A 110,893-nucleotide genomic window follows, 5' to 3' on the forward strand; every position below is an offset into this window, starting at 1 on the left:
CCGCGAACGGCAAGTCGTACGCCGACGCCACCACGAAGTCCACTGTGGACCTTCCGGCGCGACGGGCGGCGTCCCGGGCCATCGCGATCTGGCCCGCGTCGCGGTCGACGCCGGTCACCCGGGACTCCGCGGCCAGGCCCAGGGTGATCGAGCCGGGGCCGCAGCCGAGGTCGACCACCCACATCCCCGGCCGGAACAGGGGCTGGGCGAACATCGCGCGCTCCGCCGCCGTACGCGCGGACATCATCGAAACCGCGTCTCGCCCGTAGCCCGGCGCATAACCCTCCAGCACCCCGCACACAGTACGGCCAGATGGTGGCAGGATCGAGGGGTGAGCACGCAGTCAGCCAACCAATATCCGCCCGCGGTGGTCCCGGACCGGCTGTTCGACGACGCCGAAGCCGAAGCCCGCTGGCGCGCCCGCTTCCACGCCCCGCGCATCTCCGTGCCCGAGTGGGCCCGCGACGCGCCCGAAGCCAACGTCTACGTCTCCAACGCCAGCGGTGTCTGGGAGGTGTACGCCTGGAACCGCGCGACGGACGAGCACCGGCGCGTCACCGACCGGCCCAACGGCACCCTGCACGCCACGCCGTCCCCGGACGGCGAGTGGATCTGGTGGTTCGACGACACCGACGGCGACGAGTTCGGCTCCTGGGTCCGCGAGCCGTTCGCCGCGACCGAGGGCAGCAAGCCGGAGAAGGCCGTCCCGGACGTCCACGACGGCTACCCGGCCGGGCTCGAGATCGGCACCGGGATCGTCGCGGTCGGCGTCTCGACCGACGACGGCAGCGAGCTGTTCGCCCGCGTCAAGGGCGAGACGCGCCGCTTCTACAGCCACCCGGACGACGCCGGCATCGCGGCCCTCTCCCGCGACGAAAGCCTGATCGCGATTTCGCACTCCGAGCACGGCGACTCGCGGCACCCCGCGCTGCGGGTGCTCGCCACCGACGGGTTCGAGACCGTCGCGGAGCTCTGGGACGGCGAGGGCAAGGGCCTGTCCGCGCTCGAATTCTCGCCGCTGCCCGGGGACCAGCGGCTGCTGGTCCTGCACGAACGGCGGGGCCGCGAGGAGCTGCTCGTCTGGGACGTCCGGGCCGGCACGGAGACCGAGATCGAGCTCGACCTGCCCGGTGAGGTCGTCGCCGGCTGGTACCCGGACGCGCGCGCCTTGCTGGTCGTCCGCTTCCACGAGGGCCGCAGTTCGCTGTACCGCTACGACCTCGACACGGCCGAGTTGTCCTCTGTGGACACTCCGGCCGGCCGGATCGGCGGGGCGGGCGTCCGCCCGGACGGCACGGTCGAGTACTCGTGGTCGAGCGCCGCCGAGCCGGCCGCGGTGCGGGCGCGGACCGCCGACGGAACCGATTCGATCCTGCTCGAGCCGCCGGGTGAGCGGGCGCCGGGGTCGGAGCCGGTGACCGACGCGTTCGTCGAAGGCGTCGGCGGGCGGATCCACGCGCTGGTCTCGCGGCCGTCCGGCGCGCCGGACGGTCCGCTGCCGACGGTGTTCTCCCTGCACGGCGGCCCGCACGCGGCGGACGAGGACCGCTTCTCCGCCTACCGCGCGACCTGGCTCGACGCCGGGTTCGCCGTGGTCGAGGTCAACTACCGCGGCTCGACCGGTTACGGCTCGGCCTGGCGCGACGCCATCGAGGGCCGTCCCGGCCTGACCGAGCTGGAAGACGTCGCCGCGGTCCACGACTGGGCCATCCAAAGTGGACTCAGCGATCCGGCGAAGTGCGTCGTGAACGGCGCTTCGTGGGGCGGCTACCTGTCCCTGCTGGCGCTCGGCACGCAGCCGTCGCGGTGGGCGGCGGGGGTCGCCGGGGTGCCGGTCGCGGACTACGTCGCGGCGTACGAGGACGAGATGGAGCAGTTGCGCTCGTTCGACCGCGCGCTCTTCGGCGGCTCGCCGGAGGACGTGCCCGCGGTGTACCGGGACTGCTCGCCGATCACGTACGTCGACGCCGTCGCCGCGCCGGTGCTCGTGCTGGCCGGTGACAACGACCCGCGCTGCCCGATCCGCCAGATCGAGAACTACCTCGACCGGCTCGGCGGCCGCGACCTGCACCACGAGTTCTACCGCTACGACGCCGGCCACGGCTCGCTGGTGATCGCCGAGACGATCAAGCAGACGGCGATCGAGGTCCACTTCGCGCTGCGGGCCCTCGGCCTGCGCTGACCCGCAAGTCCGTAAATGCCACCTTGAGGGACGTTGAGTCCCTCAAGGTGGCATTGGCTTTTCAGCGTTCGGAGTGCAGGACACCGCCGGTGGCCCAGTGGTCGGCACCGACCTCGACGAGCGTCACCTGGACGCCCTCCGGCTTGCCGCCGCAGGTGCGGATGAAGGCGTCGGTCAGCTCTCGGACCAGGGCGCTCTTCTGGGCGGGCGTGCGGCCGGGGAACATGGCAACGCTGATCATCGGCATGGCGGCTCCTGCGTTAGACGGGGACGCCGCGAAGCCTAGAGCCCCCGGTTCACCGACTGCAGCTTCGTGACGGCGGCGGCGTGGCCCTCGAAGTCCAGGTGCACGGCATCGCGGCCGAAGACGAACAGGAGCAGGTCCACCGGTTCGCCCACCACGGTGACGGGATCGGGCCCGGTCTTGACGGCGGCCTCGCGGCCGTCGCGGGTCTTGAGCGTCACGCCGACGGGCGCTTTGCGCAGGTTGAGCTTGGCGGCTTGCTTGGCCGACCGCCACGCGGCAGCGTCCCGGACGGTCTCGGCGGGCCGTGGCTGCCAACCGGGCTGCGCGCGCCGGACATCTTCGTGGTGCACGAGGAACTCGGCGGCGTTGGTGAGTTCGTCGAGCGGTCCGATGGCGGTGGGCCAGAACTTCGACGGCCCCCGCCGAACCTGCTCGACCAGGCTCGCCCACGGGCGGCCGGCGTAGCGGTCCTGGACTTTCCGGGTGTAGTCGGCGAGCGCGGGCACGAGAATGCCGGGCGCGGCGTCCAGCCGGTGCTCCCGCACAACGAGGTGCGCGGCGAGGTCTCGCGTCGCCCACCCTTCGCACAACGTCGGCGCGTCGGGCCCGAGGTCTTCGAGGAGCGCGGTCAGCGCCTGGCGTTCATCAGCAGCGACACCCATGTGGTCGACGCTACCCGCCGGTAGAGCCGGTGGCGACGGGATGTGAGCTAGTGGTGGAAGGCGGTCGCCTTCGCCGGGTCCTTCGGGCGGCCGCCCAGTTCCGCCAGCTCCGGCAGCACTCGGGCCAGGTCCGCCAGCAGCAGGTCCGCCAGGTCGTGCGTGAAGCCGTTGCGGACCACGATCCGCAGCACCGCCAGGTCCGTCCGGTTCTCCGGGAACGTGTACGCCGGGATGAGCCAGCCGCGCTCGCGCAACCGGCGGGACACGTCGAAGACGTCAAAGCCCGCGTCCGGGCGGGTCGTGAACGCGAACACCGGCAGCTGGTCGCCGCGGGTCAGCAAGGAGAACGGTCCCAGCGAGGCGATCCCGGACGACAGGTGCACGGCGACGTCGCGCGAGGCCTGCTGGACCGCGCGGAAGCCGTCCCGGCCGAGCCGCACGAACGTGTAGTACTGGGCGACGACCTCGGCGCCCGGGCGGGAGAAGTTCAACGCGAACGTCGGCATGTCACCGCCGAGGTAGTTCACGTTGAACACCAGCTCGGCCGGCAACGCGGCCTTGTCGCGCCAGAGCACCCAGCCGACGCCCGGGTACACGAGCCCGTACTTGTGGCCGGACGTGTTGATCGACGCCACGCGCGGCAGCCGGAAGTCCCACACCAGCTCCGGGTCGAGGAACGGCGCGATCATCGCGCCCGAAGCGCCGTCGACGTGCACCGGGATGGGCCAGCCGGTGCGCTCTTCCAGCGCGTCCAGCGCCGCGGCGATCTCCGCGACCGGCTCGTAGCTGCCGTCGAAGGTGGAGCCGAGGATCGCGACCACGCCGATCGTGTTCTCGTCGCACCGCGCCACGGCTTCGGCCGCGGTGAGGTGGAACCGGTCGCCGTCCATCGGCACCAGCCGCGGCTCGACCTCCCAGTACTCGCAGAACTTCTCCCAGCAGACCTGGACGTTCGCGCCCATCACCAGGTTCGGCTTCCCGCTGCGGCCCAGCCGGGCCCAGCGCCGTTTCAACGCCATCCCGGCGAGCATGCACGCTTCCGACGACCCGGTCGTCGAGCAGCCCATGATCTCCGCGGGATCGGGCGCGTGCCACAGGTCGGCGAGGATGTTCACGCAGCGGCGCTCGAGCTCGGCCGTCTGCGGGTACTCGTCCTTGTCGATCATGTTCTTGTCGACGCAATCGGCCATCAGCTCGCGTGCCTGCGGCTCCATCCACGTCGTGACGAAGGTGGCGAGGTTGAGCCGCGCGTTGCCGTCCAGCATCAGCTCGTCGCGCACGAGCTGCAGCGCGGTGTCCGGCGGCAGCGACTCGGCGCGCAGCTTGTCGCGCGGCATGACGAACCCGGCCGCCAGCGCCGGGTTCGCCCCGGCGTAGAGCGGGTTCGTCCCGCCGGCGCGGTCCGGGCGGTCGGCTTTCCCCTGATGCAAGACCATGCCACCGAACGTACTGGGCGCACGCGCGCGAAAGGGGCCGCTCCATCCGGAACGGCCCCTTTGGGAGGAAAAATCAGGCTTGCTGGGCCTGCCACATCCAGTGCGCCTCTTCCAGCGCCCGGGTGATCTCGATCAGCAGGTCCTGCGTGACGAGGTCGCTCTTGTCGGTCTCGTCGATGCGCTGGCGCAGCCGCTCGATGAGCGCCGAGAGGATGTCGACGATCGCGGCGACCGTGGCCTCGACCGACTGCCAGTTGTCGGGGTACTCGGGCACGCCCGAGCTCTCGACGACGGTCTTCGCCTTGCCGTTCGGCGAGATGCCGATGGCGTTGGCGCGCTCGGCGACCTCGTCGACGTACTGGCGGGCCGTGTTGACGAGCTCGTCGAGCTGCAGGTGCGCGCTGCGGAAGTTCGATCCGACGACGTTCCAGTGCGCCTGCTTGGCGATGAGGGACAGGTCGACCAGGTCGACCAGCGTCGCCTGCAGGGCGTTGCCGGTGATCTCCTTGTCGGCCTCGGAAAGCGGGCTCTTGATCGGAGACTTGCTCATCTGGCGTGATCCTTTCCTGGTACTGGTTCGGACCTGGTGCGGGAGGTCAGACGGTGGCGGAGAGCGCGACCTCGATGTTGCCGCGGGTCGCGTTGGAGTAGGGGCACACCTGGTGCGCCTGCTCGACCAGCTGGTCGGCCTGAGCCTGCTCGAGACCCGGCAGCGAAACGTTCAGCGCGACGCCGAGGCCGAAGCCGACCTCCTGCTTGAGCACGCTGACCTCCGCGGTCACCGTCGAGCCGTTCAGCGGGAGCTTCGCCTGGCGGGCGACCAGCTGCAGGGCGCTGTGGAAGCAGGCCGAGTAACCGGCGGCGAAGAGCTGCTCGGGGTTGGTCTTGTCCCCACCGGGGCCGCCCATCTCCTTCGGGATGGCCAGCGACTCGTCGATGACGCCGTCCGACGACGTCACTTCGCCGTTGCGGCCGTCGCCGCGTGCCGTTGCCACCGCCGTGTAGATCGCCTGACCCATGCTCAGCCTGCCTTCTGTCCCGGACGCTCCACAGCGAGCGTCTCACCGGACACAACATCCCGCACTCGCGGAACGGTGCCCCCACATGGCAGGCATCACGTGGTTGGCTTACCCGGCGGTCCTCGGGCGAAACGTCATGCGGCGCGCATCACCGCGAATTCGGCGACCTGCCGCCCGATCAGGCGAAGGGTGCGGACGCTTTTCTCGTCCGACGCACCGCCGGCTTCGTCGAACTTGGTCTCGGCCGAGTTGATCGAGCCGCCGAGCGGGGTGGCCCAACCGCGCAGGGCGTGCGTGATCGTGCGGAGCTGCTCGAGCGTGGTCACCGCGGCCTGCCAGCCGTACGCAACGGCGGCGAGGCCCACCGCGCGGCCGTCGAGGTACGGACGGCGGTCCTCGCGCAGGTCCTCGACGTAGTCCAGGGCGTTCTTGACCAGGCCGGACAGCGCGCCGTGGTAACCGGGCGAGACGACGATGAGCCCGTCGGCCTCCCGGATGGCCTCCACCAGCCGCGTGGCCCGCTCGTCGCGCTCCGGCACGCCGGCGTCGTAGAACGGCAGGACGAGTTCCGGGCCGGTGAGCAGCCGGGTCCGGACGCCCGCTTCGGCCGCGCCGTCGAGCGCGATCTGCAGCGCGCGTTCGGACTGGGAGCCCTCGCGCAGAGAGCCGCCGATCCCGAGCACGTTCACCGTCCTGGCTGGAGTCACGCCTTCCAGGCTAACCCCTCTACTTAACTGGAGGACCAGACTCTGGGACCGAGGTCCCGGTCACAGCTGGACCAGCTACCTACTGGCGAGTAACCTCCAGGGCAGTCCCCACGCTTATGGAGGAACCATGGCGATCCCGCTCCCGATCCGCGCTCAGGCGGCCGCGTCGCAGCTCACGTTCTGGCTGCCCACGCCGGTGCGGCGGGCGGTCGCGGGCCGGCCGGTCCGCATCGACGGCCAGGAACTCGCGCTCGACGCCCAGCTGCTGCTCCGGCTGCAGAAGATCGCCCGCGCCGAGCTGGTGCGCGGCTCGGTCGAGCAGTCCCGGGCCCTGATCGACCTGAGCAGGCACCTGGTCAGCGGCAAACCGATCGAGCCCGTTTCGGTCCGCGAGACCGCCGTGCCGACGCCGGACGGCGAGTTGCCGGCGACGCTCTACACGCCGGCCGGGCTGCCGGAGAAGTCGCCGCTCCTGGTGTTCTTCCACGGCGGCGGCTGGGTGATCGGCACCCGCTCGAGCCACGACAACGCCGTCCGCTTCCTGGCCAAGCACGCCGGGGTCCGGGTGCTGTCGATCGAGTACCGGCTGGCCCCGGAGTTCCCGTTCCCGGCGGCGACGGAAGACGCGCTGGCGGCGTTCGAATACGCGGTGGCGAAGGCGGGCGATCTCGGCGCCGACCCGGCGCGGATCGCCGTCGGCGGCGACAGCGCGGGCGGCAACCTCGCCGCCGTGACCGCCCAGCAGGCCGTGCGCCGGGGCGGGCCGGTACCGGCGTTCCAGCTGCTGATCTACCCGGCGACGGACTTCGCGCAGCGCTACCGCTCGCAGGACCTGTTCGCCGAGGACCTGTTCCTGACCGACGTGCACATGAAGTGGTTCGAAGGCCACTACGTGCCCGAGGGCACCGACCTGACCGACCCGCGGCTTTCGCCGCTGCGCGCGGAGGACCTGAGCGGCCTGCCGCCCGCCTTGATCGTCACGGCGGGGTTCGACCCGTTGCGCGACGAAGGCGAGGCGTACGCGGAGAAGCTCGCCGCCGCCGGGGTCGACGTCGCGCTCCGCCGCCACGACGACCTGATCCACGGGTTCATCAACTTCACCGGCGTCGGCACCCGCTTCCGCGAGGCGCTGGCGGAGACGGCGGGTGCCCTGCGGCAGGGACTGTCCAAACGGGACTGATCCGGCCGGTTCCGGCTACGGTCAGAGCGGTAGCCCCGCGTCCAGGTGGGCCACGGCCTCGTCGACGGCCACCAAGGTGTCGGCCTCGGGGTCCGCCGCGGCACCGAGGAACGCCGCCATGACCACGCCGGCCACCGCGCCCGCCCAGTTGCGGACCTCGAAGTCGTCCGCGGCCCGGCCGGTGCGCCGCGCGGCCAGCCCGGCCAGCAGGTCGATCCCTTCGGCGAACTTCTCCATGATCGCGCTGCGCAGCTCGGGCTCCCGGAACACGAGCATCTGCCGCTGGCGTTCCCGCTCCCATTCGTCGGCGGGGATCTGCTCGCGGATGGTGTCCATGGTCGCCCGCAGCGCGCCGATCGGGCTGAGCTCGGGCGGCTGCGCGAGCGCGGCCTCGATGAGCACGGGGTCTAACGCGTCGTAGAGCACCGTCGCTTCCTTCGTCGGGAAGTACCGGAAGAAGGTGCTGGGCGAGATCTCCGCCGCGGCCGCGATCTGGTCCACCGTCGTCGCGCTGTAGCCCTGCTCGTGGAACAGCCGCAACGCGTGCCGCTGGATCGCGGCCCGCGTCCGGGCCTTCTTGCGTTCCCGCAGTCCCGTGGGCTCAGCCGGCGACGATGTCATGCTCCGATTCTCGCGGCACCGCTCCCGCCGCTGCCCGGCCGGGCAGGAACACCAGCGCGAGCAGCGCCCCGGCGGCGCCGAGGCCCGCGCAAACCCACAGCGTCGCCGCCATGCCGTCGGTGAAGGCGGCTCGCGCGGACTCGGCGAGCGCGGGCAGGTGGAGCTGTCCCGCCACGGCGACCGCGCCGGAGGCGCTGCCGCGCACGGCGTCGGCTGCCAGCGCGGGCAAGCCGTCGACGTCGACGCCGTCGCGGTAGACGCCGTTGAGCACGGTGCCCAGCACCGCGACGCCGATGGTGCCGCCGACCTGGCGCAGCGCCTGGATCAGCGCCGAACCGGCCCCCGAGCGGCCCTCGGTGAGCGCGCCCATCGCCATCGACATGAGCGGCGGCAGCGTGGAGCCGGTGCCCAGGCCGATGACGACCTCCCAGCCCACCGTGGCGCCGTAGCCGCCCGACGGCGTCGTCGTCGAACCCCACGCCAGCCCGGCGGCGAGGAGCACGAACCCGGCCGCGACGACCACGCGCACCCCCAAGGCGGCGACCAGCCGCTCGGCGATCTTCGCCGCGACCAGCATCCCGCCGATCAGCGGCAGCAGCCGCAGTCCGGTCTGCAGCGCGTCGGCCCCCTGCACCGCCTGGAACAGCTGTGGCAGCACGAACAGCAGGCCCATCAGCGCGAAGGACGCCACCGTGGCCAGCACCGCGCCCCAGACGAACCGCGGCTCGCGGAACAACGCGAGGTCGGTGAGGGGTGCGGTCACCCGGGTCTGCGTCCGGCAGAACACCGCCAGCAGTGCGGCGCCGAGCGCGACCAGGCCGTACGTCACCGGGTCGGCCCAGCCGTGCTCACCGGCGTGGACGAAGCCGTAGGTGAGCGCGACCAGCCCGGCCGTCGAGAGCGCGATGCCGGTGAAGTCGATCCCGCCCCGCCCGGAGCCGCGCGTGAGCGGCAGGAGGAACAGCACCGCGACCACGCCGACCGCGGTCAACGGGACGTTGATGAGGAACACCGAACCCCACGCGAAGTGGTCGAGCAGCCAGCCGCCGAGCAGCGGCCCGAGCGGGATGCCGACGAACATCGCCAGCACCCACGTCGTCAGCGCCTTCGCCCGCTCCTCCGGCGGGAACAGGATGTTCAGCAGCGAGAGCGACAGCGGGATGAGGAACGCGGCACCGACGCCGAGCACGACCCGGGCGGCGATCAGCTCACCCGGCGAACCGGCGTAGGCGCACCACAGCGAGGCCAGCCCGAACAGCGTGAGCGCGCCGAGCAGCAGTTTCTTCGGACCGAACCGGTCACCGAGCAGGCCGGCCGGCAGCAGCAGCGCGGCCAGCGCCAGCGTGTAGGCGTTGCCGAACCACTGCAGCTGCGTGGTCGTGGCGCCGAGGTCGACGGCCAGCGTCGGCACGGCGACGTTGAGCACGGTCAGGTCGAGGCCGATGGTCAGCAGGCTCACCGCGAGCGCGCCGAGCGCCCACCACCTGCGCGGATGCGGCTGCGTCATAGTGGCCTCCATTTGATAGTGACTATCAAATGATAGTAGCTCTCAAAATATTCCGGCGCCAGGAGACTCGGCCGCGGAAATATGTTGCACGCGCGTACCACCTTGGGTTCTCATCGAGGTGTGCCTCTGCAGCCCTACCGCCGGGTGCTCTCCGTCCCCCGCGTCCCCTCGACGATGGCCCTGATGTTCCTGGCGCGACTTCCGATGACCATGAGCGGCGTGCTGCTGACGCTGTACATCGTCACCGGGCTCGGCCGCGGCTACGGCGCCGCCGGGCTGGCCGGCGGTGGCGTCACCCTCGGGATGGCGCTCGGCGCGCCGCTGCTGGGCCGCTGCTTCGACCGGTACGGGCTGCGCCCGATCGTCGCGGTCTGCGGGATCGGCACGACGGCGTTCTGGGTCGCCGCGCCGCACCTGCCGTTCGAGGCGCTCGCCGTGGTCGCGGTCCCGGCCGGGATGCTTTCGGTGCCGGCGGGCTCGCTGGCCCGGCAGGTCCTGGCCACGCTCGTGCCGCCCGAGGAGCGCCGCGCGGCCTACTCGCTCGACACCATCTCGATCGAAGCGACGTTCATGATCGGCCCGGCGGCCGGCATCGCGGCCATCACGGCGTTCTCACCGACGTGGACGCTCACCGCGCTCGGCGCGCTGTTCGGCGTCACGGCGTTCCTGATCTGGCTGGTCGACCCGCCGATCCGCGAGACGGTCACCGAAGCGGCCGAGCGCGGCGCCCGGCCGCCGCTGCGGAGCTGGCTCACCGGGCAGCTCGTGGCGACGCTGCTGATCGCGGGCGGCACGTTGTTCGTGCTCGTGGGCACCGAGCTGGCAACGCTGGCGGTCCTGCGCGCGAACGGCGAGCTCGGCATGACGGGGGTGGTCATCGCGGTGATGTGCGCGGCGTCGATCCTCGGCGGCATCGTGCACGGCGCGGTGAAGCGCTCGCTGCCGCAGGGCGTGCTGATGCTGCTGCTCGCGCTGCTGGTGGTACCGGTCGGCCTGGCGGACCGGCCGTGGTGGCTGCTGATGCTGGTCCTGATCCCGACCAACCTGCTGTGCGCGCCGACGCTGGCGGCGACGACCGAGACGGTCAGCCGGATCGCCCCGCCGCAGGTCCGCGGCGAGGCGATGGGCCTGCAGGACGCCTTCACCCGGCTCGGCCTGGCCGTGGGCGGGCCGGTGGTCGGCTTCGCGATCGACCATTCGAGCCCGGAGTGGGGCTTCGCCGCGGCCGGGCTCGGCGGCCTGGTGATCGCCGCGGCCGGCTTGCTCCACCGCCGGACCCCGGCACCCGCCCCGGAACCGGCGATGGCGGCGGCCACTCGCGAGTGATCAGGCGCCGCCCTGCGGCCCCACCGCCGGCAAGGTGGCCCGGGTCTTAGCCGCAGGCGGCGCGGAGGGCGTCGAGCTTCCGGACGTTGCGCTGCACCCACTGGGCCACGACGCCGGCGTCCTCGATGCGTTCCTTCTGCACCTCGACGTAGGAGTCGGCCATGCCGAGCAACGCGTTCTTGACGTCCTGGTCCTGGACGTTCCCCGCGAGCTCGCGCAGCCGTTTCTCCTTGTCCTCGGCGCGCGCCTTGAGCTTGGCCGGGTCGACCAGCGGGTTCAGGTCGGCGAGCCCGAGCGCCTCGGTGCACGCCGCGACCTTGTCCGCCGTCCTGTTCCCCTGGTCGACCGCGGTGCCGACCTCGGCGCACCCGCTCAGCAGCAGTGCAGCCCCGACCAGCAACGCGGCCGTCGTTCCACCCCTCGTCATGGCGTCAACGTACCGTCAGCCCTTGACGCAGACCACCTGCTTGAGGTGCGCCACCACCTCGACCAGGTCCGTCTGCGCGCGGATCACCGATTCGATGTCCTTGTACGCCGCCGGGATCTCGTCGACCACGCCGGAGTCCTTGCGGCACTCGACACCGGCCGTCTGCGCCGCGAGGTCGTCGGCGGTGAACAGCTTCTTCGCCTTGTTCCGCGACATCCGCCGGCCCGCGCCGTGCGAAGCCGACTGGAACGACGAGTCGTTGCCCAGCCCGCGGACGATGTACGAACCGGTCCCCATGCTGCCCGGGATGATCCCGAGGTCACCCGATCCGGCACGGATCGCGCCCTTGCGGGTGACGAGCAGCTCGACGCCGTCGTAGGTCTCCTCGGCGACGTAGTTGTGGTGGCAGGAGATGGCGTCGTCGAAGGTCGTGCCGGGGACGACGTCCTTGAGCGCCTGCTTCACCAGCGCGACCATCGTGGCGCGGTTGCGCGCCGCGTAGTCCTGCGCCCAGAACAGGTCGCGCCGGTAGGCCTGCATCTCCGGCGTGCCGGCGACGAACACCGCGAGGTCGGGGTCGGGCAGGTCGGCGTTGTGCGGCAGCTTGCGCGCGACGGCCATGTGCCGCTCCGCCAGTTCCTTGCCGATGTTGCGCGAACCCGAGTGCAGCATCAGCCAGACCCGGCCCTCGTCGGCGCCGCCCTGCTCGAGGCAGACCTCGATGAAGTGGTTGCCGCCCCCGAGGCTGCCGATCTGCCGCGCGGCCCGGTCGTGCAGCTCCTGGACGCCGGTGTGCAGCTCGCCGAACTGCTTCCAGAACGCGTCCCAGCCGCCGACGCCGTGCACCTTCGCCGGGTTCACGGGCGTCTTGTGCAGCCCGAAGCCGACGGGCACGGCGCTCTCGATGCGCCGGCGCAGCTTGCCGAGGTCGTCGGGCAGGTCCTTCGCGGTGAGCGACGTCCGGACGGCACTCATCCCGCACCCGATGTCGACGCCGACGGCGGCGGGCGAGACGGCGTCCCGCATGGCGATGACGCTGCCGACGGTGGCGCCCTTGCCGTAGTGGACGTCGGGCATCACGGCGACGCCGTGCACCCACGGCAGGTTCGCGACGTTGTGCAGCTGCCGCATGGCCTGGTCTTCGACGGAAGCGGGGTCCGCCCACATCCGGATCGGGACGCGGGCGCCGTCGACGGCGGTGTACATGGTTTCCTCCCCTGACTTGCTTGTGGGACACAGGTTCCCCCGAACGTCGCCAAAACGCCAACGCAGTTTCTTCGTGAGCAAAAAGAAATCCGGCGGCGGCCGGCGTTCGGGCAGAATGAGCCGACCGTCCGGGGAGGACGGTTCGGGGAGGAATCGATCCATCGTGAAAACTTCGTGGCGGGCGCTCGTCGCGGTCGCTCTGCTGGCCGGGTTCCCGGGCCTGGTGTTCCTGGTCGTCGGCGGCCTGGCCGTGACCGAGTACTACTTCTTCCAGCACTCCGGGCTGCTGGCGATCAAGCTGGGCATCGTCGCGGTGCCGGTGTCGTTCGCCCTGCTCAAGGCCTTGTTCTCGATCGAGCGGACCCGTGGCGGCGATCTGCCCGGGGTGCCGGTGACCCCGGACGGCCAGCCGGGGCTGTGGGCGCTCGTGCGCGAGCTCGCCGACGCCGTCGGCACCCGGCCACCGGACGCGATCACCCTGGTCAGCGACGTCAACGCGGGGGTCCGCGAGCGCACCGGGTGGCTCGGGCTGCGGGTGCGCCGGCGCGAGATGTTCATCGGGGCGCAACTGCTCGCGGGCCTGCGCCACGACCAGCTGCGTGCCCTGCTGGGGCACGAGCTGGCCCACTACACCAACCGCGACACCCGGCTCGCCGGGTTGACCTACCGCGGCCACCGGTCCGTCGAGAAAGCGCTGGCCGGGCTCGGTGGTGACGGCTGGTTCGAGGGCTTGGTCCGGAAGCTGTTCGTGCTGTACGCGAAGCTCTACTTCTCGGTCTCCGCGGCGGTTTGCCGCCGCCAGGAACTCGCTGCCGACGCCGCGTCGGCGCGGCTGGCCGGCACCGCGGCCGCCACCAGCGCGCTGCGCGAGGTCGAAGCCCTCGACGTCGCCTGGAAGTACTACGTGGACCACTACCTGCTGATCGGCTGGCACGCGGGCTACCTCCCCGATCGGCCGGCCGGGGGGTTCCGCTCGCTGCTCGCCGACGCCGAGCGCGCCGAGCAGATCGACGAGATCCGGCGGAACCTGCCCGAGGAGGAGGCCTCCCGCTACGACACGCACCCGCCGACGCCGGAGCGGATCGCGGCGCTGGAAGCCCTGCCGGAGGTGCCGGGCCGGGCGGACGGCGACCGCCCGGCGAGCGACGTCCTGCGGGACGCCGACGCCACGCTGGACGCGGCCCTGTTCGCCGACCTCGCCGACGAGGCGGCGGCCAAGCGGCGCACGGACTGGGACAGCCTGGTGGACCTCGGCTTCCGGCACGCCGCGACCAAGGTCGCGACGGCGTTCCTGGCCGGGCGCACGCTCGAGGACGCGCTCGCGCTCATCGACGCGGGGCACGCGAGCGAGTTCGCCGACCCGGAGTGCCGTCCCCCGGCGTCCGCCGGGCCGCGGGCTCGGCGCGAGTTCGTCGTCGCTTCCGTTCGCGAGAACCTGTCCACCATGGTCGCCGCCGCGCTGGCGGAAGCCGGGGTGGCGCACTGGAAACTGTCTTGGTCGGGTCCGGCCGAACTGGTCGTGGACGAGCCGCACGGCCGCGAGCTGACCGCGGCCCTCGACGCCGCCGCGGCGGCCGACCCCGACACTGCCCCGCTACGCCGCCTGCTGGCCACCGCCGGCGCGCTTCCCGTCCCGTCCTGAGGAGAACCCTTGCTTTCCCTGTTCAACTCCAAGCGCCGCAAAGCTGCCGTCGCGTTGGTCAAGGCCGCGCGGGCCAGCGGAATGAGCGTCGAGGACTACGCGAAGACGCTTTCCCCGGCTGAACTCGCGAAGTACGTGCCCCAAGACGAAAAGCCGAAGGTCGAGATGCCGGACGTCGCGTTGTGGGGGCTCCCGCCGGACAAAGACGTGACGGCGGCAAAGTTCATCGCCGACGCCCGTCTCGCCGAAGCCGTCGCGGCCTACCGCGCCGGCGACTGGCAGCCGGGTGCCGCGCTGCTGGCGGACCTCGGCACCGACTGGGACCGCCGGACCCACGCCGTGCAGCAGCTCGGCGACGCCGCCGCGGACGACGACGGCCCGCTGAACGCGTGGCGGGCGTCCGGCACCGCGGACGCGGCCGTCGTCCACGCACAGGGCCTGGTCGCGCTGGCCTGGCAGATCCGCAGCTCGTACACCCCCGAACACGTCACCCGCGAGCAGTGGGCCGGGTTCTTCCGGGTGCTCGAGGACGCCGAAGCCGCGGCCCGCACCGCCGCCGAAGCCGCGCCCGAAGACCCCACCCCGTGGTGCACGATGCTCGTCGTCGCCCGCGGGCGCCAGTACGAGAACGACGACTTCCGCGCGGTCTGGGCGGAGCTCGTGGCCCGCGACCCGCTCCACCGGCAGGGTTACGAGCAGGCGCTGCAGTACTGGTGCGCCAAGTGGTTCGGCTCCCACGAGCAGATGTTCGCGTTCGCCGACGAAGCCGCGGCCAAGGCGCCGAAGCTCGCGGGCCTCACCGTCGTCGCCGCGCACGAAGCGGAAGACAAGGGGGTCGAGGCGTGGCAGAGCGACCGGACCAGGCGTGCACTGGACGTCGTCGTGCCCTGGCTGGCCGGTGACGGCCGGGACCACCCGGCAAACCTCCGTGACCGCGCGTACGCGGCCAAGGCGCTGGTGGTGAACGGCCGCTGCGACGAAGCCGTCGAGCAGTTCAAGGCGCTCGGCGTGCACGCGGACGCGCTCGTCTGGGCCTACGGCGGCCGCCCGGAACACGAGTTCAAGAAGACGCGCTACCTGGCCTGCTACGGCGCGACCCGGCCGTGAACCGCGCGAAGGCTCCTCACCGCGTTCGGTGAGGAGCCTTCGCAGCGGACGTCAGAGCTGTTGCGCCACCAGCTCCGCGATCTGCACGGCGTTGAGCGCCGCGCCCTTGCGCAGGTTGTCGTTCGAGATGAACAACGCCAGCCCGCGCCCGCCCTCGACGCCCTGGTCGACGCGGATGCGGCCGACGTAGCTCGGGTCGTTGCCCGCCGCCTGCAGCGGGGTCGGGACCTCCGACAGCTCGACGCCCGGCGCGTGCGTCAGCAGTTCCGTCGCGCGCTCGACCGTCAGCGGCCGCTCGAACTCCGCGTTCACCGAGATCGAGTGCCCCGAGAACACCGGCACGCGCACGCAGGTGCACGAGACGCCGAGCCCCGGGATGCTCAGGATCTTGCGGCTCTCGTTGCGGAACTTCTTCTCCTCGTCCGTCTCCAGCTCGCCGTCGTCCACAATGGACCCGGCCATCGGCAGGACGTTGAACGCGATCGGGCGGACGTACTTCTGCGGCTTCGGGAACTCGATCGCGGCGCCGTCGTGGGTCAGCAGCGCGGCGTGTTCGGCCGCCGCCTTCACCTGGCCGGCGAGCTCGTCGACGCCGGCCAGCCCGCTGCCGGACACCGCCTGGTACGTCGACGCGACCAGCCGGACCAGCCCGGCCTCGTCGTGCAGCGGCTTGAGCACCGGCATCGCGGCCATGGTGGTGCAGTTGGGGTTCGCGATGATCCCCTTGCGCGCTTCCTTGATGGCTTCCGGGTTGACCTCGCTGACGACCAGTGGCACGTCCGGGTCCATCCGGAACGCCGAGGAGTTGTCGATCACCGTCACGCCCGCCGCGGCGAACCGCGGAGCCTGCGCCTTCGACGTCGACCCGCCCGCGGAGAACAGCGCGATGTCCAAACCGGACGGATCGGCCGTCGCCGCGTCCTCGATGGTGATTTCGGTGTCCCGCCAGGGAAGCTTCGACCCCGCCGAGCGAGCCGACGCGAAGTAGCGCAGCTCGGCGATCGGGAACTCCCGCTCCGCCAGCAGCTTGCGCATCACCCCGCCGACCTGGCCGGTCGCGCCGACCACCCCGATCCGCAGCCCGTCCGCCATCAGCGACCACTCCCCGCGTAGACGACGGCTTCTTCGTCGCCGCCGAGTTCGAACGCCTCGTGGATCGCGCGCACGGCGTCGTCGAGCTGCGCGTCCCGGATCAGCACCGAGATGCGGATCTCCGAGGTGTTGATGATTTCGATGTTGACGCCGGCCTGGGCCAGCGCTTCGCAGAACGTCGCCGTGACGCCCGGGTGCGACCGCATGCCCGCGCCGACCAGCGAGACCTTGCCGACGTGGTCGTCGTAGAGGACCGACTCGAAGCCGATCTCCGCCTTGACCTTCTCCAGCTCCTTGACCGCCTTGGCGCCGTTGGCCTTCGACAGCGTGAACGTGATGTCGGTGCGGCCGGACACGGTGCTCGACACGTTCTGCAGCACCATGTCGATGTCGATCTCGGCGTCGGCGATCACGCGGAAGATCCGGGCCGCGGCACCGGTGTGGTCCGGTACCCCGGTGACCGTGATCTTGGCTTCGGAGCGGTCGTGCGCCACACCGGTGATCAGGGCTTGTTCCACGGGGATCTCCTCGATAGAACCGGTCACCGTCGTGCCCGGCTTGTCACTGTAGGAAGAACGGACTCGGATGGGGACGCCGTAGCGGCGCGCGTACTCGACCGAACGCAGGTGCAGGATCTTCGACCCGCTCGCGGCGAGCTCGAGCATCTCTTCGTACGTGACCGTGTCGAGCTTGCGCGCGTCCGGCACCACCCGCGGGTCCGCCGTGTACACACCGTCCACATCGGAGTAGATCTCGCAGACGTCGGCGTTCAGCGCGGCGGCCAGCGCGACAGCGGTGGTGTCCGAACCGCCGCGGCCCAGCGTGGTGATGTCCTTGGTGTCCTGCGCGACGCCCTGGAAGCCCGCCACCAGCGCGATGTAGCCCTGTTCGAGTGCCTCGGTGACCCGGCTCGGCGTGACGTCGATGATGCGCGCGTTGCCGTGCACCGACGTCGTGACCACGCCGGCCTGCGAACCGGTGAACGACCACGCCTCGGCGCCCTGGGCCGCGATCGCCATCGCGACCAGCGAGTTCGAGATGCGCTCACCGGCGGTGAGCAGCATGTCCATTTCCCGCTCCGGCGGCGCCGGGTTGACCTGCTGCGCCAGGTCGAGCAGCTCGTCGGTGGTGTCACCCATCGCCGAGCAGACGACGACGACGTCGTTGCCCGCCTTCTTCGTCGCGACGATCCGCTCCGCGACGCGCTTGATCCGGTCGGCACTTTCCAGCGACGATCCGCCGTACTTCTGGACCACGAGGGCCACGCCCGAACCTCCTCGCGGGCCGGGCGGCTCCCTGGCGGGCACCGGAGAGCCCCCGCGTCCCATGATTTGAAGAGGAGCCTACCGGGGCTTCGGCGGCCCGCCACCCTCTTGACGTGGGGCGGGTGCCGGATACGGGCGGTGCGGAAGTAAATCTTCCGTAACACCAACGAAATGCGCGGAGCCCTTCCTCCCGAGTGATGCACAGCACTCGCGGGTACCCTTGTCGATCGTGCGAAAGCCAGCTGTGACGAGCGTCCCGATCGCCTCTTTGATGACCGAGCGCTGGAGCCCACGAGCGTTCGACGAGTCGGCTCGCGTGACCACGGACCAGGTGAAAGCCCTCCTGGAAGCGGCCCGCTGGGCGCCGTCGTTCGGCAACACCCAGCCGGCCCGCTACCTGGTGGGGCTGCGCGGCACCCCGTCGTTCGACGCGATCCTGGCGACGCTCAATTCGGGCAACCGGGCCTGGGCGCACCGGGCGAGCCTGCTGCTGATCGGCGTGATGGTGACGACGAACTCGAAGGGTTCGGTGCCGTACGCCGAGTACGGGCTGGGGCTGGCTTCGGAGAACCTCGTGCTGCAGGCGGTGGAGCTGGGGTTGATCGCGCACCAGATGGCCGGCTTCTCGCCGGACGCCGTGCGCGCCGCGTTCACCCTTCCGGAGGACGCGGTCCCGAAGGTGGCGATCGCGGTGGGGTCGCCCGCTTCGCCGGAGGTGCTCGAGGAGGAGCGGCGGATCGAGCGGGAGAGAGCGGAACGGGTGCGGGTGCCGCTGGCGGAGTTCGCGTTCACCGGCTCGTGGGGCACGCCGGCGGTCTAGCGCGGCAAGACCACGGCTCGATCACGTATGCGGTCCCAGGCGGCGACGGGCACAGCGGTCAAGACGTCGTCAACGGCGGCGAATCCGCCGACGGCGGTCCTGATCTCGACGACCGCTTCGGCCGTGGCCGCATCGAGCTCGCAAACCGAGCCGATGACGGCTGCCGGCGCGTTGTTGAGGTCGACCAGTCCGCCGTCGTCGTAGTTCCGCTCCAGGTCGGGGCGCCCGACCCGGAGGTCACGCGCGATGAGCGGGTCACTGATGGCGAGCTTCCGCGCCTCGGCTCGCCGCTCGCGCGCGGCCAAGGCGGCGGCGAGTGCCGCGTCGGGCCCGGCGAGCCGTTCGCCCGGAACCAGCCCGAGGATCTCCCGGCGCAGCTTGACCTGCTGGACACAGGCGACTGCGACCACGGCGAAGCCCAGGATCGTGGCGACCGAGGTCACGACGTCTCCGGCCGTGCCGATGGTCTTGCCCGCGGCGTCCTTCGGAGCCAGTGAAAGCAGCACACCCATGACCGCAGCGGCGGCACCGAAGGCCGCCGCGCGGGCGTAGAGCGACTTCCGGCCGAGCCGGACAGCAGCGTGCACGAACGGCACCCACGCGAAGAGCCCGATCGTCGCGATGGTGATGACGAAGTACCAGCGGCTCCCGAGGCGGGCAACCGCGCTCGGCGTCGTCGCGACAGGCTGTGAAACGGACATGATCAGCACCCCTTCCGGTGTGCTGATGTCGCCCAGTGGCGACAGTGCGTTACGAGCCCGCGACGATCGTGATTACTGCGAAATCAGGAGGTGCCGCCCACCCGGCGGATCACCTTCGCGAGGATGCCGGACACCACGAGCCAGAAGAGCGCCGCGATGCCGTAGTTCACCAGCACCCGCAGCTTCTCGTCACTCGGCGTGAACAGGTCGCGGAAGCCCAGCGCCAAGCTGTCCGCCCAGGACTTCACGAACGAGACGATCCCGTTGTCCGGGTTGGCCGAGCCCACCGTGAAGATCACGTGGATCACCAGTAAAGCGGCAAAAACCAGCCCGATCCAGCGGACGATCGACGCCACCACCGAAGCGACCTTGCCCCCGGTCTGGCGCCAGTCGACGGCGGCGCGACGGGAAACCCGGGTCTCCTCCGACGACGACTCAGCGTGTTCAGCCATGCCCGCAGTTTCGCACGGAGATACGCCGATTGCTACCCGCAAGTAACTGACATGAGTCGATCGAGCGGCGCGCAGCGCCTCCGTTGAGGGGGGCGGTGGGGGCATGGGAGGAACAGTTGCGTCGCGGCCCGGCTTCCCCCCGCCCGCGTTCCCTGGTTATGGTGGGGTCGTGGCGCGTGCTCTCCTGCTTCGCTGCCGCGACGGGGCCTGACCGGACCGGCTCCCCGTCGCGGGGCTTCGTGGTGCCGGTCGCACCCGTCGAGCTGGAGAGACCTCTTTTCGCATGAGCAAGATCCGCAAACCCTCTCGCACCGCGCCCGCTGACCAGCCCGTTTGGAACACCCAGCGCGGCACGTCCATGCCGGTCCACCGCTACCGGCCCTGGTACGACCTCGTCGAGAACATCGACCTGCCCGAACGCACCTGGCCCGAAAAGCGCATCGACCGCGCGCCGCTGTGGTGCGCCGTCGACCTGCGGGACGGCAACCAGGCCCTGATCGATCCCATGTCGCCCGCGCGCAAGCGGAAGTTCTTCGACCTGCTCGTCCGCATGGGTTACAAGGAGATCGAGGTCGGCTTCCCGGCCGCGTCGCAGACGGACTTCGACTTCGTCCGCGAGATCATCGAAGACCACGCCATCCCGGACGACGTCAGCATCCAGGTGCTGACCCAGTGCCGCCACGAGCTGATCGAGCGGACGTTCCAGGCCCTCGAAGGCGCGCCCCGCGCGATCGTCCACATCTACAACTCGACGTCGATCCTGCAGCGCCGCGTAGTCTTCCGCGAGGAGCGCGAAGGCATCAAGAAGATCGCGACGCAGGCCGCGGAACTGGTCGTCGAGCTGGCCGCGAAGCAGCCCGACACCGACTTCCGGTTCCAGTATTCGCCGGAGTCCTACACCGGCACCGAGCTGTCCTACGCGCTCGAGGTCTGCAACGCCGTCACCGAAATCTGGCAGCCGACGCCGGAGAAGCCGGTCATCCTGAACCTGCCGGCGACCGTCGAGATGGCCACCCCGAACGTGTACGCCGACTCGATCGAGTGGATGAGCCGCAACCTGGCCCGCCGCGACTCGGTGATCCTGTCGCTGCACCCGCACAACGACCGCGGCACCGGCATCGCCGCCGCCGAGCTGGGCTACCAGGCCGGTGCCGACCGGATCGAAGGCTGCCTGTTCGGCAACGGCGAGCGCACCGGCAACGTCGACCTGGTCGCGCTGGGCATGAACCTCTACAGCCAGGGCATCGACCCGCAGATCGACTTCTCCGACATGGACGAGATCAAGCGGACCGTCGAGTACTGCAACCAGCTGCCGGTACCCGAGCGCTCGCCGTGGGGCGGCGACCTGGTGTTCACCGCCTTCTCCGGCAGCCACCAGGACGCGATCAACAAGGGTCTCGACGCGCTGAAGGACGCCGCCAGCAAGGCGGGCGTCCCCATCGACGAGTACCCGTGGGAGGTCCCGTACCTGCCGATCGACCCGAAGGACGTCGGCCGCACGTACGAGGCCGTGATCCGGGTGAACTCGCAGTCCGGCAAGGGCGGCGTCGCCTACATCATGAAGGCCGAGCACCAGCTCGACCTGCCGCGGCGGCTGCAGATCGAGTTCTCGAAGGTCATCCAGCGCTACACCGACACCGAGGGCGGCGAGGTCGACCCGACGACGATGTACAACGCCTTCGCGGCCGAGTACCTGGACCTGAAGACTCCGCTGGAGCTGGTCCGCCAGCACGTGCGCGACAACGGCGACGGCGAGTACGACATCACCGCGACCGTGCGCGTGGAGGGTGACGAGCACGAGGTCACCGGCCGCGGCAACGGCCCGATCGCGGCCTTCTTCGACGCGCTGTCGACGGTGGGCTTCGACCTGCGGCTGCTGGACTACAGCGAGCACACGCTCTCGCCGGGCGACGACGCGCGCGCCGCGTCGTACATCGAGTGCGCGATCTCCGACCGGGTGTTCTGGGGCATCGGGATCGACCCATCGATCGTCACGGCGTCGCTGCGTGCGGTCGTCTCGGCGGTGAACCGCGCCAACCGGTGAAAGCGGAGCGGCTGGTCGCGCTGCTGTTCACGCTGCAACGGCGGCGCAGCGCGACCGCCGCCGAGCTGGCCGAGGAGCTGGGCGTCTCCGAGCGCACCATGCACCGCGACCTGGCGGCGCTGCGCGACGCGGGCGTTCCCCTGTGGACCGAGCAGGGCCGGCACGGCGGTTTCCGGCTGGTCGACGGCTGGCGCGCCGGGCTCGACGGCCTCACCGCGCGTGAGGCCGTCGCGCTCTTCGCGCTCGGGGTGCCGGACGCGCTCGCCGGGCTGGGCCTCGACACCGCGGGCAGCGCGGCGCGGGCGAAGGTGTCCGCGGGGATGCCCGCGGAGCTGCGGGACCACGCGGCGCTGGTGGCCGGGCGCTTCCACCTGGACGCGCCCGGCTGGTTCGGCGGCGCCGACGAGCCGCCGGCGCTGACCACGGTGGTCCAGGCGGTGTGGGCCCAGCGCCGGCTTTCGGTGACCTACCGGCGCCGCGACAAGGTGGCGTCGCGGGAGCTGGAACCGCTGGGGCTCGTGCTGAAAGCGGGCGTCTGGTACCTGGTGGCGCGGGTCCCGGAAGATGACGCGCTGCGCACCTACCGGGTTTCGCGGATCTTGAGCGCCACAGCGCAGGACGCGGGGTTCGACCGGCCGCCGGACTTCGACCTGCCGCAGTGGTGGCGGGCGTCGTCGGCGGCGTTCGAGCAGGTCGCGCGGCCCCTGCGGGTCAAGGCGCGGCTGAACCGGACGGCGGTCCGCGAGCTGCGCCGGGTGTTCGGGGGCGAGCACCTGGCGGACACGGTGGTGGCGTTGGGTTCGCCCGACGCCGAAGGCTGGGCCGAGGCCGAGCTCGCCCTGGAAGACGGGGAGATCGGCCTCGGCCAGCTGGTGGCGCTCAGCCCGGGGGTCGAGGTCCTCGAGCCGGTGGAGCTGCGGGCGGCGCTCGCCGCGATCGGTGCGGAGCTGGCCGCCCGCAACGGTCAGCGGTAGCCGGTCGTGTCCGCGGGCTTCCCCGCGTCCGCCACCTCGGCCATGTACCGCCACGCGTCCGGACGGCTGCCGTCGACGTCGTCCACTTCGTACTCCTGCGCCAGCTGCCCGCTGCTCACCGTCTGCCCGGTCCACCGCCCCCGGTCCGGGTCCGCGGCCAGGGCCACCACCGTCCGCCCGCAGAACGTCGGCGTCTCGGAAATCGCGAAGTGCGGCACGCGCGAGCAAGCGTCGCGCCAGTTGTCCTCCGTCACCCCGTAGATGTCCAGCATCATCTCCGAACGCAGGTACCCCGGGGTGAAGGCCACGGCCGTACAAGAATGCGAAGCCAGCTCGGCCGCCTCGCCGATGGCGAGCAGGTGCGCCGACGCCTTCGCCAGGTAGAACGGCAGCGAAGTGCCTTCGCGGTACTTCGCGTTGTACTCGGCCGTGCCGTCGGTCAGCTCGACGACCAGGCCACCCGGGCGCCCGATCAGCAGCGGGAGCAGGAAGTGGCTGGTGATCAGGTGCGCGTCGATGCCGAGCCGGATCATCCGCAGGCCGGCGTCGAGGTCGTGCTCCCAGACCGGCTTGCCCCAGCCGAGGTGCTTGTCGCCGCCCCAGAGGCCGTCGATCAGGATGTCGAGCCGGCCCTGTTCGGCTTCGACCCGCTTGGCCAGCGCCGCGACCTCATCGGGCACGAGGTGGTCGACGCGGATCGCCGTGGCCCGGCCGCCCGCCCGCTCGATCAGCTCGGCGGTCTCCTCGATGGTCTCCGGCCGGTCCACTTCGGACCGTCCGGCGCGCGTGGTCCGGCCGGTCACGTACACGAAGGCGCCCGCGCGGCCCAGTTCGACGGCGATCGCCCGGCTCGCGCCGCGCGTGCCGCCCGCCACCAGGGCGACTTTTCCGGAAAGTGTGCTCATGCGCCCAGCGTCACGGCAAACCATGACAACTCCTGTCATGGTTTGCCGGATTCATCGAGCCCGTCGCTAAAGCGACTTGACCGCTTCGAGGATCTGCGCGGGCTCGGTCCGCGTGACGAAGTCCGGGTGGACGTCGGCGAACCGGATCACCCGGTCCCGGCCGACCACGACGACCGCCGGGTGGACCAGCTCCCAGGTGCCGTTGACCGCCTCGAGGTCGGTGCCGAGCGCCTCCATGGCCTCACGCACGACGGTGGAGACCGGGTAGCTCAGCCCGAGCCTCCGCGCGACCGTGCTGCCGACGTCCGAAAGCACGGGGAACTCCAGCTCCGGCCGCGAGCCGTCCGGCCGCTGCGGACTGACCGCCGCCAGGGCGGCGCCGAGTTTCCCCAGTTCGGGCCACAGTTCCCGCTGGTAGGTGCGCAGAGTCAGGTTGCAGTACGGGCACCACTGGCCGCGGTAGAACACGAGCACCGCCGGCCCGTCGGCCAGGAGCTGCCCCAAGCTCACCGGGACCCCGTCGGCCCCGGGCAGCGTGAAGTCTTCGATCTTGGCGCCCACTTCGGCGAACTCCGTCGCGCCGGCTCGGCGCCGGTCCGCTTCGAGGACGGCGAACGTCTCCGGTGGCAGCGCGTCCCGGAGGTGGTCGTGCACGCCGGCCAGCGCGTTTTCGAGCGTCATGGAGCCCCCATTCGTTGTACTGATCGGTACAGTGAAGCTAACTGTACTATTCAGTACATGGAAGCGCAAGCAGCGGCCTCGACCCCGCGCGGCAAGCGGACCCGCGACGCGATCGTCGACGCGGCGGCGGAGCTGATGTACGTCGACGGCGTCGCGGGCACGAGCCTCGACAAGGTGCTCGCCGCGAGCGGGGCCGGGAAATCGCAGATGTACCACTACTTCAAGAACAAGAACCAGCTGGTCGAGGCGGTGATCGACCGCTACCTCGAGCAGATCCTCGGCAACCAGCCCGCGATCTTCGAGCTCACGTCCTGGGCGGACTTCGAGACGTGGACCGAGCAGTTGCTGGACGTCCACCGCCGGGCGGGCGGGCCGATCGCCTGCCCGCTGGGCAACCTCGCCGGGGAAGTGGGCGACCACCCCCAGCTCGCGCCGCTGGTCGACCAGGCGTACCGGGCCTGGGAGTCCCACCTGGTGCGCGGACTGGAGACCCTGCGGGAAAAGGGTGAACTGGCTCCCGACGCCGATCCGGCCCGCCTGGCGCAGGCGGCGATGACGTCCGTCCAAGGTGGACTCTTGCTGGCCCACCTCCGGCACGACCTCACGGCGCTCGAGGACGCGCTTCGGATCGCGCTGACCCACCTGCGCGGTCACGCCGTGAGCTGACCGACCTCCGCGCGCAGTTCCTCGATCACCTGGGCCACCGCCGGGCGCTGCCGGGCGCCCCTCCGGCACACCGCCTCCACCAGGCGGGCCGCGCGGATGCCGGCGAGGGGCCGCCCGACCAGCCCGCTGCAGTGACATCCGGGGCTCCGCCCCGGGCCGGGGGCTCCGCCACCCGGACCCCCGAAAGACGTTGTGGGACGGGTGTCCATCGTGTACCGCGGCAGCAGCGCGATGCCGTGGCCGGCGGCGACCAGCCGCTCGGTGATCCGGAAGTCGTTGATCCGCTGCACCACGACCGGCCGCACACCGGTGCGGATGGCCAGCGACCGCAGCACGTCGTCCACCGGGAAGCCGAAGTCGACGCTGATCCAGCGCTCGTCCGCCAGTTCCGCCAGCTCCACGCGGCGCTGGTTCGCCAGCCGGTGCCCGATCGGCAGCGCGACGTCGAGCGGTTCCCGCAGCAGCGGCACCACCTCGAGGCGTCCGGAGTCGAATTCCGGCGCGTGCTCGTCGCGGTGCGCCACGACGACGTCGTAGTCCGCGACCAGGCCCGGCACCTCCGGCGGCGTCATGTCGACGTCCCGGACGTCGATCTCCAGGCCGTCGTACCTGGCGATGCGGGTCAGCAGCCCCGGCAGCAGCATCAGGCCGGCCGACTGGAAGATCGCGACCCGCACCCGTCCGCGCGGCGCGCTGCGGTAGGTGTCCAGCTCGGACTCGGCGCGCTCGAGCGCGGCGAGCACCTCGTCGGCGCGGGCGACCAGGGCGCGGCCCGCGTCGGTCAGCCGCAGGCCGCGGCCCGCCGGCTCGGTGAGCGCCAGCCCGACCTCGCCCTGCAACGCGCGCAATTGCTGCGAAACCGCCGACGGCGTGCAGTGCAGCGCCCGCGCGGCCGCCGTCACGCTCCCGCGGTCGGCGAACTCCCGCAGGGTGCGCAGCCGGCCCAGATCCACGGACCCAGCCTAGTTGAAGCGCGGCTACACAGTCGAAACGGTTTCGACGGCCGCCACTTCACGGTCGTGGCGCATCCGCACCACCGTCCCGGCACTGACCAGCGCGACGATCCCGACCACGCAGCCGAGCGTGAGCGCGGACGGGGTGAGGCGGTGGTCGGCCAGCTGCATCAGGTAGGCGAACAGCGGCGAGAGGGTCAGCAGGATCGACGCGGTGATCGGCTCGGTCCGCCTGATCCCGACCTGGAGCAGGAAGAGCGGCAGGCCGACGCCGAGCCCGGCGATCAGCACCGACGGCCCGAACGCCGCCCCGAGACCCGGCGCGTCGTCGACCGAGACGAGCACCCACGTCATCGCCAGGATCAGGAAGAACCGCACGGCGAGCACCCGCCGCGGCGGCAGCTCGGCGTCGCTCAGCCGCTTGGAGTAGATCACGTTCGCCACCGAGCCGACGCCGGTGACGAGCACGAGCGCCACCCCGACGAGCGTCTCGCCGGGCGTCCGATCGAGTCCGCTGTGGCCGGTGAACGAACCCCAGACGAGCAGCCCGATCAGCACGCCGATGCCGACCGCCACCCACGTCTCGCCGCGCAGGATCGCGGTTCCCTTGCGGAGCAACGGGTTCAGCACCAGCGTCAGCACCGGGCCGAGCGCGATGCCGACGACGTTGACCACGGCCGGCTCGAGGTACTGCAGCGCGTACAGCATCGACAGCCAGGTCGCGGCGGTCGTCACGTTGATCATCACGACGTCGCCGCGCAGCTCCCGCAGCGGGCGGAACGTCACGGCGACGCCGTCCCGCAGCAGCGCGAACACCAGGAAGACCAGCGCGGCGAGGGTGAACGACATCGCGGCGACGGTTGCCGGGCGCAGCTGTTCCAGCTGGTTGCCGGCGAAGACGTCGAGCGCCGCGGTCAGCGCCGCGAACCCGGTCAGTGGCAGTACGCCTCGCAGCATCGGTTCTCCCCAGGTCGCCGGCAACGCCGTCCATCGTCATCGGATCCGGACATCCCGGGCATCCACGCGGACGGGTCCGCAACACTCCGGACGCCGGAGATATTCCGTGAAGCGAGCCTACAAGGTCGGTGCAGATATTCTCGCTGGTCCTTCACGGTCAGCCTTGTCAGAGTGGAGGCATGCCCGCCCGTGATCGCCTGCTCGCCGTGCTCGTCGCCGTCCTCTGGGGCCTCAACTTCCTCGCCATCCACGCCACGCTCGGCCAGTTCCCGCCGGTGTTCGCCGGGGCGCTGCGGTTCGCCGTGATCGCCGTCCCGACGATCCTGTTCGTGCCGTGGCCGAGGGTGAAGGTGCGGCACCTGCTCGGGTACGGCCTGGGCTTCGGCACCGGGCAGTTCGCGTTCCTGTTCATCGCGATGGACACCGGGATGCCGACCGGGCTCGCCTCGCTGGTGCTGCAGGCGTCGGCGCCGTTCACGGTGCTCCTCGGCGCCGTCTTCCTGCGCGAACGCGTCACCGCGTACCAGCTGGCCGGCATCGCGCTGGCGGTGGCCGGGATGGTCGCGATCGCGTGGCAGCGGTCCGGGCACGCCGCCCTGCTGCCGATGATCCTGACCCTGCTGGCCGCGCTGAGCTGGGCGTTCGGCAACCTGAGCACGCGCAAGGCCGAGCCGGACAACCCACTGCACTTCACGCTGTGGATGTCGGTGGTGCCGCCGCTGCCGATGTTCGCGCTCTCGCTGGTCATGGAAGGTCCGGCCGCGCAGTGGCGGTCGCTGACGACGCTCGGGACCCCGGCCGGGCTGACGGCGCTCGGCGGGCTGACCTACGTCGTGCTGATCGGCACCGTCGTCGGGTCGGGCCTGTGGACGACGCTGATGCGGCGCAACCCGGCCGGCGTCGTTTCGCCGTTCTCGCTGCTGGTGCCGGTGGTCGGGCTGACGGCGTCGTCCCTGCTGCTGGGCGAGCAGCCGACCGGCCTGGAGATCGGCGCCGCGGTGGTCGTGATCGGCGGCGTGCTGCTGGGCTCGCTCCGGACCGCGCGCAAGCCCGACCCGGAGCTCGTCGCGGTTTAGGCCGTCGGCTCGGTGACTTCCTGCTTTTCCGCTTCCTCGTGCTTGCGGCCCAGGCGCTTCTTCATCACGAAGAAGACCACGCCGCCGATGACGATCGCGGCGACCAGGCCGAACTTGGAGAACCGGCCGAGCCACTCTTCGGCGACGACCCCGAGGTAGTAGACAGCCGCGGTCGTGCCACCCGCCCACACGATGCCGCCGGCCGCGTTCGCCAGCAGGAACTTCGGGTAGTGCATGCGCAGCGACCCGGCCAGCGGGCCCGCGAGGATCCGCAGGAACGCGATGAACCGGCCGAGGAAGACCGCCCACACACCGCGTTTGTTGAAGATGCGTTCCGCGTTGGCGAGGTGCGTCGGGCCGAAATGCTTCGGGAATTTCCGGCCGGCCCAGGCGAACAGCCGTTGCCCGCCGGTTTTCCCGATGAAGTAGCCGATGCTGTCGCCGATGATGGCGCCGGCGCTGGCCAGGACCCCGATCCAGAGCGGGTTCACCGCATCGTGCGTCGAAGCCAGCAAAGCGGCGCTGACCAGCACGATCTCGCCGGGCAGCGGAATGCCGAGGCTCTCGATCATGATCACCGCACCGACGATCAGGTACACCGAGAGCGGCGGGATCGCCTCCAGCCATTGGTCGATGTGCACAGCCCGTACCCCCTGGTACCTACGTCCGGAATCGCGTTTGCTTTCCGCAGGGTACCGGGGGCGGTGCGCGCGGGGCGGCCTCCTCAAGTATTGCCCCGGGTACGACTTTGGTCGGGTGGACCGGAGTTGTCCACAGGGATTGCCCCCATGTGGACAACTCCGGCCAGGCGGTCAGGGCTTCAGGTCGACGGCCGCCCGCAGGGTCGCGTCCATGTAGAACGGCGTCGAATCATGCACGTGGGTGATCCGCCACTCGCCGCCCTCACGGCGGAAGCAGACGGTCGACCGGAACCACAGCTCGAAGCCCGCCGGTGCTCCCTTCGGGGTCGTCGCCAGGCGGTTGAGGGAGTGGCTGTACGCGATGTCTCCCCCGATCGTGAGCTCCAGGTCCCGGATTTCGTACTCGATCGGCCCCTCGAACGATTCGAACCACGCCGTGCGGGCGGCGACGTCGATGACGTCCTCGCCGCGGTGGGCCAGGGGCGGGGCCAGGGTGAACGCGACGACGTCCGGGGCGTAGTGCGACCCCAGGGTCTCCGCGTCACGCGCTGCCATCGCGGTCGTACGCGCCGCCATCAAGTCGCGGATCTGCTGCTCGGTCATGCCATTCTCCTCGGTGGGTCGCGGTGGTGCTTGCGCAAGAGACGTAGGCGCCGCCACGCGGATTTCGACATCCCGGGAGAGGCGCCGATGAAATACGTGGTCCTGATCTACGGCAACCCCGAGTCGCGCACGGCCTGGGCGGGCATGAGCGAGGCGCAGCGAGCCGCCGGGCTCGCCCTCTACCAGCAGCTGAACGACGACCTCGACGCGTCCGGCGAACGGATCGTCTCCGAGCGGCTCGCGTTCCCGGAACTCACCAAGCGGGTCAGCGTCGGCGACGGTGGCCCGCTGACGACCGACGGGCCGTTCGCCGAGGCGAAGGAGTTCCTCGCCGGCTTCTACCTGCTCGACTGCGAGAGCGAAGAACGTGCCGTCGAGATCGCCGCGCGGATCCCGGAGGCGGCGTTCGGCGTGGTGGAGGTGCGGCCGGTGATGGGGTTGCACGGACCGGAGCTGTGACGGAGGTCGAAGGCCTGCTCCGCGAGCTCGCGCCGCAGGTCCTCGCGGCGCTGGTCCGGCGCTACGGCGGCTTCGACACCTGCGAGGACGCCGTCCAGGAGGCGCTCCTGGCGGCGGCGCAGCAGTGGCCGGCCGAAGGCGTGCCCGATCACCCCAAGGGGTGGCTGATCACGACGGCGTCCCGGCGGCGCATCGAGCAGTGGCGCAGTGAGACGGCGCGGCAACGGCGTGAACAAGCCGTCGCGCTGGCCGAACCGCCGGATCCCGAGCCGGTCGCCGGGGTCGACGACACGCTGACATTGCTGCTGCTCTGCTGCCACCCGTCCTTGCCGCGGCCGTCGCAGGTGGCGTTGACGCTGCGGGCGGTCGGCGGCCTGACGACGGCCGAGATCGCGCGGGCGTTCCTCGTCCCGGAAGCCACGATCGGGCAGCGGATCAGCCGCGCGAAACAGAAGCTCCGCGGGGAACGGCTCACGAGCGACGAGCGACCTGAGCGACTCGCGGCGGTGCTGCAGGTGCTGTACCTGATCTTCACGGAGGGCCACACGGCCAGCTCGGGTGACGCGCTGAGCCGCGTCGACCTGACGACGGAGGCGATCCGGCTGGTCCGGCAGCTGCACGCGGAGCTCCCCGACGACGGCGAGGTCACCGGCCTGCTGGCCCTGATGCTGCTGACGGACGCCCGCCGCCCCGCCCGCGTCGACGAAACCGGGGCCCTGGTCCCGCTGGCCGACCAGGACCGGACCCGCTGGAACCGGGCGTTCATCGAAGAGGGCGTCTCGCTGATCACGAAGGCGCTGGCGACCGCGCCGGTGGGCCCGTACCAGCTGCAGGCGGCGATCGCGGCGGTCCACGACGAGGCTCCGACGGCGGCGGAAACGGACTGGGCCGAAATCCTCACGCTCTACGACCTGCTGCGGGTCGTGGCACCCGGCCCGATGGTGACGCTGAACCGGGTGGTGGCGTTCGCGCAGGTCCACGGCCCCGCGGCCGGGCTGGCGGAGCTGGCCGCGGCGACCGGACCCGCGCCGGCGAAGCACCACCGGGTCGACGCGATCCGGGCCCACCTGCTGGAGCTGTCCGGTGACGCGGCCGGGGCCCGGGAGGCGTACCTGGCGGCCGCACGCCGGACGTTGAGCCTGCCGGAACAGGCGTACCTGCAGTCACGGGCTGCCAAGCTCGAGCCGTGAAGAACGGCCGGCCGGGACATCGCCCGGCCGGCCGTTCACTCACAGGATTTCGGCGGAGGTGCCGATGTCCGGCGGGCCCAGGTCGGGGTTGAGCGCCCCGGTCATTTCCACCAGCTCCGGCTCCACCTCGTGCGGCTGGATGCGCCCGTCGCGGATGTCCTCCGCGTAGTGGCACGCCACCCGGTGGCCGCCGCCGATTTCGCGCAGCTGCGGGCGGTCGGTGTCGCACAGGCTCGCCTGCCGCCACGGGCAGCGCGTGTGGAACCGGCAGCCCGACGGCGGGTTCGCCGGCGAGGGCAGGTCACCGGCGAGCAGGATCTGCTCGCGGGTGTCTTCGACCTGCGGGTCCGGCACCGGGATGGCCGACAGCAGCGCCCGCGTGTACGGGTGCAGCGGGTCCCGGTACAGCGAGTCCGCATCGGTCTCCTCCACCAGCGCGCCCAGGTACATCACGCCGATGCGGTCGGAGATGTGCCGCACCACCGCGAGGTCGTGCGCGATCACGACGTAGGTCAGGCCGAGCTGGTCCTGCAGGTCCTCCAGCAGGTTCACCACCTGGGCCTGCACCGAAACGTCCAATGCGGACACCGGCTCGTCGGCGACGATCAGGTCCGGCTCCACGGCCAGGGCCCGCGCGATGCCGATGCGCTGGCGCTGCCCGCCCGAGAACTCGTGCGGGTACTTCCGCAGCGACGTCTCCGGGAGGCCGACCGCCGACAGCAGCTGGCGGAGCCGCCGCTGGGTGGCTTCCTTGTCCTTGTCGAGGCCGTGCGCGTGCATGCCCTCGACCAGGATGGATTCGACCGACTGGCGGGGGTCCAAACTGGACATCGGGTCCTGGAAGATCATCTGCATCCGGCGCCGGGCCTTCCGCAGTTCCTCTCCCTTGAGGGCGGCGACGTCGGTGCCGTCGAACACCACCCGCCCGGAGGTCAGCTCGTTGAGCCGCAGGATCGCCCGGCCCAAAGTGGACTTGCCGCAGCCGGATTCGCCCACCAGGCCGTAGGTTTCGCCCCGCCGGATGGCCAGGTCGACGCCGTCGACCGCGAACACGTGCCCGACCGTCCGGTCGAACACGATGCCGCTCTTGATCGGGAAGTGCACCTTGAGGTCGTTGACCTCGAGCAGCACGTCACCAGCAGGACGGGTCATCGGGTTCCTCCTCCCGCGGCGACCGCGGGCCGCACGGGGTTGTGACAGCGCAGCAGGCCGCCCTGGTCGGGCGCCAGCTGCGGCTGGACCTCGCGGCAGACCGGCAACGCGTTGGGGCACCGGGGCGCGAACGCGCACCCGTGGTCCCACGGGATGTTGTCGGACACCGATCCCCGGATGGGGACCAGCTTCTCGCCGCGGCCGGCGTCCAGGCGCGGGATCGACGCGAGCAGGCCGTGCGTGTACGGGTGCCGCGGCTCGGCGAACAGCCGGTGCCGCTGCGCCCGCTCGACGATCTTGCCGCCGTAGAGGACGTTGACCTCGTCGCACAGCCCGGCGACGACGCCGAGGTCGTGGGTGATCATGATCAGCGCGGTGCCGGTGTCCTGCACCAGTTCCCGCAGCAGCGCCAGGATCTGCGCCTGGATGGTGACGTCGAGCGCGGTCGTCGGCTCGTCGGCGATGAGCAGCCGCGGGCGGCACGCCAGCGCGATCGCGATCAGCGCGCGCTGCCGCATCCCGCCGGAAAGCTGGTGCGGGTACTCGGAAAGCCGCCGCGACGGGTCCGGGATGCCGACCTTGTCCAGCAGGTCCACCGCCTCGACGGACGCCGCCTTGCGCGACATCCCGCGGTGGCGCTCCAGCACCTCGGTGATCTGCAGCCCGATCGGGATGACCGGGTTCAGCGAGGACAGCGGGTCCTGGAACACCATGCCGAGGTCACGGCCGCGGCGGTCCCGCATTTCCCGGTCGGACAGCTTGAGCAGCTCGGTGCCTTCGAACCGCACCGAGCCGCTGACCTTGTTGCCGCGCTTGGCCAGCAGCCGCATGATCGCCAGCGACGTCACGGACTTGCCGCAGCCGGACTCGCCGACCAGGCCGACCGTCTGGCCCGGCTCGACGTCGAAGCTGACCCCGTCCACCGCGGTGAAGGAGCGCTCGCCGCGACGGACGAACTCGACGGTGAGATCCCGGACTTCGAGGAGTGCCATCAGTACCTCACCGCCTGTTCTTCGGGTCGAGGGCTTCGCGGAGGGACTCGCCGAGCAGCGTGAACCCGAGCGCCACCACGATGATCGCGATGGCCGGGTAGTACGCGAGCTCCGGCCGGACGTCGAGGAACTGCCGGGCCCCGCGGCTCAGCATGATGCCCCACTCGGCCCGGTTCGGGTCGGGGTCGCCCAGGCCGAGGAACGACAGCGCCGCGGCCTCCAGGATCGCGGTGGCCAGGGTCAGCGTCGCCTGCACGATGACCGGACCCAGCGAGTTCGGCAGCATGTGCCGGAACACGATCGACGTCCGCTTCACGCCGAGGGACGTCGCGGCGAGGACGTGGTCGCTGCTGCGTTGCCCCAGCATCGAACCGCGCAGCAGCCGGGCGAAGATCGGCACGCCGATCATCGACACGGCCAGGATCACGGTCCACTGGCTGGGCTTCTGGAACAGTGCCGCCACCGAAATGGCCAGCAGCAGGGACGGCACCGACAGCATGACGTCGACCAGTCGCATGAGGACGGTGTCGACCCAGCCGCCGAACGCACCGGCCAGCCCGCCGATGACGACGCCGACCAGCACGCCGATCACCGTGGCGAGCACGCCGACCAGCAGCGTCTGCTGGGCTCCGACGAGCAGCCGCGAGAGGTAGTCGCGGCCGAAGTCGTCCACGCCGAGCGGGAAACCGGGCTGCGCCCCGGGGATGATGCCCTGGCCGAGGGACACCTCGCCCTGCAGGTAGCGCTCGTAGGGGTCCTTCGGCGCGATCAGCGGCGCGAAGATCGCCAGGAGGAGGAACAGCGCGGTGATCACGCCGCCGGTGATGGCCACCGGGCTGCGCAGCATCCGCCGCAGCGCCTCGGCGCCGAGGCTGCGCCCCGACACCGACGCGAGCTTGTCGATCGGTTCCTTCTTCTTGTTCAGCAGAGTGTTCATCGCACACGCACCCTCGGGTCGATGATCCCGTACGAGACGTCGACCAGCATGTTCACCAGCACGTACACCAACGCGCCGAACAGCAGCAGCGCCTGCAGCCGGGGGTAGTCACGCCGTTCGATCCCTTCGGCCAGCAGGAAGCCGAGGCCGCGGAAGTTGAACACCCGCTCGGTCAGCACGGCGCCGCCGAGCAGCGCGCCGGTCTGCAGGCCGATGGTGGTGACCACCGGGAGCAACCCGTTGCGCAGCACGTGCCTGCGCCGCACCACCGGCTCCGTCAGGCCCTTGGAGTGGGCCGTGCGGATGAAGTCCTCGTTGAGCACTTCGAGCACCGACGCGCGGGTGATCCGGGTGATCACCGCGAGCGGGATGGTGGCGAGCGCGAACGCCGGGAGGATCAGGTGCCGGATGGCGTCCCAGACGGCGTCCCATTCGCTCGTCATGATGCCGTCGAGGACGGCGAAGTTGGTGATGGCGGTGGCGTCCAGGCCGGCGGCCTGCCTGCCCTGCGACGGCAGACCCAGCGGCCCGGCGAGCAGGTCCTGCATCATGTAGCCGAGGAAGAAGACCGGAACGGCGACGCCGATCAGGGTCAGCACGATGATCACGTTGTCGGCGGCGCCACCGTGGTAGCGGGCCGAAATGTAGCCCGCCGGGATGCCGATGAGCACCGCGACGATCATCGCGGAAATCCCCAGCTCGATGGTGGCAGGCAGGAACGTGCCGATCTCCGACATCACCGGCTGGGTGGAGACCAGCGAAGCGCCGAAGTCACCGGTCAATGCGCGGCCGAGGAACTTGAAGTACTGGATGACGACCGGCTGGTCGAGTCCCAGCACGTGGTTGAGGTTGGCGATCTTCTCCGGCGTTGCCTTGTCGCCGAGGAGGGCGGCCGCAGGCCCTCCGGGCAGCGAGCGTAGCCAGGCGAAGACCAGGATGGACAGGATGAGCAGCGTCGGGATCGCTTGTAGCAGCCGACGCACGAGAAAACGGAGCACTTGCAGTCCTTAGGTGGCAGCCCGCTGAGTACGGAACATGGGGTGGGCGCGGTAGCGCCCACCCCATGCCTCGCGGCGTGAAACTGTCAGTTCACAGTCACGGTGTTGAACCGCTCGTCGGTCAGCGGACTGGCGACCAGACCCTTGACCTTCGGGCCGACCACGATCGCGGGCGGGCCGTAGGAGATCGGGATGGCCGGCAGGTAGTCCATGATCTGCTTGTTGACTTCCTGGTACGCCTTGGCGTGCGCGTCGCCGGCGGGCGAAGCGTCCGCGGCGGAGAGCGCCTGGAACAGCTGCGGGTTGTCGAACCCGAACTCCGGCTTCTTGCGGCCGAAGAAGGTGCCGACGAAGTTCCCGGCGTCGTTGTAGTCACCGGTCCAGCCGAGCAGGTGCAGGTCCTGGTGCCCGAACTTCTGCACGTCGTCCTTGTAGCCACCGTTCCACGGCTTGGCGACCGGCTCGATCTTGATGCCGATGGCCTTCAGGTCCTCCGACATCGAGGTGAAGACGTCCGCCGGGTTCGGCATGTACGGGCGGGTGACCTCGGTCGGGTAGTAGAACTTCAGCGTCAGGTTCGTCGCCCCGGCCTCCTGGAGCAGCTGCTTCGCCTTCTCCGGGTTGTACGGGTACTTGGTGACCTCGTCGGTGTAGCCGGAGATCGTCTTGGGCACGAACTCGGTGGCCACCTCGGCACCCTCGGGCAGCTTGCTCTTCACGAACTGCTCGCGGTTGATGCCGTAGGCCAGCGCCTGGCGGACCTTGACGTCCTTCAGCTTCTCCCCAGCCGGGCCGGACTGGTTGATGCCCATGTAGAGCACGTTGAACGGCGGGCGCACCAGCACCTGCTCGCCCTCGTTGCGCAGCAGGCCGTAGTCCGCGGGCGCCGGGTAGTCGTAGCCCTGGATGTCACCGGCCTTGAGCGCCTGCTTGCGGGCGTTCTCGTCCGGGATCACCTTGAAGATCAGCTTGTCGAGCTTCGCCGTCTGCGTCGGGCTGGTGTCGTTCTTGGACAGGGCGATCTCGCCCTTGCCCTGGTCCCAGCTGTCGAACTTGAACGGGCCGGTGCCGACCGGGTGCTTGTTCGCGTACTCGCTGTAGGTGAACGAGTCGCCGGACTGGGTGACCTCGTCCGACTTGTACTGCTTGAGCGCGGTCGGGCTCTGCATCGCGAACGACGGCAGCGTGAAGGCCGCCGGGAACGCGCCCTTCGCCTTGTTCAGGTTCACGACCGCGGTCGCCGGGTCCTTGGCTTCGCAGCTCTTGTAGACCGGGTCGCTGTAGTCGTCGCTCTCGTTCTTGGCGAAGCCGCCGAAGACGTCGGCGTAGTAGATCATCTGGCTCTGGGCGGCGGCGCCCTTCATGTTGTACCAGCGGTCGAAGTTGAAGCAGACCGCGGTCGCGTCGAACGGGGTGCCGTCGGAGAACTTCACGCCCTGCTTGAGGGAGAAGGTCCAGGTCTTGCCGTCGTTGGCGGGCTCCCACTTCTCGGCCAGCGAGGGCTCGAGGTCGGCGGTGCCCGGCTTGTTCTGGATCAGCGTGTCGAAGATCTGTCGCGTGATCCGGAAGGTCTCGCCCTCGTCGTTGAAGATCGGGTCGAACAACTTCGGGTTACCGGCCGCGCCGAAGATCATGGTGCCCCCGGAACCACCCCCTGCGCCCTCTTCACGCTTGGATTCCGCACAGGCGGACAGCGAAACCGCGAGCGCGCCGGCGAGCCCGATCAGGGCCACGCGGCGTGTTCGGGTCAGCCGCAATTGCTGCATCTGGCACCCCTTGGGAGATGTTTCGGGTTCAAAGTCACCGTCCGGTCGGTCAGGAACTCGACGGACGATCGGTGTGCTCGCCGACACTAGCGGGAACTCGGCCCGCACTTAAGCACGTGAGGTTACGATCGCGCTACGCGGACGCCGATTTGACCGCAATGTGTCCGTAAATCACGACAGAATGTGACCATTTCCCGGCTCTGGCTGCGCGCGGTACCCGATCACTAACTCAGATGGCGGTACCGACATTAAGCCACTCGTGTTCCCCCGGTCGGTTCACTTGATCGATCCGGAGCGGTCCGCGCACGGTGCGTGAGCACCCGGTCCCCTACGAAAGTCGGGTTCCGGCGGCCTCGGGCGTGCCGTCGACGGCGAACCAGCCGCGCTCGAACCGTTGCCAGCGCGCCAATTGCGCCTGTGCGGCCTCGCCGTCCCGCGCAACGGCTCTGACCAGCCGCTCGGCCGCGGAACCGCCGGAAATCCAGCAGAGGTGCGAAAGCAGGGGTCTTACCGAAGTCCGGCCGCTCGAAACCCCCTCCAGCACCAGCACATCCGGCACGGCCACCCGGACGAGCTCACCCGGCCGGGGCACCCCGGTGGTCCAGTCCATGCGCCGGTACGTACCCGCCACGCCGCCGGCCAGCGGACGCAGGACGCCGTCGACGAGCCTCGGCCACCACGCGACCGGGTCGTCCCACGTCGCGAAGGCGTCGGTGCTGACCAGGACCGTCCGGCACCCGCGGGCCCGCAGTCCGGCGACGACCTGGGCGGCCAAAGTGGACTTCCCGGCGCCCGACGGGCCGTCGATGGCCAGCACGCGCACCCGTCCCAGCCGGGCGGGCGCGGCGAGCAGGGCTTCGATCAGGGCGTCACTTGCTGACGCGCTCGACCTCCGGGAGCCCTTTGACGTCGTCGGGAGCCGCCGTCTTCGCTTCCAGCTCGGCGATCCGGCCCGCCAGCTCGCGCCGGCTGTCCTCGAGCTCGCAGCGCAGCAGCGCGATCTCCTCGACCGAGGTGCGCACCTCTTCCTCCAGGTGCCCGACCTCGGTGGACAGGTGCAGCGACACCAGCGCCAGCACGACGCCGGCGAGGAGGAAGACGAAGTTCGACGGCGTCTGCACGCCGGTGTGCAAGGCCAGGAACTCGGCGGCCTGCGGGACCACCGCGAGCACGACGACGCCGATCGCGACGACGAGCCACACACCCGCGTACTTCTCCCGCAGCTTCCGCCGCCGCATCATCTCGAGGACGACGAACAGGACGACGCAGGCGACGACGATGCTGAGGATGCGCCAACCGGCCATTTCCACTTCCCCTTACGCCGAGTCGGACGAGTCGACCGCCGGGCGGCGGCGCACCAGCGCCAGCAGCAGAGCGAGCCCGGCCCGGCTCAGGTAGACGGCCGACTTCACGGGTGAGTGGCTGGGCGTGCCGGCCACCCGCTCCCGCATGACGACCGGGATCTCCTTGATGACCAGTTTGGCCCGGATGGCCATGACCAGCGACTCGACGGTGTCACCGAGGTACTCCGCCGGGTAGTAGCCGGCGAAGAGCCGGATGGCGCGCGGGCCCATCGCCTTGAACCCCGACGTGACGTCGGTGAGCCTGGTCTTCGCGAGCCGCGAGAACACGAGCGAGAGCGCGACCATGGCGTACCTGCGCGGCCCGCTCGCCTTGTACGAGCCCTTGCCGGCAAACCGGGAGCCGATCACGATGTCCGCGTCGTCCAGGCCGCGCAGCAGGGCGTCGAGCTCGTCCGGGTCGTGCTGGCCGTCCGCGTCCACCTGCACGACGACGTCGTACCCGCGGGCGGCGGCGTAGCGGAAGCCCGTGCGCATCGCCCCGCCGACACCCAGGTTCACCGCGAGCCGGGCCACCTCGGCGCCGGCCGCGCGGGCGAGCTTGGCGGTGTCGTCGACCGAGCCGTCGTCGACGACCAGCAGGTCGCCGTCCGGCAGCGCGCGTTTCACCTGCTCGATGACCGCCGCGACACTCGCGGACTCATTGAGCGCGGGCATCACGATGAGCACCCGTCGGCTGGTCACGGACGTCGCCGAAGACACTGACACGCGATCACTCTAGCCCTTCACTTCCCGTGACCGGCCGCAGACCCTGGCGCCGCACCGGCCGTGACGACGCCCTGCTGGCCCTCGATCTCGTAGACGGACGCGCCGGAGTTGCGGAACACGAGCTTGAAGCCGGGGTCGGACTCGAGGTGGTCGAGGCCGACGCCGTTCTTCGTCGTCGCCGTGACGTGGCCCGTGCCGACGAAGACGTAGCGCACCTTGAGGTCGGTGAGGACCTGGCGCACGCGCGGGTACTTGTGGATGTCGTTGAGGAACACGCTCAGGTAGCCGGCCGGGGTGTTCGGTTCGGCGCCGTAGAAAGTCCACTCGACCGGCTGGACGCCGTCGAGCGCGTACATCCACACGGAGCCGTCGGCCTTGCCGTTCATCACGCGCTCGCCCGGCGCGACGTGCGCGCCGAGCCAATCGAACGCCTGGCGCTCGTCGGTGCTGACCGTCGGGCCGCCGCTGTAGTTGAGCTGCAGCCGGGCGGTGTTGCGGCCGATGTAACCGCCGCGGCTCAGGCCGCCCACGACGATGACGAGGAGCACGACCCCGATCGCGGTGAGCGTCGCCGGCCGGACGTTCGGCAGCCGAGTGCCTGCCTTGCCCGCGAACCAGCGGGCCGCGGTGTCGGTGAACTCGCCGAACGCGACCGCACCGGCCAGCGGGACCAGCGCGCCGATCCGCCAGTGGTCGTTGTAGAAGATGCCGGTCAGGGTGTGGATGAGCGGCGTTTCCAGCGACACGGTGAACGCGAACAGCCCGCCGAACACGACGTACGCCGCGACCATCCACACCATCCGCCTGTGCTTGACCATCAGGAAGATGCCGATGATGGCCGGCACGCCGATCCACCACTGCGGGAAGGCGGCCATCGGCGAGAACGTGATCGTCTCGCCGAGGCCGCCGCTGACCGTCGCGTCCGAGGCCCAGAACGCGCTCGTCACACCACCGGCGTTGTAGAGCGAAGGCAGCGCCAGCGGCAGCCCGCAGAGCACGGCCAGCGCGATCGTCGCCCCGAGCGAGGGTGCGGACCGGCGCCAGTCGATCTGCTCGAACCGGAACACCACGGCGAGCAGGATCAGCAGGAAGTACACGACGACGACGAACGCCACGCTGGTGTGCAGCCCGATCAGCCCGGCGACGGCGATACCGATCGCCACGGGCCCGGCGATGCCCCGCGGGTGGAGCAGCAAGCGGGCCAGCGCGAGCGCGGCCGGGACCAGCGCGACCCCGGCGACGTACGGCCACAGCGGCCCGCGCCACAGCGAGTCGTACGGGAAGTTGGTGAACGACGCCGAAACCGCCGCGGCCGCGCCGACCGCGAGCGCCGGCATCCGCCACACGTGGCACATCGCGGCGACACCGACCGGCACGCACAGGATCACGGTGAGCGCCGCCATGTTCAGCGTCGGCATCATCGCCAGGCCGGCCTTGTCGAAGACCAGCGCGAGCAGGGCGTGGTAGGTGTCGGGGTAGAAGTAGTTCGTCTGGTCCGGCAGGTTCGCGATCGTGCCGACGGTCGACGGCCGGGCGTCGCCGTGCTCGGCGATCCAGCGGACCAGGTTCGCGTGGAACGGCGCGTCCCAGCCCTGCTGGACCTGGTCGAGGCCGCGCGCGCCGCGCAGGAACGTGACGATGCCGACCAGGCTGCCGGCCAGCACGCCGGCGCCCATCAGCAGGTGCTCGCGCGGGGATCGGGCGGGCGCGGCCGTGGCGGCGTCCTTTTCGGCCCAGTCCGGGTGCCTGCGGGCGGTGAAGCGGAGCACGAGGAACGACAGCCCGAACCCGGCGGCCGAGAGCACCAGCGTCCACAGCGCGACGTCCAGGACGTTCCAGCGGATGCCGAGCCCGCCGAGCACCGGCACGCCCAGGCTCACGAGGCCGAAGGTCAGGAGCGGTGCGGCGGCGGCCAGCAGCCAGCCGCGCAGCCTGATCGCCGTTCCGAAGACGAGGCCAGGCAGCCAGAAGGCGAGCACGACCAGAAGTACGTTCATGGTTTTCCGCTGTCCAACCTCACCGGCGACGCACGCCGATCCTGTCCCGTGGTCCGACCCCGGGTCACCCTACTGTGACGTCCGAGGTGGGCCGCACGTTGCCCGGCCGTCGCAACACGAACACCAGGACGACGGCCAGGCCGAGCGTGGGACCACCGGCCAGGCCGGCGACCGCCTTGAGGATCGGGTCGCCCGGCACGAGCAGCAGGGTCACCGCGGTCGCGGCCGCGACCACCCCCCACGTCACGAGCACCTTGCTCGCCTCCTTGCGGGCCACGAGCACCGCCGTCATCAGCTGCAACGCCGTGAGCAGCACCGCACCCCAGACCATCCAGGCGACCCACCAGCCCTGGGCGACGAAGTCCGAGCCGTAGAGCAGGGAGACCAGCCAGGGCCCGATCAGCCAGCCGACCAGTGCGCCGACCACGCCGACCACGATCGTGCCGAGCGCGCCGGCCGCGAGCAGCTTCCGCAGCCGGTGCCGCCCCTCCTCGGTGCCCGAGAGCCGGACGACGGTCGGGACGGCGAGCGCCTGCAGCGGGGAAAGCAGCAGCAGCGGCACCCGGGACACGGTGAGCGTCGCGAAGAGGACTCCGACGCCGGCCACGGATCCGCCGGGCGCGAGCAGGCTCACCATCGCCGGGTAGCCGGTGATGACGCTGGCGGTCAGCGCGGCGCCGGTCAGCAGGACGAGGATCCGGCCGGTCACCGGCCCCCAGCCCTCGCCGTCGGCGTGCGGGTCGACCAGCCCGGAGACCGGCCGGACGAACAGCAGCCAGGCGAACGAGCCGGTCGCGGCCGCGATCGCGAACGACGTCACGCCGGTGAGCCCGGCGGCGGCGATCCCGAGCAGCACGACCACCCGGACCGCGGCTTCGGCGACGACCAGCCCCGCGTACGGCTTGATCCGCTGCTGCCCGACGAGCAGGCCGCGGGCGGCGAACTGGCAGGCGAACGCGATCGCGCCGCACAGCACGACGACGCCGAGCGTGGTGTTGCCGGCGTAGAGCCGGTCCGACAGCACCGGCACGACCAGCGTCAGCGCCGCGACCACGGTGACGGTCACCGCTCCGACCGCCAGCGCCCGCAGCGCCGGCTTGCCCGCCTTGCCGCCGTCGAGCGCGGCCACCGCGGACTGGCGGGACAGCTCCTGCTCGAGCGGTGACAACGCGCTGCCGAGGCCCATCAGGATGCCCCAGAACGAGAGGTAGACCTTGCTGTTCTCCGGGCCGAGCCAGCGGGTCGCGACGAGCGTCAGCACGTAGCCGAGCGCGATCGCGACCAGCAGCGAGATGCCGATCTTCCCGGCCGAGCGTCCGGTCTCCTTCGCCAGGCTGCGCCCGTCGGCTTCGTCGGTCATCGGCGAGCTCATCGTTCCCGCCGCCGGCGGGAACGCAGCGCCATGACCAGGCCACGGACGGCTCCCGCGCCGAAGCCGGCGCCGAACACCGGGGCCAGCTTCGCGACGGCTTTGGCCTCCGCGGTCGTCGCGCCGAAGCGGGTCACGGCCGCGCCCGCCGCGGCCGACCCGGCGGCCGCCAGCGCCACGGCCGTCTTCGGCCGCCGCAGCGCCAGGCCGAGGCCCAGCACGCCGACGCCGAACGCGGCGAACAGGCCGTTGCGGGCGGGGCCGGGCGAGCCGAGGTAGGAGTCCACGAAGGTCGTCCCGCGGAAGTACGACTGGGCGACGAACTTCTTGAAGCTGTCGCGCCCGTGGTAGGTCGCGGAGAACTCCGGGGCCAGGAAGATGCGGTGCCGCTCGGCGATCCAGCGCAGCACGCCGGTGTCGTCGCTGGCGAAGCGGACGTCGTCGAACAGGGAAACAAAAGCGTCGGAGGCCGCTTCGAGAACGGCGCGCGGCGCGGAAAAGAATCCGGTGCCCTTGGGGAAGAGGTCGAACTCCTCGATGCCGAAGGACATCAGGCGCGGGTTCGCGCAGTACCGCCGCCAGGGGATCTTGACCAGGCCGGCCATGAAACCGGCGTACGGGTTGCGCTCCGAAGCGACGTTGACGTGCCCGTTCCACACCGTCCGTTCCGGGTGGCCTGCCAGCTGGTCGCGCAGGAACGCCAGCGCACCGGTGTCCACGACCACCCGGCTGTCGAGCAGCAGGATCTGCTGCCCGGACGCCTTGGCGATGCCCGCCCGCCGGGCCTCGAACCGGCCGGCGTTCGCCTGGCTCAGCACGGTGATGCCGTGGCGTTCGCGCAGGTCGTCGAGCCGGGACGGCGTGGCGTCGGTGCTGCCGTCGTCGACCACCACGACCTCGATCGGCCAGCTCGCGGCCGACGCCGAGGCGAGCAGCGCACCGACGCTGCGTTCGATCCAGTCCTGCTCGTTGTAGACCGGGATCACGACGCTGAGCGAGGGGAGGAGCGGGTTCGCACTCACCGGGCCGAGGCTACCCGGCGGCCCCCGTGACGGGTCGGCCAGTATCCTTACGCCACCGCACCCGATCGGAAATGGGCTCTCTGGTGATTTCCTTCATTCTCGGCACCACCGCGGAACTGATCAAGATCGCGCCGGTCTACCACGGGATCGCCGAGCGCGGGGTGCGGCCGAAGATCTGGTTCACCGCGCAGCACGTCGACGAGGTCGCCGACGTCCTCGCGGACCTGAAGATGCCCGAGCCGGACGTCTGGCTGGTGCCGGAGGACAAGGCCCACAACCTCGAGTCGCCCGCCCAGGTGCCCGGCTGGGCCGCGCAGGTGCTGCGCACCGCGTGGAGCCGCCGCCACGAGCTGCGCGCCGCGCTGACCGAGGACGGCCGCCCGCCGCTGGTGCTGGTGCACGGCGACACGTTCACCACGCCGTACGGCTCGCTGATCGGGAAGCGGATCCTCAAGTCCCGCGTCGGGCACGTCGAGGCGGGCGCGCGGTCGGGCAGCATCCTGTCGCCGCTGCCCGAGGAGCTGAACCGCAAGATCGCGGCGAAGATCGTCGACATCCACTTCGCGCCGAGCGCGCGTGAGGTGAACAACCTGCGCCACGCCCGCGGCGTCGTCGTCGACACCGAGGCGAACACGGCGATCGACGCGATGCGCCTGGCGATCAACCAGCCGCTGGACGTGCCGAACCTGCCGGAGAAGTTCGGCCTGGCCACGCTGCACCGCTTCGAGCTGGTTTCGCGCCCGGACAAGTACCGCGAGGCGCTGGAGATCCTGCGCGAGCAGAGCCGCAAGATGCCGATCCTGTACATGGCCGGGGCGCCGGAGCGCGAAAAGATCCGCTCGCTGGGCATCGGGAACATCTTCGACGACCAGTTCATCGTCCAGCCGAAGATGCGGTACCTGAAGTTCCTGCCGCTGGTGGCCCGCGCCGAGTACGTCGTCACCGATTCCGGTGGTCTTTCGGCCGAGTGCTACTACCTCGGCCTGCCCTGCGCGGTGCACCGCGAGCGCACGGAGACCCCGCAGCACCTCGGCGAGACGGTCGTCCTGACGGAAATGCGCGGCGACAAGCTGCAGAACTTCCTCGACACGTACCAGAACCGCCGCGGCGAGTCCTGGATGGACAAGTACCACCCGTCCGAGATCGTGGTCGACACCTTGGCGCAGCTCGGCTACTGCTGAGTCCTTCGTCCGGGTGACCTCCCGTTTCTCCGGGAGGTCACCGGGCAAAGTGTCGCCATGATCCACCTCGGACTGGCGGCGGCCCTGCTGGTGACGCCCCCGATCGACCTGGACGCGACGCACTCGGCGGCGCTCGCGTCCGGGTACCAGGAGTCGTACGTCGGCGCCGCGGGTCCGATCGCGCGGGCGATCCACGCGGTGTACGACATCCCGGCGTCGGTGACGGTCGCGCAGGCGATCCTGGAATCCAACTGGGGCCGCAGCCGGCTGTCGACGGCCGAGCTCAACCACTTCGGCTTCAAGTGCGTGACGCCGACGAGCCCGGGCCCGATCGCGCTGCGGTGCGCCCGCTACCCGACAACGGAGTGCGTGCCCGCCCCGTGCCACGCGGTGGACGCGTACTTCCGGTCGTACGCCTCGATCGAGGACTCGTTCCGCGACTACGGACGGCTGCTGACGACGAGCCCGAACTACGCGGCCGCGCTGCCGGTGCGGTCGGACCCGGACGCGTTCATCCGGGCGGTGGCGCGCAAGTACGCCACCGACCCGGAGTACGCGAACAAGGTGATCAGGCTGATGGACCTGTACGACCTGCGCCGCTTCGACCGGTGAGCTCCGCCAGCTTGCCGGCGAACTCGGCGCCGCCGGCGGTGAGCGCGGAAAGCAGCTTCCCTTCCCCCGTGACGGCGGTCTCGCGGTACGGCCCACCCGCCACGGTGATCCGGACGAGCCCCGGCGGGACCGGCTCCAGCGAGAGGTACGCGGACTGGTCGGGGAACCGCACTTCGGCACGCCCGTCCGCGCGGTACTGGGCCACGAGGGCAGCCACGGAGGCCCAAAGCCCTTCGATGTCCGACGCCCAGTTCCGGCCGAGGAGGGCAACCGGCCCGACGGTCAGCTCGATCGCGCCGGTCAGATCGCCGCCGTACCGCACCCGGGGCAGCTCGCCGCAGTCCCGGATGTCGACGAACTCCACCTCCCGCCGCCGTTCGAAGGCGAGGAGCGTCCGGACCGGCTCGACCGGCAGACCGCTATAGGACACGGCGGCCCGAGAGCGCGCGGCCCAGGGTCAGCTCGTCCGCGAACTCCAGGTCACCGCCCATCGGGAGACCCGACGCCAGCCGCGTGACGCTCAACCCGGGGAAGTCTCGCAGCATGCGGACCAGGTACGTCGCTGTCGCCTCGCCCTCGGTGTTGGGGTCGGTCGCGATGATGATCTCGCTGATGTCGGCTTCGCCGATGCGCTTGAGCAGCTCGCGCATCCGCAGCTGCTCCGGGCCGATGCCCGACAGCGGGTCGAGCGCGCCGCCCAGCACGTGGTAGCGGCCCTTGAACTCGCGCGTGCGCTCGACCGCCAGCACGTCCTTCGGCTCCTCGACCACGCAGATGACCGTGAGATCACGGCGCTCGTCGCGGCAGATGCGGCACTTCTGCTGCTCGGAGACGTTGCCGCAGACCTCGCAGAACTGCACGCCCTCCTTGACCTTGCCGAGCACGTCCTGCAGCCGCGAGATGTCGGCCGGGTCGGTGGCCAGCAGGTGGAACGCGATCCGCTGGGCGCTCTTCGGCCCGACCCCCGGCAACCGCCCGAGCTCGTCGATCAGGTCTTGGACGACACCTTCGTACAAGTTCGTCAGCCGCCGAAGCCGAGGCTGCCGAGGTCCGGCATGCCGTCACCGCCGCCGAGGCCGCCGGCCAGCGGGCCGAGCTTCTGCTCGGTGAGCTTCTGCGCGCTCGCCGACGCGTCCCGGACCGCCGCGACGATCAGGTCGGACAGCGTCTCGATGTCGTCCGGGTCGACCACCTTCGGGTCGATCCGGAGGCTCTTCAGCTGGCTGTCACCGGAGACGGTCGCGGTGACCAGCCCGCCGCCGGCACTGCCGGTGACCTCGGTGTTGGCGAGTTCTTCCTGGGCCTCGACGAGCTTCTGCTGCATCTGCTGCGCCTGCTGCATCAGCTGGGAAAGGTCGAAGCCGCCGCCGGGTTGCACCATGATCGCACTCGGTCCTCTCTGCACGCCTGTGTCCCCACCAGGGTAGTCGCGCCACACGATGTGCCCGGCTGTGGCACCGTGGTCGCCGTGCGACGCGTGATTGCCCCCCTGCTGCTGGCCGTTGCCCTGCTGCTCACCGGCTGCGAAGGAGAGACCCCGGCGGCACCGGCGCCCGCGCCCGTGACCACGCGGACGAGCACGCCCACGCCGACGACCGTGGCGCCTCCAGCGTCGCCTTCACCGTCGTCGTCCCCGGCCGTCACGACCCCGGCCGCGGCCGGGAAGGTCGTCGTGCTGGACCCCGGGCACAACGGCGGGAACGGCGCCCACCCGGCGGAGATCAACCGCCCGGTGCCGGCCGGGCGCGGGCAGACCAAGCCGTGCAACACCACCGGCACCGCCACCAACGCCGGCTACGCCGAGCACGCCTTCACCTTCGACGTCGCCCAGCGGGTCGGAAAAGCCTTGGCGGACAAGGGGTTCCACGTTGTCTACACGCGACAGAACGACACCGGCGTCGGCCCCTGCGTCGACCGACGGGCGGCGATCGGCAACGAGGCGAACGCCGACGCGGTCGTCTCGATCCACGCCGACGGCTCCGAAGCGGCCGGGGCGAACGGCTTCCACGTCGCGTATTCGGCACCGGCGCTGAACGCCGCGCAGGGAGCGCCGTCGACGCGGCTGGCGCAGACGCTGCGCGACACGATGCGGGCGAGCGGCTTCAGCCCGGCGAACTACATCGGCACCAACGGGCTGTCGGCCCGCGCGGACCTGGCCGGGCTCAACCTCTCGACGCGGCCGGCCGCCCTGGTGGAGTGCGGGAACATGCGCAACGCGACCGAAGCGGCCCGGATGACGAGCGCGGACGGGCGGCAGCAGTTCGCGGCGGCCATCGCGGCGGCGATCGAGGCCTACCTGGCTTCCTGAGCCTCGAGCACGGCCTCGCCGTACTGCGTCGCCCACTTCGTGAGGACGCCGATCGGCTCGACGAGGGTCCGGCCGAGATCGGTCAGGCAGTACTCGACGCGCGGCGGCGCTTCGGCGTACGCGTGGCGGTCGACCAGGCCGTAGCCCTGGAGCTTGCGCAGCGTCTGCGTGAGGACCTTGCGGGAGATGCCGCCGATGAGGCCGACCAGCTCGCCGTGCCGCCGCGGGCCGCGGCTGAGGGCGAACACCACGACGACCGCCCACTTGTCGGCGATGATCTCGATGGCCAGCCGGGCCGGGCAGTCGGCGAGGAAGACGTCCCCGGAAAAGTCACCCATGGGAGCAAAGGTACCGAGCGGTACCCGTCGGCTTCCTAGTCTCGGGACCATGGAACTTCCCGAAAGCTGCCACCGCCTGTTCGAGCGGCCGTTCAACGCCGTGCTGACGACCGTCAACCCGGACGGCTCGCCGCAGACCTCGATGGTCTGGGCCAGCCGGGAGGGCGACGAGATCGTGATGGGCATGGAGGGCGGCCGGCCCAAGGTGCGCAACATCCGCAACGACCCGCGCGTCACCGTGCTGATCGAGGACCACGACGAGCGCGACGCACGGGGGCTCCCGCAGTACCTGCTGGTCCGGGGCACGCCCGGGTGCTCGGGCCGGACATCCCCGACGAGTTCACGGCCCTGATGGACCGGCAGGCCCGGCGGTACCTCGGCGTCGAGAAGTACGAGCTGGGCAACCAGGGCTCGCCGACGGCGGTGATCGTCCGGATCACGGCCGACCGCGTGACGGGCATCGGCCCCTGGGCCTCCTGACCCGCGCTCCCGGGCATTCACGGACTTGGGTTTGGGTCGGGCTCAGTCCAGGGGGCGGGCGCCCAGGTGCTCCGAGAGGAGTTTGCGGGCCACCTCGTCCGGGTCCTTGTCCGGCGGGGGTGGGGGCGGCGGCGGGGCCGGGCTGGCGTCCTCGTTGTAGAGGTCCTCGTCGTCCTCGTCGGCCGGTTCCGGGGGGAGCGGGATGTCCGGCTCGGCCGTCGTGACCTTGGGCCGGGCCGGCGGCGGTGGCGGGGTCGCGGGGCGGGCAGCCGGTTCGGCGGGCGCCGCGGCCGCCGACTGGCGCGTGAACGACCGCTCCGGCGCGGGCGCGGCCTGCTGCGGACGGGCGGCGGGCGCGGCCGGGGCGTTGCCGTGGACGCAGCGGACCTGCCAGTCGCCGCCCAGGACGTCGGTCAGGGCGCCGGCGATCTTGCGGGCGTTGTCCTGGTCGGACAGCCGGCGGGCCAGCGGCTCGGACTTGTGGGTCAGCGTCACGGCGTTGCCCTCGACGCTCGCCACGGTGGCCTGGGTCAGCATCGCCTCGATGCTGCGGCCGCCGGTGAACTTGCGCAGCGCGGTCATCAGCTGTGGCCAGACGTTCCGGATCCCGGCGGCGTCCATCCCACCGGCCGCCGCGGGCGCGGCTGCCGGGGCTTCGGGCGCCGGAGACGCAACGGGGGCGGGCGTGCCACCGCCGGGCGTACGCACCGCACCCCAGCCACCATCGCCCGACTGAGCCGCGGGGCTGTTCGAAGCCGCGGCAGCCGCCGCGGAAGTGCTCGAAGCCGCCGCCGGGACGGGCGTGCCGCCTCCCGGAGTGCGCGGACTCCCCCAGCCGCCGTCGCCCGACTGAGCCGCGGCAGCGCTCGAAGCCGCAGCCGCCGGAGCGGGCGGGCCGGCGGCGGGCGTACGCGCGGCGCTCCCGCCGTCGGGCACCGGATCGGCGGCGGCCGGGCGTGCGGGCGGCTTGACCGGCTCGGGCACCGGTGCCGGGCCCGCCGACGACGCACGCTGCGAAGGCCTCGAGAACTCGCGTTCCGGAGCCCCGCGCAGCGGCGGCTCCACCCCGCCCTCGGCGGGCGCGCCGCCTCCGGCGGCCAGGGTGGCGCGGCGCTCCAGCCGCTCGACCCGGGCCAGCAGCGCCTTTTCCGCGTCGGCCACCGACGGCAGCAGCATCCGCGCGCACAGCAGCTCGAGCACGAGCCGCGGCGAAGTCGCGCCGCGCATCTCCAGCAATCCATTGTGGACGATGTCGGCGTAGCGCGAGAGGGTGGCCAGGCCGAGCCGCTCGGCCTGCGCGACCATCCGCGACAGTTCCTCCTCCGGCGCGGACACCAGCCCGCCCGCGGACTCGGGCACCGCGCGCAGCAGCACCAGGTCACGCAGCCGGTCGAGCAGGTCGGTCGCGAAGCGGCGCGGGTCGTGGCCGGCCTCGGTGAGCTTCTCCACCGTGCCGAACACCGTGGCGGCGTCCTCGGTCGAGAGGGCGTCGACCATGTCGTCGATCAGCGCGACGTCGGTGACGCCCAGCAGCGCGACCGCCCGCGAGTACGAGACGCCTTCCGGTCCGGCGCCGGCGAGCAGCTGGTCGAGCACCGACTGCGTGTCACGCGCCGATCCCCCGCCCGCGCGGATGACCAGCGGGTACACCGCCGGCTCGACCTCGACGCCTTCGGCCGCGATGTTGCGCTCCAGCAGGGCACGCATCGAGCTCGGCGGGATCAGCCGGAACGGGTAGTGGTGCGTCCGCGAGCGGATGGTGGTGAGCACCTTGTCCGGCTCGGTGGTCGCGAAGATGAAGATGACGTGCTCCGGCGGCTCTTCCACGATCTTCAGCAGGGCGTTGAAGCCCTGCGTCGTGACCATGTGCGCCTCGTCGATGATGAACACGCGGTAGCGCGACTCGGCCGGGGCGTAGAACGCCTTGTCCCGCAGCTCGCGGGCGTCGTCGACACCACCGTGGCTGGCGGCGTCGAGCTCCGTGACGTCGACGCTGCCCGAACCCTCCGGCGCGAGCGCCTTGCACGAGTGGCATTCGCCGCACGGGTCCGGCGTCGGCCCCTTCACGCAGTTCAGCGAGCGCGCCATGATGCGCGCGCTGGACGTCTTGCCGCAGCCGCGTGGACCGGAGAAGAGGTAGGCGTGGTTGATCCGCCCGGCGGACAACGCCGTGCGGAGGGGTTCGGTCACATGCTCCTGACCGACGACCTCGGCGAAGGTCGCCGGACGGTACTTGCGGTACAGCGCGAGAGCCACGCCGCGAGACTACCGCCAGGGTCCGACAACCTTCGCCGTGCGGTCAGGAGACCAGTGCGGCCGCCTCGGCGACCAGACCGTTCACCTTGGCGACGTGCTGAGCGGTGAAGGCGTCCCGCGCCCGCGCCTTGGCCAGGTCCTTGTCCAGGTACGTCGCCAGACCCGAGTCCGGGCCGTCGAGGACGCCCTGCGCAACCGCGTCCACCTCCGGGCCGTTTGACAGCGTCTGGGTCACCTTGACCCGCAGGTCGATCAGGTGCGCGACGTACTGGCCGTGCGCCAGGAACTCGCGGATGTCGGCGACGGTGCCGTCGAGCGCCCGCTGCGCCGCCGACTTCGTGCCCGGGCCACCGGCCGCCATGATCTGGCTGACCTCGACGCGGTCGTCGGTGTCCCGCCCCGGGTAATCGCCGGTGCGCAGCAGCGCGGCGACCCCGGCGTACGGCCCGGCGAGGGCGTCACGAGCGGCCTGGCGCAGGCCCGGGCGGGCCTTGGGGTCCGCCGCGATCGCCGCGACGGCGGCGCGGTCGTCGGACTCCTGCGCGACGGCGAGAGCGCTGCGCACGAACGTGACGACGTCGTCGTCGGACCCGCTCAGCGCGGTGCGGGCGGCGTTCTTGACGGCGGCGCCGCCGTTGCGCAGCAGGTAGACGGACGCGCGGCGGCCGTTCGGCACGGTCAGCGCCGGGTCGGCCGCGTCGGTGAGCAGCTTGTCGTTGTCCGCCTTGGCCTGCGCGGCGCGGGCCGCGGCCTCACGGGCCTCCTGCTGCGCGGCGGCCTCGGCACCCGCGGCGGCCTGGGCGTCCTGCTGCCCCTTCGCCCGCTGGGCGGCCAGCCGCTCGGTGTTCGCCTTGCGCGCGTCCGAAGCGATCTTCGCGGCCTTCTCCGCGGCGAGCTTCACCACGAGCGGACGGTGGTTGGCCGCGGCCGCCTTGGCCCCGTCGAGCTGCCCCTGGACCGCGGTGACCTCGATGTCGCCGTCCTCGGCGACCTTCCGCCAGAGGGAGAGGAAGTACCGGACGTCCTCCGGGGTGCCGTCGAGCGCCGTCTGCGCGGCGGCCTTGACCTCGGGGCCGCCGGCGGCCAGGGCCTGGTTGGCCGTGATGCGGTCGTCGACGTCCTTCGCCTGCTGCAAACCGGTCTCGAGGAAGGCGCGCACGTCGGCGGGCGTGCCGTCGAGCGCCTTCTGGGCCCGGGCGTTGACCGTCGGGCCGCCGGTGTTCATGACCTGGCCGACGGCGATCCGGTCGTCCGCGTTCCGCGCCAGCGGCAGACCGCGGGCCAGGAATTCGCGGATGTCGGCCTGGGTGCCGTCGAGCGCCTGCTGGGCGGCGCGCCGGGTGACCGGGCCACCGGAGAGGGCCTGGGTGACCAGGACCCGCTCGTCGTCGTCCTGGGCCCGCCCGCGGCCGGTGGCCAGGAAGGTCTCCAGGTCGGCGGGTGAGCCGAGCAATGCCGCTTCGGCGGCCCTGGCCACGCCGGGGCCGCCGGTCTCCAGGAACGAGACGGCTTGGGCCCGGTCGGGCAGGACGTCCGCGGCCGCCGGCGTCGCGAAGACGCCGGTGGCGAGGGCCACGGCAATGATTACTGCGTTTGCACGCAAGGAAAAACCCCCTCGATCGATGATCGTTCCGTTCCCTTATCGCCGGAGTGGCCGGAATGTTTCCGATAACCTCGGACTTCGTGAGCCGAATGCGGAAGGCCGAGCCGGTGCCCGGGCGGTACCCGGTGCGGTTCGGCACGGCCGAGCTGGTCCGGGACGCCGGCCGCGGCAACGCCTGGCTGGTGTCGGTGGACGGGGTCGCGCAGTCGTACGTCGACCTCGACGACCCGGCCCACCTGGAGTTCGACTACGTCCGCCGGTTCGCGGACGTGGTGGACCGGCTGCCGCCGGGCCGGCTGGACGCGCTCCACATCGGCGGGGCGGCGTGCACGCTGCCGCGGTACGTCGCGGCGTCCCGGCCGGGGTCGCGGCAGCTGGTGTTCGACGCCGACGGCGAGCTGGTGGAGCTGGTCCGCGCGCAGCTGGGGCTGCGGGTGCCGGGCCTGCGGGTCCGGGTGACGGACGGCCGCGAAGGCCTGGCGACGCGCCGCGACGATTCGGCGGACCTGGTGGTGGTCGACGCGTTCGAGCGAGCAACCCTGGCCGGCGGCCTCGCGACCCTGGAGGCGACGCAGGCGATCGCGGGCATCCTCCGGGCCCCGGGCGTCTACCTGGCGAACATCACGGACGGCCCGGGCCTGCCGTTCGCCCGCCGCTTCCTGGCGACGCTGCTCGCGGTCTTCCCGGAGGTCCTCCTGCTGGCCGACCCCGGCGTCCTGCGCGGCCGCCACTTCGGCAACCTGGTCCTGGCGGCCTCGGCAACCGAGCTCCCGACGACGGAGATAGCCCGGCGAACGGCCTCGGCAGCATTCCCGGCAAGGTGCGTGCACGGCGCGGAGCTGCGAAAACTGGCGGGCAAGGCAGCCCCGATAACGGACGCGGACGCCCCACCGCCCCCAAAACCCCCCAAGGACATCCTGGGCCTGTTCTAGCGAGAAAGGCCCGGCAAGCCCGCAGACGCGAGAAGGGCCGCGGCAAAGCCCGCAGGCCGCGACAGAGGCCGCGGCAAAGCCCGCAGACGCGAGAAAGGCCGCGGCAAAGCTCCCAGGCGCGAGAAAGGGCCGCGACAGAGCCCGCAGGCCGCGACAGAGGCCGCGGCAGAGCTCGCAGGCCGCGAGAGAGGCACCGTGGGGGTCCGGGGGCTCGGCCCCCGGGCGAAAGGACGAAGAGAAGGCCCGTCGAAGGGGCGAAGCCCCGAAGCCGGAGCCGAAAAGAAGGGGACCCCGCGCACCCGTCAGAGCCTGCTTATCCTTGCTGCCTTCCGGCCCTGGGGAGGTTCACAGGGTGGACGCCGCGCGGGGTCCGTGGTCAAGTGTAGCGGGCCCCGCTCAGGCCCCCGCGCCCGCCTGGGCGCGGGCCCGCTTGAACGTGTTGTGCAGTACCGCCAGCAGCGCGTCGCGGACCGACAGCTTCTGGCGGGCGTCGAACGTGATCAGGGGGACGTCGTCGCTCACCGCCAACGCCCAGCGCACGTCCTCGAGGCTGTGGCCCAGCGATCCGTCGAACATGTTCACCGCCACCACGAACGGGAGGCCCGCGTTCTCGAAGTAGTCGACCGCCGGGTAGCAGTCGTCCATGCGGCGGGTGTCCACGATCACCAGTGCGCCCAGTGCGCCGTGGACCAGGTCCTGCCACATGAAGCCGAAGCGGTCCTGGCCGGGCGTGCCGAACAGGTACAGCTTGACCTCTTCGTCGATCGTGATGCAGCCGAAGTCCAGCGCCACCGTCGTCGTGGTCTTGGCCGGGACGTGGCCGGTGCTGTCCACCGAAGCCGCCACCGACGTGATCGCCGCCTCGGTCGTGAGCGGCTTGATCTCCGAGATGGACGACACCGCCGTCGTCTTGCCGACGCCGAAGCCGCCCGCGATGACGATCTTGACCGGGGCCGGCGGCCGGGTGCCCGGTTCAGTGAATGGCTTCGAGTCCACGAATGACCCTTTCGATCATGCCGAGGTCGTGCTTGTTGTGGTTTCCCGGCCGGCGGACGACGACGTAGCCCAGTTCGGCGAGGTCGGCCACCAGCACCCTGGCCACGCCGATGTGCAGGCCCAGCATGGCGGCCACCTCGGCCACCGACATCGTGCTCCGGCAGAGGGAAACGATTTCCTGGCGTTCGAACGTGAGCTTCGGGTGCGAAGCCGCGCCGAGGCGGGACGTCATGACCTGCGCCTCGATTTCGAGGCTCTGGTCGACCGGCTGGGCCCGCCCCGAGGTCATCAAGTACGGCCGCAGCAGCGAGATGTCCGGTTCTTCGGTCATCACGTCGCTCCCTAGCTTCCGACGGTGTTCTTGAGCTCCTCGATGAGCCCCGGGGTCAAGACTTCGGTCGCGCGGTTGGCGAACATCGCCATTTCGTAGGCGATCGTGCCGAGGCTGGCCTGCTTGTTGGCGAGGACGCCGAGCGAGCAGCCGATGCTGATGGTGCAGACCAGCAGGTACCCGTGCTCGAGCTCGATGATCACCTTGTCCGGCGAGCCGAGCGGGTGGCTTTCGGAGACGCCGTGGGCGAGGCCGAGCATGGCCGAGGAGATCGCGGCGAGACGGTCGGCGTTGGAGCGCTCGAGCTCCGTCGACATCGCGATCAGCAGGCCGTCGGCCGAGACCGCGATGGCGGCTATCGCGCCCGCGGTGTGCTGCGCGAAGCGGCTCACCAGCCAGTTGAAGTTCTGGGCTTCGACACTGACGCCAGGTGCGGGGATGCTCATTTCCTGCTCTCTTCTCCTCGTTCCATCACACGACCGGCGACCACGCCTTGGGGCGGGCTGTCTGCCGTCACGTCCTCCGCCTTGGCGAGGCCTGCGGCGAACGCGTCGAACGCCGCTCGTTCGGCCGCCGGGTCCCGCCTGGGGCGGTTCACGACGGCGCGGGCGAGCGGCCGCCCCGCGGACTGCTGACGCAGGCCCGGGGCGAGCTGGGCGCCGGGGACCCGGCGGATCAGGCCGTCGCGCGACTGCGCGGCGGCCGCGATCGGGGCCGTGGCCACCGGCGGTGCGGCGGCCTCGATCACGGGGACGCGGGGCGGAGGAGGTGACACGGGTTCGGTCACGACGGTGGGCGGCGCGGACGGCGGGTCGGCCGTCAGCGCGCTGACCTCGGCGGCCTTCGCGAAGGCGCCGGCGAAGCCGTCCATCGCGGCCTTCGTCGCTTCCGGGTCGTGCCGCGGCTTGCTGTCGTCGGCCACCGGCGCCGTCGTGCCCGGGCTGGGCAGCTGGGCGCCGCGGACCCGGCGGCGCAGGCCACCACGGGATTCCGTCGCCGCCGCCATCGCCGGCTCGGGTGCTTCGGCGGGCTGGGTGTCGGGTTCGGCGTCCGGCCACACCGGTTCCAGCTCGCGGAACCAGCGGAAGCCGTTGCCGTGGCCGAGCAGCGCCGGGATCGCCGGCGCCGGCAGTTCGGCGGGTCGCTCGCGGACCGGTTCGGCCACCGGCGGCCGGAAGGCGTCCAAATCGGACAGACCGGCCGGCGCGGCGTGCCGCGGCTGTGACGGCGCGATCGGCGGCATGGCCTGCGCCGGGATCACCGGCGGCGGCTCGGTCCTCGGACGCAGCTCGGTGCGGTGGGTGAACAGCGACGGCGGGATGGTCAGCCGCGCGGTCACGCCGCCGGTGGTCGGCGTCGCGAGCAGCTCGACGCCCAGCTCGTGGCGCCGCGCGAGACGGCCGACCACGAACAGGCCGAGCACACTGGTCGGCGCGAGCTCCAGGCGTTCGCGCTCGACGAGCCGCTTGTTCTCCTCGGCCAGTTTCTCCGCGGTCATGCCGATGCCGTGGTCGACGATGCTCACCAGGCAGGCGCCGTCGGCGAGGAACATGGTGTCCACCTCGACCATCGAGCCCGGCGGCGAGAACGACGTCGCGTTCTCCAGCAGCTCGGCGAACACGAGCACCAGGTCGGCGCCGAGGGCCGAGGAAAGCAGGATCTCGGCGACGACGCCGAGCTTGACCCGCTGGAAGTCCTCGATCTCGGCGAGCGCGGACCGCAGGGCCGTGGACAGCTCGATCGGGCCGGCGATGCGGGTCTCGTCGCGGGTGCCGGACACCACGAGCAGGTTGTCGGCGTTGCGGCGCAGGCGGGTGGAGAGGTGGTCGAGCCGGTAGAGGCTGGCCAGCAGCCGGGTGTCCTGCTCGTTGCGCTCGACCTCGTCGATCAGGGCGAGCTGGCGGCCGACGAGGTTCTGCGTGCGCTTCGCGACGTTCGCGAACATCAGGCTGGTGTTGCGCCGGGTGAGCGCCTGGCGTTCGACCAGCTCGGCCGCGGTGGTCTGGACCCGGTTGAACGCGGCGGCGAGCTTGCCGAGCTCGTCGCCGGAGACGACGTCGATGGTGGCCAGCCGCGGGATCTGCGCCTCGACCTCCTCGGTGTCGGTGACACGGACGAGCTCGGTGCCGGCCAGGTCGGCGACCGACGTCGCCGCGGTGGTCAGCTGGCGCAGCGGCCCGGCGATCGAGCGGGACACCGCGACGGCGAGGAAGGCGACCAGCAGGAACAGCCCGCCGGCGCCGAGGCCGACCGTCCAGGCCAGCCGGGTCGCGCTGTCGGCTCGTTCGGTCGCGGAGTCGGCGATCTCGTTGATCGCCCGCTCCTGCACGAGTTTCCGCTGGCCCGCGTGGGTGTCCGCCGCGGAGAGCACGTCGGAGACGTACCGCGTGGTGCCCGCCGTGTCACGCGGGTTGCCGACCTGGGCGGCGAGGTCGTCGACGCGCCGGCCGGCATCGCTCTGCTCGACCCGGACGACCAGGGCGGCCCGCTCGCTGTCGTCACCGTCGTCGCCCTGCTTGACGAACCGGTCGACGAAGATCGGCGCCTGCTGGGTCGCGTCGTCCAGGATGGACCGGCCGGCCTCCGGCGACACCGCGGTCACGATGAGGGCCATCGCGCGCAGCGAGTTCTCCTCGTTCGCGCGCAGCAGCGCGTCCAGCGCCGTCAGCTCCCGAGCGCCCTCGGCGTCGCTGGTGAGCTGCGGGACCAGGCGCAGGGCGTCGATCACCGCGTCGATCACGGCGTTGTAGGTACGGGCCACGCTGTCGAGCGCGACGCCGCGGCGGGCGGCGTTCTCCCGCAGCTCGCCGAGCGAGCCGATCCGGGTCAGTGCCGCGGACAGCTCGTCGGGAGCGTCGGCCCCCAGTGACGCGCGGACCTCGGCGACCGTCGTGTCGACCACCTTCCGCTGCTGGAGCATCTGCTCGGGGCTCGCCGACGGCGTCGCCACGAACGCGCCCGTCAGCAGCCGTTCGCGCTGCAGCTGCCACATCAAGCCGCCGAGCTGCTGGGCGTGCCGCGCCACGGCGGCCGACTGCGCCGCCGCGCCGGCGCTGTTCGCCTGCGTCAGCACGAACGGCACCGACACCAGCACCACCGCGACCAGCGGAGGCAGGAGCAGCAGGTTCAGCTTGCCGCGAATACCGAGCCGGGCGAGAAATCCCCCGCCGCCGGCCCGTTCCGCGGCCGACCCGCCGTGTCTCATCCCGCCACCTTCCCCGTCTTCCGTTCTCACTCGACCGCGGCCACCCGGCTCACGTGGCCGCGGTGCTGCTCCCGGACCAGGTCCTCGATCCGGGCGCGCAGCGCGAGGAACCGCGGTTCGCGCTTCACCGCCAGGTCGCGCTCGGCGGGCAGCGCCACCTCGACGTCGGCGGCGATCCGGCCCGGGTCCGAGGCGAGCACCACCACCCGGCCGCCCAGGAACACCGCTTCCTCGACGTCGTGGGTGACCATCAGCACCGTGGTGCCGGTGTCGGCCTGCACCTGGCGGATCAGCACCTGCATGTCCTCTTTGGTCTGGACGTCCAGGGCGCCGAAGGGTTCGTCCAGCAGCAGAACTTCCGGTTCGCACGCGAGTGCGCGCGCGATCGCGACGCGTTGCTTCTGACCGCCGGACAGCTGTTTCGGCAGCGACCGGCGCACGGCGTCGAGCCCGGTCTCGGCCAGGTACCAGTCGACGCGCTTGGCGCGCTCGGCCGGGTCGAGCGAGAGCAGCTCGAGTCCGAACGCGACGTTCTTCTCGACGCTGCGCCACGGGTAGAGCGCGCCGGCCTGGAAGACGAGCCCGCGGTCCGGCCCGGGACCGGTCACCGGGACGCCGTCGAGCACGATCTCGCCCTCGGTCGGGTGGGCGAGCCCGGCCACCAGCGACAACAGCGTCGACTTGCCCGAGCCGCTCGCGCCGACGACGCAGACGAACTCGCCGCGCAGAACTTCGAGGTCGACGCCGTCGAGGGCGCGCGTGACCTTGCCGCGGACGGTGTAGTCCTTGGCGACGTTCCGCAGTTCCAGCGTCATGCCGCCCACTTCCCGATCCGCGTGCGCAGCAGGCGCAGCAGGACGTCGATGAGGAGCCCGGCGATCCCGATGACCACGAGCACCGCGAAGATCTTGTCCGTCTGCAGGAACCGCTGCGCGCGGACGATCCGGTACCCCAGGCCCGCCGAGGAGTTGATCAGCTCGGCGACGACCACGAAGTTCCACGCCGCGGCGGCGTTGACCCGGATCGCGTCGATCATGCCGGGCAGCGAGTGCGGCACGACGATCTTGCGCAGCACCTCGCCGCGGCGCGCGCCGAGCGTGTAGGAGACGTCGATGAGCGCGCTCGGCACGCCGCGGACGACGTCGGCGGTCATCAGCGTGTTGAAGAAGACCGTCCCGATGAACAGGATGGCGATCTTCGACGGCTCGCCGAGGCCGAGCCAGATGATCAGCAGCGGGATGAACGCGCTCGCCGGCAGGTAGCGCAGCAGCCCGATCAGCGGCTCGAAGAACGCCTGCCCGGCGGTGAAGGTGCCCATCAGGATGCCGAGCGGCACCGAGATCAGCACGGCGAGGCCGAAGCCTTCGAGCACCCGCTGGGTGGTCGCCCAGAGGTCGCCGAAGAGCTCGCCCGTGCTCGCCATGTCGACGCCGGCCTTGACCACCGCGGCCGGGGACGGCAAGAACGTCGAGTCGACGGCCCCGCTGACGCTCAGCACGACCCACGCGAGGAACGGGATCGCGAACGACAGCACCGCGAGCGTCCAGCGGGACGCCGCGGAAATGGGCGTGCGCAAGGAGAAAAGGGGCGAAGTGGACGGCTTCGGACCGGACCGGCGGGGCAGCGGCGACCACTCCGGCCGTCCGCCGCCCGCCCGGCCGGCCTCCTGCTGTTCGGCGAGCCGCTGCTCGGTTTCCAGTGCCTCGGCGGCCCGCGTGTCGGCCGTGGTCGCCGACGTGGTGCGCTGGGTCGGACCGGTCACTGGGGTGCGGCCTTCACGAACTGGTCGTCGAACAACCCGTCGAGCGACGGCCGCTGCTGGGCGAGCCCGGTGCCGACGATGAAGTCGATGATCTTGTTCGCCTGGAAGTCGAGGTGCTGTGCGGTGACACCCGGGGTGAACGCGTCGAGGTTCTGCTGCCGCGTGAAGATCGTGGTGCCGGCGTCGTAGCTCTTGTAGTCCGCGTCGGACACACCACCGCGCTTGGCCATGATCTTCACGGCCGCGTCCTTGTTGTTCTTGATCCAGGTCAGCGTCTCGAACCAGGTGTTGACCAGCGCCTGCACGTCCTTCGGGTGGTCCTTGACCAGCTTCTGCGACGTGACGAGGTGGTCCGGGATGGCGCCGGGGAACTCCGCCGACGACGAGATCGCGCGGCTGCCCGGGCGCTCCAGGGCCTTCGAGGTGAACGGCGCGAACGCGGCGACCGCGTCGACCTGGTCGCCGGCGAACGCGGCCGCGGCGGCGTCGGTCGGGAGGTTGACCAGCTCGATGTCCTTTTCGGTCAGTTTCGCCGCCTGCAGCGCGAGCAGCAGCAGGTAGTGGTCGACCGCGCCCTGCTCGACGGCGACCTTCTTGCCCTTGAGGTCGGCGACGCTGGTGATCCCGTCCCGCGCGATGATCTTGTCGTTGCCGGTGGAGTTGTCGTTCACCAGCACGATCGACAGCTTGGCGCCGCCGGAGACGGACGAGAGGGTGTCGTTGAGGGTCTGGCTGTTGGCGTCGATGGCGCCGCTGGAAAGCGCGTTGATGCTGTCGGTGTAGTTGTCGAAGTACTTGAGGTCGACGTTCACGCCGTTCTTGGCGAACAGGCCCTGCTCCTGCGCCACCTGCCAGGGAAACCAGCCCGGCCAGGCGCTGAACCCGATGGTGATCTTGCTACCGCTCCCGGAGGCGGAACTGTCGCTGCACCCCGAAAGCGCGGTGACCCCGGCGAGGGTGAGCAAAGTCAGGAGCACCGTCAGCAGACGGGGGCGAGGACGGGAAATCACAACGAACTCCAGGTTGCGGGGGAAGTGGAGTGGTGCCGTACCAAAGGGGGAATTGCGGCGCTCAGGACTTGCTCGGGACTACGGGTGGTGACGACGGGAAGGCCGATCGGGTCGAGCTGCGCCACCGCGCACGGTCATCGCTGCTCTCTTTCCGGCCGCACCTGATCAGGTCATGGGGAGAGAAGCGGACAGGGAGCACCTACACCCAGTGAAAAACCAGCACTCGGCACACCGGATCAGCCACCCCTGTCCCTCTCCCGGCGGAGAGCCTAGCGAGTAGCACAAGATCCCCACAACGTCCGAATAGCTCAGCCGAACGAGTGACCGCCAACTGGGCCAACCAGCGAAATGTCGGTATTTCAAGATCGACTTCTACCATATTTCTGTCGGCCGCCCGGCCAAGAGTTCCGCTCGCACGTGCGTCCATCACGTGCAACTGCGCGGCCGATACGCCCTAGTCGTTACGGAAGCAGCGGGGAGTACCTAGATCATCACCGACAGCGAGAGCACGGATCCGAACAATCGTTCGGAATGGGTCGGCCACCGGAACGAAAATCGAACACCTGTCCGCATCCGCCGATACCGCACGGGTCCGGGATGCGCCGAATGATTCCCTGACTGTTAACACGCCCGAAACAATTCGGCCGCCCGGAAGATTTCGATCAGCCGACAGATTTGGCTAGGTCGTAAACAGTCGCGCTCCCGGCGGTGACCGGCGCGAAGTTCTGCTCGACCCACGCCTGGATCTCGCCGGCGGTCCCGCGGCCGCCCCCGAAGCCACCGCGGCCGCCGGCGACGTAGTAGCGGATGTCGCCGTCGGCGACGTACTGCTGGAACTGCCGCAGGGTCGGCGCCGGGTCGCTGCCGCTGAAGCCGCCGATCGCGAGCACCGGCCGTCCGCTCGCCAGCGCCAGTCCCGCCGACTGCATCGCACCGCTCTGCGCCGCGGCCCACTTCGTCGTGGTGCCCTTCACCAGGTCGATCACCGCGGTGTCGGTCTTCCCCGCGCCGAAGCCGCCCTGGCCGCCGCCGAAGCCACGTCCACTTGCGACAGCCGGGCCGGACGACGGCGTCCCGCCGGAGTGCGCGGCCGACGCCGTGGCCAGCGTGAACGACGTCGTCCCGAGCAGCGCGCCGCACAGACCGAGCACGGCCACGACCGGGCCGAGCCGCCGGATCCGGTCGGCGCCGAAGAGCAGCCCCACGACCGCGGCGGCGCCGAGCACCAGGAGCGTGTAGCGGACCCACGGCTGCCAGTCCGGCGTCCGCGCGAGGAGCACGAACCCCCAGACCGCGGTCACCGCGAGCATGACGGCGAGTACCGTGCGCGCCGCGAAGTTCGCCCGGCCACGCCAGAGCTCACGCGCGGAAATCCCCAGCGTGGCCGCGATGCCGGGGGCCAGCGCGACCGTGTAGTACGGGTGGATGATGCCGCTCATGTAGCTGAACACCAGCGCGGTGACCACCAGCCAGCCGCCCCACAGCAGCAGCGCCGCCCGCGTCCGGTCGGTGCGGGGCGCGCGGCGCGTGAACCACAGGCCGGCGACCAGCCCGATGACCGCGGCGGGCAGCAGCCACGACGCTTCGCCGCCGAACTCGCCGCCGAACAACCGCGTCAAGCCGGCCTCGCCACCGAACCCGCCACCGAAACCACGGCCGCCGGCGGGCAGCTCCACCCCGGTGGGCGGCGTGAACGCTCCTGCGCCGCCGCCCCCGCGCCCTTCACCGAAGATCCGGCCGAGCCCGTTGTACCCGAAGGCCAGCTCCAGCACGGTGTTGTCGGTCGAACCGCTGATGTAGGGCCGGTCCGCGACCGGCCACAGCGCGACGGCGGCGATCCACCAGCCCGCGGAGACGAGCACCGCGCCGGCCGCGGCGAACAGCTGGCCGATCCGGCGGCCGAGCGACGTCGGCGCCGCGAAGGCGTACGCCAGCACGAAGGCGGGCAGCACGAGGAAAGCCTGCAGCATCTTGTCGAGGAAGCCGAAGCCGATCGCGACCCCGGCGAGCACCAGCCACGTCGTGCTCGCGCGGTCCAGCGCACGCACCACGCAGTACGCGCCGGCGACGAGCAGCAGCACCAGGAAGGAGTCGGGGTTGTCGTAGCGGAACATGAGCGCGGCGACCGGCGTCAGCGCGAGCGCCGCCCCGGCCAGCAGCCCGGCGCCCGGCCCCGACAACCGCCGCACGGCGAGGTAGAGCAGGCCGACCGACGCGACGCCGGCGAGCGCGTTCGGCACCAGCAGGCTCCAGCTGGAGAAGCCGAAGACCCGCCCGGACAACCCCATGATCCACAGCGAGAACGGCGGTTTGTCGACGGTGACGACGTTGCCCGGGTCGAGCGAACCGAAGAACAGCGCCTTCCAGCTCCACGTGCCGGCCTGCGCGGCCATCGCGTAGAAGTCGTTGGCCCAGCCGGTCTTCGCCAGGTCCCACAGGTAGAGCAGGCCGGTACCGAGCAGCAGCGCGGCGACGGACGGGGTGACCCACCGCGGTTTCCGGGCGGCCTCGGGCGCGGACTGGGCGTGTCCGGGTGCCGACAGCGTGGTCGTCATGGGGTTCACCGTGTCGGCACCGCATGTGGTGAACTTGTGCCGAGGCTGTGCGCCGGCTGTGCATCCGCCCGGCCACTTTGCTCATGGAGCCGGGGCCTCCGCGAAGGTGATCTCGAACTCCGCGCGTCCCGGACGGCTGGTCACGCCGACCCGGCCGCCGTGCGCGCCGACGACCGCGGCCACGATCGCCAGGCCGAGCCCGGTGCTCCCCGCCGCACGCGAACGCGAATTGTCGCCGCGGGCGAAGCGCTCGAAGATGTCCGGGAGGATTTCCGGCGGGATGCCCGGTCCGTCGTCGGCCACCCGGAGCCGCACCATGCCGTCCGAAGTGGACAGTTTGGTCGTCACCGTAGTGCCCGGCGGCGTGTGCGTGCGCGCGTTGGCCAGCACGTTGATCACCACCTGGTGCAGCTGACCCGCGTCGCCGAGGACGCCGATCGGCTCGCCGGGCACGTCCATCAGCCACTTGTGGTCCGGGCCCGCGACGTGCGCGTCCGCGACCGCGTCGGCCACCAGCCGGCTCAGGTCCACCCACTCGTGCACCACCGGCCGCCCGGAGTCGAGGCGCGCGAGCAGCAGCAGGTCCTCCACCAGCGTCGTCATCCGGCGCGACTCGGACTCGACGCGGCTCATCGCGAAGGCGACGTCCGGGGGCACCTGCTCGCCGCCGCGGCGGGTCAGTTCCGCGTACCCGCGGATCGCCGCCAGTGGCGTCCGCAGCTCGTGGCTCGCGTCCGCGACGAACTGGCGGACGCGGTTTTCGCTCGCGTGCCGCGCGGTCAGCGCGTTCGCGACGTGCTGCAGCATCCGGTTCAGCGCCGAACCGACCTTGCCGACTTCGGTGTTCGGATCGGTGTCGGCCTCCGGGACGCGTACCGACAGCGCGACTTCGCCGCGGTCCAGCGGCAGTTCGGAGACGCGCGTCGCGGTCTCGGCCAGCCGGTCGAGCGGCTGCATCGTGCGGCGGATCGTCGCCGCGCCGACCGCGCCCGCCACCAGGATCCCGGCGAGCGCGACGCCGCCGAGGATGAACCCGAGCTGCCAGAGCGTCTCGTTGACGTCCTTCAGCGGCAGGCCGATGACCGTCTTTTCCCCGCGGGGCGACGTCGTCGAGACGACGCGGTACTCGCCGAGGGTGCCGCCGAGGTCGATGCTGCGCTGCTTCCCGTCCGACGGCAGCGCGAGCAGGGCCAGCGTCTGATCCGTCGAGATGCCCTTGAACGGCGCCTTGCGCCGCGACGCCCCGGCCACGCTCGAGTCGAGCACCCCGGCCGAGGCGCTCGATCCGACCTGGACCACGGCGAGCGTGCCCTCACCCTGGCCGAGCACGCGCAGCGGGTCCGGTGGCGGCGCTTCGCCGTAGGGCCAGGGCGGTGGCCGATCCGCACCGTGCACCGCGCGCTCGCTCGCCGCGGCCAGCCGCTTGTCCTGCTGGCCGACGAGGAACTCGCTCAGCGCGAACTCGGTGACCACGCCGACGACCACGCACACCAGGGCGAGCAGCGCGGCGAGCTGGACGATCAGGCGCCGCCGCAGCGACCACGGTCGCCGGGCCCGCGAGGGGCGCGGTTCAGCCGGCGGGCTTGAGGACATACCCGGCGCCCCGCATGGTGTGGATCATCGGCTCGCGGTCGGCGTCGATCTTCTTGCGCAGGTAGGAGATGTAGAGCTCGACGATGTTGGCCTGGCCGCCGAAGTCGTAGCTCCACACGCGGTCCAGGATCTGAGCCTTCGACAGCACCCGCTTCGGGTTGCGCATGAGGTAGCGCAGCAGCTCGAACTCGGTCGCGGTCAGCGGCACCAGGTCGCCGCCGCGGTGCACCTCGCGGCTGTCCTCGTCCAAGGTGAGGTCCCCGACGACCAGCATCGACCCGCTCGCGCCGGTCACCCCGCCCGCCCGGCGCAGCAGCGCGCGCAGCCGCAGCGCCACTTCTTCGAGGCTGAACGGCTTGGTGACGTAGTCGTCGCCGCCGGCGGTGAGCCCGGCGATGCGGTCCTCGACCGCGTCCTTCGCCGTCAGGAACAGCACCGGCAGGTTCGGCGACTCGGACCGCATCCGCCGCAGCACCTCGAGGCCGCTGAAGTCGGGGAGCATGACGTCGAGGACGACGGCGTCGGGGCGGAAGTCGCGCGCGATCCGGACGGCCTCCGTGCCGTCGCCCGCGCTGCGCACCTCCCAGCCCTCCATCCGCAGGGCCATCGACACGAGCTCGGCCAGCGTCGCCTCGTCGTCGACGACGAGGACCCGCACCGGGCTCCCGTCGGCGCGGCGCAGATCGGCCTGGCCAGGGCCCGGTGACGTGGCGTTCACAGCGGTCATGGTGCCACCTTCCCGGCCCGGCGTCGGTGTTCGCTGTGAGGTCGCTGTGCGTTCGCTGTGAAGGTTCCCGCTTTCGGGGGCCCCTTTCGAGGCCGCTTTCGAGGCACAGCGCCCGCTGACGCTCCACACAGCGCAAACACAGCCGCGGCGGTGAACCTGACCGGGACCAGTGTGGGTACGACCGGAGGACACGATGACGACCGAGCCGACGCCGACCACCCCGCCCACGGGCGGCAACTGGGGCGACCCCGCCCCGGCCGCGCCGAAGAAGGGCTGGTCCGGCAAGAAGACGGCGATCGCGGCCGGCATCGCCGTGGTGATCGCGGCGGGCGGCGGTGCGGCGATCTGGGCGGGCACGAGCAGCGCCGACAACTCCGCTCAGGGCCCCGGCGGCCCGGGCGGTGGCCAGTTCCGCGGCCAGGGCATGCCGGGCGGCGGCTTCGGGGGCGGCGTGGCGGCGCTGCGGGAGGCGCTGCACGGCGACTTCGTCGTGGCGAACGGCAGCGGCGGCTACACGACCGAGCGCCTGCAGACCGGCGACGTCACCGAGCTGAGCGCCACGTCGGTGACGCTGACCAGCAAGGACGGCTACAAGCAGACGTACACGATCAACTCGTCGACCCAGAAGACGGGCGACGTGAAGACGGGCGACACGAACGTGACGGTGGTGGCCAAGGTCGAGGGCCAGGCGGCGACAGCGACCTCCCTCGGTCAGGGCTTCGAGGCGGGCCAGCGCCAGCCGGGCCAGCGCCGCAACGGCGGCGACTACTCGGCCCGCCCGACGAACTGACCCCGCGGTTCCCACGCGGGACCCCCGCCAGGGAACGCCCCGGTGCTGCGTCCCCTCCCGCCGCATCGGGGCAGTCCCGTCCCTCCGGCTCGCCGGTTAGGGCACAGTTGCGGGTGTGCAGGACATCAGGGGGTCGCTGAGACGGCAGTCGCTGCTGGTCGCCCTCGTCTGTGTCGTCTGCGACGCCGCCCTGTTCATCCTTCGCGGACCGCTCGGCGAATCCGGTTGGCGGGCCTGGGTCGTGCTGCTCGGCGGGGTGGCCGTCAACGCCGCCCTCGCCGGGGCCGCGCGGTACTCCGGGTGGGTCGCGCTGGCCCACGCCGTGCTCTTCGCCGGTGCGCCGCTGCTCCTCTGCACCTGTCACGGGTACATCACCGGCAACAACGCCGGCATCCTCATCGCCGGCTACCGGGCCGGGGCCTGGCTGCGGCCCAGACCCGCCGTGCTGGCGCTCGGTGCCCTGCTCGCCGGCGTCGCCGTCGGCTGCATCGAAGGCGGTGGCCGGACCGCGGCCGACTGGCGGCTGATCGCCATCAACGTCGGGGTCTCCGCCTTGCTGCCGTGGCTGGTCGGCCGGTACACGACCGCCCGGCGCGCCTACATCGCCGACCTCGAACGCGAAGCCGACGAACGCCGTCAGCACGAAGAAGAGGCCGTGCGCCGGGCCGTCACCGAAGAACGCACGACGATCGCGCGCGACCTGCACGACGTCATCTCCCACCACGTCAGCGCCATCGGCGTGCACGCCGGCGCGGCCCGGCTCGGGCTGCCCGACGGCGACTCGCGGGTGCGGAAGTCGCTCGGCGCGGTCGAGTCGGCGAGCCGCTCGGCGATGGCCGACCTGCGCCGGCTGCTCGACCTCCTGCACGCGGAAACCAACGCCGAACAGCCCGGCTTGGACAACCTCGACGAGCTGGTCGAGACCGTCCGCGCGGCCGGCCTGCCGACCCGGCTGACGCTGCTCGGCGAGCCGCGCGAACTGCCGGGTTCACTCGACATCGCGCTCTACCGGATCGCGCAGGAAGCGCTGACCAACGCGTTGCGCCACGGCCGAGGCCCGGTCGAGGTCGAGCTGAACCACGGCCGCACCGAGGTCGTGCTCACGGTGACCAACGGCCTGCGCGCGAACCGGACGGCCAAGGGCGAGCACGCGCACCGCGGGCTGGCCGGGATCCGCCAGCGCGTCACCCTGTTCGGCGGCCAGGTTTCCTACGGCGAGACCGACGGACACTGGCAGCTGCGCACGACCTTCCCGGTGGAGAGCACATGATCCGCGTCCTGCTGGCCGACGACCACGCGATGTTCCGCTCCGGGATGCGCGCGCTGCTCGACACCCAGCCCGACTTCGCCTGCGTCGGCGAGGCGTCCGACGGCCGCGAAGCCGTCGCCGAAACGGCCCGGCTGCGCCCGGACGTCGCGGTTCTCGACGTCCGGATGCCCCGCCTCGACGGCCTCGCCGCGACCGAGGCGATCCTGTCCGCACCCGGCAACGACACCCGCGTCCTCGTGCTCACCACCTACGACGCCGACGAGTACGTCTACCGCGCGCTGCGGGCCGGGGCGAGCGGGTTCCTGCTGAAGAGCCTGGCGCCGGAGGAGCTGGTCGCGGCGATGCGCGTGGCCGCGCGCGGGGACGCGCTGATCGACCCCTCGGTGACGCGGCGGCTGGTGGCGAAGTTCGCGACGGTGCTCGAACCCGCGGCCGCCGAACCACCCGAGCTGGCCCGGCTGACCTCCCGCGAACGCGAGGTGCTGCTGCTGCTCGCCGGCGCCTGCAGCAACGCCGAGATCGCGCGGAAGCTGCACGTCGGCGAGGAAACCGTCAAGACGCACGTGTCGCGGGTGCTCTCGAAGCTCGGGCTGCCGGACCGCGTGCACGCCGTCGTCTACGCCTACCGCCACAAGCTCGTCCCGGACGACCGGCCTGCTTAGACTGGGTGGATGAAGCGCTGGATCACCTTCGCGGTCGGGGTCGTGCTCGTGCTCGTCGGCGCCGTCTGGGTGCTCCAGGGGGTCGGCGTCATCACCGGCAGCTTCATGACCGGCCAGAAGCTGTGGTTCCTGATCGGCCTCGTCGCGTTCCTGGTCGGCGTGGTCCTGGTCGCGGCCAACCTGACCCGGCGCAAACCTACTTCGTGAAGATCTCGAAGATCGGGTAACCCGGCGCGATCTCGCGCAGCTTCTCGTCGGAGGCCTTGGCGTCGACGCCGTCGAAGAACACGCCGACCTCGAACTTCCAGCGCTTGAGGTAGGCGCGGAGGATGCCCGGCTTCTCGTCGTGGGCCAGCTCGCGGAAGGTGAACGTCTCGGTGCGGCGGCCGACGCGAAGGGTGCCCTGGCCGGCCGCACGCAGGTTGCGCACCCACTGCGTCTCGCCGCGCGGGGCGACCAGGTAGCGGACGCCGTCGACGGTCAGCAGGTTGACCGGGACCGAGCGCGGCTCGCCGCTCTTGCGGCCGACGACGGTCAGCACCCGGCTGCCCCAGACGCTCACGCCCAGCTTGGTCAGCTTCGCGACCATCTCGTTGAAGAGGTTGGTCGACTTCTTCGGCTTGATGTAGCGGGTGTCGGTCATGGTGTCCTCCGCAGCTTGGGAGAGCAGTGCTCTCGGTTAAGAGCAGTGAACACCAGAGCACTGCACGCTGTCAAGAGCGGTGCTCTCTATTTTGTGCGGCGCTCTCGTCGTGGCACACTGATCGCCATGACCGCCACCCGGACCGCACGCGAACGTGCCCGCGCCGAACTGACCCAGGAGATCAAGGACGAGGCCCGCCGCCAGCTCGCCGAGGTCGGCGCGCACGGGCTTTCGCTGCGCGCGGTGGCCCGGGAGCTGGGCATGGTGTCGTCCGCGATCTACCGGTACTTCCCGAGCCGCGACCGGCTGTTGACCGACCTGATCGTCGACGCCTACAACGCGATCGGCGAGGCAGCCGAGAAGGCGGACCCGGGCACCGGCGACCTCCGCGAGCGGTGGCTGGCGATCTGGCTGGGAACCCGCGACTGGGCTCGCGCGCACCCCCACGAGTACGCGCTGATCTACGGCTCACCGATCCCCGGGTACGCGGCCCCGCAGGAAACCGTCGTGCCGGCCTCCCGCGTCGCGCTCGCCCTGGTCAAGGTGCTCACGCACACCGAGCTGCGGGCGGTCGACGGCGAAGTCCCGCCCGAGTTGCGCGCGCAGGCCGAGGCGCTCACGAAGGTCCTCGGGATCATCGCCGGTCCCGAAACCGTCGCGCGGCTGCTCATGGCGTGGACCCAGCTGTTCGGCGCGATCAGCTTCGACCTGTTCGGCCAGTACGTGGGCAGCGTGGACCCGGCCGACGCGTTCTTCGCCCACTCGGCGAAGCGGATGGCGGAGTTCGTCGGCCTCTAGGCTGGGGCGAGAGTCCAACGGCGGAAGGCGGCACGACGTGACGGAGTGGGCCGGGAAGGTCGACAGGATCCGGGTGATCGGGACCGGGGTGATGGGCCGCGGGATCGGCCAGCTCGCCGCGACCGCGGGAGCGACCGTCGAACTGGCCGACGTACGGGGTGAAGCCGTCGCCGAGGCCGTCGGGTTCATCGGCGGGATGATCGACAAGCTCGCCGCCAAGGGCAAGCTGGGCGAGGACCCGGAGACGGTCAAGGCCCGGCTGGTGCCGGTGGCCGCGCCCGACGCCCCCGCGGACGGCGTCGACCTCGTGATCGAAGCCGTGCGGGAGGACCTCGCGACGAAACGCGCCCTGTTCGCCGGCCTCGAGCGCGTCTGTCCACAAGAGACGATCTTCGCGACCAACACCAGTTCGCTGTCGGTCACCGAGATCGCCGCCGAACTGGCCGAGCCCGGCCGGCTCGTCGGGCTGCACTTCTTCAACCCGGTGCCGCTGATGCGGCTGGTCGAGGTCGTCCCGGGCGCGCGCACGCACGACTGGCTGCCCGGCCAGGCGCTCGAGCTGGTCCGGAGCTGGGGCCACGAGCCCGTGCTCGCGAAGGACGCGCCCGGCTTCCTGGTCAACCACGCCGGTCGCGGCCTGAACACCGAAGCGCTGCAGATCCTCACCGAGGCGCTGGCCGAGCCCGCCGACGTCGACCGCGTCGCCCGTGACGTCCTCGGCTTGAAGCTCGGCCCGTTCGAGCTGCTCGACCTGACCGGCCTCGACGTGTCGCACGCAGTGCTGGAGAGCATCTGGAGCGGCTTCCACGGCGACCCGCGGCTGCGGCCGTCGTGGCTGACCCGGCCGCGCGTGGCCGCCGGCTTGTTCGGGCGCAAGAGCGGCGAAGGCTTCTACTCCTACGCCGACGGCAAGGCGGTGGTCGACGAAGAGCCGGCGGCTCCGCCGAAGCCGTCGAGCCCGGTGTTCACCGCGGACGAGCCGCTGGCGCGCGTGCTCTCGTCCGCCGGCGTGCACGTGGTGTCCGACGCCTACCCGGACGCGGTCCTGTTCGTCCCGCTCTACGGCGAGTCCACAGTGGATGCCGCGATCCGCGCCGGGCTCCCGCTGGACCGCGTCGCCGGTGTCGACCCGCTGGGCGGCTACGAACGCCGCCTGACGATGTCGGTGCACCCCGGCCTCGATCCGGTGGCGGCCCGCGCCGCCTGGGGTGCGCTGGCCGCGACCGGCCGCCCCGTGACGGTCGTCCGCGACGGGCCCGCCCCGATCGCCCAGCGCCTGCTGGCGTCGATCGTCAACACGGCGTGCTTCATCGCGGGTCAGCACCTGGCGACGCCGTCGGACATCGACACGGCGGTCCGCCTCGGCCTCGGCTACCCGCGCGGCCCGCTGGCCTGGGGCGACCTCGTCGGCGGTGACGTGGTGCTGCGCATCCTGCACGGCCTGACCGCGGCCACCGGGGATCCCCGCTACCGGCCGAGCCCGTGGCTCACCGAGCGCGTCGCCCTCGGCCTGCCGTTGACGACGGCCGGGACGACGCCGGAGAGCTTGCGCTCTTCTTGACGCGAAAGCGAAATCGGCGCAGGCCGCCTCCGGATTCCGGAGACGGCCTGCGCCGGTTTGTTTCAGTCGGTCCGGTTGCCCGTCACCAGTGGTAGTCCCGTGCCCCGGCGGGGAGGGTGAAGGTGATGTAGCCGCCTTCGAAGTCGCTGCGGTACATCCCGTTCGTGATGTACTCGTCCGTCTTCGGGTAGTGCAGGTAGGAGTACTCCCACCCGAGCGCTGCCCACCTCTTCCGGATCTCGCCCTTCACCATGTGGGCGCCGGTGCTCGTCGTGAAGTAGATCGAGCCGCCGAGGCTGAAGTGGTTGTAACGGCCGCGGCCGTCCGGCGTCCCGAGCTCGTCGGTCGCCGGATAACCCAGACCACGCTCGTAATCCAGCGCCGCCCACTTCCGCCAGATCTCACCGTAGATCGCGTGCGCACCCGTCGCGGCCGTGTAGTAGATCGACCTGGTGGTGTTGCCGTTCTTGGTGAAGTGGTTGTAGCGGCCGATGCCATCGGGCGTCCCGAGCTCGTCGGTCGCCGGATAACCCATGCCACGCTCGAAGTCCAGCTCCGCCCACTTCTTCCGGATCTCACCGGAGATCGCGCGCGCACCCGTCGCAGTCGTGTAGTAGATCGAACCCACGTTGCTGCCGTTGATGAAGTGGTTGTAGCGGGCCACACCGTCCGGCGTGCCGAGCTCGTCGGTCGTCGGATAACCCAGACCACGCTCGTAATCGAGTGCCGCCCACTTCTTCCGGATCTCACCGTAGATCGCGTGCGCACCCGTCGCGGCCGTGTAGTAGATCGAACCCACGTTGCCGTTGTTGACGAAGTCGTTGTGCTGGGCCACGCCGTCCGGGCTCGTCACGGTGTCGGACGTCGGCGGGCCGAGCACGCTGTGCCCGCCGAAGGCGAGGTACTTGTCCAGCACCGGGCCGGTGACGTACCTGGTGCCGGTCGCGGCGTTCCAGTACAGCCGGCCGTTCGCGTAGACCCGGTAGTGGACCGAGCCGTCGGTGACTTCCGCCGCCGTCGGCGCCCCGAGCTTCGCCGACAACTCCGGATCGGCGTCGTAGCGCTGGTCGATCGGGGTCGCGTAGTTCGCCGTCAGCGTCAGGTCGGCCGTGCCGACGGTGATGATCCAGCTGGTGTCCGCCGGGCCGTCCTGCCAGCCGGTGAACTTCGAGACGCCGTCGATGGCCAGTGGCGCGGCCTCGACGTCGAAGGAAGCCCCTTCGGTGACCATGGCCGAGTTGACCCCGCCCTCCACCGGGATGCTCAGCGCCGCGGGCTGCGTGCTGCGCAAGGTGATCCGGTGCTGCCGCGGCATCGCCGTGTAGGTCTTGGACGTGGTGACGCCCGCGGCGTCGGTCACCGTCGCGGTGAACTCCATCCGGGAGTCCGGGTGCTCGGTGAACGGCTGCGCGAAGCTCTCCCCGGTGCCGCCGACGCCCGGGTGCGCATGGCAGGTCGCTTCGCTCGGGCAGTGCCGCACCGCCGTCGTCCAGGTGACCGGCAGCGTGCCGTCCTCCGCGTCGGTCGCGGTGGCGCTGAGGGCGACCTCCTGGTTCACCGCGAAGGTCGCGGTGTCCCGGGGCGAGGTCAGGGTCAGCTCCGGGGTGTGGTTCCCGGGCGCGACCACGATGGTGGCCTCGCCGGTGAGCCCCAGCGGGTCCCGGACCGTCAGCTTCGCGGTGAACGACTCCGTGCCCGCCGCGTAGGCGTGCGACACCTTCGGGCCGGCGTCGGAGGCGGTGGTCCCGTCCCCGAAGTCCCAGTCGTACTTCAGCGCATCGTTGTCGTAGTCGACCGAAGCCGAGCCGTCGAACGACACGGTGCGGGTGTCCGGGTTCGTCGACGTCGAGGCCTTGGCGACCGGCGCGGTGTTGGTGGCCGAGTAGGTCAGGCGGCGCAGGTTGCCGGACAGGATGTCGGAGTAGACGATGTCGCCGTTCGGCGCCGCCGCGAACTTCGTCGGGCCGCCGATGCCGGTGAAGACCGGCGGGTTCTCCGGGGCCTGCGTGAGCTGGCCCTGGTCGTCGTACCGCAGCGTCCAGATCTTCTGCGCCACGTAGTCGCCGAAGAAGTACGAGCCGCGGTAGGCCGCCGGGTAGCTGGATCCGTTGTAGACGATGCCGCCCGTGACGCTGTTGCCCGTCATCACCCCTTCGCCGTGCGGGAGCTCGAAGAGCGGCGGCTGGTTCGCCACGCCGGCGCATCCCGCCAGGCCGCTGTAGCCGGGGGTCTGGTGGTTGCCCTCCCAGCACGGCCAGCCCTGGTTGGCGCCGCGCTGGACGACGTCGACCTCTTCCCAGTTGCTCCAGCCGACGTCGCCGGCGACCGGCAGGCCGAGGTTCGGGTCGATGCTGAAGCGGAACGGGTTGCGGAACCCGCGCGCGAACACCTTGCTCGCCGTCGAGGCCGGGTTGGCCGCGTCGTAGTACGGGTTCCCCGGCACGCCCTTGCCGTCGGCGGTCAGGTGCAGGATCTTGCCGTACGGCTGGTTGATGTCCTGGGCGCGCAGCGCGTTCGGATCCACCTGCCGGAAGTCGCTGTTGTCGCCGAAGGACGTCCACAGCGTCCCGTCCGCGGCGGCGATGACGCCGTTGATGGCGTGGACGTTGAAGATGCCCGGCACTTCGAGCAGCGACTGCTCACCGGTCAGGCCGGCCGGCGCACCCGCCGCGTCCACGGTCACCGTGAACCGCGACAGCCGCATGACGAAGCCGCCGGAGGTGTTGATCGACCGGGTGAGGTAGATGTTGTGCGACGTCGGGTAGTCCGGCGCCACGGCCAGCCCGACGAGACCGAGGTCCTCGTCGGTGCGGACCGGCAGTGTCGCGATCGTCTTGCCGGCCCCGGTGACCGGCAACCAGCGGACGCGGCCGTCCTTGCCGGTGACGAAGACGGAGTTGTCCGGCAAGTAGGCGAAGTCCGTGAGTTTGTACTGCCCCAGTCCGGAATCGGTGTCCCGCAGCACGAACCCCTGCGGGAGTGTTGCCGCCGCCGCCACCCCCGTGGACACGACGGGCAGCAACGCCCCGGTCATTACTGCTGCCACCAGTGCGTGACGCAGTGCGCGAAGTTTTCGCAAGGCCATCTGGCCCCCCTTCCCAAGCGATCACTTATCGCCGGACGAGGGGGGCCAGTTGCACTGCGGCGGGTGAATTTACCCGACTGTGACCCTACAGTCCGTAACGGGTGGTATCCCGTTACGGGACGACCTGGACGACGTCACCGATGTGCAGCGTGTTGAAGAACTTCAGGGACGCGCCCGCCGACAGGTGGATGCAGCCGTGCGAGTACACCGAAAGGCTGCCCGTGTGGAAGGCGTCGCCCGGGTAGAAGAACACCGAGTTCGGCATTTCCGCGTTGTCGAATTCCTTCGACAGGTGCATCTTTTCCTTCGACAGCACGTGGAACGTGCCGGTCGGCGTCTCATAGCCCTTGCGGCCCGGCAGCATCGGCACCGGACCGTAGACGACCTTGCCGCCCTGCAGCAGCCACGCCTTGTGCGCGGAGATGTCGACGCACGCGGCGGTGCCCGAGGCCGCGGCGGCCGCCGCGCACGGGACGCCCGGGTCCGCCGCGGGTTGCGGCTTCGGCGTCGGCTTCGGCTTGGGCTTGGCCGAGGTGCTGGTCGGCGTCGGCTTCGGTGTCTTGGACGTCGGGGTGGGCGTCGGCGTCGCGACGGTCGACGTCGGCGTGGGCGTGGCGCTCGAGGTCGTCGGCGTCCCGCCGCCGGTCCCCGCCGCGGCGACGGCCCCGCCGCCCGCGTTCGCGCCACCGGCCGAGCCCCCGCCGGAGCAAGCGGCCAGCACGAACGCGGTGGCCAGCGCGGCCGCTCCCGCCAGAAGCCTTTTCACGATCCGGTACCCCCAGCTGTTCGATCATCGCGTTTGGACACCGATAAAGACGGCGATCACCCGGTCGAGGTTCGTCTGCGAAGGTCACGATTGGGTAGATGCTCACTCTCGGCTCACCCCGTCACCCGAACCCGTCACGTTCCGGATTCGCGTGGTGGCGCCGAGTACCGCACTCGGTACCGCGGGCGCGACGTCGATCGCGCTCAGCCGCTGACGCGCCCCAGCATCCGCGCGTACATCCGGCCCGGGCTCGGCACCGACGCCGGCACCAGGAACCCCGGCAGCGGCGGCAGCCCGCCGACGAACGCGCCGAGCCGCTCGTACAGCACGGCAGCACCGGCCGGGCGGGCTTCCGGGTCCTTCGCCAGCATCTCGGCGAGCAGGGCGTTGAGCGGCTTCGGAACGCCCGGCACCGGCGGCGGCAGCTCCTTGACCTGCCGCTCGAACACCGCGTACGCCGTGGGCCCGTCGAAGAGCCGCCGCCCGGTGAGCATTTCGTGCAGCACGCAGCCCAGCGCGTAGAGGTCGCTCCGCGGTTCGGCGCCGCCCCGCTGGATCTGCTCGGGAGCCATGTACGACGGCGTCCCCAGCAGCTGTCCGGCCCGCGTGAACTGCGCCGCGTCGGCTTCGCGGAGCACGGCCAGCCCGAAGTCCATCACCTTCACGCCGCCGTCGGGCCCGAGCATCAGGTTGGACGGCTTGAGGTCGCGGTGGCAGACCGCGAGCGCGTGGGCGGCGGTCAGCACCGCGCACGCCTGCGCGGCGATCGCCGCCGCCCACGGCACCGGCAGCGGCCCGTGCTCGGCGAGCAGGTCGGCGACCGTCACGCCGTCGACGAACTGCATGACCTGGAACAACCGGTCGTCGTGGGTGCCGTAGTCGTACAGCGTCGGCACGCCGGGGTGGTCGAGCGTCGCCAGGATGCGGGCCTCCCGCGCGAAGCGGGCCTCCAGCTCTTCGTCGCGGCCCGGCAGCCTGAGCAGCTTGATCGCCACGCGCCGGCCCAGCCTGCGGTCGTACCCGCCGTGCACCGCGCCCATCCCGCCGCGGCCGAGCGGCAGCTCGTCGAGCTCGTAGCGGTCGGCGATCAGCATCCGTTCCCCTATTGGCCCGGCCTGAGCCGTCCTTCGACAAGTCCTGCGAAGCCTAGCCGGACCAGCTCACGGCCCGTTTCGGCCGCCTCGCGCAGGACGGTGTCGAACTCGGCGAGGTTCCGGAAGACCCGGCCGTGCTCGCGCTGGACGGCGATCGGCAGCCGCGGGATCCGCACGCGCCTGCCGTCGATCCGGGTGGACGCGGACGTGGCGGGCAGGTCGGCCGCACGCAGGCAACCGGCCAGGAAGTCCGCGTCCAGCCGCTCCGGGTCGACGCGGTACACGGTCAGCCCGGCGTCCACCGGCCGTGACGGTCCACTGTGGACGTAGGCGATGCCGGTCACCGACGCGACGACGTCACCGGCCTCGGCCAGGGGGTGCTCCGCGTCCGCGCGCGCCGCCGCGTGCTTGACCTCGACCACGCCGGCCTTCACCAGCTCGCCGATCGTCGTGAACGCCGGTTCGGCCTCCGCCGCTTCGAGGGGCGGCAGCTGCGGAGCCAGCTCGGCGAACTTTCGCTGCACGGCTTGGAAGGCCTGGCCGAGGTCCTCGTCCCTGGCCCGGCGGCGGGCCGGCGTCAGGTCGACGTCGTCGTCGAGCAGGTCGATGATCCGGACCCCGGATTCGGGCCGGGCCAGGAACTCCCGCCAGCTTTCCTCCACTGTGGACAGCTCGTCGCCCGCTTCGCCGAGCAGCACGGTGGACGGCGCGCGCTCGCCGGGAGCCGGCCGCCGCAGCAGCCAGAGGTCGGGACCCGCCGAGGCCAGCGTGAGGACCGCGCGGACCGCGCCCGCGCGCAGCAGGTTGCCGCGGATGCGCTTGCCGCTGCGCCGCCCGGCCGCGGCGCCCGGCATCAGGATCGCCACCGTGCCCCCGGGTTCGACGTGCGCGAGGCAGTGCTGCACCCAGGCGAGCTCGGGTTCGCCGCGCGGGGGCAGGCCGTACTCCCACCGCTCGTCGCCCACCAGCTCGTCGTGCCCCCAAGCCCGTTCGTTGAACGGCGGATCGCACAGCACCGCTTCGGCGGTCCGGCCGGCGAAGGCGTCTTCGCGCAGCGCGTCGACCGCGTAGACCTCGGCCTCGATGCCACGCAGCTTCAGCCGCAGCGCGGCGATCGACGCCGTCATCGGGTCACTGTCCTGGCCCAGCACGGTTTTCGCGCCGCTCGCCAGCGCGAGCGCGCCGAAGCCGCACGCGGGGTCGAGGATCGTCGACACCGGACCGGCGAGCCGGGCCATCAGCTCGGCGATCGGCTCCGGCGTGGTCGACAACCGCCGCGAGTGCGCCTCGAAGTACCTGCGGCACAACAGTTCGAACGCCTCGACGGGGCCGGATTGGTGCGTCATCTCGCTGAGCAGCGTGAGCAGTTCCGGGTCGTCGATGGTTCGGTCGAAGCTGCCGAAGATCCCGGCCTGGAAGGCGAAGAAGCCCCCGGCGCGGCTGACGCGCTCGGCGAGGTCGAGGTCGTCGCCGAGGGCGCGCAAGCGCTGCCACGCGCGTTCGCCGGCGCTCAGCTCGAACTTCTTGCCGCGAGCCCGGAACCAGCCGGTGACGGCGGAGAGGCCGAACAGCGGGCTCGACGCCGTGCCGCCGACCGGCGGCGGGAAGTCCGGGTAGCGGCGCCGCCAGTTGCTGACCGCGGCCCGGCCGACCCCGGCGAGCCGTGCGATGTCGGCCGCGCTGACCGTGGCGTCGTCGTCCATGGCGAGGACTGTATCGGAGGATGGTCCATTCAGTCGTCTCGCTTGTGAACTCAGTCAACCAATGCTTTCATGGGGGCATGACACACGATCGGTACGTCCTGCGGTACGCCGCCGGGTCGGACGTGGGCAAGCGACGCCGGGTCAACGAAGACGCGGTCTACGCGAGTTCCCGCCTGCTCGCCGTCGCCGACGGCATCGGGGGTCAGCCGCACGGCGAGGTCGCCAGCGCGACGGCGGTCGACGTGCTGCGCGAGCTCGAAGTCGACCTGCGTCGAATCGATCTGACGAACATCGACCTGGCCGCGACCCTGGCCGGCGTGGTCAAGTCGATCGACGCGCGCCTGCACGAAGTCGTCACCCAGGAGCCGACGACCGATGGCATGGGCACCACGCTGACGGCCCTGCTCTTCGACGGTGTCGAGTTCGCGGCGGCCCACATCGGCGACTCCCGCGGCTACCTCCTGCGCGACGGCGGCCTGCGCCGGCTGACCCGCGACCACACGCTCGTACAGGCCCTGGTCGAGGACGGCCGCGTCGCCGCGGAGGACGCCGAGTCGCACCCGCGCCGGTCACTGCTGATGAAGGCGTTGCAGACGGCGGGTTCCGGCGACCCCGACATCTGGACGTTCACGGCGAAGCCCGGCGACCGCTACCTGCTCTGTTCGGACGGCCTGAGCGGCCCGGTTTCCGAAGCCACCATGCGCGACGTACTGGCGGCCGGTTCGGAGCCGGCCGAGGTGATCCCGGAGCTGATCCGCCTGGCCAACGAAGGCGGCGGCCCGGACAACATCACGTGCGTCGTCGCCGACGTCACGCCCTGAAGGCCGCCTGCTCAGACCCGCCTTCCGAGTCCCTCGGGGGCATCCGGTATCGTCTCCTGCGGAGGATTGGCCGAGCGGCCTAAGGCGCACGCTTGGAAAGCGTGTTGGGTTCACGCCCTCGCAGGTTCGAATCCTGTATCCTCCGCCGCAGTAACCAGCGGAAACGCCGGGTGTCCCAGCTTCGGGACACCCGGCGTTTCTCGTCTTAGTCTCAGTTCTAGTCTCATTTGGCCCTGGTCAGGCCACCTCTAACGCGCCTTCGCCGTCGTCCGAGGCGGTTTCCGGCGGTGCCCAGAGCAGCCCGTCAACCCGGCTGGCCACGCCCCGGCGAATGCGGTCGGTCACGTGCTGGTACCGCGCGGCCATGGAGGTGCTGGACCACCCCATGATGGACATCACGGTCCGCTCGGGGACCTCCAGCAGCAGGAGAACCGTCGCGGCGGTGTGCCGGGCGTCGTGAAGCCGCCGCTCCCCCACCTTGGCTTCGCGCAGCAGCTCCTTCCAGTGGTGGTAGTCGGTGTTCGGCACCAGCGGCTGACCGGTCGGCTTGGTGAAGACGTAGCCGGTCTCCTCCCAGAGGTCGGCCGCTAAGGCGCGCTCCTGGGCCTGGGCCGCCTGGTGCCGCACCAGCAGCAGCGCGAGCTGCTTGGGGAGCCCGATGTACCGCTTACCGGCCCGCGACTTCGTGGGCGCAGTCTCCCGGCGCGTCGAGACGCGCTGCGGGCAGTACCCGGCGAACTTCCGGCCGCACGGCGTCGAGCAACCGTGCTTGTACTTCGGCCGGAGCCGGTTCCGTCGTACGCCGATTTCGGGCGTGTGGTGCTCGAAGCACTCGGCACAGAACGGGGACTGGTGCTTCTTACACGCCCGGTCCCAGCGGTCCCAGTTCACGTCGGGCCACTGAATCCCCAGGGCCTCACCCTGGCGGAGACCCAACGCGAGGGCGATAGCCCACCGGGCGCTGTTTCGCCTACGCGCGGCGGTTTCCAGGATGCGCTGGATCTCGTCGACGTCGTACGGCTCGTAGTCCTGCTCCTCCACCTTCGGGGCACGAGCCAGTTCCGCCGGGTTGTCCGTGATGATTTTGCTTCTTGGCTTCCTTGAGCGCGGTACGGATGGTGCGGTGAACCTGATGCACCCGGCCGGCGGCGGACCCCTCACGCATCATCTTGCGGTAGAGCTTTTCCAGGTGATCGGGCTCCAGCCTGTCGCCCGTGTGCGAACGCTGGAGACGGTGCGCGCCCACGCCCGGGATGAGGTGAACCCGGCACGCCACTTCGTACGCATCCCACGCGTTCTCGTGATGGTCGGCGGCGCGACAATGTTCTCAAGCCAGTGGGTCAGCCAGGACTCAACGGTCCAGTTCTGCCCAGCCCTCCGAACGCGCCCTTCGTCGCGCTCGTTCTCCCACTCCCGCACCTTGTTCCGGACCTTGGCCTCATCCTTGGACATGGTGTGACGGCGGTCCGGCTTCCCGTTGTCCTTGCGGCCGACCGTCACGCGGCCGTGCCAGTGGCGGTCGCTTTCGCTGAAGTAGACGCTGCTCGCGCCGTTCGGAGCGCGCGTGCCCGCGGGGCGCTTCTTCCTTGCCATTGAAATTCCTTCCTCAGGCGGCGGCCTCGCCGGCGGAACCGGCGATCAGGCGAGCGGCGAACGCGTCGATGGCGGATACGGAGATGCGGCGGAGCCGGCCGATGCGGACGGATTCCAGTGCGCCGGAACGAACCAGGCTGTAAGCCGTCGTGCGGCCGATGCCGAGCCGTTCCCCGGCCTCTTCGACAGTCAGGAGCACGCGTGGCGGCAGCGGTCGGGGTGCCGGCCTCCGGTCGTCGTCGTGCGTCGCGAGGCGTTCGGCGAGCTGGGCGAGACTGGCGGCAAGCTGAGCGATTTCGTTGGCGGTAGCCATTGGTGGTGAGCCCTTCGGGTCGTGCTGTCGGTGGCGGTGATGCGCATGGGCTCTCCTCGGGTCTGATGTGGTCGGTTGTCGGTGTTGAGGGGGGTAGCCGTCCCAGCCGTCCCAGCCGTCCCATCGCAGGTCAGCCCTGGGACGGCTTGGTTGTTTGGGACGGCTTGAGCCGTCCCAGGGACGGGTTGCGGGCGGTTCGGGCCGCCACGGCGGGCGGGTGCGTGGGACGGCTGGTGCCGTCCCACGTGGGGTAGCCGTCCCAGGGCTGAGCTGGGCGGGGACGCTTGGGACGGCTGGGACGGCTACCCCTCTGGCGGGTGTCAGGCGGACCGTGCGCGGCGGATTGGCGTGACGTCTCCGCCGGGGCCGGTGCTGTCCTTTTCGGACCGCTCCGGGGGCGGCGGCGTCGCGGGAAGGTCGGGGCAGTAGCGCCCCCACGAGTCGGTGAAGTCGGCGCGGCTGTAGCCCTTGGCCTGCGGACCGTTGTCGGGGCGGATGTTGCCGGAGCGGATGCCGTACTCCCGCAGCAGCTTCGCGAGCCTGGCCGGGGTGAGCCCGGTCGGCCCGTAGCCGCACCACGGTGCCTCGGGGTCGCCGTTGAGTCGGGACAGCAGCTCGGTGGTGGGCAGCTCCGGCGATGCGCCGAACGCGGCGTGGCAGTCGGTGAGCAGGCGGACGCCGGTGCTGCTGTCGTTGTCCTCTTCAGCGGTGGCGGTGAGGGCGACGACGGCGGCGCGGGCGCGGGTGGGCCAGTGGCCGGCGGCGTGGTCGGCGATGATGACGAGCGGTTCCCAGGTGTCGGCGGCGCGGTCTTCCACGGGCATCTCCGGTTCGGCGGCTTCCAGGGTGGCGAGGTCGGTGCGCAGCCAGGCGCGCAGGTCGTCGGCGAGGGTCCGTAGGGCGGGCCGGTCGCGACGGTGCCGGTAGGGGGCAACGGTTTCGCCGGGGGCGCGGCGGCGCATGCGGGCGATGACGGCGCGGTCCTCGATGGTGTCGGGCATCGCGCCGATCCCGGCGAGGGCGGCCATGGCGAAGGTGGGGATGGACTCGACGCGGTTGGTGGCCGCGTCGTAGCGCTTGGCCGGGCGGTTGCGCTGGTGTCCGGCGTTGAGCAGCCCGCGCAGGTCCTCGTTCCCTTCGGCTTTCGGCCCGAAGATCGTGTCTGCTTCGTCGACCAGCACGGTGGGCGGGTCGTCCGAAATGGACCGGTAGACCGCAGCTGACGAGCTGTTGACGGTGATGAACGGGTTGTGGCAGGTGGCTTCGACGACGTCGAGCAGCCGGGACTTCCCGCAGCGCTTCTCCGGTCCCCGGATCACTAGGCGCGGGGCGTGTGCCCAGGCGGGTTGGGCGTGGGTGGCGGCGATCCAGAGGGCGATGGCGTCGGCGGTCTCGGGGCTGGGCAGGGACACGTACCGGGTGAGCGCGGCCCGCAGCGAGTCGAGCAGCGCGGCTCCGTCCGTCGCAGACATGTCGTGATCGGTCATCGGTCCTCCCCTGTCGTTCGGCGTGCTGGTCGTCATCAGGCGGCCTCTCGCGTGGCGATCCAGGCGTCGACCCGCGCCCACGACGCGGCGGCCTGTGCGCGGATCTGGTGCGGCGTCAGGGCGGGCCGGGTCGCGACGGCGCGGCGGCGTCCGAGTTCGGCGTAGGTCGGCGCGGCGGCGAGGGCGCGCCAGTCGGCGGCGGCCGACACGGCGTGGGAGGTCTCCCGCAGCGTGCGGCGGCGGTCCCACTCGATCCATTCGGCGAGGAGTTCGACGACGTGCGGGCTGGTGTTGAGCAGTCGCCAGGCGGCGGCGTCGAGGATGAGCGAGCGGTACTCAGCAAAGGTGATCGTGACCCGGGTGGCCGAGCCGGCGGCGGTGGTGTGCGTGGTCAAGGCAGGTCCTGACGTCAGTCACACGGAGTGACGGTGTGTGGGTGCGTTAAGCCAGGGCTAGGGCCGGGTAGTGCTGGCGCTAGCCTGGTTTTCCGGGTGTTTCCGCAGGTCGGAGCGGGATGGGTCTAGGGTGCTAGTGCGCTGGTCACGACTGCTGCGGGTGTCTAGAGGAGGGGTCTAGGTCTAGGGGCGGTCCAGTCTAGGACGCGCACCGCCCCTAGCCTGCGAGACTGGTTACGCTCGGTTGTTCTTGGCGGTGGTGAGGGCCTCGCGGGTGTAGCCGTTGCGGTTGGCTCCCTTGCCGGTGTCGGGGTCGGTGCTCCACACCTGCTTGGGCTTGACGCCGTAGGGCTTGAGCGCAGTGGCGAGGTTCTGCGCGGTCCAGCCCCGATACTGCGCCGGCCGCAGCTCGGCGAGCCGGGTCACGATGGCGTCGGACCAGAGCTTGTCCTCACCCCGGGCGAACACCGCGATGGTGTCGGCCAGCGGGTCCAGCCGCGCGGCCTCGACGTCCACGGCCTCACCGGCGGCGTAGCCGGTGATGTTGCCCAGCGCCTCGCGGCGTGCGCGGGCGCCGGCGGCGATCTTCTTGGCGTCGGTGGCGTCCTTGTAGACGCTGCGCACGATCTGCGCGTCGTCACCTTCGCCGGCGAGGTAGCCGATGCCCCGGTCGGAGCGGGCGAACATCGTGGCGCGGACCCCGGACTTGTACTGGCTGGTGCCGAGAACCATGTCGTTGGCCTGCTGTCCCATCACCTTGAGGCAGAACCGCAGGATGGCGTTGGCGGAGATGCCGGTGGGCAGCGACTTCGCGTCCGGGCGCTGGGTGGCCAGGATCAGCGTGATCCCCAAGGCGGGGCCGCGCTTGACCAGGTCGGTGCAGATCTCCTCCAGCTCCTCGCCGTGCTCGGGGTGCTCGAACCACACCTGGCACTCATCTACCCCGACCACGATCGGCGCGAGCCGCAAGTCCGTGCGCGCGGCCAACTCTGGGGTGACCTTGTTGTCCGGGCAGACGGACTCGGGCAGGTTGCGGATCACCTTGGTGCGGCGGCGCATCTCCTCGCGCAGCTCCCGCATCTCCACCACCATGCGTTCGATGTCCTCGGGGTCGTCACCGACGCCGTAGCCGTGCGCACACTGGCCCAGCGGGGACAGGTCGCCGGTGCCTTTGAGGTCGTAGGCGTAGAGCACCGCCCGCGGGTCCAGGGCGGCGATCAGCAGCAGTTCCCGCAGCGTGACCGTCTTGCCCATGCGCGGGACCGCACCGATCACCATGGACGCGAACATCAGCGTGATGGGCACCCAGCGGCCGCGCTGGTCGGTGCCGAACGGCTGGGCCTTGAACAGGTCGACCGTCGCGCCCGGCTTGGCCAATGGCCATGGCTTCTGCTTGGCCTTGGACATGTCGATGTCCCCGACCCACAGGACCAGCCGTCCTTCGTGGACCTTCGCGTCTCCCTCGGGCCACACGCACCCGATCTGGCGGCGCAAAGCGGAGGACAGCTCGTCGCGCTTGGCGATGATGTCGCCGGCCGTGACACCCAAGGGCAGGTCGACGTCGGCGCGCCAGCCGTCGCCGTCGCGGGCGATCGGGTTGGGGAACTCGATGCGCTTGCCCTTGGCGTAGGCCTGGTTCAGGCCACCGATCCCGAGGGAGCAGAGGGCGTCTTCGATCATCGACGACGTCAGCTTGGGTGTCTTGACCGAGTCCACGGCGCGGCCGACGACGGCTTGTCCGCCGGGGCGCCCCACCAGCCCACGATCGTCATCGCGACGACCAGGCCGGTCCAGTTCCAGAACGGCTCCACGAACGTGATGCACAAGTAGACGATGGCCAGCAGCACGCACACGGCGAACATCACCGGTCCCATGCGGCGGCGCACGGTTTCGTTGCGGATCTCGCGCAGCTTCATGTACAGCTCGGCGTCGGCCCGGTCGCGGGCGTTCATGCGCACCGGGTGGGACTCCGCGTCGTACACCCACGCCCGCAGGCGGGCGACCAGGCGGCCGGTCGCGCCGAACGAGCGCAGGAACGCGGTCGGCACGTACACCGGCACCCGCAGCGCGTGGAACGCGGTGGTGTGGGCGGCGTAGCGGACCAGGAACCGGGCCCGCGACTTGAACTCTTCGGCGGAGGTCAGCCAGCGCGCGACCAGCGGCCGGGCAGTGGCGTGGCCGGCGGACTCCCACCACGTCGCCCTGGTCGCGGGCGGGTCGACCAGCCGCACGACCGTGCCGGGCTCGGTGTCGTCGGTGGCGGGCCGGTCCTGCTCCGGGATCTCTTCCGGCGTGCGGGCGGTGTCGGGGCGGATCGGGACGACGTTCCCGGCGCGGGTGACGGCGGTGTCGGTGGCGGCCGGGTCGGCGTTCGTGGCGGCGTTCACGGGCGTGTCGGCCGGGGTGTTCGTGGACGGGTCGGGTGTGCTGTTCACGGGAAGAGGCCCTTCGGATTCGGGTCCGTTCACGGACTCGGGGGTGTGGTCGGCGGTGGTGGACATCAGGCGGCCTCCTCCTGGTCGACGGTCACGGGCTGTTCGGCGGGCACCGGCAGGGCGGCCGGGGCGGTGGTCTCGGCGATCAGGTCGTCAGCGACGTTCTTGCTGGTGCCGCGTGAAATCTCCGGGCACACGGACCGGACCCAGGCCGGGGTGATGTCGATGCCCGGCGCCCACGCGGCGCGGGCGTCGGCCAGGTAGTCCCCGCGCAGCTTCCGAGCGGGCTTGGCGGCGGGCTTGCGGGCCGGACGGCGACGCGGCCGGGCGACCGGTGCGGCCTTCTCCCCCGCGCTGTCCTCCAGCGGGACGGCGGGCACGGCGGCCGGAGCGGCGGCGGCCTGCTCTCCCGTGAACGCCGTCCCGCCGGCGGCCATGACGGCTTCGGTGAGCTTGTCCCGCAGCACCGGCGCGGTCTCCGCCGCGAGGAACACCAGCACCGGCGGTACCGAGTGCAGCACCACCCCGGCCACGTCCAGGTGCATCCAGGACTTCCAGGTGTTCATCACGTAGGTGGCCAGGAACGCGAACCACTTCGTCCGGTGCGCCCACCGACCGGTGTCAACCTGGTACCGAGCGGTCACCTGCTCCGCCCGCAGCACTGCCACGAGCACCAGCGACACCATCGGGTCCAGCAGCCACCCCGCCAGCCACCCGAGCGACCAAGTGGCCGCGCCGGCGGCGGCGAAGGACTGGACGTTGACCATGGTGAACGCGAGGCCGAGGAAGATTCCGAGCCAGATCACTGCATCGATCTGCGTGCGGACCTTCTCCACGCGCAGTGCCACCACGTCGGGGTGGTTGGCCAGTCGCCGGACCTGCGCGGCGGTGGCGGCGTCCTGGGCGAGCTTGTCGGCTTCGGTGAGCGGCTGGTGCTTCGCGTCCTGCGGAGCCAGGGTTTCCGTGCTCATCAGCTCTGCCCCCATTCCGTGCCGTTCTTGCGCTCCCACTGGTCCTTGCGGCCTTCCAGCTCTGCGTTGAGGACCTGGCGGCGTTCGTTGTCGTTGAGCTGCGCGAGAACGCCCAGGCGGTCTGCGGGCTTCATGCCGGACAGCAGCACGTGGACGACCGCGGCGTCGATGGCGTCCTCTTCGGTCTTCTTCTTGCCGAACATCAGCGACGACCCCCACGGGTGGTGTGGACGATTTCGGTGATGGCCATCAGCCGCACGATCGTCGCGGCAGCCAGCAGCGCCGGGACGATTAGCGCGATCCAGGTCGCGGTGGTGTTCTGGATCTTCACGATCACCAGCCACTGGACGAACGCGATGATCGCCGTGGCCAGGATCAGGCGGATCGTGTTGCCGGTCATGCGGGTGACCTCGCGAACGCCCTTCTGCGCCCGGATCGCGGACTTGCGGCCGGAGCGCCACACGGAGAACACCCCGACCAGCGCGAGCCCACCGAGGACCATCAGCATCTGAGTGGACATCTCAGGCCACCTCCGAGACGTCGAACAGGTCGGTCTGGCCGGGTGCCTGCCAGCCACCGCCGTGCCACGCCGCGTCCAGCGCGATGCCGTGTTCGGCGCGGATGACCGGCTCGACCTCCGCGAGCCAGGTCCGGCGCGTGGCGGCCGGGGCCTTGGCCCACGACCGGCCGGTGTCGGTGAACCGGCGGATCGCCAAACGCTCGATCGCGCGGGGAGTCAGGGTGCTTACCATGGGAGACCTCTCCGAGTAGCTACCTGCGTGGTGGTTGATCGGGAGACCCGACGCGGCGTGCGCGTTCTTGGCGGGATGAGCCGCCGTGTCGGGGCCAAATGCGGGGATGACGAGTCGGACAGTCATGCGGCCTCCCCGCTCTGCGCCGTTTCGGCCGTGTCGAGCCGGATCGGCAGGACCCGCAGAGCCGCACGGCTGACGCGCCGGCGAGTGCGGTGGGCGTGCTGCGGGTCGGTGAACGCATGCCGGGTGCGGATCTCCGCCACGGCCGTCGCGGCGGTCAACTCGCGGTCGACCTCGGCGATCAGCGCGTCGATCGCGGACTCGTCCAGACCGTCCGGGCAGTAGCCCTGATCAGCCGAAACCTTGTCGGCGGCGGCACTGAGAACGCGGTTGGTGATGTGCGCGGACCTCATGGGGAACCTTTCACTTGAGTACCTTACTGCGCCTTAGTGCACCCTATAGCGCTGAGGTAAGTCAAGGTTGCACGTGTGGCGCATTAGGGTGATGTTGGTTTTCTGCGTACCCTGGCGAGATGCCTATCGATCAGCAGGGAGCGCAGCCGCTAGGCGCACAGATCCGGGATGACCTGGTCCGACGCATCCGGGCCGGCGAGTTCGCCCTCGGGGAGAAGATCCCATCCCTCAAGGCCCTGTCGGCGACGTACAACGTCGCGGAACTGACCGTCCACAACGCCATCCGCGAGCTTCAGCACGCCGGCGTGCTCGAGTCCGCCGCGGGGCGAGGCACGTTCGTCCGGAGCTTCCCGGACGAGAGCGCCCCCGCCGACGACGTGGCCGCCCTCCGAGTCGAGGTTGCCGACCTCCGGCGCCGGGTAGAGGAGCTTGAGAAGCGGGCATGATGTCTGGCCGTTCGGGCCTTGGCTCGTGATCATGCAGCTAGCTTCGCCCGTGACCACCACCACAGTCCAAGGCCGGACAGTCCTAACGCCGCTCCTGCATGACAGCCAGGCATAACCGCAGTTCAAAAGCTATCTAGTTCGTCCGATCGCAGCCGAAGAAGATCGAAACGAAGGGACTTGCCACCCGTGGAAGCAGACCAGCCATGGCTCTCGCCGAGGTCGACGACCGAGGTCGAACTGAACACCGGGCTGCTTGCCGAGGTCCTGAAGGAGTACCGGAAGACAAACGGGCTCAACCAGGCGGATCTGGCCCAGATCCTCAACCTGGACCAGTCGTACATCTCGAAGATCGAGACCGGCCAACGGCAGGTCCGTGACCTGGACACGCTGCTGCGCGTCGCCAACCAGCTCGGCATCTCCCCCTCGCGTCTCGGCCTGTCCAAGGAATTGCTTCAGCCCGTCGCTCCCCCGTCGACATCTGCGCTGGTCAACGAAGTGGACCCGGTCGCGGTGAGCCAGGAAGAGTGGCGCCGGATGCGGCGCGAGCTCAACAGTCGCCGCCGCGAGCTCGCCGAGGCGGCCGCGTCGCTCTACCGGCCGGAGGCGCGCATCGGCAAAGCTCCGCTGATCGCCCGGCGGGAGTGGATGCCGCCGGCACCACTGCGCCTGGAAGACATCAAGCTTGAGTGGTCGGACCACCGGGTCCCGATCACGGTCACCGGCACCGAACCCGAGGCAGACAAGGCCTTGCCGCTCCGCGCGCCCGGCCGGCGTTTCGAGCGGTACACGTCGGCGATCAAGTACCTGGACCCGCCGTCGCTGTTCGAGAACCGCACGAGCTACCGACTGCTGGACGTCGACCTGTCGCCGTCGAACGAGCGAATGACGTTCGGCCTGGCGACGTACTTCGACAAGCTCGACTTGTCCGAGGCCATCGCGCACGAGCTGGCCGTCGCGCAGTTCCCGAACCGGAAGGTCCCCCGCGCGGACTGGGCGGAACTTCCGCTGCGGGGCCTGATCGGCGACCCGTTCGACCTGGAGCGGCGGCCGGTCATGCCCGCGATCGAGACACTGACGCTCCGTCGCCAGCGCGACACCGGCAAGGCGACGTTCCTCCTGCACTGGCGCGACCCGGCCAAGGTCGCGACGGCCGCGGGCATCTACGGCCTTATCCCGGCCGGCGAGTTCCAGCCGTCTTCAGTGGCAGCCTGGGACAAGGAGAACGACTTTGACCTCTGGCGCAGCATGGTCCGGGAGTACTCCGAGGAGATTCTCGGAGAGCCTGAACGCGACGGCAGCCAGGGCGAGCCGCTCGACTACGAGAACTGGTCACTGTACCGCGATCTCCAGGCCGCGCGCGAGACGGACCGCGTGACCGCCTACTGCCTCGGCATCGGGCTAGACACGCTCACCCTCACGGCCACCGTGCTGACGGTGGTCATAATGGACGATGACGTGTTTGACGACCTATTCGGTGATTCCGTCGACGTAAACGCCGAGGGCGTCTTGGTAACTGCCTCTGATTCCTCTTCAGTCTCCGAGGGAATCCCTTTTACTGAAGAAAATGTGCAGAGACTACTGAACCAAGAGCCGATGGCGTCTCCAGGCGCGTGCATTCTTGAGCGCTCTTGGCGCTTCAGGGAACAGCTTCTCGCAACACGATAATCAGGAGACCAAAAGTGTCAAACAGCAATTCCGGCAACCTTCACAAGCAAGAACAAACTTCTCGACGAGATGACTATGATCAAAGCATCTCGAATTTGGCTGCCATGGGCAACGTCTTAGTCAATCTGATCTCTGCCGCACTCGCTGCCAGCGAAATCCAATATCACACCGTTACATATCGAGTGAAAGAACTTCAGAGCGCACATAAGAAGATCGCTTCACGCCCTAACCGATATCCAGATTTCAACGCCTTAACCGACCTCCTTGGAATTCGCATAGTCACATATTTTGACGACGACGTTGACAAGGTCTCAGAACTCCTCCGAGAGGAATTTGAGGTAGACGAAGGTAACTCCATCGACAAACGCGCGAATCTCGACTCCGACAGATTCGGCTACCTGTCGGTCCACTTCATTCTAACCTTAGGTAGCAAGCGAGAACATCTCATCGAGTACGAGAGGTTCAGCGGTAAGAAATTCGAAGTTCAGATTAGGTCAGTACTCCAGCATGCTTGGGCAGAAATCGAGCATGATCTCGGGTATAAGATCAGTGGAGGAATTCCCCAAAACTTGCGTCGACGGTTCTCGCGGGTCGCAGGACTCCTTGAGTCGGCAGACGTCGAGTTTCGATCCCTTCGAGACGAGATTGTCGCATACCAGACCGAAGTGAAGAAAACGATTAATACTAGCCCGCAAGATTTGTCTATTAATCAAGACACCCTCGTCGAACTACTGAAATCAAATCTCGTAATCAACGAGCTGGAGAACATGATCGTCGCATACGGCGGCAACAATCCGTCATACCTATCAATGGAATACGTTGGCATGACAGTCAACTGTCTTCGCAGCATGAAGCTGAAAACGGTCGAGGATCTACTGCGATACATCGAAAATAATTACGATCAAATTACAAGGTTCTATAAGGCCTGGATTGACGACAATGACAAGTACTTCAAGGACGAGCCTACACATAAGACGCCGACCGGCATCGTATTTTGGTACACATACCTCTACTGGCTTAGCCTAGAGATAATCTCCGGCCGCATCGCAGCGGGATCTGAGGTTGATCAGACTGGCTGGAATAACACGGAGATCATCCTAAGGTCTGCGGCCCGCTACGCCGATCTTGATTAGATCGGACCCCTACGGATTGCGCGGACCAGCATCGTCGTTAGGTTGTGTCTCGCATAGCCATCCCCGCACCCCCCCGAGGCTTGCTTCGACGGCATCATCCCAGGTCAGCGGGCACTCAATAGCTCCGTTCAAAATCCGTCCAGCACTCGATGGGTCATTGGTGACATACGCGAAGTTCACCCAACGCTGATTAAAGCGATCGATATCGACCACAGGTCGTTCATCATTTAGCTAGAGATCCCAGCGGGACAACCCAACATGATTTCACGTCGGAAAACTCTGAGATCCGCTCGAAATCGGAATCGTAGTGCATGACTGTCAGATGGTTATTCTTCGCAACAGCCGATATTATGAGATCAGGAACCTTGGGCCCCCTATGCTGACTCTTACTGGCAAGAGCTGCTTGGATTCGAAGCGCCGCTTGCCAGTCTTCTTCCGTTGAGTCGACGTACTCAAGAATCGTCGCTCGCTGCAGACGCAGCTTCTCATAGTCACTAGAGTTTTTGGCCGAGTAGAGAGCCTCAACCTCGATTGCCCCACAGGTACACAATTGCCTTGCATTGAGCAACGGCACAAGGACAGCGGCAACCTCCGGTAACTTAATCCGATTCATTGCACTATTGTCGATCATATATCTCTCGTCAGTCACGCCACGCCTCTGCCTGCGACCTATCCAACTCCTCGATATCCTGATTGCCCATGAATTGCAGGAACTCGTCCATCACCCTCTTACGCACAACTTCACGCAATGCCGCATTGACAGTATCTTTTTTGTTCTTCGTGCCGAGGATCTCCTGAGCTTCCGACAGGGTTGACTCATCGATATTGTCCACATTTGTAGACACCTCTACAACCACCTCCTACTGCTTGTCGCCAGGATAAAACTTGTCGTGACATCTATCGCAGGATCCGCCTGTCATGATGAAGGTGTCAATCCGGACCAATAAGGGGTTAAGTTTTGAGACTAGCCGTCGGCATACATCGCAGGAATTGTCTTCGATGTATGGAAGTCTCCAGGCGCCGGACTTAATCCTCATCTCCAATCGCATTTGACACTCATTGCATAGCCAATGACCGCTACCCAGAAGGAGGAACCAGGTTTGATTGGGTCTAGTGATAAGGTGCCCACAGCGGTCACCTTTGCTCAATTCTGCATCTAGCAGGCGATTTCCCCAAGCAAGGAACTCCTCGTCTTCAACTTTAGGCATCCCTGCCATCGTTATAGCCATAGATTCACGAGTCCGGACAACCGCCGCCATGAACAAATCTTCGAGTGACTTACCTTTTACGGAGTCGTTGTATCTATCAACGAGCGGAGCGATGTTCTCGTCTGCCGCCGGACATGTAGCCCTATGATCAAAGACGAATTTGTGTAGATCCTTGCCGCCGGACGCGATGACATCCGCGACCGCGCCGCAACCTTCACACGAGCCCGAAAGCATCGCATCTCTACGAAGCCGCAGGGCGTACTCAAGTTGAGGTTCCGCACCTGGCGGGATTGGTGGCACTATCACCAGGACGTCGCCGATCGCCCAGAACTCACCCTGCTCGCTGACGGAGACGTACCGAGGCTCTTCGCCTGTCGCATACGCCTCAGCGAGCTTCGCCCGGGCGTCCGCACTTCCCATGCGACATCCTCTCGCTAGCTACACAGCCGCCTCTAAGTGTCAATCATCCCGCGCAACTGAACAGTGATGTAAGTCACAAGTAATCTGCTCGTGACCTTGTGTCAGCCAAGAGCCCTGCCGGTCGACCTCCCGCGAGCCCACCTTCACTCGCCGGCGAGTCCTCGCACGTGCCACGAGTGCGCACCCCCCTCCTTCTGCAGTCTCAATCCTAGTCTCATTCGCCCCGGTACAGCGGGGTTCGCCGACAACTCGAGAAGGGTTCTGACCTGGGCATTCACCTCTCTGACCCACCACGTACGCACGTGTGCAGACTTGGAAAGCGTGTTGGGTTCACGCCCTCGCAGGTTCGAATCCTGTATCCTCCGCCGCAGTAACCAGGCAAAACGCCGGGTGCCCCAGTTCGGGACACCCGGCGTTTTCCGTCTTGGCCTCAGTTCTGGTCTCATTTGGCCCTGGCCAGGCCACCTCTGGCGTGCCTTCGCCGTCGTCCGTCGCGTCCTCCGGCGGTGCCCACAGCAGCCCGTCGACCCGGCCGGCCACGCCCCGGCGGATGCGGTCGGTCACGTGCTGGTACCTCGCGGCCATGGCGGTACTGCGGCCTGACCAGGCGTTGTTTACCCCGTCGGAGGGCTACTGAACAACCCCGGCGTTGGCTTCACTGGGAGCCGACCCCGCACCGGCGGCGTCGCCACCGGCCTCGGCCGGGTCTTCTCACCGCAGCTCTGGGAGGAACGATGCGCAAGGTAGCCCGTCGAGGAAGGTTTTCCTTTGTCGTCGCCGCGCTCGTGGCCGCGGCCCTGAACGGCCGGGCCGCCGCCGCGTCCACCGGGTCCGTGCTCACCCCGCCGGCATCCGGCGAGGCGACCGCGATCGGCGAGATGAAACTGCCGCACCGCACGATCGTGCACGCCGACGGGACGGTCGAAAAGATCGCCGACAAGCAGGCGGTCGTCGCCCTCCGGGCGCTGGACGGCGGTTGCGGCTACGCCTGCGACGGCAAGGACCCGAACAGCTACGTCTTCAACGGCGCCACCTGCGCCAGCGGCGACTACACGTACACGGTCTACAGCCAGACCCCTGCCGCCGGAAAGACCTTCGAGCTGCGTTTCAGCGGCCTGTGCCAGACGGCGTGGACGCGCTCGTGCTGCTACGTGCGCGGAGGCGGGTTCGGGTACAACGCCAACGGCACGCAACGCAGCTTCGTCTACAACAGCGGCGGGCAGCTCTCCGGCAACCGGACCTGGACGGCGATGCTGTATGACAGCGGCTCGCTCACGTACTCCGCGTGCATCGACCGGGTGCTGACCGGCTCCGGGCACGACTGGGCCTGCGGCCCCCGCTGGTAGGGCGCGCCATGGCCGACGAGATGGTCCGCCAGGCCCAGCGCTTCGTCAACACCCAGTACGGCGGCGTGCAGAACATCCCGCACGTGGACGAGGACGGCCAGACCGGCTGGGCGACGATGTACGCACTGACCCGCTGCTTGCAGCACGAGCTGGGGTTCTACCCCAACGAGCTGTCCAACAACTTCGGCGTCAGCACGATGGCGCAGCTCACGACGTCGTACCCGAAAATCGACGACACCGTGAGCGTTCCGATCGGCATCATCCGCATCATCCAGGCCGCCCTGTGGTGCAAGGGCTACCCCGGTGGTGAATGGCTCGACTACGGGCTTCCGCTGGGCCACTACAGCGCGAGCGTCCGCAGTTCGGTGACGGCCTTGAAACTGGACGCCGGTGTGGACGAGGCGCTGTGGGGGCCTGCGATCGAACCGAAGGTGTTCAAGGCGCTGCTGACGATGGACGCCTACGTCTTCATCGGCAACGGCACCCCCGCCGTGCGCACCGTGCAGCGCTGGCTGAACGCCACCTACGTGCACCGCCAGAACTTCTTCATCATCCCGTGCGACGGCAACTTCTCCCGGGAGGTGCAGAAGGCGCTGATGCTCGCCATCCAGTTCCAGGCGGGCCTGAGCGATTCCCAGGCCAACGGCGTCTTCGGCCCAGCCACGCAGGGGGCACTGCGGGCCAACCCGCTCTCGGTCGGCTCGTCCGGGCGGTGGGTGGAGCTGTTCACCGCCGCGATGATCTGCAACCGCCGCGCGGGCGTGCAGTTCAGCGGCGACTTCAGCGCCGCTCTTTCCGCAGAGGTGCGCGACTTCCAGTCATTCGTGCGGCTGCCGGTCAACGGTTCGGGCGACTACCAGACCTGGGCCTCCCTGCTGGTCTCCACCGGCGACCCGACCCGGCGGGGCAAGGCCGTCGACTGCGTCAAGACGATCACGCCGGCCCGGGCGCGGACCCTGCGCGCGAACGGCTACGAGATCGTGGGCCGCTACCTGTCGAACGTGCCGAACACCGATCTGGACAAGAACATCAAGTTCGAAGAACTCGACACCATCCCGGCCAACGGCCTGCGCCTGTTCCCGATCTACCAGACCTACGGCGACTCGGCCGGCTACTTCCGCTTCGACCAGGGGGTCACGGACGCCCTGGCGGCCATCGGGCGGGCCAAGTACTACGGCTTCCGCCCCGGTACCCGGATCTACTTCGCCGTCGATTTCGACGCTCTCGACCACGAGATCACCTCGCTGGTCCTGCCCTACTTCCGCGGCGTCTACACCACGATGTTCGAGTACGCCCCGCAGTACGTCGTCGGCGTCTACGGTCCGCGCAACGTCTGCTCGCGCGTCTTCAAGGCCGGGTACACCTCGGGAAGCTTCGTCTCCGACATGTCCACCGGGTACTCGGGCAACCTCGGCTACACCCTGCCGGAGGATTGGGTGTTCGACCAGATCGCCACGATCGCCCTCGGGTCCGGTGACGGCTGGATCGACGTCGACAACAACATCGTCTCCGGCGGCGATCCGGGCCAAGTCGTTTTCGACCCCGCACCGGAGGCCGACGACCTCGACGAGATGTTCACCGCATCCCAGAAAGGCACGTTGCTCGCCGAGCTCCAACAGTATTTGACGTCAGTGGGCATTCCGGAACGAGGCGGGAACTTCTGGGAGAACATCGGTCAGATCTACTCCACGACCGAGGCGTTCAATCAGATGTGGGCCTACGACGCGCTCTTCACCGAATTGGCTCGCAATCTGCGGGTCCGCAAAGCGCTGATCATGGTGCCGATCTTCTGGGAGATCCGGAAGTTCGGTCAGGACGACCCGCTCGCCGACGACGGGGTGATCGTCTACCACACGTTCACTGACATCGACCCGACCAACAAGTGGATCAAACGCGACTGCAGCACCGGGCTCGGTCAAATCTTCGCCGAATCGGCGATCCGTGCGCGCAATTACTGCAACCAAGTGGGCGACATCAGGGCCGAGTGGCGGGACGTCACCAATGACGAGCACATTTGGGAAATCTGGAAGAGACTCCACGTCGACAACGGCTTCAACATCGCCACGGCGGCTCACGTGCTGATCTACCACGCCAATGATGTCGCACTGGAAGACCAATCCGCCCCCCAGACCATCCCGCGTCCGTCCCTGGACTACAGCGAACTCAATTCCCGCCTCGTCCTCCGGCGCTACCAGGGAACGACCTCGACAGCGGACGCGCACAGCTTCGTGAAGCTCGGCGTCTACCGGATCTTCGAGAAGTACGCCGCGATCGCGCGCAGCTGAGCGTGAGGAGCCCGTCATGACACCGACTCGACGTACCGTTCTCAAAGGCGTCGCCGCGGCCGCCGTCCTGGCCAACCTGCCCGGACCCCTGGCGTCCGCCGCTGCGCGCCCGCCGGTGGTCGGCCCCCGCACCCTCGCGTTCACCGGCTCGAGCTCCCCGAACGGCTGGGCGGTGAACGTCGCCGCCGACGCCGGCGGCTCGGTCTGGACCCGGCCGGTGAGCGGGGCCGCAAAACGGATCGCGGTCGCTGTCGGGGACGCCGACGCGATCCTGGTGCACGTCGTGCGCCGGTTCCACTACGAGGTCGCCGACCTCGGCGACGGCGACGTGGTCGGCTTCCGCACGGCCGGCGGCCTCGAAGGGCACCAGCTCAACCACGCCTCCGGCTCGGCGATCGACGTTCTGCCGGAGCACTACCGCCCCGGTGTCAAGGACCAGTTCTACCCGGCTCAGCTGGCGGTGGTACGCGATATCCTCGCCGAGTGCTGCGGCGTCGTCGCCTGGGGCGGCGACTTCGCGACCCCGGACGAGGGGCACTTCGAGATCGCGCTGCCGCCGCAGGACCGGCGGGTGACCGAGTTGGCGGCGCAGATCCGGCGCTGGAACACAACCCCGGGTCAGGGCGCCGGCGTCCTGCTCGACCCGGCGGCGCGCGGCGGCTGACCGGTAGCGCTCCGGCTCAGCGAGGTCAGGCGGGACGAGGTGCGGGCGCAGCACGGCGCACAACGACGTCCAACCAGTGCGGGAGGGAGTAACGGGCGCACAATAGCCGACGATGCCTTAGCAGTAGTCGGCTGTGTACACCTCTGAGGGGAGAGAGGGTGCCGCGCCCTGAACGCCCTTTGGATCCAGCTGCCGGCCCGGTGGAAGAGCTGGCTGCGGGCCTGCGGGAGTTGCGGCGCCAGGTGGGCAACCCGGGATACCGGGAGTTGGCCGGGCGGGCTGGTTACTCCGCGGCTTCGTTGGCGAACGCGGCGGGTGGCCGGCAGCTGCCCACCCTGGCTGTGACGTTTGCCTTCGTGCAGGCCTGTGGCGGTGACACCGCCGAGTGGGAGCGACGCTGGCGGCATGCCGCGGCCGAGAACGCCCGCTCGCACCAGGGTACGTTCGCCGACCAGGGCGGACGGAGTGACAAGTCGCCGTATCGAGGACTGACGGCGTACGGTGTCGATGATTCCTTTCTCTTCTTCGGGCGCCAGAGGACAGTGGCCCAGTTGGTGTCCAGCTGCCGCGATAATCGTTTCGTGGCACTGTTCGGCGTCTCGGGCAGTGGCAAGTCGTCAATACTGAGCGCCGGCCTGATCCGGGCACTCGGCAATGACCGACGGCAATGTGCCGAGCATGAAGACGGCGGTCATCCGATCGAGGGGGTTTGCTTCTTCCCGGCGCTTTTCACCCCCGGCTACTTTCCCATGGAGAATCTGCGAATTGCGTTGGCGCACGTGCCGCAGGGACGAGACGTTCTGCTGGTTGTCGACCAGTTCGAGGAATTGTTCACGCTCTGCGCGGATGAGGAAGAACGGATCCGGTTCGGTGCCGCGCTCGCGGAACACGCTCGTCGGCCGGATGCGAGGACGCGGGTCGTGATCGGGGTCCGTGCCGATTTCTACGCGCACTGCATAGAACTGCGGGGGTTGGCGCCGCTGCTGGCGAGCGCCAGTGTGCCGGTCGAGCCGTTGAGCGATGACGAGCTGCGGGAGGTCATCACCGAACCGGCACGCCGGGTCGGGTCGAGCGTGGAACGAGCGCTGGTCACCAGGATCATGGCCGAGGCGGCCGGACAACCGGGTGCGTTGCCACTGGTGTCCCATGCCTTGCTCGAGACGTGGCGGCAGCGACGCGGCTCTGTTCTCACGGCTGACGGCTACGACGCGGCAGGTGGTGTCTCCGGGGCCATCTCGCAAACAGCCGAGGCCTGGTACCAGGCGCTCACGGTCGAGCAGCAGAACTCCGTTCGCGAAATCATGGTCCGCTTGGTCACTCTGGGGGAAGAAGGTGTGAAGGACACCCGGCGGCGGGTAGACCGAGCCGAACTGGACTTCCCGAGCAGCGACGAGATTCTCCACGGGCTCGCCGGTGCCCGGCTGATCGTGCTGGGCGGGACCACCGTCGAGATCGCGCACGAGACGTTGATCGACGCGTGGCCACGCCTTCGCCACTGGTTGGCCGCGGACCGGGAAGCGCTGCGCCGGAATCGCCAACTCACCGAAGACAGCAGGATCTGGTCCGCACACAGCCGTGATCCCGACACGTTGTACCGGGGTGCGCGGCTGGCAGCATGGGACGGCCGGCCCACCGAGCAGCTCAACTCACTCGAGAACGATTTCCTGGCCGCCAGCCGGGAACGGCAAGCCCGAGAGACGCGGTCGCGCCGACGACGCACGCGGCTGGCCGTGATCAGCCTGGCCATCGGGGTGACCGTGATGAGCCTGATCGCGGTCCTGGCCTTCCGGCAGGCGAATCTGGCCGACGACGAGCGGGAGCGTGCCCTGTCGCACCAGTTGGTGGCCAACGCGCGCGACCAGCTGCAGGTCGATCAAGAATTGGCCGTGCTGCTGGCCGGGGCGGCCTATGACACCAAACCGACCCCTGAGGCCGCCGCCGTACTCCGCCAAGCCGTGGTCGACTCGCGGATGCGAGCGAGTGTCGTCTCGGGGCAGCAGCAGGTCTTCGGGGTCGGTTACAGCCCGGATGGCCGGCGAGTGGCCAGTAGCGGCGCTGACGGCACGGTTCGGGTCTGGACCATGCGTGACTCGGACGAGTTCGCCGGGGAACCTCGCGTACTGCGTGATCACAAGGGCTACGTCAGGATCCCGGCGTTCAGCGCGGACGGTCGCTATCTCGCCGCCAGCGGGGTCGATGGTCTCGTGACCGTATGGGACCTGACCACCGATGGGCCGCCGCTCGTGCTGCGCGGCCATGGCGGAGAGGTGTCCGCCGTCGCGTTCAGCCGTGACGGAAGGCTGGTGGCCGGCGCCGGAAACGACGGCACCGTCCGGGTCTGGGACCGGACGAGCGGGAGCACACAACCTGTCCGCGCACTGCCCCTCGGCGGAGGCCCCGCCCGGGCGGTGGCCTTCAGCCCGGATGGCGTCCATCTCGCCGCCGCCGGCGACGGACCGGTCATCGTCTGGAACCTGGCCACGACCGCCCCACCCGAGGTGTTGAGTGGCCACGAGGACACCGTCTGGAACGTTGCCTACAGCCCGGACGGGCGCCTGTTGGCCAGCGCGAGCGCCGATCGAACAGTCCGGATTTGGCCCCTGACCGGAAGTGAGCCGCCGCTAGTCCTCCGCGCCGACGACGGAACCGTCGAGAGTGTGGCCTTCAGCCCCGACGGAAGAAGGGTCGCCAGCGGACACAGCGGAAGCGACACCATCCGAGTGTGGAACGCGACCAAGGGCGACGGAGAAGATCCCGTGCTGCTCCATGGTCACCACGGGCCGGTGTGGAGCGTTGCCTTCAGCCCGGACGGCCGGCGGTTGCTCAGCGGCAGCGGTGACGGCACCCTGCGACTCTGGGATCCCGCCTATCCCGGCAACCCTCAGGTGCTCGACGGTCACAGCGGAGCCGCGTGGAGCGTGGCGGTCAGCGCCGACGGGAACACCATCGCCAGCGGCGGCGCCGACCACACAGTCCGTGTATGGCAGCCCAAGATCCGGCAGGACCCGTTGGTGTTGAGAGGCCATCGCGACGAGGTCCTCTCGGTGGCGTTGAGCGCGGACGGCCGCCGGGTGGCCAGTGCCTCACGCGATCGAACCGTACGTGTCTGGGACACCGACAGCGGTGCCCTCGTCGCCGCGCTGGACGGTCACACGAAGATCGTCTGGAGCGTGGCGGTCAGCCCCGATGGCCGACGTGTGGCCAGCGGCGGCGCCGACGAGACCGTGCGGATCTGGGACATCGATGGTGCGGACGCACCGGTTGTGCTCAAGGGGCACGAAGCGTCCATCAGGGGCATCGCGTTCAGCCCTGACGGCAGGCAGGTCGCCAGCACGAGCCAAGACACGACCGTGCGAGTCTGGAGCGCCGACGGCCGCGGAGAGCCCGTCGTCCTGCGCGGGAGCCCAGGCCTGGTCTGGACCGTCACGTACTCGCCTGACGGCCGGACGATCGCCACCGGCAGCGACGACGGCAACATCCGAATCTGGAACACCAACGGAAAAGAACAGCCCCGAATCCTTCGCGGACACCGAGGACCGGTATGGAGCCTGGCATTCCGTACCGACGGCCGGCAGATCGTCAGCACCGGACACGACAGCAGCGAGCGAGTGTGGGACACCACCACCGGAGAAGAACTCCTCTCGATGCGCGGCCACGGCGCCTTCGTCGAAGAGGCCGAATTCGGCCCCGACGGAACCCTCATCACCGCCCACGGAGACGGCACCATCCGGCTGACCCGGTGTGAAGCGTGCGGACCGATCGACCACGTTCGCGCGATCGCGGACACACGCGCCACCCGGCCCCTGAGCGTCGACGAACGCCATATTTACCTGCACGAAACCGGCTCCAACTAGGTTGAGTCCCCACGTCTGCCCACTCTGACGATCTGCGCAACGCCGCCATCGGCGCACTGCGGGCCTCGCTGCGGTAGACGGTGGCGCCCGTCGGTCGCCGCACCCGAAGCGGAGCCGAGGGCCCCGGCTTCCGCGAATACTTGGCTGGCCACATAACCGTGGTACGGGCGGTTATGTGGCCAGCCACGCTTTGGTGGCCACAGCGAATGGAGTGCTCATGAAGGTGATCGTTTTCGACCGGTTCGGCGGCCCGGACGTGCTGCACGAGGCGGACATCGAGGTCCCGCAGCCCGGCCCCGGCCAGGTCCGGGTCCGTGTGAAGGCCGCCGGGCTGAACGCCCTGGACGGCAAGATTCGCGCCGGAAAGCTGGAGGCCGTCCGCCCGACGACCTTCCCCGCCGTCCCCGGTGGCGAGCTCGCCGGCGTGGTGGACGCCCTGGGTGAGGGCGTGAGCGACGTGCAGGTCGGCGATGAGGTGCTGGGCTGGTCGGACACCGGCTCGTACGCCCAGTACGCCCTGGCCACCACTGTGGCCGCCAAGCCCGCCGACCTGGACTGGCAGCACGCGGTCGCGTTGCCGGTGGCCGGGGAGACGGCCGAGCGGGTTCTGAACCTGCTGGGGATCGCCGCCGGGGAGACCGTGCTGATGCACGGCGCGGCCGGAGCGGTCGGCACGGTGGCAGTCCAGCTCGCCACGGCCCGTGGAGCACGCGTGATTGCCACCGCGGGCCCCTCCAACCAGGACTACCTCACCTCGCTCGGCGCCACCGCGACCGTGTACGGCGAGGGCCTGGTCAAGCGGGTGCGAGCGCTGGCCCCCGACGGCGTGGACGCGGTGTTCGACCTGGCCGGGAAGGGAGCCCTGGAGGACTCCATCACCCTGCGGGGTGGCACCGAGCGCATCGTCACCATCGCCGACTTCGGTGCACGGCAGCTGGGCATCACCTTTTCCCAGGGGTCCGAGGAACGCTCGACCGTCCGCTTGGCCGCCCTGGCCCAGGACGCCGCGGCCGGCAAGCTCGTCACCACCGTCACCGCCTATCCGCTCGACCAGGCCGCCACGGCCCAGCAGGCCAGCGACGCCGGGCACGTGCGCGGCAAGCTCGTCCTGACCGTCGACTGAGCACGCCTGGACGGTGACCGGCCGGTCACCGCCACATCGACGGACCGACCCGGCAGTTTCTACGACGGCGGAGTGGCCGCCCACACCGGCAGAGGAACCGAACCATGCCCACCCCCGAACCCCGCATCCCCACCACGGCCGGCGCAGGACCGATGAGCTACGCGATCTTCCAGCTCGCCCGCGCCCACCGTGCCTACGCCGCCACCCTGCTGCGCGAGATGGACCTGTATCCCGGACAGGAACTGCTGCTGATGCACCTTCTCGACCGGGACGGCCAGTCCCAGTCCGAGCTGCTCGAGTGCCTCGGCTTGGACCACTCCACCATCTCCAAGGCACTACGCCGCATGCAGGACGCCGGCCTGGTCATCCGTGAGCCGGCCGCACATGACCGGCGCGCAATGGTGGTCCACCTCACCGAGAAGGGCCGGGCGATGCGCGAGCCCATCGCGGCCCTGTGGCAGGCCCTGGAGGAGACCTCCGCCCGGAATCTGTCGGAGCAGCAGGCGGAGTCCTTCGTCGAGACGGCGAACGCCATCACCGAGGCGATCAGCAGCCGCGCGCTGTCGGAAGAAGAGCCCGCCTGACTCTCCGGGTGTGCACCCCGTCCCGGTCGACTTCGGGCGCGGCACGTGGCGGCGAGACGCACCACCCACCAGCGTGATGGAAAGTGAGACCCCATGCCGCCTCGGGCCTGTCCCTCCTGAACGGAGCGACCCTGCAGACGTTCGCCGCCGAGTGCACAGAGGAACTTCCCGAAGCCCAGCTGGGGCGATGGCCGAAGCGCGAAGGCCCCCGGCGTTGTCGTCTTCGTCTCCTTTGTCCCCGGCGCCCGCTACGGCTCGAGCGACCCACCCTCGGTATGTCCGGGACAGGTTCGCCTGGTCCTTTCGGCCGCCGGGAACGTGAAATGCCTTCGGTACTGCGGAATTCTGCGCCTGTACGGGGAGTCACGAATAGGGCTGATCGAACGGCGTTACTCCGGTCGCGCTAGTCTCAGCCCCACCTCGCCCGCCCCTGTCGAGAAAGGCCAGCAGTGGCACGAAAAGCGCTCTGACCTGGGGTAGCGCGGGCCAGCGACTTCAGCGTGCGGTATTGGTGACGGGACAACCCCCGCACAGACGGTGATCGGCCCGGCCCCGGATGTTCCCACGTCCGGGGCCTTGCTGATTGCGGGCCCGCGATCACTCGACAAAGTCTGATGATCACGCTGAGTCGCTGGATCTGTTTCAATGGAATCCGTCCCCGTACGACACCAGATTTCGAGGAGTAGAGGCCCGATGGCCGGAGTCGAAGAGATCCGCGCTGGCATCGCGCTCGCCAACGAGAAGGCGTCCGCGAGCATCGCCGCCCTGCAGCAGGCAGCGCAGTCTCTCGAAGAAGCCCAGCAGTCGCTCGCACAGGCGACGCAAGGGAGCAGCCAGCACGAAGTGAGCCAGGCACACGGACTGCTGGCGGAGGCCCTGCAAGGCATCAACGGCTTGCAGAGCACCGTCCAAGCAAGCATTTCCTCCGCCGACTCCTACTCGGCGCGTCTCTAGCCGGATGACGCTCGCCGAACTCCACCAGCTGCTCACCGCTGCCGTGACCGGGCTCGCCGACGCGCGCGCCCACTCCGAACGGGCCACAAGCCTGCTCGGAGAAGCCCGGCAAGCTCTCGTGGACGCCCAGGCCAAGGCCGATCCCTGGCTTCCTTCGCAGTACGCACAGGCCGGCGAGGGGCTGGACCAGCTCCTCGTCCGGCTCAACGCCGCCGAGGATCTGGTGAGCGGATACCGGTCGCGCCTGTAATCCTTCTAGGGGACACCTTTCTTGGGGACGCCGATGGCCAACAAGTCAGCCGAGCAACGCAACCGCGTCGAAACCGCACTCGACCGGGTCCGCCACCAGATCGGCCTGGTACTGGGTGCGGCGGCCGGAGCGCGCCAAGCCGCGGAGGCCGATCTCGCCAAACTCCAGCTGGAGCAGGAGATCGTCAAGGTCGGCATGAACCACGCCAGTGCCGAGCAGCAGAACGAATGGTCCCGCCACCCCGCCGCCCACGAGGTGTTCGCCGCGCTCGGCAGTGTGCGAAGCGCTTTCTACACCGACTGGAGCCAAGGTCCCGCCACGCTGCGGGACCTGGTCGCGCAGAACGCACCCGGCCCGGCCGGGCTGCCACCGGGTGACTGGCTCGGCACGGTCGGGCACAACCCCGGCCTGACGTCGCCGGGGCTGTGGCGCGTCGGCTCCACCACGGCCGCCGGCGGCGACGCCACCCGCACGTTCGACGTCGCCGTCCCGTTGCTCGACGAGTCGCACCTGGCGATCACGTCCGCACCCAAGACCCGGTCCGCGATCGACGGCATCGTGCAGAACCTGCTGATCCGCGTGCTCTCGACGTTCGAGCCGGGCGCCGTGCGCGTGCACCTGTGGGACATCGGGCAGCTGACCGCGATCCTGCCCGACCTCTACCCGCTCAGCCACACCAGCGCGCTCTCGCTGTACGACCCCGGCCGGCTGGAGGACCTCCTCGACGAGCTGGCCGGGCACATCCGCCGGATCCACTCCACCGGCATGGCCGCCGGGTACACGTCGCTGCGTGAGATCCGCAAGGCGACCCAGCAGCGGGGCGAGCCGTTCCGCGTCGTCGTGCTCTACGGCAACGGCGAAACGCTCGAGCCCGAACGCGCCCGCGACCTCAAGCGCGTCGCGAGCGGCGCGCTGGCCGCCGGCATCTGCCTGATCATGGTCGACGTGCCGACCGCGGTGAGCGCGCCCGTCGAAACGCTCAGCCTGCTCGACGACAAGCACGCGATCAGCAGCATGACCGGCACCGACCTGGTCGTCGACCTCGATCCCGCGATGCCGTCCGCGCAGGTGATCCGCGCCGTCGACAAGATCGCCAAGGCACTGATCGCCAAACAGGGCGGGCCGCGGTCGTTCGACGACCTCCTGCCGGCGGAGCTGGGCCAGGAGAACTCGGCCCGGGAACTCCGGGCTCCGGTGGGGTTCTTCGAAGGCGAGCCGATCGAAGTCGTGATCGGCGACGCGAGCCCGCACGCGCTGATCGGCGGCCCGTCCGGTTCGGGCAAGACGAACTTCCTCTACGCGCTGCTCGGCGGCCTCGCGGCGCGGTACACCCCGGAAGAGCTGGCGCTGTACCTGCTGGACTTCAAGGAAGGTGTCTCGTTCGCCGGGCTGGCACCGGGCCGCAAGGACGCGAGCTGGCTGCCGCACGCACGGCTCGTCGGCGTCAACGTCAACACCGACCGCGAGTTCGGCCTGGCGCTGCTGCGGTTCCTGGCCGACGAACTGCGCCGCCGGTCCGCGGCCGCGAAGGAACACGAGGTCACCAACCTCGCCGACCTCCGCGAGGCCGATCCGGGCGGGCACTGGCCGCGGATCGTCGCGGTGATCGACGAGTTCCAGTACCTGTTCGCCGGCCGCGACCAGGTGACCGCCGCGGCCACGCAGCTGCTGGAGGACATCGCGCGGCGCGGCCGGTCGCAGGGCATCCACCTGGTGCTGGCCAGCCAGGACGTCGCCGGCATCGAGGCGTTCTGGGGCAAGCCGGCCGTGTTCGAGCAGTGCACGCTGCGGATCGCGATGCCGAAGGCGCGGCGCGTGCTGGCCGAGACGAACAACGCGGCGGTCTCGGCGCCGAAGTGGCACGCGGTGATCAACCACGACTCCGGCGTCGCGCACGGCAACCAGGTGGCCCACATCCCGGACGCGAGCAGCAAGAACGTGTTCGTGCGGCTGCAGCACCGGCTGTGGGAGGAGTACGCGGGCCACTTCCCGCGGCCACGCCTGTTCGACGGCGCGCATTCGCCGGTCCTGGAACAGTTCCCGGCGTACCTCGACCTGAAGCCGAACTCGAAGCCGCGCGCCCTGCTCGGCCAGTCGATCGACGTCACCGAGACGGCGTGCGGCGTCGACCTGCCGCGGGCACCGGGCCGCAACGTCGCGGTGCTCGGGTCGGCGACGGCCGAGGCACTGTCCATCATGGACTCGTCAGCGCGGTCGCTGTCGCGGCAGTACGAACCGGGGGAAGTCGAGTTCGTGCTGAGCTGCCCGATCGAGGCGTGCGCCCCGGCCGCGCTGGAGCTGACCGAGCGGCTGCGCGCGGACGGCCACGCGGCTTCGCTGGTGGACGACCTGACCGGCGTCCTGGAGTCGATGACCGGCTCGATGCGCGGCGGCGCGAAGGTGCTGCTGCTGTACGGGGTCGACGCGGCCCTGCCGGCGTTGGAGACCAAGGCGGTGGGGCAGCTGAAGAGCGGGCTCGACCACCTGCGGGTGGTCCTGAAACAAGGGCCGGGCCACGGCATCCACACGATCGGCTGGTGGCGCAGCGTCGCCCGGCTGAAGGACACGCTGGGCTTCGCCGGCACCGACGACATCGGCACGTGGGCGGCGCTGGACGTCCAGGGCAACGAGCTGTCGCCGTTCGCGGCGGGTCAGGTCGTGCACTGGTCGCCGCGGCCCGGCCGCGCGTTGTTCTTCGACCGCACCACCCACGGCGCACCCGAAGTGATCATCCCGTTCCAGCGTCCGGAGAACGACCGATGACCGACGACGGCGCCACCGCGGCCATGCGGTACAAGGAGATCATCGCCCTCTCGCGGGGTTCGGCGGAGAACCTGAGGGCGTGGGAACTGGCCCGCGCGGAGGCCCTGGAAGGGGAGATCGAGGCCGCGCAGACCGCGATCGAAGCGGCGACCGAGCGCGAGGCGAGGGCGGCCGAACGCGCGACGCGCTGGTGGAAGATGGCGCTGCACAACATCCAGGGCCTGCCCTGGCTCGACCCCGGCGACGAGCCGCGCCCGGTACCGACGGCGCGGGCGGCCTACCTCGAGCGGTACCTCCAGGAGGTCAAGCCGAGCTACCAGGAGCTGGTGCAGGCGGTGCTGGGGCTGGGCTGGCGGGCCAAGCGGGCGGCGGCCAAGCGGGGCGAGCAGCCGCCGCCGGCCTAGACGTCGAACACGGTGTCGTAGGGGCCGTCGTCGTCCGCCGGGGCTTGCCTGCGCGGTGGCGGCGGCGCTGCCTGCCGGGGCGGCGGTTGCCGGACGCTCGGTTTCGCCCCGGCGGCGACGGCCTCGCGGATGGCGGCGGTGATGGTCCGGCCGAGCGTGACGGCGTCGAGCCGCATGGCTTCGGGCGCGAGCCGCACCTCGCTGACGACCCCGCCGGGCCCGGCGAGCACGGTCACGCTCCGATCCGGCGAGACGACGGTCGTGTGGCCGCTGCCGGCGATTCCGGCGAGCAGGCGCTGGTTCTCGGCCTTGCGGTCTTCGATCTGCTTGAGCTGCCAGCGCATTTCCTCGATGAGCTGGGCGTTGTTCATGCGGTCTCCCCGTTCCGAAGGCTCCAGGCCACCTTCGCCGTCGCTTCGGCGACGGCGGGCCAGGCGTCCTCGGATTCCGCGACCACCGACAGGATCACCACGGACCGGCCGTCCGGCAACGGGATCTGGTATTCGGCCGTGATCTGCGCGCGAACGTCGCCGTCGGGCAGGTGGAACTCACCACCGCTGATGGCGACGATCGCCGGGCCGATCGGCAGCCGCACCGGCTGTACCACCGCGCGCTTGTGGCGGCTGCGGTACTGCTCGGCCATCGCGGCGACGAGGGCGTCCCGGCTGCCGGGCGCGGTGTCCGGCCACTGCGCCACGCCGAGCGTCAGGGTGGCGACGTCACCCTTCCGCGGGCCGACGGCGAACTTGCCGAACACGCGGATGCCGTTGGCCTGCATGGTCGGCACCAGGGCCATCAGGTAGCTGCCGAACTGTTCGACGCTCGTCCCGGAGGCCAGGTTTTCGGCCACCATCCAGGCGTGCCCGCGGTTGAGCTTGTCGTCGCTGCCCACCGGCATGCCGGCGAACCCGGGCGGCAGGTCGATTTGCAGAGGCATCAGTTCCACACCTCGTCTTCCGCCCGCGCACGCCGGCGGTCCGGCGCGTTGTCGGCCTGCATCCCGGCATCGGCCGCGTTGGTCACCGCGACCACGGCCCACGGTCCGGGCCCGGCGACGAGCGTGCCGACGACCGCCGCAGCCTGGCCCATGTCCTTGGGAACCCAGTAGTTTTTGAAGTCGTCCCACGGGCTCTCGAAATCATCTCCCTGCGCCGCTTCGCCTCCCAGCTGGCCGGCCAGCGCACCATAGGTGGCGACCTTGAGCACGCTGTCGGGCATCATGGGATTGATCCCGGCGAGCGAAGTCACCGCACCCGCCGCGTCGAAGATCAAGGTCTCGGGTGCCACGTCGGCTCCGGCTGCCTTGGCGACAGCGTGCCCACCAAGTGCACCCAAGCCGAAAGTAGTGGCGACGAGGCTCGTGAGCTCACCGGCCGGCGGCGGGAGCACGTCGCTCAGCACGCCGAGCCCGTTGCCGATGTCACCGACCACGTCCGAGACTTTGGAGAGCACCTCGGCGTGGTCTTGGACGAAGTTCCACGCCTCGTCCACGCCGTCCGCGAGGGTGTTCGACAAGTCGGCAAATGCCCCGCCCACGGCGTCGGCCAGCTTGTCGAGCAGGTCCGGTTCGTCCGGCGCCAGCTCCTTCGCCTTCCGCAGCTGCTCGGCGACCCGGCCGGCGGCGTCCGTGTGCTCCTGCTGCAGCTGCTCCGCCGCGTCCTGGATGTTCTGGCAGCCGTCGACCGCGGTCTGGAGCTGCTGACCCGCGTTGTCCAGCAAGCGCTGGGCGATCTGGAGGGACTGCTGGTCCGGGAACGTCCGGTTCGCCAGCGCGAGGTCCGGGTTCGCCCGCGCCTGCTCGGCCGCCTGGGCCGCCGCCGCTGCCCGCGCTTCCAGATCGGCCGCGCGTTTCTGCAGGTCGCCCAAGCTTTGAGCCCACTGTTCGAGCGCGTCGGCGGCTCGGCTCATCGACTTGGCCGCGTCGTCGAGGTACTCCGGCAGCGGGCCGATGCGCCGGGCGAACGCCTCGCTCGCCTCGCCCTGCCAGATGCCCTGCTTCCGGACGATCTCCCGGAGCGAGTCGTCGGCCTCGGTCAGGTCGTCGCTCACCGCGCGGTACTTGCCGGCCAGGTCGGTGATGCCGTCGAGGTCGCCGGGCGCCGGGTCGAAGCCCAGGGCCGGGAAGTCGCGGGCGCTCATCGGTCGAGGCCGTTCAGGACGTCGGTGATGCCGCCGCCGGGCACCTGACCTGGGTTCCGGGGCTCGGCCTGCTCATCGATGCCCGACACGCCGCCGGTGTACCCGCCGCCGACCGGCCCTTCGCCCAGGTCCGCGCCCGGATCAGTCCGCTCGGCCAAGTTGTCGATCCCCGGCACCCCGCCGGTATAGCCACCACCCACCGGCCCCTCGGCCGGCCGCTCGATCAGCGGGTGGTTCCCCCGCACCGCGCCCGTGCCTCCATCCGGGGGCCCGTCCCCGAGCACCGCCGAGCCGAACTTCCCCAGCTCACCGCCGAACTGGGCCTCGATCTGCTCGTACTTCTGCTTCGCCACTCGAAGCCGCTCCGTCACCCCCGAAGCCGTCTCGCCCAGCTGCCCGATGCCGAAGCTCCACGCCTCTTCGAACTCCACCCCCGCTTTGCCCAGCTCCGCCGTTCCGAGCGAGCCGAACGCCCCACCGCCGCCGAGCTTCTTGTTGGCGTCGGCCATCTTGTCCGCCGCCGTGCCGAGGTCGTCGATGAGCTTGCCCAGCTCGTCGACCTTCACCGCATACCCGTCCACGCCACCCCTCCCCTTGTGGTCCTGTCCACCGTAGGACGGCCGTCAACGCTCCGCGGTTTCGTCGTCACCCGAAGGGGTGCACAGCAGAAGGGCCACTCCCGGGCGATGCACCCGGAAGTGGCCCTTTCCGCAGGGGAACTACTTCCCGCAGAGCTGCTCGAGGTAGTCGAGCAGGTCGTTGATCCCGTCCAGGAGCACGTTGCCCGCGCTCGGCCGGAACCGGACCACCTGCGGGTCGTGGTCGCTGGCCTGGTCGGCGAACTCCGCGTTGATGTGGACGACGTCGTAATCGATCCCGCGCGGGGCCTTCGACGCCAGGATGTGGTCCAGCACCTGCGACTGGCCCTCGAAAACGTAGCTGTACCGCTCGGCTTCGGGCACCGACGCGATCAGGTCCTTCAGCGCGCCACCCGCGGTGAGCGCCTGGACCGCCGGCGAGAACGGGTAGTCGTTCAGGTCGCCCGCCACGACGATGTTGACGTTGCGGTCCGCCGCGATGAGCTGGTCGACGAACCCGCGCAGCACCGCGGCCTGCTTCGCCCGCTGCACCTCGGAACTGCGCGTGGGCGGCTGGAACCGGCCGTGCGTCGGCTGGTCACCGCCCTTCGAGTTGAAGTGGTTGGCGATGACGAACACCGTGCGGCCCTTGAACACGAACTCGCCGGCGAGCGGCTTCCGGCTGGTCGTCCACGCTTCGTTGGCGGGGTCGACGCGGCCCGGCGACGCCGTCAGGTGCACCTTGCCGTGGTCGCGCACCACGCCGACGGGGGTCGTCGGCGTCCCACCCGGACGATCCACAAAGGACACGCGGGCCGGGTTGAACAGGAACGCCACCCGGATGTTGCCGCCCGGCTGGCCACCGTCGGTGTCGTTCACCGGGTCGATCTCGCGCCACTGGTACCGCGGGCCGCCCTTCGCGACGATGGCGTCGGTGAACCGCTGCAGCGTCTGGTCGGCCGCGACGACGCCGTCGTCCGCCGGGCCCGTGTTGTCCTGGATCTCTTCCAGGTTCACGATGTCCGGCGTCGCGAGGTGCGTCACGATGGCGTCGGCGAGCCGGTCGAACTTCGCCTGGGTGTCCACCGGGGACAGGTTCTCGACGTTGTACGTCGCGACAGCGAGCTCGCCGGAACGCTGCTTGCGCGTGGTCTCGCCCTGGAGCCCGTTGTCCTTTTCGGTGCCGAGCACGCTGGCGAGCAACGTGTAACCACCGAAGTCGTCGTACTCGACCGGGCCCGACGTGGTACCGGTCAGCAGGTCACCGACGTTGAGCTTCGGGAACGGCCGCTCGGCGAACGGGATCAGCGACTGAACTTTCAGCACCCCGCTGTTCAGCTGGTCGTAGCCGAGGTAGACGGTGCCGCCGCGCACGGACTTGTGCTGGTCCGGCTTGGTCGTCACGTACAGCTCGTTGAACGAGTTCGTCGGGCCGACGACGCGGGCGTCGGTGACGCTCACGACCTCGCTCTCGTGCGCCTCCCAGAAGTCCAGTGCGTACTTCGACGGCTCCAGGGTCAGCGGCTCGATGTTCCCGCCGGGCGACGGCGCGTACGTCACCGGCACGGTGTCGGGGTTCAGCACGGTCGACGCGGGCAAGGCGTTCCCGTGCGAGTCGATCGTCCACTGTGCACTGCTCAGCTCGGTGAGCGACTGGTAGTTCGACGTCGCCGGCGCGTCCGGGTAGAACTCCCGGACGGTGCCGGTCGCGGTCACCGCGTCGCCGGCCGCGACGGCCGGGCTCGTCGAGCCGGTGAAGACGAACAGGCCCTCGCTGGTGCGCGGGTCGGTGTCCGGATTCGGATCGGTGAGCCAGAACCCGCGGATCGAGCCGAACGTCCGGGTCGCGGTGACGACACCGGTGACGCCGGAGACCTTCTTGTCCTTGAAGGGCGAAATCCGCGTGGTGCCCTGGATGTCGTGGATCTTCGCCGGGGTCGGCGCCGGGCCGGGGTCCCCGCCGGTCGACTCGCCCGCGGTGTTGGTCGGGGTCGGCTCGCCGGCGGTGAAGTCGGCGGCGTTGTCGTCGGTGTCGGCGAGCGCGGTGCCGCGCGCGACGGACGTCGTGTTCGACGGCGCCGCGGCCGGGTTGCCCTCGCGCACGGTCGCCGTGCCGAACCCGACGAGGTCCTTGACCCGGGCGTCGGCGGCGCAGTCCGCGGCGGTTTTGCAGGTCAGCGCGGCGGTACCGGAGACGAGGGCGATCGTGCCGGCAGTGGCCGACATCGCAATCGCGCCGGTCGCGTCCGGCGTGGGCAGCGCGACGGTGCCGCCGGAGCCCTTGCCCTCGGCCACCAGGTAGCGCCCACCCGGCGCGACGCTGCCGGTGAGCGGCGTCACCTGCCAGGCGCTCGACGGGCTGGCCGAGCCGGGCAGGTACTGGACGCTGAAGCCGGCGAGGCTCGCGGCCGCCGCTCCCCGGTTGGCGAGCTCGACGAAGTCGCTGGTGAGCGTCGCTCCGGCGTTGCCACCACCGCCGTAGACCTCGGCGATGACCGCGTCGGCGCTGGGTGCGGCGAGCGCGGCCGGTGCGGCCATGCCCCCGAGCACCAGGCCCGACGCGACGGCCACGGTGAAGGCCGC

Annotated in this window: 111 protein-coding genes, 1 tRNA gene and 1 other RNA gene (2 of these 113 running past the window's edge); 39 read left to right on the forward strand and 74 right to left on the reverse strand. The window is 70.2% G+C overall.

Annotated elements, in window-relative coordinates:
• Positions 1–292, reverse strand: partial view of a methyltransferase domain-containing protein gene (locus AB0M80_RS12440; protein ID WP_364562742.1) — the beginning only. It extends 479 nt beyond the left edge of the window; only the first 292 of its 771 coding nucleotides appear in the window; its start codon is at positions 290–292; its stop codon lies off the left edge, out of view.
• Positions 293–331: 39 nt separating this feature from the next.
• Between AB0M80_RS12440 and AB0M80_RS12445 the strand changes: the two genes are divergently transcribed.
• A complete protein-coding gene (locus AB0M80_RS12445) occupies positions 332–2,182 on the forward strand; it encodes a prolyl oligopeptidase family serine peptidase (RefSeq protein WP_364562745.1) in 1,851 nt (616 codons plus the stop codon).
• A gap of 61 nt (positions 2,183–2,243) precedes the next feature.
• Here the strand turns inward: AB0M80_RS12445 and AB0M80_RS12450 are convergent, their stop codons facing one another.
• The 6 genes from AB0M80_RS12450 to AB0M80_RS12475 form a co-directional block, all read right to left on the reverse strand.
• Positions 2,244–2,429: a tautomerase family protein gene (locus AB0M80_RS12450; protein WP_013230573.1), complete on the reverse strand. Its 186-nt coding sequence runs from the start codon at positions 2,427–2,429 to the stop codon at positions 2,244–2,246.
• Between the two features lie 35 nt (positions 2,430–2,464).
• Complete coding sequence (locus AB0M80_RS12455) at positions 2,465–3,091, reverse strand: TIGR03085 family metal-binding protein (protein ID WP_364562748.1); 627 nt, start codon at positions 3,089–3,091, stop codon at positions 2,465–2,467.
• Positions 3,092–3,138: 47 nt separating this feature from the next.
• Positions 3,139–4,527 carry a glutamate decarboxylase gene (locus tag AB0M80_RS12460; RefSeq protein ID WP_364562751.1) on the reverse strand — a complete coding sequence of 463 codons (1,389 nt, stop codon included), beginning with the start codon at positions 4,525–4,527 and terminating at the stop codon, positions 3,139–3,141.
• A gap of 73 nt (positions 4,528–4,600) precedes the next feature.
• Positions 4,601–5,077: a DNA starvation/stationary phase protection protein gene (locus tag AB0M80_RS12465; RefSeq protein WP_364562754.1), complete on the reverse strand. Its 477-nt coding sequence runs from the start codon at positions 5,075–5,077 to the stop codon at positions 4,601–4,603.
• A 46-nt stretch (positions 5,078–5,123) separates the two neighbouring features.
• Positions 5,124–5,546 carry an organic hydroperoxide resistance protein gene (locus tag AB0M80_RS12470; RefSeq protein ID WP_364562757.1) on the reverse strand — a complete coding sequence of 141 codons (423 nt, stop codon included), beginning with the start codon at positions 5,544–5,546 and terminating at the stop codon, positions 5,124–5,126.
• 134 nt (positions 5,547–5,680) lie between these two features.
• On the reverse strand, positions 5,681–6,253 hold the full coding sequence (locus AB0M80_RS12475) for an NAD(P)H-dependent oxidoreductase (RefSeq protein WP_364562760.1): 573 nt from the start codon (positions 6,251–6,253) through the stop codon (positions 5,681–5,683).
• Between the two features lie 127 nt (positions 6,254–6,380).
• On the opposite strand from AB0M80_RS12475, the gene AB0M80_RS12480 reads away from it, so the two are divergent.
• Positions 6,381–7,433 (forward strand): alpha/beta hydrolase fold domain-containing protein, encoded by a 1,053-nt coding sequence (locus tag AB0M80_RS12480; protein ID WP_364562763.1) that lies wholly within the window; start codon positions 6,381–6,383, stop codon positions 7,431–7,433.
• Positions 7,434–7,454: 21 nt separating this feature from the next.
• On the opposite strand, the gene AB0M80_RS12485 is transcribed toward AB0M80_RS12480, so the two are convergent.
• Both AB0M80_RS12485 and AB0M80_RS12490 read right to left on the reverse strand, forming a co-directional pair.
• The gene (locus AB0M80_RS12485; RefSeq protein ID WP_364562765.1) at positions 7,455–8,054 is read right to left on the reverse strand and encodes a TetR family transcriptional regulator; all 600 of its coding nucleotides are present in this window, start codon (positions 8,052–8,054) and stop codon (positions 7,455–7,457) included.
• Entirely contained in the window at positions 8,035–9,561 is a 1,527-nt protein-coding gene (locus tag AB0M80_RS12490) for a DHA2 family efflux MFS transporter permease subunit (RefSeq protein ID WP_364562768.1), read from the reverse strand. The genes AB0M80_RS12485 and AB0M80_RS12490 overlap by 20 nt, the downstream gene beginning before the upstream one ends.
• A gap of 183 nt (positions 9,562–9,744) precedes the next feature.
• Between AB0M80_RS12490 and AB0M80_RS12495 the strand changes: the two genes are divergently transcribed.
• Positions 9,745–10,887, forward strand: a complete 1,143-nt coding sequence (locus tag AB0M80_RS12495) for an MFS transporter (protein WP_364563647.1) — start codon at positions 9,745–9,747, stop codon at positions 10,885–10,887.
• Between the two features lie 46 nt (positions 10,888–10,933).
• On the opposite strand, the gene AB0M80_RS12500 is transcribed toward AB0M80_RS12495, so the two are convergent.
• Positions 10,934–11,314, reverse strand: a complete 381-nt coding sequence (locus AB0M80_RS12500) for a hypothetical protein (protein WP_364562771.1) — start codon at positions 11,312–11,314, stop codon at positions 10,934–10,936.
• A 15-nt stretch (positions 11,315–11,329) separates the two neighbouring features.
• Positions 11,330–12,520 carry an RtcB family protein gene (locus AB0M80_RS12505; RefSeq protein WP_364562774.1) on the reverse strand — a complete coding sequence of 397 codons (1,191 nt, stop codon included), beginning with the start codon at positions 12,518–12,520 and terminating at the stop codon, positions 11,330–11,332.
• Between the two features lie 163 nt (positions 12,521–12,683).
• Here AB0M80_RS12505 and AB0M80_RS12510 point away from each other — a divergent pair, with 163 nt between their 5' ends.
• Both AB0M80_RS12510 and AB0M80_RS12515 read left to right on the forward strand, forming a co-directional pair.
• Positions 12,684–14,162: a M48 family metallopeptidase gene (locus AB0M80_RS12510; RefSeq protein ID WP_364562777.1), complete on the forward strand. Its 1,479-nt coding sequence runs from the start codon at positions 12,684–12,686 to the stop codon at positions 14,160–14,162.
• 9 nt (positions 14,163–14,171) lie between these two features.
• Positions 14,172–15,269, forward strand: a complete 1,098-nt coding sequence (locus AB0M80_RS12515; RefSeq protein ID WP_364562780.1) for a DUF4034 domain-containing protein — start codon at positions 14,172–14,174, stop codon at positions 15,267–15,269.
• 51 nt (positions 15,270–15,320) lie between these two features.
• Here the strand turns inward: AB0M80_RS12515 and AB0M80_RS12520 are convergent, their stop codons facing one another.
• Positions 15,321–16,361 (reverse strand): aspartate-semialdehyde dehydrogenase, encoded by a 1,041-nt coding sequence (locus AB0M80_RS12520; protein WP_364562783.1) that lies wholly within the window; start codon positions 16,359–16,361, stop codon positions 15,321–15,323.
• Positions 16,361–17,626 carry an aspartate kinase gene (locus tag AB0M80_RS12525; RefSeq protein WP_364562786.1) on the reverse strand — a complete coding sequence of 422 codons (1,266 nt, stop codon included), beginning with the start codon at positions 17,624–17,626 and terminating at the stop codon, positions 16,361–16,363. The genes AB0M80_RS12520 and AB0M80_RS12525 overlap by 1 nt, the downstream gene beginning before the upstream one ends.
• A 229-nt stretch (positions 17,627–17,855) precedes the next feature.
• Here AB0M80_RS12525 and AB0M80_RS12530 point away from each other — a divergent pair, with 229 nt between their 5' ends.
• Positions 17,856–18,446: a nitroreductase family protein gene (locus tag AB0M80_RS12530; protein ID WP_364562789.1), complete on the forward strand. Its 591-nt coding sequence runs from the start codon at positions 17,856–17,858 to the stop codon at positions 18,444–18,446.
• On the opposite strand, the gene AB0M80_RS12535 is transcribed toward AB0M80_RS12530, so the two are convergent.
• Both AB0M80_RS12535 and AB0M80_RS12540 read right to left on the reverse strand, forming a co-directional pair.
• On the reverse strand, positions 18,443–19,147 hold the full coding sequence (locus tag AB0M80_RS12535) for a hypothetical protein (RefSeq protein ID WP_364562791.1): 705 nt from the start codon (positions 19,145–19,147) through the stop codon (positions 18,443–18,445). The two genes, AB0M80_RS12530 and AB0M80_RS12535, sit on opposite strands and share 4 nt — an antisense overlap.
• Before the next feature lie 83 nt (positions 19,148–19,230).
• A complete protein-coding gene (locus AB0M80_RS12540) occupies positions 19,231–19,599 on the reverse strand; it encodes a hypothetical protein (protein ID WP_364562793.1) in 369 nt (122 codons plus the stop codon).
• Between the two features lie 283 nt (positions 19,600–19,882).
• Between AB0M80_RS12540 and leuA the strand changes: the two genes are divergently transcribed.
• Together leuA and AB0M80_RS12550 are read left to right on the forward strand one after the other, a co-directional pair.
• Positions 19,883–21,643 (forward strand): 2-isopropylmalate synthase, encoded by a 1,761-nt coding sequence (gene leuA / locus AB0M80_RS12545; RefSeq protein ID WP_364562795.1) that lies wholly within the window; start codon positions 19,883–19,885, stop codon positions 21,641–21,643.
• The gene (locus AB0M80_RS12550; RefSeq protein WP_364562797.1) at positions 21,640–22,617 is read left to right on the forward strand and encodes a YafY family protein; all 978 of its coding nucleotides are present in this window, start codon (positions 21,640–21,642) and stop codon (positions 22,615–22,617) included. Before leuA ends, AB0M80_RS12550 begins: the two co-directional genes overlap by 4 nt.
• On the opposite strand, the gene AB0M80_RS12555 is transcribed toward AB0M80_RS12550, so the two are convergent.
• Entirely contained in the window at positions 22,608–23,522 is a 915-nt protein-coding gene (locus AB0M80_RS12555; RefSeq protein WP_364562800.1) for an SDR family oxidoreductase, read from the reverse strand. The two genes, AB0M80_RS12550 and AB0M80_RS12555, sit on opposite strands and share 10 nt — an antisense overlap.
• Before the next feature lie 66 nt (positions 23,523–23,588).
• Complete coding sequence (locus tag AB0M80_RS12560; protein ID WP_364562803.1) at positions 23,589–24,203, reverse strand: peroxiredoxin-like family protein; 615 nt, start codon at positions 24,201–24,203, stop codon at positions 23,589–23,591.
• Positions 24,204–24,260: 57 nt separating this feature from the next.
• Here AB0M80_RS12560 and AB0M80_RS12565 point away from each other — a divergent pair, with 57 nt between their 5' ends.
• Complete coding sequence (locus AB0M80_RS12565; protein ID WP_364562805.1) at positions 24,261–24,869, forward strand: TetR/AcrR family transcriptional regulator; 609 nt, start codon at positions 24,261–24,263, stop codon at positions 24,867–24,869.
• On the opposite strand, the gene AB0M80_RS12570 is transcribed toward AB0M80_RS12565, so the two are convergent.
• Both AB0M80_RS12570 and AB0M80_RS12575 read right to left on the reverse strand, forming a co-directional pair.
• Positions 24,854–25,822 (reverse strand): LysR family transcriptional regulator, encoded by a 969-nt coding sequence (locus AB0M80_RS12570; RefSeq protein WP_364562807.1) that lies wholly within the window; start codon positions 25,820–25,822, stop codon positions 24,854–24,856. The genes AB0M80_RS12565 and AB0M80_RS12570 overlap by 16 nt on opposite strands.
• 24 nt (positions 25,823–25,846) lie before the next feature.
• On the reverse strand, positions 25,847–26,779 hold the full coding sequence (locus AB0M80_RS12575) for an EamA family transporter (protein ID WP_364562809.1): 933 nt from the start codon (positions 26,777–26,779) through the stop codon (positions 25,847–25,849).
• A 179-nt stretch (positions 26,780–26,958) separates the two neighbouring features.
• Between AB0M80_RS12575 and AB0M80_RS12580 the strand changes: the two genes are divergently transcribed.
• A complete protein-coding gene (locus AB0M80_RS12580; RefSeq protein WP_364562811.1) occupies positions 26,959–27,855 on the forward strand; it encodes an EamA family transporter in 897 nt (298 codons plus the stop codon).
• On the opposite strand, the gene AB0M80_RS12585 is transcribed toward AB0M80_RS12580, so the two are convergent.
• Positions 27,852–28,496, reverse strand: coding sequence for a DedA family protein (locus AB0M80_RS12585; RefSeq protein ID WP_364562812.1), 645 nt, complete (start codon positions 28,494–28,496; stop codon positions 27,852–27,854). The two genes, AB0M80_RS12580 and AB0M80_RS12585, sit on opposite strands and share 4 nt — an antisense overlap.
• A 171-nt stretch (positions 28,497–28,667) precedes the next feature.
• Positions 28,668–29,099 carry an SgcJ/EcaC family oxidoreductase gene (locus tag AB0M80_RS12590; protein WP_364562813.1) on the reverse strand — a complete coding sequence of 144 codons (432 nt, stop codon included), beginning with the start codon at positions 29,097–29,099 and terminating at the stop codon, positions 28,668–28,670.
• A gap of 87 nt (positions 29,100–29,186) precedes the next feature.
• Between AB0M80_RS12590 and AB0M80_RS12595 the strand changes: the two genes are divergently transcribed.
• Both AB0M80_RS12595 and AB0M80_RS12600 read left to right on the forward strand, forming a co-directional pair.
• Entirely contained in the window at positions 29,187–29,558 is a 372-nt protein-coding gene (locus AB0M80_RS12595; RefSeq protein ID WP_364562816.1) for a YciI family protein, read from the forward strand.
• Positions 29,555–30,748 carry a DUF6596 domain-containing protein gene (locus tag AB0M80_RS12600; protein ID WP_364562818.1) on the forward strand — a complete coding sequence of 398 codons (1,194 nt, stop codon included), beginning with the start codon at positions 29,555–29,557 and terminating at the stop codon, positions 30,746–30,748. Before AB0M80_RS12595 ends, AB0M80_RS12600 begins: the two co-directional genes overlap by 4 nt.
• Positions 30,749–30,787: 39 nt before the next feature.
• Here AB0M80_RS12600 and AB0M80_RS12605 read toward each other — a convergent pair whose 3' ends face one another.
• The 11 genes from AB0M80_RS12605 to AB0M80_RS12655 all read right to left on the reverse strand — a co-directional run bounded on the left by AB0M80_RS12605 (position 30,788) and on the right by AB0M80_RS12655 (position 43,050).
• Entirely contained in the window at positions 30,788–31,900 is a 1,113-nt protein-coding gene (locus tag AB0M80_RS12605; protein WP_364562821.1) for an oligopeptide/dipeptide ABC transporter ATP-binding protein, read from the reverse strand.
• Positions 31,897–32,892 (reverse strand): ABC transporter ATP-binding protein, encoded by a 996-nt coding sequence (locus AB0M80_RS12610; protein WP_364562823.1) that lies wholly within the window; start codon positions 32,890–32,892, stop codon positions 31,897–31,899. The genes AB0M80_RS12605 and AB0M80_RS12610 overlap by 4 nt, the downstream gene beginning before the upstream one ends.
• A 7-nt stretch (positions 32,893–32,899) precedes the next feature.
• Positions 32,900–33,829, reverse strand: a complete 930-nt coding sequence (locus AB0M80_RS12615) for an ABC transporter permease (RefSeq protein WP_364562826.1) — start codon at positions 33,827–33,829, stop codon at positions 32,900–32,902.
• A complete protein-coding gene (locus AB0M80_RS12620) occupies positions 33,826–34,827 on the reverse strand; it encodes an ABC transporter permease (RefSeq protein ID WP_364562828.1) in 1,002 nt (333 codons plus the stop codon). Before AB0M80_RS12620 ends, AB0M80_RS12615 begins: the two co-directional genes overlap by 4 nt.
• 86 nt (positions 34,828–34,913) lie before the next feature.
• Positions 34,914–36,593 (reverse strand): ABC transporter substrate-binding protein, encoded by a 1,680-nt coding sequence (locus AB0M80_RS12625; RefSeq protein ID WP_364562830.1) that lies wholly within the window; start codon positions 36,591–36,593, stop codon positions 34,914–34,916.
• 328 nt (positions 36,594–36,921) lie between these two features.
• A complete protein-coding gene (locus AB0M80_RS12630; protein WP_364563649.1) occupies positions 36,922–37,425 on the reverse strand; it encodes a uridine kinase in 504 nt (167 codons plus the stop codon).
• Positions 37,426–37,462: 37 nt separating this feature from the next.
• A complete protein-coding gene (locus AB0M80_RS12635; protein WP_364562833.1) occupies positions 37,463–37,897 on the reverse strand; it encodes a DUF2304 domain-containing protein in 435 nt (144 codons plus the stop codon).
• A 12-nt stretch (positions 37,898–37,909) separates the two neighbouring features.
• Positions 37,910–38,656: a glycosyltransferase family 2 protein gene (locus AB0M80_RS12640; RefSeq protein WP_364563653.1), complete on the reverse strand. Its 747-nt coding sequence runs from the start codon at positions 38,654–38,656 to the stop codon at positions 37,910–37,912.
• A gap of 23 nt (positions 38,657–38,679) precedes the next feature.
• Positions 38,680–40,659 carry a DUF6541 family protein gene (locus AB0M80_RS12645; RefSeq protein ID WP_364562836.1) on the reverse strand — a complete coding sequence of 660 codons (1,980 nt, stop codon included), beginning with the start codon at positions 40,657–40,659 and terminating at the stop codon, positions 38,680–38,682.
• A 64-nt stretch (positions 40,660–40,723) separates the two neighbouring features.
• On the reverse strand, positions 40,724–42,019 hold the full coding sequence (locus AB0M80_RS12650) for a hypothetical protein (RefSeq protein WP_364562839.1): 1,296 nt from the start codon (positions 42,017–42,019) through the stop codon (positions 40,724–40,726).
• Between the two features lie 8 nt (positions 42,020–42,027).
• On the reverse strand, positions 42,028–43,050 hold the full coding sequence (locus AB0M80_RS12655) for a glycosyltransferase (protein WP_364562841.1): 1,023 nt from the start codon (positions 43,048–43,050) through the stop codon (positions 42,028–42,030).
• Between the two features lie 71 nt (positions 43,051–43,121).
• On the opposite strand from AB0M80_RS12655, the gene AB0M80_RS12660 reads away from it, so the two are divergent.
• Positions 43,122–44,231 carry a UDP-N-acetylglucosamine 2-epimerase gene (locus AB0M80_RS12660; protein WP_364562843.1) on the forward strand — a complete coding sequence of 370 codons (1,110 nt, stop codon included), beginning with the start codon at positions 43,122–43,124 and terminating at the stop codon, positions 44,229–44,231.
• A 57-nt stretch (positions 44,232–44,288) separates the two neighbouring features.
• Positions 44,289–44,843: a glucosaminidase domain-containing protein gene (locus AB0M80_RS12665; protein ID WP_364562845.1), complete on the forward strand. Its 555-nt coding sequence runs from the start codon at positions 44,289–44,291 to the stop codon at positions 44,841–44,843.
• Here AB0M80_RS12665 and AB0M80_RS12670 read toward each other — a convergent pair.
• From AB0M80_RS12670 to AB0M80_RS12680, 3 genes are read right to left on the reverse strand one after another with little or no spacing between them, the layout of a single operon-like run.
• Complete coding sequence (locus AB0M80_RS12670) at positions 44,800–45,273, reverse strand: hypothetical protein (RefSeq protein ID WP_364562848.1); 474 nt, start codon at positions 45,271–45,273, stop codon at positions 44,800–44,802. The two genes, AB0M80_RS12665 and AB0M80_RS12670, sit on opposite strands and share 44 nt — an antisense overlap.
• Positions 45,263–45,859, reverse strand: a complete 597-nt coding sequence (gene recR, locus AB0M80_RS12675; RefSeq protein WP_364562851.1) for a recombination mediator RecR — start codon at positions 45,857–45,859, stop codon at positions 45,263–45,265. The genes AB0M80_RS12670 and recR overlap by 11 nt, the downstream gene beginning before the upstream one ends.
• Before the next feature lie 5 nt (positions 45,860–45,864).
• A complete protein-coding gene (locus AB0M80_RS12680) occupies positions 45,865–46,224 on the reverse strand; it encodes a YbaB/EbfC family nucleoid-associated protein (protein ID WP_364562854.1) in 360 nt (119 codons plus the stop codon).
• Between the two features lie 78 nt (positions 46,225–46,302).
• On the opposite strand from AB0M80_RS12680, the gene AB0M80_RS12685 reads away from it, so the two are divergent.
• A complete protein-coding gene (locus AB0M80_RS12685; protein WP_364562857.1) occupies positions 46,303–47,151 on the forward strand; it encodes an N-acetylmuramoyl-L-alanine amidase in 849 nt (282 codons plus the stop codon).
• Here AB0M80_RS12685 and AB0M80_RS12690 read toward each other — a convergent pair.
• The gene (locus AB0M80_RS12690) at positions 47,136–47,489 is read right to left on the reverse strand and encodes a helix-turn-helix domain-containing protein (protein WP_364562860.1); all 354 of its coding nucleotides are present in this window, start codon (positions 47,487–47,489) and stop codon (positions 47,136–47,138) included. The two genes, AB0M80_RS12685 and AB0M80_RS12690, sit on opposite strands and share 16 nt — an antisense overlap.
• Before the next feature lie 49 nt (positions 47,490–47,538).
• Between AB0M80_RS12690 and AB0M80_RS12695 the strand changes: the two genes are divergently transcribed.
• On the forward strand, positions 47,539–47,841 hold the full coding sequence (locus AB0M80_RS12695) for a pyridoxamine 5'-phosphate oxidase family protein (protein ID WP_364562863.1): 303 nt from the start codon (positions 47,539–47,541) through the stop codon (positions 47,839–47,841).
• Positions 47,841–47,969 (forward strand): hypothetical protein, encoded by a 129-nt coding sequence (locus AB0M80_RS12700; protein ID WP_364562866.1) that lies wholly within the window; start codon positions 47,841–47,843, stop codon positions 47,967–47,969. The genes AB0M80_RS12695 and AB0M80_RS12700 overlap by 1 nt, the downstream gene beginning before the upstream one ends.
• 42 nt (positions 47,970–48,011) lie before the next feature.
• Here the strand turns inward: AB0M80_RS12700 and AB0M80_RS12705 are convergent, their stop codons facing one another.
• Together AB0M80_RS12705 and AB0M80_RS12710 are read right to left on the reverse strand one after the other, a co-directional pair.
• Entirely contained in the window at positions 48,012–50,225 is a 2,214-nt protein-coding gene (locus AB0M80_RS12705; RefSeq protein ID WP_364562869.1) for a DNA polymerase III subunit gamma and tau, read from the reverse strand.
• 43 nt (positions 50,226–50,268) lie between these two features.
• On the reverse strand, positions 50,269–51,801 hold the full coding sequence (locus AB0M80_RS12710) for an ALF repeat-containing protein (RefSeq protein WP_364562872.1): 1,533 nt from the start codon (positions 51,799–51,801) through the stop codon (positions 50,269–50,271).
• Between the two features lie 116 nt (positions 51,802–51,917).
• Here AB0M80_RS12710 and AB0M80_RS12715 point away from each other — a divergent pair, with 116 nt between their 5' ends.
• Positions 51,918–52,760, forward strand: a complete 843-nt coding sequence (locus AB0M80_RS12715; protein ID WP_364563656.1) for a fused MFS/spermidine synthase — start codon at positions 51,918–51,920, stop codon at positions 52,758–52,760.
• A 280-nt stretch (positions 52,761–53,040) separates the two neighbouring features.
• Here the strand turns inward: AB0M80_RS12715 and ffs are convergent.
• From ffs to AB0M80_RS12770, 11 genes are all read right to left on the reverse strand, one after another.
• Positions 53,041–53,135: signal recognition particle sRNA small type (gene ffs, locus AB0M80_RS12720), an RNA gene on the reverse strand.
• Between the two features lie 21 nt (positions 53,136–53,156).
• Positions 53,157–53,756, reverse strand: coding sequence for an ATP/GTP-binding protein (locus AB0M80_RS12725; protein ID WP_364562875.1), 600 nt, complete (start codon positions 53,754–53,756; stop codon positions 53,157–53,159).
• Complete coding sequence (locus AB0M80_RS12730) at positions 53,734–54,087, reverse strand: DUF742 domain-containing protein (protein ID WP_364562878.1); 354 nt, start codon at positions 54,085–54,087, stop codon at positions 53,734–53,736. Before AB0M80_RS12730 ends, AB0M80_RS12725 begins: the two co-directional genes overlap by 23 nt.
• Positions 54,088–54,098: 11 nt before the next feature.
• Positions 54,099–54,533 (reverse strand): roadblock/LC7 domain-containing protein, encoded by a 435-nt coding sequence (locus AB0M80_RS12735; protein ID WP_003061341.1) that lies wholly within the window; start codon positions 54,531–54,533, stop codon positions 54,099–54,101.
• The gene (locus AB0M80_RS12740) at positions 54,530–57,292 is read right to left on the reverse strand and encodes a nitrate- and nitrite sensing domain-containing protein (protein ID WP_364562881.1); all 2,763 of its coding nucleotides are present in this window, start codon (positions 57,290–57,292) and stop codon (positions 54,530–54,532) included. Before AB0M80_RS12740 ends, AB0M80_RS12735 begins: the two co-directional genes overlap by 4 nt.
• Before the next feature lie 26 nt (positions 57,293–57,318).
• The gene (locus tag AB0M80_RS12745) at positions 57,319–58,107 is read right to left on the reverse strand and encodes an ABC transporter ATP-binding protein (protein ID WP_364562884.1); all 789 of its coding nucleotides are present in this window, start codon (positions 58,105–58,107) and stop codon (positions 57,319–57,321) included.
• The gene (locus AB0M80_RS12750) at positions 58,104–59,054 is read right to left on the reverse strand and encodes an ABC transporter permease (RefSeq protein ID WP_364562887.1); all 951 of its coding nucleotides are present in this window, start codon (positions 59,052–59,054) and stop codon (positions 58,104–58,106) included. Before AB0M80_RS12750 ends, AB0M80_RS12745 begins: the two co-directional genes overlap by 4 nt.
• Positions 59,051–60,064, reverse strand: coding sequence for an ABC transporter substrate-binding protein (locus tag AB0M80_RS12755; RefSeq protein WP_364562890.1), 1,014 nt, complete (start codon positions 60,062–60,064; stop codon positions 59,051–59,053). The genes AB0M80_RS12750 and AB0M80_RS12755 overlap by 4 nt, the downstream gene beginning before the upstream one ends.
• Before the next feature lie 662 nt (positions 60,065–60,726).
• Positions 60,727–62,619, reverse strand: coding sequence for a glycosyltransferase family 39 protein (locus tag AB0M80_RS12760; RefSeq protein WP_364562893.1), 1,893 nt, complete (start codon positions 62,617–62,619; stop codon positions 60,727–60,729).
• Between the two features lie 81 nt (positions 62,620–62,700).
• Positions 62,701–64,212, reverse strand: coding sequence for an ATP-binding protein (locus AB0M80_RS12765; RefSeq protein WP_364562896.1), 1,512 nt, complete (start codon positions 64,210–64,212; stop codon positions 62,701–62,703).
• Positions 64,190–64,939, reverse strand: a complete 750-nt coding sequence (locus AB0M80_RS12770; protein WP_364562898.1) for a response regulator transcription factor — start codon at positions 64,937–64,939, stop codon at positions 64,190–64,192. The genes AB0M80_RS12765 and AB0M80_RS12770 overlap by 23 nt, the downstream gene beginning before the upstream one ends.
• Before the next feature lie 193 nt (positions 64,940–65,132).
• Between AB0M80_RS12770 and AB0M80_RS12775 the strand changes: the two genes are divergently transcribed.
• From AB0M80_RS12775 to AB0M80_RS12790, 4 genes are all read left to right on the forward strand, one after another.
• Positions 65,133–65,729: a hypothetical protein gene (locus tag AB0M80_RS12775; RefSeq protein ID WP_364562901.1), complete on the forward strand. Its 597-nt coding sequence runs from the start codon at positions 65,133–65,135 to the stop codon at positions 65,727–65,729.
• A 115-nt stretch (positions 65,730–65,844) separates the two neighbouring features.
• Positions 65,845–66,999 carry a histidine kinase gene (locus AB0M80_RS12780; RefSeq protein WP_364562904.1) on the forward strand — a complete coding sequence of 385 codons (1,155 nt, stop codon included), beginning with the start codon at positions 65,845–65,847 and terminating at the stop codon, positions 66,997–66,999.
• Positions 66,996–67,661 carry a response regulator transcription factor gene (locus AB0M80_RS12785; RefSeq protein WP_364562906.1) on the forward strand — a complete coding sequence of 222 codons (666 nt, stop codon included), beginning with the start codon at positions 66,996–66,998 and terminating at the stop codon, positions 67,659–67,661. The genes AB0M80_RS12780 and AB0M80_RS12785 overlap by 4 nt, the downstream gene beginning before the upstream one ends.
• Before the next feature lie 9 nt (positions 67,662–67,670).
• Positions 67,671–67,868, forward strand: coding sequence for a hypothetical protein (locus AB0M80_RS12790; RefSeq protein ID WP_364562909.1), 198 nt, complete (start codon positions 67,671–67,673; stop codon positions 67,866–67,868).
• Here the strand turns inward: AB0M80_RS12790 and AB0M80_RS12795 are convergent.
• Positions 67,858–68,304, reverse strand: coding sequence for a nitroreductase family deazaflavin-dependent oxidoreductase (locus AB0M80_RS12795; protein WP_364562910.1), 447 nt, complete (start codon positions 68,302–68,304; stop codon positions 67,858–67,860). The genes AB0M80_RS12790 and AB0M80_RS12795 overlap by 11 nt on opposite strands.
• A 126-nt stretch (positions 68,305–68,430) precedes the next feature.
• Here AB0M80_RS12795 and AB0M80_RS12800 point away from each other — a divergent pair, with 126 nt between their 5' ends.
• Both AB0M80_RS12800 and AB0M80_RS12805 read left to right on the forward strand, forming a co-directional pair.
• Complete coding sequence (locus tag AB0M80_RS12800) at positions 68,431–69,102, forward strand: TetR/AcrR family transcriptional regulator (protein WP_364562913.1); 672 nt, start codon at positions 68,431–68,433, stop codon at positions 69,100–69,102.
• A 37-nt stretch (positions 69,103–69,139) separates the two neighbouring features.
• Complete coding sequence (locus tag AB0M80_RS12805) at positions 69,140–70,663, forward strand: 3-hydroxyacyl-CoA dehydrogenase (protein WP_364562915.1); 1,524 nt, start codon at positions 69,140–69,142, stop codon at positions 70,661–70,663.
• An 82-nt stretch (positions 70,664–70,745) separates the two neighbouring features.
• Here AB0M80_RS12805 and AB0M80_RS12810 read toward each other — a convergent pair whose 3' ends face one another.
• The 4 genes from AB0M80_RS12810 to AB0M80_RS12825 all read right to left on the reverse strand — a co-directional run bounded on the left by AB0M80_RS12810 (position 70,746) and on the right by AB0M80_RS12825 (position 77,311).
• The gene (locus AB0M80_RS12810) at positions 70,746–73,748 is read right to left on the reverse strand and encodes a PQQ-dependent sugar dehydrogenase (protein WP_364562918.1); all 3,003 of its coding nucleotides are present in this window, start codon (positions 73,746–73,748) and stop codon (positions 70,746–70,748) included.
• A 112-nt stretch (positions 73,749–73,860) separates the two neighbouring features.
• Positions 73,861–74,514: a L,D-transpeptidase gene (locus tag AB0M80_RS12815; RefSeq protein WP_364562921.1), complete on the reverse strand. Its 654-nt coding sequence runs from the start codon at positions 74,512–74,514 to the stop codon at positions 73,861–73,863.
• 203 nt (positions 74,515–74,717) lie between these two features.
• Positions 74,718–75,608, reverse strand: coding sequence for a serine/threonine-protein kinase (locus AB0M80_RS12820; protein ID WP_364562924.1), 891 nt, complete (start codon positions 75,606–75,608; stop codon positions 74,718–74,720).
• 8 nt (positions 75,609–75,616) lie between these two features.
• Entirely contained in the window at positions 75,617–77,311 is a 1,695-nt protein-coding gene (locus AB0M80_RS12825) for an N-6 DNA methylase (protein ID WP_364562927.1), read from the reverse strand.
• Positions 77,312–77,388: 77 nt separating this feature from the next.
• Between AB0M80_RS12825 and AB0M80_RS12830 the strand changes: the two genes are divergently transcribed.
• Entirely contained in the window at positions 77,389–78,132 is a 744-nt protein-coding gene (locus tag AB0M80_RS12830) for a protein phosphatase 2C domain-containing protein (RefSeq protein ID WP_364562930.1), read from the forward strand.
• A gap of 60 nt (positions 78,133–78,192) precedes the next feature.
• Positions 78,193–78,277, forward strand: a tRNA-Ser gene (locus AB0M80_RS12835).
• A gap of 92 nt (positions 78,278–78,369) precedes the next feature.
• Here AB0M80_RS12835 and AB0M80_RS12840 read toward each other — a convergent pair.
• The 12 genes from AB0M80_RS12840 to AB0M80_RS12895 form a co-directional block, all read right to left on the reverse strand.
• Positions 78,370–79,173: a site-specific integrase gene (locus AB0M80_RS12840; protein WP_364562932.1), complete on the reverse strand. Its 804-nt coding sequence runs from the start codon at positions 79,171–79,173 to the stop codon at positions 78,370–78,372.
• 123 nt (positions 79,174–79,296) lie between these two features.
• Positions 79,297–79,725: a hypothetical protein gene (locus tag AB0M80_RS12845; RefSeq protein ID WP_364562935.1), complete on the reverse strand. Its 429-nt coding sequence runs from the start codon at positions 79,723–79,725 to the stop codon at positions 79,297–79,299.
• Positions 79,726–79,738: 13 nt separating this feature from the next.
• The gene (locus tag AB0M80_RS12850; protein WP_364562938.1) at positions 79,739–80,038 is read right to left on the reverse strand and encodes a helix-turn-helix domain-containing protein; all 300 of its coding nucleotides are present in this window, start codon (positions 80,036–80,038) and stop codon (positions 79,739–79,741) included.
• Between the two features lie 320 nt (positions 80,039–80,358).
• Positions 80,359–81,525 (reverse strand): DUF3631 domain-containing protein, encoded by a 1,167-nt coding sequence (locus AB0M80_RS12855; protein WP_364562941.1) that lies wholly within the window; start codon positions 81,523–81,525, stop codon positions 80,359–80,361.
• A 35-nt stretch (positions 81,526–81,560) separates the two neighbouring features.
• Positions 81,561–81,920: a hypothetical protein gene (locus AB0M80_RS12860; protein ID WP_364562944.1), complete on the reverse strand. Its 360-nt coding sequence runs from the start codon at positions 81,918–81,920 to the stop codon at positions 81,561–81,563.
• A gap of 234 nt (positions 81,921–82,154) precedes the next feature.
• Positions 82,155–83,675: an FtsK/SpoIIIE domain-containing protein gene (locus AB0M80_RS12865; protein ID WP_364562946.1), complete on the reverse strand. Its 1,521-nt coding sequence runs from the start codon at positions 83,673–83,675 to the stop codon at positions 82,155–82,157.
• A complete protein-coding gene (locus AB0M80_RS12870) occupies positions 83,609–84,355 on the reverse strand; it encodes a hypothetical protein (protein ID WP_364562949.1) in 747 nt (248 codons plus the stop codon). Before AB0M80_RS12870 ends, AB0M80_RS12865 begins: the two co-directional genes overlap by 67 nt.
• A 65-nt stretch (positions 84,356–84,420) precedes the next feature.
• The gene (locus AB0M80_RS12875) at positions 84,421–85,326 is read right to left on the reverse strand and encodes a hypothetical protein (RefSeq protein WP_364562952.1); all 906 of its coding nucleotides are present in this window, start codon (positions 85,324–85,326) and stop codon (positions 84,421–84,423) included.
• Positions 85,326–85,529, reverse strand: coding sequence for a hypothetical protein (locus tag AB0M80_RS12880; protein WP_364562955.1), 204 nt, complete (start codon positions 85,527–85,529; stop codon positions 85,326–85,328). The genes AB0M80_RS12875 and AB0M80_RS12880 overlap by 1 nt, the downstream gene beginning before the upstream one ends.
• Entirely contained in the window at positions 85,529–85,846 is a 318-nt protein-coding gene (locus AB0M80_RS12885) for a hypothetical protein (RefSeq protein ID WP_364562958.1), read from the reverse strand. Before AB0M80_RS12885 ends, AB0M80_RS12880 begins: the two co-directional genes overlap by 1 nt.
• A gap of 1 nt (position 85,847) precedes the next feature.
• Positions 85,848–86,078 carry a hypothetical protein gene (locus AB0M80_RS12890; RefSeq protein ID WP_364562960.1) on the reverse strand — a complete coding sequence of 77 codons (231 nt, stop codon included), beginning with the start codon at positions 86,076–86,078 and terminating at the stop codon, positions 85,848–85,850.
• 122 nt (positions 86,079–86,200) lie between these two features.
• Positions 86,201–86,494 carry a hypothetical protein gene (locus AB0M80_RS12895; RefSeq protein WP_364562963.1) on the reverse strand — a complete coding sequence of 98 codons (294 nt, stop codon included), beginning with the start codon at positions 86,492–86,494 and terminating at the stop codon, positions 86,201–86,203.
• 119 nt (positions 86,495–86,613) lie between these two features.
• Between AB0M80_RS12895 and AB0M80_RS12900 the strand changes: the two genes are divergently transcribed.
• From AB0M80_RS12900 to AB0M80_RS12910, 3 genes are all read left to right on the forward strand, one after another.
• Entirely contained in the window at positions 86,614–86,940 is a 327-nt protein-coding gene (locus AB0M80_RS12900; RefSeq protein WP_364562965.1) for a GntR family transcriptional regulator, read from the forward strand.
• A gap of 186 nt (positions 86,941–87,126) precedes the next feature.
• Complete coding sequence (locus tag AB0M80_RS12905) at positions 87,127–88,605, forward strand: helix-turn-helix transcriptional regulator (RefSeq protein ID WP_364562968.1); 1,479 nt, start codon at positions 87,127–87,129, stop codon at positions 88,603–88,605.
• 14 nt (positions 88,606–88,619) lie between these two features.
• A complete protein-coding gene (locus AB0M80_RS12910) occupies positions 88,620–89,738 on the forward strand; it encodes a hypothetical protein (protein ID WP_364562970.1) in 1,119 nt (372 codons plus the stop codon).
• A 223-nt stretch (positions 89,739–89,961) separates the two neighbouring features.
• Here AB0M80_RS12910 and AB0M80_RS12915 read toward each other — a convergent pair whose 3' ends face one another.
• From AB0M80_RS12915 to AB0M80_RS12925, 3 genes are read right to left on the reverse strand one after another with little or no spacing between them, the layout of a single operon-like run.
• Positions 89,962–90,387, reverse strand: coding sequence for a PIN domain nuclease (locus AB0M80_RS12915; protein ID WP_364562972.1), 426 nt, complete (start codon positions 90,385–90,387; stop codon positions 89,962–89,964).
• Entirely contained in the window at positions 90,380–90,595 is a 216-nt protein-coding gene (locus tag AB0M80_RS12920; protein WP_364562974.1) for a type II toxin-antitoxin system VapB family antitoxin, read from the reverse strand. Before AB0M80_RS12920 ends, AB0M80_RS12915 begins: the two co-directional genes overlap by 8 nt.
• 3 nt (positions 90,596–90,598) lie before the next feature.
• Complete coding sequence (locus tag AB0M80_RS12925) at positions 90,599–91,366, reverse strand: hypothetical protein (RefSeq protein WP_364562976.1); 768 nt, start codon at positions 91,364–91,366, stop codon at positions 90,599–90,601.
• A 734-nt stretch (positions 91,367–92,100) separates the two neighbouring features.
• Here AB0M80_RS12925 and AB0M80_RS12930 point away from each other — a divergent pair.
• From AB0M80_RS12930 to AB0M80_RS12975, 10 genes are all read left to right on the forward strand, one after another.
• Positions 92,101–92,712 (forward strand): DUF2690 domain-containing protein, encoded by a 612-nt coding sequence (locus tag AB0M80_RS12930; RefSeq protein WP_364562979.1) that lies wholly within the window; start codon positions 92,101–92,103, stop codon positions 92,710–92,712.
• Between the two features lie 8 nt (positions 92,713–92,720).
• Complete coding sequence (locus AB0M80_RS12935; protein WP_364562982.1) at positions 92,721–94,997, forward strand: glycoside hydrolase domain-containing protein; 2,277 nt, start codon at positions 92,721–92,723, stop codon at positions 94,995–94,997.
• Positions 94,998–95,013: 16 nt separating this feature from the next.
• Positions 95,014–95,661, forward strand: coding sequence for a M15 family metallopeptidase (locus AB0M80_RS12940; protein ID WP_364562985.1), 648 nt, complete (start codon positions 95,014–95,016; stop codon positions 95,659–95,661).
• Positions 95,662–95,861: 200 nt separating this feature from the next.
• A complete protein-coding gene (locus AB0M80_RS12945; RefSeq protein WP_364562987.1) occupies positions 95,862–99,515 on the forward strand; it encodes a hypothetical protein in 3,654 nt (1,217 codons plus the stop codon).
• Between the two features lie 217 nt (positions 99,516–99,732).
• Entirely contained in the window at positions 99,733–100,638 is a 906-nt protein-coding gene (locus AB0M80_RS12950) for an NADP-dependent oxidoreductase (protein ID WP_364562990.1), read from the forward strand.
• A gap of 104 nt (positions 100,639–100,742) precedes the next feature.
• Positions 100,743–101,222 carry a MarR family winged helix-turn-helix transcriptional regulator gene (locus tag AB0M80_RS12955; RefSeq protein ID WP_364562992.1) on the forward strand — a complete coding sequence of 160 codons (480 nt, stop codon included), beginning with the start codon at positions 100,743–100,745 and terminating at the stop codon, positions 101,220–101,222.
• A 693-nt stretch (positions 101,223–101,915) separates the two neighbouring features.
• Complete coding sequence (locus AB0M80_RS12960) at positions 101,916–102,176, forward strand: hypothetical protein (protein WP_003056176.1); 261 nt, start codon at positions 101,916–101,918, stop codon at positions 102,174–102,176.
• A 4-nt stretch (positions 102,177–102,180) separates the two neighbouring features.
• Positions 102,181–102,426: a hypothetical protein gene (locus AB0M80_RS12965; protein ID WP_364562995.1), complete on the forward strand. Its 246-nt coding sequence runs from the start codon at positions 102,181–102,183 to the stop codon at positions 102,424–102,426.
• Between the two features lie 33 nt (positions 102,427–102,459).
• On the forward strand, positions 102,460–105,189 hold the full coding sequence (locus AB0M80_RS12970) for an FtsK/SpoIIIE domain-containing protein (RefSeq protein ID WP_364562997.1): 2,730 nt from the start codon (positions 102,460–102,462) through the stop codon (positions 105,187–105,189).
• Positions 105,186–105,593, forward strand: coding sequence for a hypothetical protein (locus AB0M80_RS12975; protein WP_364563000.1), 408 nt, complete (start codon positions 105,186–105,188; stop codon positions 105,591–105,593). The genes AB0M80_RS12970 and AB0M80_RS12975 overlap by 4 nt, the downstream gene beginning before the upstream one ends.
• On the opposite strand, the gene AB0M80_RS12980 is transcribed toward AB0M80_RS12975, so the two are convergent.
• The 5 genes from AB0M80_RS12980 to AB0M80_RS13000 form a co-directional block, all read right to left on the reverse strand.
• Positions 105,590–105,964: a YbaB/EbfC family nucleoid-associated protein gene (locus AB0M80_RS12980; protein ID WP_364563003.1), complete on the reverse strand. Its 375-nt coding sequence runs from the start codon at positions 105,962–105,964 to the stop codon at positions 105,590–105,592. The two genes, AB0M80_RS12975 and AB0M80_RS12980, sit on opposite strands and share 4 nt — an antisense overlap.
• Positions 105,961–106,530 carry a hypothetical protein gene (locus AB0M80_RS12985; protein WP_364563006.1) on the reverse strand — a complete coding sequence of 190 codons (570 nt, stop codon included), beginning with the start codon at positions 106,528–106,530 and terminating at the stop codon, positions 105,961–105,963. The genes AB0M80_RS12980 and AB0M80_RS12985 overlap by 4 nt, the downstream gene beginning before the upstream one ends.
• Complete coding sequence (locus tag AB0M80_RS12990; protein ID WP_364563009.1) at positions 106,530–107,732, reverse strand: putative T7SS-secreted protein; 1,203 nt, start codon at positions 107,730–107,732, stop codon at positions 106,530–106,532. Before AB0M80_RS12990 ends, AB0M80_RS12985 begins: the two co-directional genes overlap by 1 nt.
• Positions 107,729–108,313 (reverse strand): hypothetical protein, encoded by a 585-nt coding sequence (locus AB0M80_RS12995; RefSeq protein WP_364563011.1) that lies wholly within the window; start codon positions 108,311–108,313, stop codon positions 107,729–107,731. Before AB0M80_RS12995 ends, AB0M80_RS12990 begins: the two co-directional genes overlap by 4 nt.
• Positions 108,314–108,451: 138 nt before the next feature.
• Positions 108,452–110,893 carry the 3' portion of an endonuclease/exonuclease/phosphatase family protein gene (locus tag AB0M80_RS13000; protein WP_364563014.1) on the reverse strand. Its footprint extends 24 nt past the window's final position, so the window shows 2,442 of its 2,466 coding nt (coding positions 25–2,466); the start codon falls outside the window, past its right edge — the gene reads right to left on this strand; the stop codon is at positions 108,452–108,454.

It is taken from the genome of Amycolatopsis sp. NPDC051045, assembly GCF_040682955.1.
GTDB lineage: Bacteria > Actinomycetota > Actinomycetes > Mycobacteriales > Pseudonocardiaceae > Amycolatopsis.

Excerpts from the sequence above, each read along its gene's own strand:
- AB0M80_RS12450 (WP_013230573.1), bottom strand. The coding sequence starts at position 2,429 with ATGCCGATGATCAGCGTTGCCATGTTCCCCGGCCGCACGCCCGCCCAG.
- AB0M80_RS12455 (WP_364562748.1), bottom strand. The coding sequence starts at position 3,091 with ATGGGTGTCGCTGCTGATGAACGCCAGGCGCTGACCGCGCTCCTCGAA.
- AB0M80_RS12460 (WP_364562751.1), bottom strand. The coding sequence starts at position 4,527 with ATGGTCTTGCATCAGGGGAAAGCCGACCGCCCGGACCGCGCCGGCGGG.
- AB0M80_RS12465 (WP_364562754.1), bottom strand. The coding sequence starts at position 5,077 with ATGAGCAAGTCTCCGATCAAGAGCCCGCTTTCCGAGGCCGACAAGGAG.
- AB0M80_RS12470 (WP_364562757.1), bottom strand. The coding sequence starts at position 5,546 with ATGGGTCAGGCGATCTACACGGCGGTGGCAACGGCACGCGGCGACGGC.
- AB0M80_RS12480 (WP_364562763.1), top strand. The coding sequence starts at position 6,381 with ATGGCGATCCCGCTCCCGATCCGCGCTCAGGCGGCCGCGTCGCAGCTC.
- AB0M80_RS12485 (WP_364562765.1), bottom strand. The coding sequence starts at position 8,054 with ATGACATCGTCGCCGGCTGAGCCCACGGGACTGCGGGAACGCAAGAAG.
- AB0M80_RS12490 (WP_364562768.1), bottom strand. The coding sequence starts at position 9,561 with ATGACGCAGCCGCATCCGCGCAGGTGGTGGGCGCTCGGCGCGCTCGCG.
- AB0M80_RS12495 (WP_364563647.1), top strand. The coding sequence starts at position 9,745 with ATGTTCCTGGCGCGACTTCCGATGACCATGAGCGGCGTGCTGCTGACG.
- AB0M80_RS12500 (WP_364562771.1), bottom strand. The coding sequence starts at position 11,314 with ATGACGAGGGGTGGAACGACGGCCGCGTTGCTGGTCGGGGCTGCACTG.
- AB0M80_RS12505 (WP_364562774.1), bottom strand. The coding sequence starts at position 12,520 with ATGTACACCGCCGTCGACGGCGCCCGCGTCCCGATCCGGATGTGGGCG.
- AB0M80_RS12520 (WP_364562783.1), bottom strand. The coding sequence starts at position 16,361 with ATGGCGGACGGGCTGCGGATCGGGGTGGTCGGCGCGACCGGCCAGGTC.
- AB0M80_RS12535 (WP_364562791.1), bottom strand. The coding sequence starts at position 19,147 with ATGTCCGTTTCACAGCCTGTCGCGACGACGCCGAGCGCGGTTGCCCGC.
- AB0M80_RS12540 (WP_364562793.1), bottom strand. The coding sequence starts at position 19,599 with ATGGCTGAACACGCTGAGTCGTCGTCGGAGGAGACCCGGGTTTCCCGT.
- leuA (WP_364562795.1), top strand. The coding sequence starts at position 19,883 with ATGAGCAAGATCCGCAAACCCTCTCGCACCGCGCCCGCTGACCAGCCC.
- AB0M80_RS12555 (WP_364562800.1), bottom strand. The coding sequence starts at position 23,522 with ATGAGCACACTTTCCGGAAAAGTCGCCCTGGTGGCGGGCGGCACGCGC.
- AB0M80_RS12560 (WP_364562803.1), bottom strand. The coding sequence starts at position 24,203 with ATGACGCTCGAAAACGCGCTGGCCGGCGTGCACGACCACCTCCGGGAC.
- AB0M80_RS12565 (WP_364562805.1), top strand. The coding sequence starts at position 24,261 with ATGGAAGCGCAAGCAGCGGCCTCGACCCCGCGCGGCAAGCGGACCCGC.
- AB0M80_RS12575 (WP_364562809.1), bottom strand. The coding sequence starts at position 26,779 with ATGCTGCGAGGCGTACTGCCACTGACCGGGTTCGCGGCGCTGACCGCG.
- AB0M80_RS12580 (WP_364562811.1), top strand. The coding sequence starts at position 26,959 with ATGCCCGCCCGTGATCGCCTGCTCGCCGTGCTCGTCGCCGTCCTCTGG.
- AB0M80_RS12590 (WP_364562813.1), bottom strand. The coding sequence starts at position 29,099 with ATGACCGAGCAGCAGATCCGCGACTTGATGGCGGCGCGTACGACCGCG.
- AB0M80_RS12595 (WP_364562816.1), top strand. The coding sequence starts at position 29,187 with ATGAAATACGTGGTCCTGATCTACGGCAACCCCGAGTCGCGCACGGCC.
- AB0M80_RS12605 (WP_364562821.1), bottom strand. The coding sequence starts at position 31,900 with ATGACCCGTCCTGCTGGTGACGTGCTGCTCGAGGTCAACGACCTCAAG.
- AB0M80_RS12610 (WP_364562823.1), bottom strand. The coding sequence starts at position 32,892 with ATGGCACTCCTCGAAGTCCGGGATCTCACCGTCGAGTTCGTCCGTCGC.
- AB0M80_RS12615 (WP_364562826.1), bottom strand. The coding sequence starts at position 33,829 with ATGAACACTCTGCTGAACAAGAAGAAGGAACCGATCGACAAGCTCGCG.
- AB0M80_RS12625 (WP_364562830.1), bottom strand. The coding sequence starts at position 36,593 with ATGCAGCAATTGCGGCTGACCCGAACACGCCGCGTGGCCCTGATCGGG.
- AB0M80_RS12635 (WP_364562833.1), bottom strand. The coding sequence starts at position 37,897 with ATGGCCGGTTGGCGCATCCTCAGCATCGTCGTCGCCTGCGTCGTCCTG.
- AB0M80_RS12645 (WP_364562836.1), bottom strand. The coding sequence starts at position 40,659 with ATGAACGTACTTCTGGTCGTGCTCGCCTTCTGGCTGCCTGGCCTCGTC.
- AB0M80_RS12650 (WP_364562839.1), bottom strand. The coding sequence starts at position 42,019 with ATGACCGACGAAGCCGACGGGCGCAGCCTGGCGAAGGAGACCGGACGC.
- AB0M80_RS12660 (WP_364562843.1), top strand. The coding sequence starts at position 43,122 with ATGGGCTCTCTGGTGATTTCCTTCATTCTCGGCACCACCGCGGAACTG.
- AB0M80_RS12665 (WP_364562845.1), top strand. The coding sequence starts at position 44,289 with ATGATCCACCTCGGACTGGCGGCGGCCCTGCTGGTGACGCCCCCGATC.
- AB0M80_RS12680 (WP_364562854.1), bottom strand. The coding sequence starts at position 46,224 with ATGGTGCAACCCGGCGGCGGCTTCGACCTTTCCCAGCTGATGCAGCAG.
- AB0M80_RS12690 (WP_364562860.1), bottom strand. The coding sequence starts at position 47,489 with ATGGGTGACTTTTCCGGGGACGTCTTCCTCGCCGACTGCCCGGCCCGG.
- AB0M80_RS12695 (WP_364562863.1), top strand. The coding sequence starts at position 47,539 with ATGGAACTTCCCGAAAGCTGCCACCGCCTGTTCGAGCGGCCGTTCAAC.
- AB0M80_RS12700 (WP_364562866.1), top strand. The coding sequence starts at position 47,841 with ATGGACCGGCAGGCCCGGCGGTACCTCGGCGTCGAGAAGTACGAGCTG.
- AB0M80_RS12715 (WP_364563656.1), top strand. The coding sequence starts at position 51,918 with ATGCGGAAGGCCGAGCCGGTGCCCGGGCGGTACCCGGTGCGGTTCGGC.
- AB0M80_RS12730 (WP_364562878.1), bottom strand. The coding sequence starts at position 54,087 with ATGACCGAAGAACCGGACATCTCGCTGCTGCGGCCGTACTTGATGACC.
- AB0M80_RS12735 (WP_003061341.1), bottom strand. The coding sequence starts at position 54,533 with ATGAGCATCCCCGCACCTGGCGTCAGTGTCGAAGCCCAGAACTTCAAC.
- AB0M80_RS12740 (WP_364562881.1), bottom strand. The coding sequence starts at position 57,292 with ATGAGACACGGCGGGTCGGCCGCGGAACGGGCCGGCGGCGGGGGATTT.
- AB0M80_RS12745 (WP_364562884.1), bottom strand. The coding sequence starts at position 58,107 with ATGACGCTGGAACTGCGGAACGTCGCCAAGGACTACACCGTCCGCGGC.
- AB0M80_RS12760 (WP_364562893.1), bottom strand. The coding sequence starts at position 62,619 with ATGACGACCACGCTGTCGGCACCCGGACACGCCCAGTCCGCGCCCGAG.
- AB0M80_RS12765 (WP_364562896.1), bottom strand. The coding sequence starts at position 64,212 with ATGTCCTCAAGCCCGCCGGCTGAACCGCGCCCCTCGCGGGCCCGGCGA.
- AB0M80_RS12770 (WP_364562898.1), bottom strand. The coding sequence starts at position 64,939 with ATGACCGCTGTGAACGCCACGTCACCGGGCCCTGGCCAGGCCGATCTG.
- AB0M80_RS12775 (WP_364562901.1), top strand. The coding sequence starts at position 65,133 with ATGACGACCGAGCCGACGCCGACCACCCCGCCCACGGGCGGCAACTGG.
- AB0M80_RS12785 (WP_364562906.1), top strand. The coding sequence starts at position 66,996 with ATGATCCGCGTCCTGCTGGCCGACGACCACGCGATGTTCCGCTCCGGG.
- AB0M80_RS12790 (WP_364562909.1), top strand. The coding sequence starts at position 67,671 with ATGAAGCGCTGGATCACCTTCGCGGTCGGGGTCGTGCTCGTGCTCGTC.
- AB0M80_RS12795 (WP_364562910.1), bottom strand. The coding sequence starts at position 68,304 with ATGACCGACACCCGCTACATCAAGCCGAAGAAGTCGACCAACCTCTTC.
- AB0M80_RS12800 (WP_364562913.1), top strand. The coding sequence starts at position 68,431 with ATGACCGCCACCCGGACCGCACGCGAACGTGCCCGCGCCGAACTGACC.
- AB0M80_RS12810 (WP_364562918.1), bottom strand. The coding sequence starts at position 73,748 with ATGGCCTTGCGAAAACTTCGCGCACTGCGTCACGCACTGGTGGCAGCA.
- AB0M80_RS12820 (WP_364562924.1), bottom strand. The coding sequence starts at position 75,608 with ATGCTGATCGCCGACCGCTACGAGCTCGACGAGCTGCCGCTCGGCCGC.
- AB0M80_RS12825 (WP_364562927.1), bottom strand. The coding sequence starts at position 77,311 with ATGGACGACGACGCCACGGTCAGCGCGGCCGACATCGCACGGCTCGCC.
- AB0M80_RS12830 (WP_364562930.1), top strand. The coding sequence starts at position 77,389 with ATGACACACGATCGGTACGTCCTGCGGTACGCCGCCGGGTCGGACGTG.
- AB0M80_RS12845 (WP_364562935.1), bottom strand. The coding sequence starts at position 79,725 with ATGGCAAGGAAGAAGCGCCCCGCGGGCACGCGCGCTCCGAACGGCGCG.
- AB0M80_RS12850 (WP_364562938.1), bottom strand. The coding sequence starts at position 80,038 with ATGGCTACCGCCAACGAAATCGCTCAGCTTGCCGCCAGTCTCGCCCAG.
- AB0M80_RS12855 (WP_364562941.1), bottom strand. The coding sequence starts at position 81,525 with ATGACCGATCACGACATGTCTGCGACGGACGGAGCCGCGCTGCTCGAC.
- AB0M80_RS12875 (WP_364562952.1), bottom strand. The coding sequence starts at position 85,326 with ATGAGCACGGAAACCCTGGCTCCGCAGGACGCGAAGCACCAGCCGCTC.
- AB0M80_RS12880 (WP_364562955.1), bottom strand. The coding sequence starts at position 85,529 with ATGTTCGGCAAGAAGAAGACCGAAGAGGACGCCATCGACGCCGCGGTC.
- AB0M80_RS12885 (WP_364562958.1), bottom strand. The coding sequence starts at position 85,846 with ATGTCCACTCAGATGCTGATGGTCCTCGGTGGGCTCGCGCTGGTCGGG.
- AB0M80_RS12890 (WP_364562960.1), bottom strand. The coding sequence starts at position 86,078 with ATGGTAAGCACCCTGACTCCCCGCGCGATCGAGCGTTTGGCGATCCGC.
- AB0M80_RS12895 (WP_364562963.1), bottom strand. The coding sequence starts at position 86,494 with ATGAGGTCCGCGCACATCACCAACCGCGTTCTCAGTGCCGCCGCCGAC.
- AB0M80_RS12900 (WP_364562965.1), top strand. The coding sequence starts at position 86,614 with ATGCCTATCGATCAGCAGGGAGCGCAGCCGCTAGGCGCACAGATCCGG.
- AB0M80_RS12925 (WP_364562976.1), bottom strand. The coding sequence starts at position 91,366 with ATGGGAAGTGCGGACGCCCGGGCGAAGCTCGCTGAGGCGTATGCGACA.
- AB0M80_RS12930 (WP_364562979.1), top strand. The coding sequence starts at position 92,101 with ATGCGCAAGGTAGCCCGTCGAGGAAGGTTTTCCTTTGTCGTCGCCGCG.
- AB0M80_RS12935 (WP_364562982.1), top strand. The coding sequence starts at position 92,721 with ATGGCCGACGAGATGGTCCGCCAGGCCCAGCGCTTCGTCAACACCCAG.
- AB0M80_RS12940 (WP_364562985.1), top strand. The coding sequence starts at position 95,014 with ATGACACCGACTCGACGTACCGTTCTCAAAGGCGTCGCCGCGGCCGCC.
- AB0M80_RS12950 (WP_364562990.1), top strand. The coding sequence starts at position 99,733 with ATGAAGGTGATCGTTTTCGACCGGTTCGGCGGCCCGGACGTGCTGCAC.
- AB0M80_RS12955 (WP_364562992.1), top strand. The coding sequence starts at position 100,743 with ATGCCCACCCCCGAACCCCGCATCCCCACCACGGCCGGCGCAGGACCG.
- AB0M80_RS12960 (WP_003056176.1), top strand. The coding sequence starts at position 101,916 with ATGGCCGGAGTCGAAGAGATCCGCGCTGGCATCGCGCTCGCCAACGAG.
- AB0M80_RS12965 (WP_364562995.1), top strand. The coding sequence starts at position 102,181 with ATGACGCTCGCCGAACTCCACCAGCTGCTCACCGCTGCCGTGACCGGG.
- AB0M80_RS12970 (WP_364562997.1), top strand. The coding sequence starts at position 102,460 with ATGGCCAACAAGTCAGCCGAGCAACGCAACCGCGTCGAAACCGCACTC.
- AB0M80_RS12975 (WP_364563000.1), top strand. The coding sequence starts at position 105,186 with ATGACCGACGACGGCGCCACCGCGGCCATGCGGTACAAGGAGATCATC.
- AB0M80_RS12980 (WP_364563003.1), bottom strand. The coding sequence starts at position 105,964 with ATGAACAACGCCCAGCTCATCGAGGAAATGCGCTGGCAGCTCAAGCAG.
- AB0M80_RS12985 (WP_364563006.1), bottom strand. The coding sequence starts at position 106,530 with ATGCCTCTGCAAATCGACCTGCCGCCCGGGTTCGCCGGCATGCCGGTG.
- AB0M80_RS12990 (WP_364563009.1), bottom strand. The coding sequence starts at position 107,732 with ATGAGCGCCCGCGACTTCCCGGCCCTGGGCTTCGACCCGGCGCCCGGC.